The organism is Phycisphaerales bacterium, from assembly GCA_016699835.1.
Lineage (GTDB): Bacteria > Planctomycetota > Phycisphaerae > Phycisphaerales > UBA1924.
Genome location: CP064987.1, coordinates 2,075,091 through 2,190,433 on the forward strand (window position 1 = coordinate 2,075,091; position 115,343 = coordinate 2,190,433).

General features: G+C 65.5%; 85 protein-coding genes, 3 tRNA genes, 1 rRNA gene and 1 pseudogene (1 of these 90 only partly in view). 54 read left to right on the forward strand and 36 right to left on the reverse strand.

What is annotated here, in order from left to right; all coding sequences use genetic code 11:
• Positions 1 to 18: 18 nt before the first annotated feature.
• Both ilvE and pheT read right to left on the reverse strand, forming a co-directional pair.
• Entirely contained in the window at positions 19 to 1,002 is a 984-nt protein-coding gene (gene ilvE / locus IPK69_08640) for a branched-chain-amino-acid transaminase (GenBank protein QQS08070.1), read from the reverse strand.
• 188 nt (positions 1,003 to 1,190) lie between these two features.
• Positions 1,191 to 3,314: a phenylalanine--tRNA ligase subunit beta gene (pheT, locus tag IPK69_08645; protein QQS08071.1), complete on the reverse strand. Its 2,124-nt coding sequence runs from the start codon at positions 3,312 to 3,314 to the stop codon at positions 1,191 to 1,193.
• Positions 3,315 to 3,626: 312 nt separating this feature from the next.
• On the opposite strand from pheT, the gene IPK69_08650 reads away from it, so the two are divergent.
• The 9 genes from IPK69_08650 to IPK69_08690 all read left to right on the forward strand — a co-directional run bounded on the left by IPK69_08650 (position 3,627) and on the right by IPK69_08690 (position 21,438).
• Positions 3,627 to 6,317, forward strand: coding sequence for a hypothetical protein (locus tag IPK69_08650; GenBank protein ID QQS08072.1), 2,691 nt, complete (start codon positions 3,627 to 3,629; stop codon positions 6,315 to 6,317).
• Positions 6,318 to 6,697: 380 nt separating this feature from the next.
• Entirely contained in the window at positions 6,698 to 10,237 is a 3,540-nt protein-coding gene (locus IPK69_08655) for a hypothetical protein (GenBank protein ID QQS08073.1), read from the forward strand.
• Between the two features lie 193 nt (positions 10,238 to 10,430).
• Positions 10,431 to 12,728, forward strand: coding sequence for a hypothetical protein (locus IPK69_08660; GenBank protein QQS08074.1), 2,298 nt, complete (start codon positions 10,431 to 10,433; stop codon positions 12,726 to 12,728).
• A 153-nt stretch (positions 12,729 to 12,881) separates the two neighbouring features.
• Positions 12,882 to 14,078 carry a hypothetical protein gene (locus IPK69_08665; protein ID QQS08075.1) on the forward strand — a complete coding sequence of 399 codons (1,197 nt, stop codon included), beginning with the start codon at positions 12,882 to 12,884 and terminating at the stop codon, positions 14,076 to 14,078.
• Positions 14,079 to 14,244: 166 nt separating this feature from the next.
• Positions 14,245 to 15,498, forward strand: coding sequence for a hypothetical protein (locus IPK69_08670; protein ID QQS08076.1), 1,254 nt, complete (start codon positions 14,245 to 14,247; stop codon positions 15,496 to 15,498).
• A 265-nt stretch (positions 15,499 to 15,763) separates the two neighbouring features.
• Positions 15,764 to 17,341, forward strand: a complete 1,578-nt coding sequence (locus IPK69_08675) for a hypothetical protein (GenBank protein QQS08077.1) — start codon at positions 15,764 to 15,766, stop codon at positions 17,339 to 17,341.
• A gap of 108 nt (positions 17,342 to 17,449) precedes the next feature.
• A complete protein-coding gene (locus tag IPK69_08680) occupies positions 17,450 to 18,652 on the forward strand; it encodes a hypothetical protein (GenBank protein ID QQS08078.1) in 1,203 nt (400 codons plus the stop codon).
• 212 nt (positions 18,653 to 18,864) lie between these two features.
• Positions 18,865 to 20,076 (forward strand): DVUA0089 family protein, encoded by a 1,212-nt coding sequence (locus IPK69_08685; GenBank protein QQS08079.1) that lies wholly within the window; start codon positions 18,865 to 18,867, stop codon positions 20,074 to 20,076.
• A 198-nt stretch (positions 20,077 to 20,274) separates the two neighbouring features.
• Positions 20,275 to 21,438, forward strand: coding sequence for a hypothetical protein (locus IPK69_08690; protein ID QQS08080.1), 1,164 nt, complete (start codon positions 20,275 to 20,277; stop codon positions 21,436 to 21,438).
• Here the strand turns inward: IPK69_08690 and IPK69_08695 are convergent.
• Positions 21,435 to 22,178: a tetratricopeptide repeat protein gene (locus IPK69_08695; GenBank protein ID QQS08081.1), complete on the reverse strand. Its 744-nt coding sequence runs from the start codon at positions 22,176 to 22,178 to the stop codon at positions 21,435 to 21,437. The genes IPK69_08690 and IPK69_08695 overlap by 4 nt on opposite strands.
• A gap of 229 nt (positions 22,179 to 22,407) precedes the next feature.
• On the opposite strand from IPK69_08695, the gene IPK69_08700 reads away from it, so the two are divergent.
• Both IPK69_08700 and IPK69_08705 read left to right on the forward strand, forming a co-directional pair.
• Positions 22,408 to 22,872, forward strand: coding sequence for a hypothetical protein (locus tag IPK69_08700; GenBank protein ID QQS08082.1), 465 nt, complete (start codon positions 22,408 to 22,410; stop codon positions 22,870 to 22,872).
• Positions 22,873 to 22,942: 70 nt separating this feature from the next.
• Positions 22,943 to 24,925, forward strand: a complete 1,983-nt coding sequence (locus IPK69_08705) for an Hsp70 family protein (GenBank protein QQS08083.1) — start codon at positions 22,943 to 22,945, stop codon at positions 24,923 to 24,925.
• Positions 24,926 to 24,948: 23 nt separating this feature from the next.
• On the opposite strand, the gene IPK69_08710 is transcribed toward IPK69_08705, so the two are convergent.
• The 3 genes from IPK69_08710 to tdh form a co-directional block, all read right to left on the reverse strand.
• Entirely contained in the window at positions 24,949 to 26,145 is a 1,197-nt protein-coding gene (locus IPK69_08710) for an ABC transporter permease (GenBank protein QQS08084.1), read from the reverse strand.
• Positions 26,146 to 26,168: 23 nt separating this feature from the next.
• The gene (locus tag IPK69_08715) at positions 26,169 to 27,440 is read right to left on the reverse strand and encodes a Fic family protein (protein QQS08085.1); all 1,272 of its coding nucleotides are present in this window, start codon (positions 27,438 to 27,440) and stop codon (positions 26,169 to 26,171) included.
• Between the two features lie 204 nt (positions 27,441 to 27,644).
• Complete coding sequence (gene tdh, locus IPK69_08720) at positions 27,645 to 28,682, reverse strand: L-threonine 3-dehydrogenase (protein QQS10453.1); 1,038 nt, start codon at positions 28,680 to 28,682, stop codon at positions 27,645 to 27,647.
• Between the two features lie 310 nt (positions 28,683 to 28,992).
• Between tdh and IPK69_08725 the strand changes: the two genes are divergently transcribed.
• The 11 genes from IPK69_08725 (at position 28,993) to IPK69_08775 (ending at position 38,672) form a co-directional block, all read left to right on the forward strand.
• On the forward strand, positions 28,993 to 30,201 hold the full coding sequence (locus IPK69_08725; GenBank protein ID QQS08086.1) for a type II secretion system F family protein: 1,209 nt from the start codon (positions 28,993 to 28,995) through the stop codon (positions 30,199 to 30,201).
• Between the two features lie 98 nt (positions 30,202 to 30,299).
• On the forward strand, positions 30,300 to 30,755 hold the full coding sequence (locus IPK69_08730; protein ID QQS08087.1) for a type II secretion system protein GspG: 456 nt from the start codon (positions 30,300 to 30,302) through the stop codon (positions 30,753 to 30,755).
• 34 nt (positions 30,756 to 30,789) lie between these two features.
• Complete coding sequence (locus IPK69_08735) at positions 30,790 to 31,371, forward strand: hypothetical protein (protein QQS08088.1); 582 nt, start codon at positions 30,790 to 30,792, stop codon at positions 31,369 to 31,371.
• Positions 31,368 to 32,720, forward strand: coding sequence for a prepilin-type N-terminal cleavage/methylation domain-containing protein (locus IPK69_08740; protein QQS08089.1), 1,353 nt, complete (start codon positions 31,368 to 31,370; stop codon positions 32,718 to 32,720). The genes IPK69_08735 and IPK69_08740 overlap by 4 nt, the downstream gene beginning before the upstream one ends.
• Positions 32,717 to 33,565 (forward strand): hypothetical protein, encoded by an 849-nt coding sequence (locus IPK69_08745; protein QQS08090.1) that lies wholly within the window; start codon positions 32,717 to 32,719, stop codon positions 33,563 to 33,565. Before IPK69_08740 ends, IPK69_08745 begins: the two co-directional genes overlap by 4 nt.
• Positions 33,566 to 33,666: 101 nt before the next feature.
• Positions 33,667 to 34,623, forward strand: coding sequence for a hypothetical protein (locus IPK69_08750; GenBank protein QQS08091.1), 957 nt, complete (start codon positions 33,667 to 33,669; stop codon positions 34,621 to 34,623).
• Complete coding sequence (locus IPK69_08755) at positions 34,624 to 36,252, forward strand: hypothetical protein (GenBank protein QQS08092.1); 1,629 nt, start codon at positions 34,624 to 34,626, stop codon at positions 36,250 to 36,252. It begins immediately after the preceding gene.
• On the forward strand, positions 36,249 to 36,845 hold the full coding sequence (locus tag IPK69_08760; GenBank protein ID QQS08093.1) for a hypothetical protein: 597 nt from the start codon (positions 36,249 to 36,251) through the stop codon (positions 36,843 to 36,845). The genes IPK69_08755 and IPK69_08760 overlap by 4 nt, the downstream gene beginning before the upstream one ends.
• Positions 36,846 to 36,869: 24 nt before the next feature.
• Positions 36,870 to 37,529 carry a hypothetical protein gene (locus IPK69_08765; protein ID QQS08094.1) on the forward strand — a complete coding sequence of 220 codons (660 nt, stop codon included), beginning with the start codon at positions 36,870 to 36,872 and terminating at the stop codon, positions 37,527 to 37,529.
• 18 nt (positions 37,530 to 37,547) lie between these two features.
• Positions 37,548 to 37,631, forward strand: a tRNA-Leu gene (locus IPK69_08770).
• A gap of 63 nt (positions 37,632 to 37,694) precedes the next feature.
• Positions 37,695 to 38,672, forward strand: a complete 978-nt coding sequence (locus IPK69_08775; GenBank protein QQS08095.1) for a 4-hydroxybenzoate octaprenyltransferase — start codon at positions 37,695 to 37,697, stop codon at positions 38,670 to 38,672.
• A 27-nt stretch (positions 38,673 to 38,699) separates the two neighbouring features.
• On the opposite strand, the gene IPK69_08780 is transcribed toward IPK69_08775, so the two are convergent.
• The 6 genes from IPK69_08780 to IPK69_08805 all read right to left on the reverse strand — a co-directional run bounded on the left by IPK69_08780 (position 38,700) and on the right by IPK69_08805 (position 45,318).
• Complete coding sequence (locus IPK69_08780) at positions 38,700 to 39,677, reverse strand: hypothetical protein (GenBank protein ID QQS08096.1); 978 nt, start codon at positions 39,675 to 39,677, stop codon at positions 38,700 to 38,702.
• A gap of 376 nt (positions 39,678 to 40,053) precedes the next feature.
• Entirely contained in the window at positions 40,054 to 41,262 is a 1,209-nt protein-coding gene (locus IPK69_08785; protein ID QQS08097.1) for a hypothetical protein, read from the reverse strand.
• A gap of 326 nt (positions 41,263 to 41,588) precedes the next feature.
• Positions 41,589 to 43,217 (reverse strand): hypothetical protein, encoded by a 1,629-nt coding sequence (locus tag IPK69_08790; protein ID QQS08098.1) that lies wholly within the window; start codon positions 43,215 to 43,217, stop codon positions 41,589 to 41,591.
• Positions 43,218 to 43,317: 100 nt separating this feature from the next.
• The gene (locus IPK69_08795; protein QQS08099.1) at positions 43,318 to 44,064 is read right to left on the reverse strand and encodes a GNAT family N-acetyltransferase; all 747 of its coding nucleotides are present in this window, start codon (positions 44,062 to 44,064) and stop codon (positions 43,318 to 43,320) included.
• Positions 44,045 to 44,779 (reverse strand): ATP-binding cassette domain-containing protein, encoded by a 735-nt coding sequence (locus IPK69_08800; GenBank protein ID QQS08100.1) that lies wholly within the window; start codon positions 44,777 to 44,779, stop codon positions 44,045 to 44,047. The genes IPK69_08795 and IPK69_08800 overlap by 20 nt, the downstream gene beginning before the upstream one ends.
• Entirely contained in the window at positions 44,776 to 45,318 is a 543-nt protein-coding gene (locus tag IPK69_08805; protein QQS08101.1) for a hypothetical protein, read from the reverse strand. Before IPK69_08805 ends, IPK69_08800 begins: the two co-directional genes overlap by 4 nt.
• Positions 45,319 to 45,563: 245 nt before the next feature.
• On the opposite strand from IPK69_08805, the gene IPK69_08810 reads away from it, so the two are divergent.
• From IPK69_08810 to IPK69_08820, 3 genes are all read left to right on the forward strand, one after another.
• Entirely contained in the window at positions 45,564 to 46,499 is a 936-nt protein-coding gene (locus IPK69_08810; GenBank protein QQS08102.1) for a helix-turn-helix domain-containing protein, read from the forward strand.
• A gap of 240 nt (positions 46,500 to 46,739) precedes the next feature.
• Positions 46,740 to 47,558: a hypothetical protein gene (locus IPK69_08815; protein ID QQS08103.1), complete on the forward strand. Its 819-nt coding sequence runs from the start codon at positions 46,740 to 46,742 to the stop codon at positions 47,556 to 47,558.
• 189 nt (positions 47,559 to 47,747) lie between these two features.
• Positions 47,748 to 50,372 carry a response regulator gene (locus tag IPK69_08820; protein ID QQS08104.1) on the forward strand — a complete coding sequence of 875 codons (2,625 nt, stop codon included), beginning with the start codon at positions 47,748 to 47,750 and terminating at the stop codon, positions 50,370 to 50,372.
• Positions 50,373 to 50,452: 80 nt separating this feature from the next.
• Here IPK69_08820 and IPK69_08825 read toward each other — a convergent pair whose 3' ends face one another.
• Positions 50,453 to 51,130: a hypothetical protein gene (locus IPK69_08825; protein ID QQS10454.1), complete on the reverse strand. Its 678-nt coding sequence runs from the start codon at positions 51,128 to 51,130 to the stop codon at positions 50,453 to 50,455.
• A 520-nt stretch (positions 51,131 to 51,650) separates the two neighbouring features.
• Between IPK69_08825 and mutS the strand changes: the two genes are divergently transcribed.
• On the forward strand, positions 51,651 to 54,641 hold the full coding sequence (mutS, locus tag IPK69_08830; protein QQS08105.1) for a DNA mismatch repair protein MutS: 2,991 nt from the start codon (positions 51,651 to 51,653) through the stop codon (positions 54,639 to 54,641).
• Between the two features lie 6 nt (positions 54,642 to 54,647).
• Here the strand turns inward: mutS and IPK69_08835 are convergent, their stop codons facing one another.
• The 3 genes from IPK69_08835 to IPK69_08845 are packed head-to-tail and all read right to left on the reverse strand — an operon-like array spanning position 54,648 to position 58,012.
• The gene (locus IPK69_08835; GenBank protein QQS08106.1) at positions 54,648 to 55,181 is read right to left on the reverse strand and encodes a peptide chain release factor-like protein; all 534 of its coding nucleotides are present in this window, start codon (positions 55,179 to 55,181) and stop codon (positions 54,648 to 54,650) included.
• A gap of 3 nt (positions 55,182 to 55,184) precedes the next feature.
• Positions 55,185 to 56,294 carry a tRNA (adenosine(37)-N6)-threonylcarbamoyltransferase complex transferase subunit TsaD gene (tsaD, locus tag IPK69_08840; GenBank protein QQS08107.1) on the reverse strand — a complete coding sequence of 370 codons (1,110 nt, stop codon included), beginning with the start codon at positions 56,292 to 56,294 and terminating at the stop codon, positions 55,185 to 55,187.
• Positions 56,291 to 58,012, reverse strand: a complete 1,722-nt coding sequence (locus IPK69_08845; protein QQS08108.1) for a S41 family peptidase — start codon at positions 58,010 to 58,012, stop codon at positions 56,291 to 56,293. The genes tsaD and IPK69_08845 overlap by 4 nt, the downstream gene beginning before the upstream one ends.
• 177 nt (positions 58,013 to 58,189) lie before the next feature.
• Between IPK69_08845 and hflX the strand changes: the two are divergent.
• Positions 58,190 to 59,272 (forward strand): annotated as a pseudogene (gene hflX, locus IPK69_08850) (GTPase HflX).
• Positions 59,273 to 59,663: 391 nt separating this feature from the next.
• Here the strand turns inward: hflX and IPK69_08855 are convergent.
• Positions 59,664 to 60,113: a hypothetical protein gene (locus IPK69_08855; GenBank protein ID QQS08109.1), complete on the reverse strand. Its 450-nt coding sequence runs from the start codon at positions 60,111 to 60,113 to the stop codon at positions 59,664 to 59,666.
• 64 nt (positions 60,114 to 60,177) lie between these two features.
• On the opposite strand from IPK69_08855, the gene IPK69_08860 reads away from it, so the two are divergent.
• Together IPK69_08860 and IPK69_08865 are read left to right on the forward strand one after the other, a co-directional pair.
• A tRNA-Thr gene (locus IPK69_08860) sits at positions 60,178 to 60,249 on the forward strand.
• A gap of 320 nt (positions 60,250 to 60,569) precedes the next feature.
• Positions 60,570 to 61,667 carry a hypothetical protein gene (locus IPK69_08865; protein ID QQS08110.1) on the forward strand — a complete coding sequence of 366 codons (1,098 nt, stop codon included), beginning with the start codon at positions 60,570 to 60,572 and terminating at the stop codon, positions 61,665 to 61,667.
• A 196-nt stretch (positions 61,668 to 61,863) separates the two neighbouring features.
• Here the strand turns inward: IPK69_08865 and lexA are convergent, their stop codons facing one another.
• A complete protein-coding gene (gene lexA, locus IPK69_08870) occupies positions 61,864 to 62,484 on the reverse strand; it encodes a transcriptional repressor LexA (protein QQS08111.1) in 621 nt (206 codons plus the stop codon).
• 205 nt (positions 62,485 to 62,689) lie between these two features.
• Between lexA and IPK69_08875 the strand changes: the two genes are divergently transcribed.
• A complete protein-coding gene (locus IPK69_08875; GenBank protein QQS08112.1) occupies positions 62,690 to 62,941 on the forward strand; it encodes a hypothetical protein in 252 nt (83 codons plus the stop codon).
• Between the two features lie 546 nt (positions 62,942 to 63,487).
• Here the strand turns inward: IPK69_08875 and dprA are convergent.
• The gene (dprA, locus tag IPK69_08880) at positions 63,488 to 64,702 is read right to left on the reverse strand and encodes a DNA-protecting protein DprA (protein QQS08113.1); all 1,215 of its coding nucleotides are present in this window, start codon (positions 64,700 to 64,702) and stop codon (positions 63,488 to 63,490) included.
• Positions 64,703 to 64,769: 67 nt separating this feature from the next.
• Positions 64,770 to 65,300: a hypothetical protein gene (locus IPK69_08885; GenBank protein QQS08114.1), complete on the reverse strand. Its 531-nt coding sequence runs from the start codon at positions 65,298 to 65,300 to the stop codon at positions 64,770 to 64,772.
• 54 nt (positions 65,301 to 65,354) lie between these two features.
• Between IPK69_08885 and IPK69_08890 the strand changes: the two genes are divergently transcribed.
• Positions 65,355 to 66,749 (forward strand): SpoIID/LytB domain-containing protein, encoded by a 1,395-nt coding sequence (locus IPK69_08890; GenBank protein QQS08115.1) that lies wholly within the window; start codon positions 65,355 to 65,357, stop codon positions 66,747 to 66,749.
• 23 nt (positions 66,750 to 66,772) lie between these two features.
• On the opposite strand, the gene IPK69_08895 is transcribed toward IPK69_08890, so the two are convergent.
• From IPK69_08895 to IPK69_08910, 4 genes are all read right to left on the reverse strand, one after another.
• Entirely contained in the window at positions 66,773 to 67,897 is a 1,125-nt protein-coding gene (locus IPK69_08895) for a hypothetical protein (GenBank protein QQS08116.1), read from the reverse strand.
• A gap of 67 nt (positions 67,898 to 67,964) precedes the next feature.
• The gene (locus IPK69_08900) at positions 67,965 to 68,126 is read right to left on the reverse strand and encodes a hypothetical protein (GenBank protein ID QQS08117.1); all 162 of its coding nucleotides are present in this window, start codon (positions 68,124 to 68,126) and stop codon (positions 67,965 to 67,967) included.
• 390 nt (positions 68,127 to 68,516) lie between these two features.
• On the reverse strand, positions 68,517 to 68,759 hold the full coding sequence (locus IPK69_08905; protein ID QQS08118.1) for a hypothetical protein: 243 nt from the start codon (positions 68,757 to 68,759) through the stop codon (positions 68,517 to 68,519).
• A gap of 95 nt (positions 68,760 to 68,854) precedes the next feature.
• On the reverse strand, positions 68,855 to 70,036 hold the full coding sequence (locus IPK69_08910; GenBank protein QQS08119.1) for a 4-hydroxythreonine-4-phosphate dehydrogenase PdxA: 1,182 nt from the start codon (positions 70,034 to 70,036) through the stop codon (positions 68,855 to 68,857).
• Between the two features lie 378 nt (positions 70,037 to 70,414).
• Here IPK69_08910 and IPK69_08915 point away from each other — a divergent pair, with 378 nt between their 5' ends.
• A complete protein-coding gene (locus IPK69_08915) occupies positions 70,415 to 70,771 on the forward strand; it encodes an FKBP-type peptidyl-prolyl cis-trans isomerase (protein ID QQS10455.1) in 357 nt (118 codons plus the stop codon).
• Between the two features lie 30 nt (positions 70,772 to 70,801).
• Positions 70,802 to 71,986: a chorismate synthase gene (aroC, locus tag IPK69_08920; protein ID QQS10456.1), complete on the forward strand. Its 1,185-nt coding sequence runs from the start codon at positions 70,802 to 70,804 to the stop codon at positions 71,984 to 71,986.
• A gap of 34 nt (positions 71,987 to 72,020) precedes the next feature.
• On the opposite strand, the gene IPK69_08925 is transcribed toward aroC, so the two are convergent.
• The 4 genes from IPK69_08925 to IPK69_08940 form a co-directional block, all read right to left on the reverse strand.
• Complete coding sequence (locus tag IPK69_08925) at positions 72,021 to 72,869, reverse strand: hypothetical protein (GenBank protein QQS08120.1); 849 nt, start codon at positions 72,867 to 72,869, stop codon at positions 72,021 to 72,023.
• A gap of 41 nt (positions 72,870 to 72,910) precedes the next feature.
• The gene (locus IPK69_08930) at positions 72,911 to 73,882 is read right to left on the reverse strand and encodes a phenylalanine 4-monooxygenase (protein QQS08121.1); all 972 of its coding nucleotides are present in this window, start codon (positions 73,880 to 73,882) and stop codon (positions 72,911 to 72,913) included.
• 151 nt (positions 73,883 to 74,033) lie between these two features.
• Positions 74,034 to 75,746, reverse strand: a complete 1,713-nt coding sequence (locus IPK69_08935) for a type II/IV secretion system protein (GenBank protein QQS08122.1) — start codon at positions 75,744 to 75,746, stop codon at positions 74,034 to 74,036.
• 21 nt (positions 75,747 to 75,767) lie between these two features.
• Positions 75,768 to 78,368 (reverse strand): hypothetical protein, encoded by a 2,601-nt coding sequence (locus IPK69_08940; GenBank protein ID QQS08123.1) that lies wholly within the window; start codon positions 78,366 to 78,368, stop codon positions 75,768 to 75,770.
• 162 nt (positions 78,369 to 78,530) lie between these two features.
• Between IPK69_08940 and IPK69_08945 the strand changes: the two genes are divergently transcribed.
• Positions 78,531 to 79,520, forward strand: coding sequence for a hypothetical protein (locus IPK69_08945; GenBank protein ID QQS08124.1), 990 nt, complete (start codon positions 78,531 to 78,533; stop codon positions 79,518 to 79,520).
• 259 nt (positions 79,521 to 79,779) lie between these two features.
• On the opposite strand, the gene IPK69_08950 is transcribed toward IPK69_08945, so the two are convergent.
• The 4 genes from IPK69_08950 to IPK69_08965 form a co-directional block, all read right to left on the reverse strand.
• On the reverse strand, positions 79,780 to 80,427 hold the full coding sequence (locus IPK69_08950) for a hypothetical protein (protein QQS08125.1): 648 nt from the start codon (positions 80,425 to 80,427) through the stop codon (positions 79,780 to 79,782).
• Between the two features lie 273 nt (positions 80,428 to 80,700).
• Complete coding sequence (locus IPK69_08955; GenBank protein QQS08126.1) at positions 80,701 to 81,333, reverse strand: hypothetical protein; 633 nt, start codon at positions 81,331 to 81,333, stop codon at positions 80,701 to 80,703.
• 278 nt (positions 81,334 to 81,611) lie between these two features.
• Positions 81,612 to 84,095, reverse strand: a complete 2,484-nt coding sequence (locus IPK69_08960; GenBank protein QQS08127.1) for a VacB/RNase II family 3'-5' exoribonuclease — start codon at positions 84,093 to 84,095, stop codon at positions 81,612 to 81,614.
• Between the two features lie 40 nt (positions 84,096 to 84,135).
• Positions 84,136 to 84,732: a hypothetical protein gene (locus IPK69_08965; GenBank protein ID QQS08128.1), complete on the reverse strand. Its 597-nt coding sequence runs from the start codon at positions 84,730 to 84,732 to the stop codon at positions 84,136 to 84,138.
• A 190-nt stretch (positions 84,733 to 84,922) separates the two neighbouring features.
• On the opposite strand from IPK69_08965, the gene IPK69_08970 reads away from it, so the two are divergent.
• The 12 genes from IPK69_08970 (at position 84,923) to IPK69_09025 (ending at position 100,622) form a co-directional block, all read left to right on the forward strand.
• Positions 84,923 to 86,221 carry a hypothetical protein gene (locus IPK69_08970; protein ID QQS08129.1) on the forward strand — a complete coding sequence of 433 codons (1,299 nt, stop codon included), beginning with the start codon at positions 84,923 to 84,925 and terminating at the stop codon, positions 86,219 to 86,221.
• A 263-nt stretch (positions 86,222 to 86,484) separates the two neighbouring features.
• Positions 86,485 to 86,913 carry a 50S ribosomal protein L11 gene (gene rplK / locus IPK69_08975; GenBank protein ID QQS08130.1) on the forward strand — a complete coding sequence of 143 codons (429 nt, stop codon included), beginning with the start codon at positions 86,485 to 86,487 and terminating at the stop codon, positions 86,911 to 86,913.
• A 47-nt stretch (positions 86,914 to 86,960) separates the two neighbouring features.
• A complete protein-coding gene (locus IPK69_08980) occupies positions 86,961 to 87,662 on the forward strand; it encodes a 50S ribosomal protein L1 (GenBank protein QQS08131.1) in 702 nt (233 codons plus the stop codon).
• A gap of 49 nt (positions 87,663 to 87,711) precedes the next feature.
• Positions 87,712 to 88,257, forward strand: coding sequence for a 50S ribosomal protein L10 (locus IPK69_08985; GenBank protein ID QQS08132.1), 546 nt, complete (start codon positions 87,712 to 87,714; stop codon positions 88,255 to 88,257).
• A gap of 154 nt (positions 88,258 to 88,411) precedes the next feature.
• Positions 88,412 to 88,816: a 50S ribosomal protein L7/L12 gene (gene rplL, locus IPK69_08990; GenBank protein ID QQS08133.1), complete on the forward strand. Its 405-nt coding sequence runs from the start codon at positions 88,412 to 88,414 to the stop codon at positions 88,814 to 88,816.
• A gap of 462 nt (positions 88,817 to 89,278) precedes the next feature.
• A complete protein-coding gene (rpoB, locus tag IPK69_08995) occupies positions 89,279 to 93,112 on the forward strand; it encodes a DNA-directed RNA polymerase subunit beta (GenBank protein ID QQS08134.1) in 3,834 nt (1,277 codons plus the stop codon).
• Positions 93,113 to 93,270: 158 nt separating this feature from the next.
• Positions 93,271 to 93,603, forward strand: a complete 333-nt coding sequence (locus tag IPK69_09000; GenBank protein QQS08135.1) for a hypothetical protein — start codon at positions 93,271 to 93,273, stop codon at positions 93,601 to 93,603.
• Positions 93,600 to 93,932, forward strand: a complete 333-nt coding sequence (locus tag IPK69_09005; protein QQS08136.1) for a hypothetical protein — start codon at positions 93,600 to 93,602, stop codon at positions 93,930 to 93,932. The genes IPK69_09000 and IPK69_09005 overlap by 4 nt, the downstream gene beginning before the upstream one ends.
• Before the next feature lie 6 nt (positions 93,933 to 93,938).
• Entirely contained in the window at positions 93,939 to 98,345 is a 4,407-nt protein-coding gene (rpoC, locus tag IPK69_09010; protein QQS08137.1) for a DNA-directed RNA polymerase subunit beta', read from the forward strand.
• A gap of 121 nt (positions 98,346 to 98,466) precedes the next feature.
• Complete coding sequence (locus IPK69_09015) at positions 98,467 to 99,252, forward strand: Fic family protein (GenBank protein ID QQS08138.1); 786 nt, start codon at positions 98,467 to 98,469, stop codon at positions 99,250 to 99,252.
• A 94-nt stretch (positions 99,253 to 99,346) separates the two neighbouring features.
• On the forward strand, positions 99,347 to 100,462 hold the full coding sequence (waaF, locus tag IPK69_09020; GenBank protein QQS08139.1) for a lipopolysaccharide heptosyltransferase II: 1,116 nt from the start codon (positions 99,347 to 99,349) through the stop codon (positions 100,460 to 100,462).
• Between the two features lie 85 nt (positions 100,463 to 100,547).
• Positions 100,548 to 100,622, forward strand: a tRNA-Ala gene (locus tag IPK69_09025).
• Between the two features lie 72 nt (positions 100,623 to 100,694).
• On the opposite strand, the gene ppk1 is transcribed toward IPK69_09025, so the two are convergent.
• Positions 100,695 to 102,863: a polyphosphate kinase 1 gene (gene ppk1 / locus IPK69_09030; GenBank protein QQS08140.1), complete on the reverse strand. Its 2,169-nt coding sequence runs from the start codon at positions 102,861 to 102,863 to the stop codon at positions 100,695 to 100,697.
• 22 nt (positions 102,864 to 102,885) lie between these two features.
• Positions 102,886 to 103,269 (reverse strand): 6-carboxytetrahydropterin synthase, encoded by a 384-nt coding sequence (locus IPK69_09035; GenBank protein QQS08141.1) that lies wholly within the window; start codon positions 103,267 to 103,269, stop codon positions 102,886 to 102,888.
• 84 nt (positions 103,270 to 103,353) lie between these two features.
• Between IPK69_09035 and IPK69_09040 the strand changes: the two genes are divergently transcribed.
• Together IPK69_09040 and IPK69_09045 are read left to right on the forward strand one after the other, a co-directional pair.
• Positions 103,354 to 104,829, forward strand: a complete 1,476-nt coding sequence (locus IPK69_09040; GenBank protein ID QQS08142.1) for a phosphoglucosamine mutase — start codon at positions 103,354 to 103,356, stop codon at positions 104,827 to 104,829.
• Positions 104,830 to 104,882: 53 nt separating this feature from the next.
• Positions 104,883 to 105,269: a hypothetical protein gene (locus IPK69_09045; protein ID QQS08143.1), complete on the forward strand. Its 387-nt coding sequence runs from the start codon at positions 104,883 to 104,885 to the stop codon at positions 105,267 to 105,269.
• Between the two features lie 20 nt (positions 105,270 to 105,289).
• Here the strand turns inward: IPK69_09045 and IPK69_09050 are convergent, their stop codons facing one another.
• Together IPK69_09050 and IPK69_09055 are read right to left on the reverse strand one after the other, a co-directional pair.
• Positions 105,290 to 105,577, reverse strand: coding sequence for a hypothetical protein (locus IPK69_09050; protein ID QQS08144.1), 288 nt, complete (start codon positions 105,575 to 105,577; stop codon positions 105,290 to 105,292).
• A gap of 131 nt (positions 105,578 to 105,708) precedes the next feature.
• Positions 105,709 to 106,263, reverse strand: a complete 555-nt coding sequence (locus tag IPK69_09055) for an HAD-IIIA family hydrolase (GenBank protein ID QQS08145.1) — start codon at positions 106,261 to 106,263, stop codon at positions 105,709 to 105,711.
• Positions 106,264 to 106,346: 83 nt separating this feature from the next.
• Here IPK69_09055 and IPK69_09060 point away from each other — a divergent pair, with 83 nt between their 5' ends.
• The 6 genes from IPK69_09060 to IPK69_09085 form a co-directional block, all read left to right on the forward strand.
• On the forward strand, positions 106,347 to 107,009 hold the full coding sequence (locus tag IPK69_09060) for a DUF4230 domain-containing protein (GenBank protein QQS08146.1): 663 nt from the start codon (positions 106,347 to 106,349) through the stop codon (positions 107,007 to 107,009).
• Positions 107,006 to 108,139 (forward strand): hypothetical protein, encoded by a 1,134-nt coding sequence (locus tag IPK69_09065; protein QQS08147.1) that lies wholly within the window; start codon positions 107,006 to 107,008, stop codon positions 108,137 to 108,139. Before IPK69_09060 ends, IPK69_09065 begins: the two co-directional genes overlap by 4 nt.
• Before the next feature lie 423 nt (positions 108,140 to 108,562).
• Entirely contained in the window at positions 108,563 to 110,566 is a 2,004-nt protein-coding gene (gene pilM / locus IPK69_09070; GenBank protein ID QQS08148.1) for a type IV pilus assembly protein PilM, read from the forward strand.
• 17 nt (positions 110,567 to 110,583) lie between these two features.
• Positions 110,584 to 112,098 (forward strand): hypothetical protein, encoded by a 1,515-nt coding sequence (locus IPK69_09075; GenBank protein QQS08149.1) that lies wholly within the window; start codon positions 110,584 to 110,586, stop codon positions 112,096 to 112,098.
• A 56-nt stretch (positions 112,099 to 112,154) separates the two neighbouring features.
• Positions 112,155 to 114,476, forward strand: a complete 2,322-nt coding sequence (locus IPK69_09080; protein ID QQS08150.1) for a hypothetical protein — start codon at positions 112,155 to 112,157, stop codon at positions 114,474 to 114,476.
• 566 nt (positions 114,477 to 115,042) lie between these two features.
• Positions 115,043 to 115,343, forward strand: a 23S ribosomal RNA gene (locus tag IPK69_09085) (it continues 2,459 nt past the right edge of the window).

The following is a 115,343-nucleotide window of genomic DNA, read 5'->3' on the forward strand; positions in this document are numbered from 1 at the left end:
ACAGATGAAGAGCACGCACTAGTTCACCGGCACGTTCGGCCCCGTGACGATCTCGCGGAACTTCGCCCGCAGTTTCGCCGTGATCGGGCCCTCGCTGGCGCTGATCTTGTGTTCCTTCTTCTCGTGGTCGATCTGCGTGACCGCGATGATCTCCGCCGCCGACCCGGTCAGGAAGACCTCTTCGGCCTTCAGCACCTCGTCCAGGCGCATCTCCTTCACCACGCACTTCAAGCCGCACATCGGCACGAGTTCATCACGCACGAACTTCTGCGTGATCCCCTCCAGCGAGCCGGACGTCCCCGTCGTGTTCGGCGGCGTGTACAGCACGCCACCCTTCACGATGAAGATGTTGTCGCCTGTGCACTCGGTGACCCAGCCATCGGGCGAGAGCATTATCGCCTCAAGGCACCCCTGCTCGATCGCTTCGACCTTCGCGAGGATGTTGTTGAGGTAATTCAGGCTCTTGATCCGAGGATCAAGGCACGCGACCGGCGTCTTGGGACGCTTCGCCACCACCACACGCATCCCGCTCGTGTACCAGTCGTTGGGATACAGCGAGATCTGGTCGGCGATGCAGATGACGCCAGGCACCGGGCACAGCCTCGGATTCAACCCCAGCGTCCCCACGCCACGCGAGACAATCATGCGGATGTATCCCTCGCTCAAGCCGTTGGACTCGATGCACATCTGCTGGATCGCGACCATCTGCTCCTTGGGGAAGGGAATGTTCAGGTGGATCTTCTCCGCGCAGCGATACAGCCGGTCCACGTGCTGCTGGCACTTGAAGATCTTCCCCTGATAGACGCGGATCCCCTCGAAGACGCCGTCACCATACAAGAGCCCATGGTCATACACCGAGACCACGGCCTGGCTCTTGGGGACCATCCGACCGTTGACGAAGATCAGCGGCTTCTCGCTCGTCTCGGCCTTCCACAGGTCGGGCGAGGGAAGGTCAAATGCGGCCTTCTCACGGGCAATCGTCGGGCGTGCTGCGGTCGTCATCGTGCGTCCTCCATACTTTGGGCCGACGGCCTCAGAATCCTGTGTGTTCCCCACCGGTCGCGCTCAAAGGTCGTACTCGATTCCATCACTCACAACGTTCCACGAGCGCAGCGCTCATCATAGACATCATGAAACCGGTTCCGTCCGGTAGATGGTTGGGTTTGCTCTACCCCAAGCAGCGACCACGCTTACGAGCGGATCTCTGCCCCCGTTCGCGCGCGCAAAGTATCAAGAAGTGAGTGCCACACCGGGTCGAGTTCCTCATTGCGGAGCGTCGCCGACGCGTCACGGAATCGGCATCGCAGCGTGAGGCTCTTCCGCCCCGCGCCCACCTGCGCCCCGCGATAGGTCCCCACGAACGCGACGTGCTCGAGCCATTGGGGCGACTGCGACTCCACATGTCCGAGAACCTCGCGCCACGTCAGCCGCTCATCGACGATCAGCGACACGTCCCGATCGATCGAGGGCATCTGGGGCAGGACCGAGATCGGCCGAGTCTTCGTCGGCGTTCCGAGCAACTCCTTCATCCCCATCTCACTCGCGACCACCGGCCTCTCCAGTCCGAATCGCTTCTGGATCGCGTCGGTAATGATGCCGACATAGCCGAAGCGCACGCCGTCGATCTCCACGCCCGCGTACGCGCCGTCTCGAAACGCTCCACAATGCGGCGAGGCTGGCATCAGTTCAACATTCGCCCCGGCACCAACGACACCACCTACAAGCGCCTCGATGGCGCCCCGCATCGCGCGCACGCCGATCTGCAACTCGCTGGTCGTCGCGGCCTTCCCGCGCACGGGCACGTCGAGCACGAGTCCAAGGTTCAGCCGCTCCATGATCGTTGAACTCGCCGACCCCATGCCGGCCTCGGCAAAGACCGACCCGACCTCGAAGAGACGAACATCCACCCCGCCGCTCGCCCCCGAGTTCTGGTTCGTTCGTCGGCATCCAAGCAGGCTCGGCACCAGGCTCGTCCGCAACGCCGGCTCGTGCGCGCGACGCTCGTCGTCCACGCGAACCAGCCCGAATCCCGTCGGCGTCGTCGGCAGAAACGCCTGAGAGTCCTCCACGCTCGTGAACGTGAATGTCACGATCTCGTGGAATCCCATGCCGCAGAGGGTCGAGGCGATCGCGCTCCGTCGGCGTTCGCTCTCCTGGGGCGGGCGCACTCGAACCTCCATCGTCTCCCGTTGCGGGATCGCGTCCAGCCCCATCACGCGCGCGATCTCCTCGATCAGGTCGATCTCGAGCGTCAGGTCGGGTCGATGCGCCGGCACGACAAACGCCAACTCCTGCCCGCCACGCCCGATCGGCTCGGCCTCGATCCCCAAGGGCGCGAGCGCATCCACGATCGCTTTCGTTTCCACTTCCACACCCAGGATCTGTGACGCGCGCGCGGCCCGAAGCCGAATCCGTGTCACCGCCGGGACCGCCGGACCCGCTGCCAATGGCTCTGCACAGAGGCGCCCGCCCGCGACCTCCACGATCAGCGCCGCCACGCGCTCCGCCGCGTCATCGACCGTGCGCACATCGACCAGCCGTTCGTATCGATGGCTCGCGTCGGTGCGGATGCCGTGCCGCCGTGCCGCCCGACGGACCGCGACGGGATCCCACGTCGCGACCTCGAGCGCGATGTCCGTCGTGGCGTCGGTGACCTCCGAGTCCGCCCCGCCCATCACCCCCGCCAAGCCCTGCGCCCGCTCGGCATCGGCGACGACCACCTCGTCGCCGGCGAGTTCACGCGATTTGCCATCGAGCGTCGTCAGGCGCTCGCCCTTGCGCGCGCGTCGCACCACGATCGCCGGCCCCGCGAGTTTCGCAAGATCGAACGCGTGGCACGGGTTGCCCCACTCCAGGTTCAACCAGTTCGTGGCATCGACCACGTTGTTGATGCTCCGCTGCCCGACGCTCTCGAGGAGCGTTCGCAGCCACGCTGGACTCGGCCCGATTTTCACGCCGCGGATCACGCGCAGTGTGAATCTGGGACATTCGGTGTAGACCTGATTCACGAGCGAGATCAGCGATGCGGTGTTGGTCGGATCGATCCCCGGCGTGCGGTGTGGACGTCCGGTAAGCACATGTCGCCCGTGCGAGGCGGCCGCAATCTCTCGCGCGAGACCGATGTGCGACAGACAATCGCCCCGATTGCTGGTGATTTCAACATCGAGAAGGACGTCAGGGTTCCGTTCTTTCGTCGCGGAACGTGTTTGGCTCTCGATCGGAAATCCCGCGTGGGGCAGGAGTTCGATGATCTCGTTCGGGTTGAGTCCGCCCGGCTTCAAGAGCCCGTTCAGCCAGTTCACACTCGTTTGCATGGTGGCAGAGGATACGGGCTTCGACGCCCACTCGGATACGGACTATGAAGGTCCGAAATCCTCATTCGTGTCGATTTTTATGGCGTTTTGATCTTTCTTGAAGTACACTTAGGCTGTCCATCCTCGTGTGGAAGATCGGAAGAGGAGAAGTGACTTCGTTGGGGGCGGCGAACCGGCGCGCGATCCAATCGGCGAGCCAAAAGGTTCAAATCGAGTTGTGTGCGTCCGCTCGCGCCCGTCGCGCGAGTGGCGATTTTCGTCCGTGTCGACGTGTCGTCGACCCGTGTGTGCTCAGTAAAGGAGAAAGGTCCTATGAAGAAGAACTGGAAGGTGCAGGCCGGTCTGCTCGCCGCAGCGGCCGGATTCACGATCTCGACCGCCGCATTCGCGGTGAACACCCCCGAGGTGGAGCCCAACGACGCGAAGGCGACCGCCACGCTCGTCACGATGGCCGCCGGCGACTCGTTCTCCGGAAACTCGATCTCGGCGACGACGACCGGGATCGACTGCTTCCTTGTGAGCATTCCCGCCGACGGCGTGCTCACCCGCTACGAACTCAACCTCACCACGACTGGCACCGCCGGCCACTCGATGACCCTCCGCGGGCTCAACGTCTCCGGTGGTGTCGTCGGCACGACCGACACCTCGCTCCAGACCGCTACGACGATCACGGCCGACAGCAGCCGTCGCGCGGTGTTCTATGGCACGGGTGGCTCGGGCAACCGTGACATCTACGTCCGCGTCACGGGCACCGCCAGCACCACCGGCGATTACACCGTCACCCTCTCCTCGTCGGCCGTCACCGAGACGGCGGCGGGCGGCGGCGGCACGGTCGCGCAGGGCAGCATCACCCTCGGCGAGGGCACGGGCAGCAACGCCGACCACGACTGGTGGGTGTACGACTCCGCGCTCGCCGCGATTCCCACCGCCAACAACGACGATCCCGACAGCGGCGCGACGATCTCGCTCACGCCCGCGACCTACCACGTCGCCTGGGGCAACTTCAACACCGCCAACAACCTCCCCAGCACCAACGGCACGTTCCTCACCGGCGCGGTCACGGACTTCGCCAACGTCGTCGTCAACACCAGCACGTTGAACATCACCAACATCGGCATGAGCATCACCAGCGGCGCGGGCAACGTCCAGGTCCCCCTCGCCCGTCTCACGACGACCGGCGTCTCGGGCCAGTTCGACCTCAACTGGGTCGCCCTCACCGTTGAGGCCGCCAACACCAACCCCGCCGTCGCCGGCAACGCCTTCTTCGGCAGCAACGGCGACACCGTCCTCGTGACCGGCACCGTCACCCCGGGCACCGTCCCGGCCAGCACGGGCCTCGCGGTCACCGCGGACCTCTCCGCGATCGGCGGCAGCGCCACCCAGGCCCTCTTCGACGACGGGACCAACGGCGACGTCACCGGCGGCGACAACATCTTCTCCTTCTCCGCCACCATCTCCGGCGCCTCCGCGGGCACCTACAGCCTCCCCCTCTCCGTCACCGACGCCGAGTCGCGCAGCGGCTCGGGCAACGCGACGGCCCTTATCGTCGGCAGCCTCGGCACGATCAGCGCCGGGGCCAACATCACCCAGACGGTGACCCTCGCCGCCGCCGAGGTGAAGTTCTTCAAGTTCACCCTCCCCGACGCGATCAGCGATCCGGCCTCCTGGCTCGACGTCTGGACGCTCGCGGGCACCCTCTCCAACAACGACTCCGAGATCGCCGTCTACAACGCCTCGGGCAACCTCGAGGACAGCGATGACGACGACGGCCCCGGACTCTTCAGCGCCCTCTCCTACGGCCTGATCGCCCCAACCCGCCCGACCGACGGCGGCACCGCCTCCAACGGGCGTGACGGCACCCTCGCCGCGGGCGACTACATCCTCGCCGTCGGCGCCTTCGACACGGTCTTCAACGCGACCAACTTCAACGCCACCAGCACCTCGACCGCGACCGGCGATGTCGTTCTCCGCGTCACGCGCGAAGGCCCCACCGCCCCCGCGGGCACGGGCCTCGCGACCCCCGTCGCCGTCCTCAATGACGGCTCGGGCTCCTCGCTCCTCACTGTCACCGTCGCTCCGGGGCAGTTCCCCGTGAGCACCGGCCTCGCCGTCTCCGCCGATCTCTCGGCGGCGGGTGGCAGCGCCTCGCAGGCGTTCGTGGATGACGGCACCGGCGGCGACGTGACCGCCGGCGACAACATCTTCTCCTACACCCTCAACGTTGCCAACGGCGCGACCGTCGGCAACTTCTCCCTCCCCTTCACCGTCTCCGACGCCGAGTCGCGCACCGGCTCGGGCAACATCGCCTTCCGTATCCTCGGCGAGCCCACGGCCAACGGCGACCTCTGCCGCATCTTCTCTCCCGAGTTCGCCGGCACCCTCCTCAACGACGTCGCGCTCGCCGCCGGTGAGGTCAAGTGGTACACCTTCCAGATCCCCGCGGACGCTTCCGCCGCCGGGCTCACCTATGTGGACTTCAACACGTTCGGTTCGGCGCTCACGGCCAACAACGACACCGAGATCGGCGTCTACACCTCCGCCGGCACGCTCGTCGCCTCCGATGACGACGACAGCGATGGCCTGCTCAGCCAGTTGTCCTTCGGTGACACCGCCACGCCCCGTCCGATCGACGGCACCGGCGTCGCCGGCGCTGGCCAGGACGGCGACCTCGCCGCGGGCACCTACTACCTCGCCGTGGCCGCCTTCAACACCACCTTCGCCTCGCCTTGGGATGTCGCCAGCACCAGCGCCTTCTCGGGCACGTTCGATGTGAACGTCCGGACCAACATCGCCGGCTGCGTTGCCGACGTGGACGACGGCTCGGCGACCGGCACGCCCGACAACGGCGTGACCATCGACGACCTCCTCTACTACCTCTCGATCTTCAACGGCGGCAACGTCTGCGCCGACGTCGACGACGGCTCCGCCACGGGCACCCGTGACGGCGGCGTCACCATCGACGACCTCCTCTACTACCTCTCCCGCTTCAACGGCGGCTGCTAAGCCCAGGCTCTCGCGAGCCAGAACCAGTAATAAACACGGCGCCACCCAAGGGAAACCTTGGGTGGCGATTTTTTTGCGCGGTGGAATCGAGTGTGAAACCGGTTGCAATTTGGCCAATTCTGGCATCGGTTCCACGATTTTGGGCAGAATCCACCAGTTGAGTATTCTCCAAACCCGGTCTTTCTGGTATCCTGACAGTGTTCTCGGCCGGCGTGTGGGCCGGCGGCGCGTGGGGAATCTGTTATTCCGCGCCTTCTCACCGACTCGTGGTTGGTGGGTGTGAGGGAAACTGAGATTTACGCGCAAGGCTTGCCAGCGTGGCTCGTCAGGCGCGGTCTCGTTGTTTGTCTGTCCCCCAGGGAAACGAAGGAGCTAGGGATATGTTGAATCGAACGTATGTGACGGCAGCCTCCGCTGCCATGGCTCTGGCGATGGCCGCGTATGCGGTCAACACGCCGGAAGTCGAACCGAACGACGACAAGGCCACCGCCACGCTCGTGACGATGGCCGCCGGGGACACGTTCTCCGGGAACTCCATCTCGGGCACGACGACCGGCATCGATAACTTCCTCGTGCGCATCCCGGCCGACGGCGTGCTCACCCGCTACCAGCTCGACCTCTCCACCGTCGGGGCGGTCGGGCACACCATGACCATTCGTGGGTTGTCGCAATCGGGCGGCGTGATCGGCACCACCGATAGCACGGTGCAGACCGCCACGACGATCACGGCTGATAGCAGCCGTCGCGCCGTGTTCTATGGCACGGGCGCCTCCGGCAACCGTGACATCTACGTCCGCGTCACGGGCACCGCCACGACGACCGGCGACTACAGCGTCGTCCTCTCCTCCTCCGCCGTCACCGAGACGGCCGCGGGCGGCAGCGGGACCGTCGCCGCTGGCAACATCACCATCGGCGAAGGCACGGGCAGCACCGCCGACCACGACTGGTTCGTCTACGACTCGTCGCTCGGTGTGATCACCGGGTACGACAACGACGATCCCGATTCTGGTCGCACGCTCTCCTATGCCGCTGGCACCTACCACTTCGCCTGGGGCAACTGGAACACCTGCAACAACCAGAACAGCACCGGGGGTACGTACCTCTCGGGTCTTGTCTTGGACTTCCCCAACGTCGTCGCCAACAGCAGCACGACCAGCATCTCCAACATCAACATGGGCATCACCAGCGGTGTGGGCAACGTCCAGGTTCCCATGACGCGTACGACCACCACGGGCGTCTCCGGCCAGTTCGATATCAACTGGGTCGCCCTCACGGTCGAGAACCTCGCCACGAACCCCTCGGGTTCCGGCCTCGCTACGCCCAACAGCGCGCTCGGCGACGGCACGGGCTCCACGCTCCTCACGGTCAACGTCGTTCCTGGCGCCTCGCCCACGAGCACCGGCCTCGCCGTGACCGCCGATCTCTCCGCCGTCGGCGGGAGCGCCACCCAGGCGTTCTTCGACGACGGAACCAACGGCGATGTCACCGGCGGCGACAACATCTTCTCTTACTTCTACAACGTCCCCGTCACCGGCGGCGGCAACTTCTCCCTCCCCTTCACCGTCACCGACGCGGAGTCCCGCTCGGGCAACGGCAACATCGCCCTCTCCATCGTCGCAGCCCCGGCCGTCTTCACGGACCTCGGCACGCTCTCCTACTCCAACACCCCCGTCAGCAGCGAGCTGACCTACGCTGCGGGTGAGGTCAAGTGGTACAAGTTCACCATCGCCGGCGCCAACGACGCCGTCGACTTCCTCGACTCCTGGACCGACACGCCCGCCGTCGCCGGTCCGACCGACACCGAGATCGGCCTCTACGACAGCCTCGGCAACCTCGTCGACAGCGATGACGACGACGGCGCGGGCGCCTTCAGCGCCATGTCCCACGGGCTTGTCGCCCCGACACGCCCCCTGACCGGCGGCACGGCCTTCAACGGTCGTGACGGCGGGCTTGCCGCGGGCACCTACTGGATGGCCGTCGGTGTCTTCAACACCACCTTCGGCGCGACCGGCTGGAACGCCACCAGCACCGCAACGGGCACGGGCAACATCCTCCTCAACCTCGTCTACCAAGAGGCCGCCGCCATCGTTGCTAATCCGAGCATCACCGCGACGAGTGACACGCCCGACCCGACGCTCTCCGGCACGCCGGTCCTCTTCACCGCCACCGTCGCCCAGGGCCTCCCGGCCAGCGCGATCAGCAGCGTGACCGGTGACTTCTCCGCCGTCGGCGGCACCGCGGCCGAGGCCTTCAACGACAGCGGCACCGGCGGCGACGTGACCGCGGCCGACGGGATCTGGTCGCTCACCTTCTCCCCGACCGGCGCGCCCGGGACCACGGCCATCGTCGTCACCGCGACCGATGCCCTCTCCCGCACCGCGACCGCCAACATCTCGCACGCGATCTCCGGTGGCTCCTCGGGCCTCCCCGCCACCTTCACCGACCTCGGCACCCTCTCGTACTCGGCCACGCCGATCATGCACGAGCAGGCCTACGCCGCGGGTGACGTCAAGTGGTACCGCTTCGAACTGACCACCGGCGTCGCCGATCCGGCCGACTACCTCGACCTCTGGGTTGAAGGCGGCACGGCCCCCGGCACGCTGACCGATACCGAGGTCGGCCTCTATGACAACGCCGGCAACCTCGTCGTCGCCGATGACGACGACGGCGCCGGCCTCTACAGCGCCGAGTCCTACGGCGCGGTCTCGCCCACCCGTCCGCTCACCGGCGGCACGGCCCACAACGGGCGCGACGGCGCGCTCGCCGCGGGCATCTACTGGCTCGCTGTCTCCGAGTTCTCCACCACCCACAACACGACCAACTGGGAAGTCCTCGTCCCAGCCCCGGCCGACGCGGGCGATGTCAAGCTCAACCTCGTCTACAACACCCCCGCCCCCACCAATCCCACCGGCGTCGGCGCCTCCACGCCGAACGCGGGCCTTGGTGATGGCTCCTTCTCGCCCCTCTTCACCGTCGTGACCACCCCGGGCCAGATCCCCACCAGCACGGGCATCACCGTGACGGCCGATCTCTCGGGCATCGGCGGCAGCGCCACCCAGGCGTTCTTCGACGACGGGACCAACGGCGACGTCACCGGTGGTGACGGCACCTTCTCCTTCACCTACACCATCCCCAACCTTACCGCTGCGGCCGCCTACTCGATCGGCTTCACCGTGGCCGACGCCGAGTCGCGCTCCAGCACCGGCTCCTTCACCGTGACGGTCGTCGGCGAGCCCACGGCCACCGACCTCTGCCGCGTCTTTGATCCGGAGTTCAAGGGCCTCCTCATCAACGACCTCGCCTACGCGCCCGGCCAGACCTTCTGGTACACCTTCCAGGTTCCCACCGGCGGCGCGACCGCCGCGGGCCTCACCTACCTCGACATCACCACGGTCGGCTCCGTGCTCACCGGCGACACCTTCGCCGATGACACCGAGATCGCCATGTTCGATACGTCGGGCAACGTCGTCGCTTCCGACGACGATTCGGGCCCTGGCTTCATGAGCCAGTTGTCCTACGGCGACACTGTCACGCCACGCGCCGCTGATGGCGATGGCGTCGCCGCCGCTGGCCAGAACGGCGACCTCGCTGCAGGCACCTACTTCCTCGCCGTCTCCTCCTTCAACATCACGCCCGCGGGTCCGTGGGTCGCGATCTCCGACAGCACCGCGACGGGCACCATCGACGTGACCTTCCGCACCAACATCGCCGGCTGCGTTGCCGACGTGGATGACGGCTCGGCCACGGGCGTGATGGACGGCGGCGTCACCATCGACGACCTCCTCTACTACCTCGCCATCTTCAACACGGGCAACGTGTGCGCCGACGTCGACGACGGCTCGGCCACGGGCGCCCGTGACGGCGGCGTCACCATCGACGACCTCCTCTACTACCTCGCCCGCTTCAACGGCGGCTGCTAAACCCACCTAATCGGACCTAAACGTCCAAACCCCGGGTTTCCCCCGGGGTTTTTTTGTTGGCATTTCGAGAAATCTGAGGTAGACTGTTGATTGGTTTGAGTGCCAAACTCGTGGGAATCTGGGGTGCCTGTCTGCTCAGACAGCCGGATTCATTCGTGCAGGGTGTCACAGAGAAAGAAAAGAGAGGGTTTTCATGAATCGTTCCGTCTTTGGTTTGTTCGCCGTATGTGGGTTGGCGGCGTCGGCCTTTGCCGCCGCTCCTGAGACGTTCGGGCCGTTCGCCGCGGTCATCAGCGACGGTGCGCTGAACGCGGCCACCAACTCGGTTGTCACCGGAACATCCACGGGTGCGTATGCCCTCGGGAGTGTCACGGTCAACGGCACGCTCAACAGCAGCGGCATCGGCTCCTGGGAGTCTGAGTCAAGGATTCGCGTGATTCCCGATGCCCTTCCGTTGAATGCGTTCACCGTTCAGCCCTTTACCACCAACGCCGTATTCACGTCGGTCACGGCCACAGGGTTTGTGCACACCGTGGCCGCTCCATTCGATCCGGTCGGCGGCGTGACGTTCCGCTTCTTCGAGTCTTTCGATGATGCCGGCGGCGCCGATGCCACCTGGTCCACCATCGACCTCACCTTTGATGGCTCCGCGGCCCCGACGAACCCCACGGGTCTCGGCGGCAACACCGGCGGCTTCAATGACGCCGCCACGCCCCTCGTTGTCGTCGTCGGCGTCCAGCCCGGCGCCAACCCGGTCAGCAGCAACGTCACGGTCGAGGTCGATCTCACCTCCGTCGGCGGCAGCGCCACGCAGCAACTCTTCGACGACGGGACCAACGGCGACGACGTCGCCGGCGACCTCGTCTTCGTCTACTCCACGACCGTCGCCGGCACGGTGACCCCGGGCGACTACGCCGTCCTCGCGACGATCAACGACGCCGAGTCGCGTTCGGCCTTCGCGACCGCCAACCTCCGCATCTTCGCCGCCCCGACGGCGTTGACGACCCCGACGCTCTGCAACGTCACGACCACCTCGGCCCACACCTTCACCTCCACGGGCGAGGTCAAGTGGTACACCATCACCCTCCCCGAGGTCTCCGACGCGCTCGGCACCTTCTTCGACATCGCCACCGACAGCTCGACCAACGGGACGCTCGATCCCGACACCGAGATGGCCCTCTACGGCGCCGACGGCTTCGGCATCGGAGCCGATGACGACAGCGGCCCGGGCTTCCTCAGCGCCCTCACCTTCGGGCGAATCCTCCCCAACCGTCCGTCGCTCGTCGCCGGCGGCCTTCTCAACGACGGGTTCAATGGCGATCTCACCCCCGGCACCTACTACCTCGCCGTTTCGCGGTACAACACGGTCTTCAACGTCGCCGGCTTCTTCGTGACCGGCGGCACCGACGCCTTCGCCGAGACGGACACTCCCGACTTCAACCTCGTGATGCAGCTCGGCGACGCCTGCACGATTCCCCCCACGGGCGTGGGCCTCGCGACGCCCGACGTGCTCCTCGACGGCGCCACGACCCTCTTCACGGTCGAGGTCACCGCGGGTCAGAACCCCGTGAGCACCGGCCTCACCGTCTCGGCCGACCTCTCCGCCATCGGCGGCAGCGCCACCCAGGCCTTCGTCGATGACGGGACCGGCGGCGACGTGCTCGGCGGCGACGGGATCTACTCCTTCACCTACACCGTCCCGGTGTCCACGGCCGCCGATATCTACGCCCTTCCCTTCACCGTCTCCGACGCCGAATCGCGCACCTTTACCGGTGACATCGCGCTCCTGGTCTCCAACGAGCCCACGGCCACCGATCTCTGCCGCGTCTTCTCCCCCGAGTTCTCGGGCAAGCTCGTCAACGACGCCACCTACAACGCCGGCGACGTCCTCTGGTACAAGCTCCAGATTCCCGCCGCCGCCACCGATGCCGGCAGCACCTACCTCGACATCACCGTCTTCGATTCCAACATCGCCGACAACGGCTTCGGCGTGAACGACACCGAGATCGGGCTCTACGACTCCACCGGCCTCGCCATCTCCATCGATGACGACGGCGGCCCCGGCTTCTCCAGCCAGCTCTCCTTCGGTGACACCGTCAACACCCGTCCCGCCGACCTCGACGGCGCGATCTTCGACGGCATCGACGGCGACCTCGCCGCCGGCACCTACTACCTCGCCGTCAGCACCTACAACGCCGCCTTCTTCGTGGACTCCTGGGCGGTCATCACCACCGGCGCTGTCGCCGGAACCATCGACGTCGATGTCCGCACCAACATCGCCGGTTGCGTCGCCGACGTGGACGACGGCACCGCGACGGGCACTCCCGACGGCGGCGTCACCATCGACGACCTCCTCTACTACCTCGCCATCTTCAACTCCGGCAACGTCTGCTCCGACGTGGACGACGGCACCGCCACGGGCGCCCGTGACGGCGGCGTCACCATCGACGACCTCCTCTACTACCTCGCCCGCTTCAACGGCGGCTGCTAAGCCGACACTTTGAGCCATCGCTCATCCGGCACCCCGGCCTCCCGGGGTGCCGGTTCTTTTTTGCAGCCCAATACGGGAATCCGTGAACATTCGTCGCGAGTGGCTTGTTTCACCTGTGTTCTTGGTGTACGTTGTACCGATGGAGGGCGGGGAATGCGTAGAGATGTACGACAGGGTGCTTTGTTCACCGGAGCCGCCGCGGCCATGGTGTGCTGCGCGATCGCCGCGACCGCCACGCCTCGCACCACAAAGAGTTTCACAGACGTGAACTCCATCGGCGCCTTCCTCGCGGCGAGCAATAGCATCCGCGTCGCGACGGTCGATGAGGAGTTCACCGCTCACCGCGTGAACTTCACGGGGGTGCTCGAGCCGGTCGCCCCGGGGACATGGGCCGCCGACGCCCGCATCATGATCACCCCGCCCACCGGTCTCGCGACGATCTTCCAGCCCACGACCACCGAGGCCTTCTCCGAGCCGATCACGATCTCGGGTCTTTCCTTTGAACTCACCGCCCCCGTCGCCGCCGTGGGCGAGTGGCAGTTCCGTTTCTTCGAGGACTTCATCGACGCGCCCGGCGGCGTCGAGTCCGTATGGCGCTCCGCCAACTTCGAGTTGGACGACGCCCTCCCCCCGCCGCGCTGGACCGAGACCACAGACGCCCCGGACCTCTTCCAGGCCGCGCAGGAGTGCGAGGGCAGCGGCACGCTCTCGGAGATTCGCGGCTTCATCCTGGGCGACGAGACCGACCTCTACGCCATCGACATCTGCAACCCTTCCGCCTTCACCGCCTCCACGATCGGGCGCGCCGACTGGGACACCGTCCTCATGCTCTTCGCCCAGGATGGCACGGGCGTCGCCATGAGCGACGACGAGCCCTCGGGGGCGCTCCGTCAGAGCCTCCTCACCGGGCAGTTTGTCACGACCCCGGGGCGGTACTACATCGCGATCAACCAGTTCGGCCGGCGTGCCGTCACGTTCGATGGGCTACCCATCTGGAACGAACAACCGTTCAACCTCGAAAGGGCGCCCGATGGCCCAGCCTCCCTTGCCCTGCTCGCCGGTTGGACCTCGGTCAATCCGGGCGTGGGCGGGATCTACACGATCGCGCTCTCGGGCGCGTGCTTTGTCGCCTCGACGCCGGTCTGCGTCGCGGATGTTGATGACGGACAAGCCACCGGCGTGCCCGATGGGGCCGTCACCATCGACGATCTACTGTTCTACCTCGGCGAGTTCCAGGCCGGCCGCATCCGCGCCGACGTCGACGACGGCTCCGGGTCGAACACGCCCGATGGGGCCGTCACCATCGACGACCTTCTCTATTACCTGGGTCGATTCTCCGATGGTTGCTGAGCCCGGTCGACCGAGAACGCCCAAGTCCGAGAAATGTTCGGGTGGTCGCGAAAATCAACCAGGAATCCGGAAGTATTTTTCGTGATTCGTCGGTATCGACTGGCCAAACCGCAAAAGTGATGTAGGTTCCTTAGTGATCGGCATCAGTTCCGGAGAAAGGGTTCCCATGCGCCCATACGCCAAGAGTCGTGTGTTCCAGGCCATCGTGGCGTTCGGGTTTCTTGCGTCGGCCGCCCAGGCCCAACCCGAGGCCATCGATCTCGGCACGCTCGAACTCGAGGGCCGACTCATCGGCGACGCGAGCCTTGTCCCCCAGGGAGTCGTCTGGTATCGATTCACGCTCGCGACCGCGATCAGCCGCGCCGATCGCACGTTTCTCGATCTCGATTCCGCCGAGAGCCTCCTCGACGGCGACGACACCGTGCTCGCGCTCTATGACGCCACTGGCACGCTCATCGCCTCCGACGACGACGACGGCCCGGGCCTGCTCAGTTCGCTCTCCTTCGGCATCGGGTCCGAAGAGCGACTCCCCGCGGGCGCCCTCGAGAGTGACGGCCGCGATGGCGACACGCTCCCTGCAGGAGACTACTACATCGGCGTGACGAGCGCTCCCGCAACGATCGCGACCAACTTCATGATGGCCTCGACACACGCGAACTCGGGGCTCATCGAGGTCCAGGTCGCCGCCGGCACGTTGCCCGTTCCGCCCGCGGACCAGTGGCGAGAGGTGGACGACGCCGGCGACCTTCCCGCGTCGGCCCAAGCGGTGACGGGCATTGGACCGCTCGGCTCGATCCGCGGCGAACTCCTCGATGCCGCCGACGTTGACCTCTACAGGATCCACATCTGCTCGAACTCACCATTCACGGCGACCCTCGTGCTCGGCGCCGACTTCGACACGCAGATGTTCCTCTTCTCGCTCGACGGCATGGGCGTCGTCTTCAACGACGACAGCGCGACCACGAGGCAGTCGACCATCACCGAGGCTCTGATCCCCGGCACGGGCGAGTACATCCTCGCGATCGCCGGGTGGGATCGCGACCCGGTCGCCGCGTCGGGCCTGGAACTCTGGGCGGACCAGCCCTTCACGGGCGAGCGCGCCCCCGATGGGTCGGCGGCCTCGCAACCGGTCACGGGTTGGATCGGTGACGGCGCCTTCGGTCGATACACGATCACGCTGAACGGCGCGTGCTTCATCGACACCACGCCGACCTGCGTCGCCGATCTCGACGATGGAAGCGGCACGGGCACCCCCGATGGGGCCGTCACGATCGATGATTTGCTCTACTACCTCGGCGTGTTCACGAGCGGCGACATCGCAGCCGACGTGGATGATGGCTCGGGGACCGCGACGCCGGATGGTGCCGTGACGATCGATGATCTTCTCTATCTTCTCGTTCGGTTTCAGCAAGGGTGCTAATGCAATGGCGACCACTCGTAAGGGGTGCCGGGCGTCGCGAGAAAATCGGGTCCGATACGTGAATTTTGGGCATAATGCCTGTTCGGTTGGAGACTTTTGGGGTATGCTGGTGATCTCCGGAGAATGAGACAAGGCCGAGTGTGACTTCGAGGCGTGTTGGCCGTTCGTGCCTCACGCGAGTTCGTTGGTGTTGTTGCGTTCTGCAAAGGGGTGTCAGATGAAGTACGGTCTCAGTGGGGTACTGGCATTGGGTCTATGCGCCGGCATGGCGCAAGCGCAGCCCGCGTCGTTCACGGATCTGGGTTCGTATGGCGCCGGCTCGTCGCCGATCTCGACCACGGGCTCCCTCGACGCGCCTTTCGAGGTCGATTGGTTCCGCATCACGATCACGTCGCCGTACACCGCGCTGGCGAACGGGATCCTGCGCATCGACACCGAGGGGTCGCTCGACATCTTCGACACCGATCTCGGCCTCTTCGACTCCGCGGGCAACGTGGTCGCCTGGGACGACCTCGACGGCACGGGCTTCCTCGCGAAACTCTCTTTCGGCGAGGGCGAGGCCGACGGCACGCTCGCCGCCGGCACGTACTACCTCTCCGTCAGCGATTGGGAATCGCTCTTCTCCGCCGGGTTCACGGTCACCACCGACGGCGAGACGGTCGGCTCGTACAACATCAACGTCAGCACTATCACACCCGGTGAGCCGCCGGCCTCCACGAATCTGGGCAGCATCGGGGCCACGGGTGCCAACAATCAGACGCTCACGTTCGATGTCGGTGAGATCAAGTGGTACAGCCTCACGACCACCACGCCCTTCAATGCCGGCGCGGGGATGCTGAGCATCGCGACTAACGAGGTTGCGGGGAGCCTCTTCAACGACTCCGAACTCGGGCTGTATTCGGCGGGTGGCTCGCTCATCGCCACGGATGACGACGCCGGTCCGGGGTTCTATTCGCTCCTGTCGTTCGGATCGCTCGGCGGCGCATCGCTCAACGGCGATCTCCCTGCTGGGACGTTCTACCTTGCCGTCGTCGGCTACAACGCCGCTTTTGATCCATTCTTTACCGTGACGACCACGAACGCCGCCGCCGGCGATATCTTGCTCCAGATCACCGCCACGCCTCCTCCCACGGGTCTTGTCGATGAGAACGGCGACGCCGGTGACATGCCCGACACCGCCCTCGTGCCCCAGGGGACTGGCTCGCTCAGCGGATTCACCGGCTCCCTCGGCATCGACGAGTCCGACATGTTCAAGATCAAGATCTGCGACACGTCGCTCTTCACCGCGAGCACGGTCGGCGTGACCGATGTCGATACCCAACTCTGGCTCTTCAACCTCGATGGCACGGGCGTCGCTTTCGACGATGACGCCGGCCCGCTCCAGTCCGCCCTCTCCAACCAGTTTGTCACGCAGACGGGCGACTACTACCTCGCCATCAGTGAGTACGACCGCGACGCCATTGATAACCTCGGGCAGGCGATCTGGATCGACACGCCGTTTGCCACCGAGCGCGCCCCCGACGGCGCCGGCGCCTTCAACCCCATCGCGGCGTGGGAGTCCGACGCGCTCACGACGGGCGGCACCTACTCCATCCTGCTCACCGGCGCCTGCTTCCCAGGCCCGGCGATCCCCGACTGCGTCGCCGACACCGACGACGGCAGCGGGACGGGCACCGTGGATGGCGCCGTGACCATCGACGACCTGCTCTACTACATCACGATCTTCCAGACCGGTGCGGTCGCCGCCGACGTGGACAACGGCACGAGCACGGGAACCCAGGACGGTGCCGTGACGATCGACGACCTGCTCTACTTCATCGTCCGCTTCCAGGCGGGCTGCTGACGCGTGTTCCCGGCGCGCCCCGTGTGGGGCGCGTCGGATTTGAGTGTGTGTATGTTTCGTGGAACGCCGTCGGAGGACCCGAGGGCTCAGATTCGAAGGGGTATGAACATGAAGAAGATTGGATTGTTTGCTGCGGCGGTCTTCGCCGCGTGTGCGGGGAGCGTTCTCGCCCAGCCCGCGGAGTTCACCGACCTGGGGAACTACGGCGTGAGCACCGGCGGGGTGACCCAGACAACCACCATCGCCGCCCCGGGTGAGATCAAGTGGTTCCGCATCAACGTGCAGGACGCCTACCTCCTCTCATCCAACCGCACGCTGAAGATCGACACCGAGACCACCGTCGGCCTCGACACGGAACTCGGCCTCTTCCGCAACGACGGGTCGCTCGTCGCCAGCGATGACGATGACGGCACGGGCCTCCTCTCCCTCCTCAGTTGGGGCACCCAGGGTGTGGACGGTGAACTCCCCGCGGGCGAGTACTACCTCGCTACCGGTGTCTTCAATGTCACCTTCGCCGATGGCTACAGCGCAACGTCAGCGGGCGCGGGCACAGGCGATATCATCATCAACTTCTCCGTCCAGGCGCCCCCGGCCGGATCGTGGGTCGAGGGTCAAGGCGCCCAGCCCGCGGGTGAACTCCCCGAGACCGCCCAGATCCCGCAGGGCTCGGGCGACCTCACCGGCATCACGGGCAACCTCGGCACCGACACCGCCGATATGTTCAAGATCCGCGTCTGTGATCCGCTCCTCTTCTCCGCGACCACCGTTGGCCAGGTCGCCATCGACACTCAGTTGTTCCTCTTTCATCTCGACGGCACGGGCGTCGCCTATAACGACGACTCCGCGGGCGTCCTCCAATCAACGATCTCCAACCAGTTCGTCCAGCAAGAGGGCGAGTACTTCCTCGCCATCACGCGCTACAACCGTGATCCCATGGATATCAGCGGGAATCTTCTCTGGGAGAACCAGCCCTTCGCCGTCGAGCGCGCGCCCGATGGCCCCGGCGCCTCAAGCGCCGTCGCGAGTTGGACCGGCGCTATCGCCGCTGCTCCCTACACCGTCGCTCTCACGGGCGCCTGCTACCCCGGCCCCGTCATTCCTGACTGCGTCGCCGACACCGACGACGGCTCGGGCACGGGCACCGTGGATGGCGCGGTGACCATCGACGACCTGCTCTACTACATCACGATCTTCCAGACCGGTGCGGTCGCCGCCGACGTGGACAACGGCACGAGCACGGGAACCCAGGACGGGGCCGTGACGATCGACGACCTGCTCTACTTCATCGTCCGCTTCCAGGCGGGCTGCTAAGGCCATGTAACCTCTCTCCCGCGCGAGAGTGCGGGAGAGGGCTTCTCCGAGCTCGCCACGATTCTTCCCTACGACAGCGTCGGGGCGCGAACTCGAACAGAGTGCATATGGGGTGGGGCCGGGGTGGGGCATCACTCTCGTGGGTGGAACGACACACGCTGGGCATCGACGAGTCCGCTCGTCTCGCGCCCATGTTTCGGAGAGGACCGACGATGCGACTCCCGCTTGCCGCCGTGCTTGTCTCTCAGATCCTCGCCTCCGGTTCGGCGCTCGCCCAGCCCACGTCGATCGATCTCGGCGACATCTCCTCGAGCCAGGGCGACGCCATTCCCATCAGCGTGGTCTCGCCCGGGCAGATCCAGTGGTACCGCCTCGCGGTCTCCGTGGAGTTCTCCCTCTCCACCGAGCGTCAACTCACGATCTCCACCACGGGCATCACCGGGAGCGACCTCGACGACACCGAGATCGGGCTCTATCGCTCCACCGGCCAGCTCGTCGCCAGCGACGATGACGATGGCATCGATCGCTTCTCCCAACTGCGTTTCGGCGGCGTGGTCTCCGCCGGCCCCGATGGGCCGCTCGACATCGGGACGTACTACCTCGCCGTCGGCGGGTACAACATGTCCTTCGCCCCGAACTTCGGCGCCTCCTCCACATCACTCAACACAGGCCCGTTCACGCTCCGCATCAACGCCGATGGCATCCCCATCATCGTCTGGAACGAGGTCTCCGGAGAGCAACCCGCCGGCGAGACGCTCGAGACCGCCCAGATTCCCCTCGGCGCCGGCCCGCTCCGCGGCATCATGGGCACACTCGGGCCAAACCAGGCCGACGTCTACAAGATCAACATCTGCAGCCCCATCGACTTCGCCGCCACCACCGTCGGCTACACCACGCTCGACACCCAACTCTACCTCTTCGACGAGAACGGCATGGGCGTCACCTTCAACGACGACGCCAGTTCTTCGCAGTCGCTCCTCACCAATCAGTTCGTCACCGAGCCGGGTAACTACTACCTCGCGATTAGCGAACTCGATCGCGATCCGTCTTCCGCGACCGGTCCAATCTGGCTCGATGATCCCTTCGACATCGAACGCGCGCCCGATGGCCCCGGGGCCGCGGGCGCGTTGAACTCATGGGCGTCGGACTTCTCGGGGTCGGGCGGCTCGTACATCATCCGCCTCTTCGGCACATGCTTCCCCACGACCACACCCGAGTGCGTCGCCGACGTCGACGATGGCAATGGCACGGGCACACCCGATGGGGCCGTCACGATCGACGACCTGCTCTACTACATCTCGATCTTTCAGCAGGGTGCCAGCAGCGCCGACGTGGACGACGGCACGGGCACGGGCGTCCACGATGGGGCCGTCACGATCGACGATCTGCTCTATTACCTCGTGCGATTCCAGGATGGATGCTGATCGGTCATCGCCCGATAACCTCGCCGAATCGTGAGCAGCGGACATTTCTCGATTCGTCGGCGCGTTTTTCTGGCCAAACCGCCAATCGTGGTGTAGTTTCCCCTTGGATCGACCCGCGCGGGTTGTCCGTATTCAGAATGGAACAAACGGCCTGTCCCGAGAACCGGACTTGGCCGACTCAGAATTTGGGAGCGTTTCATGCGGTGGAGCACGATGAGCGGGTGGGGCGTGGCGCTGGCTGTGTTCGCGGGCTTCGCCCAGGGTCAGGTTGTCCTCTCGCCCGACGTCGGTGGGGTCTATGCAGAATCCGAGCCGAACGAGTCCAAGGCCGCGGCCAACGTCATCGAATCTCTCGATGATGGCCAGATCATCCGTGGCGTGACCAGGGGCACGAGTACCGCGGCCGGTGAGACATCCGTGGACTACTTCCACCTGAAGACCGCCCAGGCACCCCTTGGTCTCTATCGCCATCGCCTCGTCACGACCAGTGCCATCGCCGGACACACAACACAGATCCGTGGCCTGTCGCAGTTCGCCGGGACCATCACCGAAGGCTCCGATGCCCTCGTTCAAGCCTCGTCCGCGACCACCACGCCCGCGCGCATGAACCAGTGGTACGGCTTTGGTCGCGCCGAAGAGGTCTACTACCGGGTCCAGGGGACCACGGCCACGACGGCAAACTATGAGTCGACCTACTCACGCGTCCTCGTCCAGCCGACCGTGATCGACGGCTCCTTCGCCGTGGGCTCCATCACCATCACCACGCAAGGCCAGGGGCACAACTCCGACTCGGACTTCTGGATCTACGACGGGAACCTGAACCCCATTCCAGGCCTGGGCATCGACGACGCGCCGGGCGTGACGGGCGGCCCAGGCACGGTCACGGGCACCTTTGCCCAAGGGGAGTACTACCTCGCGCTTTCAAACTACAACTTCATGAACAACCAGGCGAGCACGTATCCAACCGAGGGATTCGCCGACGGATCGGTGCTCGACTTCGCGGATATCGCCGCGAACTCCAGTTCGTCGACGGGCATGAATCTCGCGTTCGCCATCCAGGCTGAGGGCGAGCCCGCCCGCCAGTTCTCCGCCACCAAAGCCGAGCCCTACGAGATCCTGTGGTTCAATTTCACCGTCGGCACGATCACGCCCGTCTGCATCGCCGACGTGGACGACGGCAGCGCCACAGGCACGCCCGACGGCGCCGTGACGATCGACGACCTGCTCTACTACCTCGGCGTCTTCCAGCAGGGTGACGTGGCGGCGGACGTGGACGACGGCTCGGGCACCGCCACGCCCGACGGTGCCGTCACCATCGACGATCTGCTCTACTACCTCGCGCGATTCCAGGCCGGCTGCTAAGACCGATTCTCGGCATCGAGCGAGGCGATCTTCCGCTCATAGTCACGCAGCCACGCGCTCTTTCCGAGTTCGCGGAAGAGCGCTGCGGCCCGCGTCCAGCGCTCGCGCGCCTCGGCGTGCCGTCCCTTGGCGTGGGCGATGTCGCCTAGGTTCGCGAGTTTCGTGGCGATGATTGACGACGCCCCCAATCGCTCGGCGATCTCGAGCGATTCGAGGTTCAGCCGCTCGGCCTCGTCGAGATCGCCTCGCGATTCGGGCACGAGCGCGAGATTCCCCAGATCGCGGGCCACGCCCTCGAGATTTCCGATCCGCCGATCGATCTCGAGCGCACGATGCTGGGCCTGCTCGCTCTGGTCCCATGCACCGCGCGCGTGGAGGACGAGACCGAGATTCGACCACGCCCGAGCGGCCACGGCGGAATCGTTCGCAGCGACGTCGATCCTCCGACGCGCGAAACGCTCGGCGAGTTCCAGTCGAGACGTCCGGAACGCGAACTGAAAGCCGAGAAACAGCACCCGCTCGTCGCGGGTCAGGTTGACAGACTCCTCGAAGTGCGTCGCGGCACGGCTCAGGTCACCGGCGTCGGCGCCCGCGACGGCACGAGAGACAGCCTCGCGAGCGAGGGCCTCATCGGCGTTGTCGGTCGGCTCGGCGAGAGCCTCGCGAAACCTGTCGTTCGCCTCGGCGTCGAAGTGCGCGTTGTGTGCGGCGCCATCGGGTGATGGGGATGCAGGATCCACGCGCGAGTCTACGCCGGTCTCGTAGTGAGCAGTGGGGGAGATGGAGCTTGATCTTCGACTTGGGTTGGTGCATATGTTCGAGGATTGAAGAGAAGGGAGTAGGAGTGGAAGCCCCACGCGGAGCGTGGGGGTACCCGGGACGGCGCACTCGCATCGCTCATCACTACACTCTGTCATGCGAACCTGGCGGGCACATCTGGCGTGGTGGTTGGGAACGGGCACGACTCTCATGGCCACCGCGTGCGCCAGTCGACAGGCCTCGACGATCGACTCGCCGGAGGATTTCGCGTTGTCCGTCACGCTGCTCGATCCTAACGCCGAGACCGGGCGATCCAACTCCGGATGGTTCGTCGTGGAGCCCGACGGACGTCTTCGCGCGTCCCTGGGGTGGCGTCGTGCGGACACGCCCCTGCCGAGGGTCGTGCGCCAACTCAGCCCGGGCGAGGTCGACGATCTGTGGCACCTGACCAGCGCGTCGGGGCTCGTCGGCCCCGAGTCGCGCCGATCGCGCCCCGGCGAACGCGACATCCCGCCCGAGAATCTCCTCTCGCCCACGGCGTTGGTCTATGTCGCGGCGAACGGCACGCGCCGGTCGTACCACCTCGACCTCCACGACGCCGACGCGCCCACGCAGGGTGCGCGGGCCCTGGCCGAGCGGCTCTTCGAACTCACCGGGCTGGACTCGAGTTTCTAGAGTCGAAACCAGGGCGTCGTCGCGAGGTCGGTGTTGTGGGCGCGCCGCGATCGTGCGCTATCGTGTGGCGATGGGCACGTCCGAATCCACCACGCCTCGCCACGACCCGATCGTCGGGATCGATCTCGGCACGACCAACAGCCTTGTCGCCATCTGGGACGACTCGGGCCCGCACGTCCTCCTCGATGAATCGGGCGAGGCGATCCTGCCCAGCGTCGTGCGATATTCACGGTCCACTGATGGCTCTTGGGATGAGGTGGTTGGGCGTGCCGCGAGACATTCTGGCGACGAGACCGGCCGGCCTTCGGTCACGATTTCCAGCGTGAAACGCCTCATGGGGCGAAGCCTCGACGATGCCACGGGCGATCTGCCGTATCTCGCGTACGAAGTCGTGCGGGGCGAGCACAATACCGCGCGCGTCGCGCTCCCCTCGGCCCGTAATCCGGAGCGCGTCGTCTCGCCCCAGGAGGTCTCGGCGGCGATCCTCCGACGGCTGCGCGACATCGCGTCGGATCGGCTCGGCGTGCGCGTCCGGCGCGCGGTGGTCACCGTGCCCGCGTATTTCGACGATGCCCAGCGGCAGGCGACGCGCGACGCGGGACGCCTCGCCGGGCTGGAGGTCGTGCGCATCGTGAATGAGCCGACGGCCGCCGCCCTCGCGTATGGCCTCTCTCTCGACCGCAGCGCCGACCGCAACACCGCCGAGAAGAGTGGCGCGAACACGGTCGTGGTCTATGACCTTGGTGGCGGGACGTTCGATGTCTCTGTCCTCGAACTCGTGCCGCCGATGGATTCGGGGCCAGGCTCGGCGCCCGCGCGCGAGGCGTACCGCGTGCTCTCGACCGCGGGCGACACGCATCTGGGCGGCGACGATTTCGATCAGGTCATAGCCGGGGCCGTGCTCCAGGACGCGGGTCTCGCGCCCGAGTCGCTCGGCGCCGACGATCGGGCGCGAGTCATCGCGGCATGCGAACGAGCAAAGCGCGATCTGAGCGAACGATCGGTGACACGAATCGAGGTGCAACTCGCCAAAGGACCAACGATCAACGCCGAGATGTCGCGGGCGCGATTCGATTCGCTGATCGGGACGCTCGTGGATCGAACGATGCACGCGTGCCGCCGGGCGCTGCGTGATGCGGGGATGCTCGACGAGCGTGAGAGACCGAGATCACCCGAGGCGGGCGGGCCTGGCGTGGTGGTGCTCGTGGGCGGCTCGACGCGTGTGCCGCTGGTGCGCGAGCGTGTGCGAGAATACTTCGGGTTCGAGGCCTACTCCGCGATCGACCCGGACCAGGTCGTCGCGCTCGGGGCGGCGGTGCAGGGGGCGATCCTCGAGGGGCGGCACACGGGCGCGCTCCTGCTCGATGTCATCCCGCTCAGCCTGGGACTCGAGACCGCGGGGGGCGCGGTGGCGAAGATCATCATGCGGAACTCGGCCGTCCCTGCGCGCGCGGCCGAGATGTTCTCGACCAGCATCGACGGGCAGACCTCGATCAAACTCAACGTGCTGCAGGGCGAGCGCGAGATGGCCCAGGACTGCCGGAGCCTCGGCGAGTTCCACCTCCGCGGCATTCCGCCCATGCCCGCGGGAATCCCCCAGGTCGAGGTCGAGTTCCTCGTGGATTCCAACGGCGTCCTTCGCGTCTCGGCCCGCGAGCGCCGCAGCGACACACGCACGTCCGTCCAGATCGTGCCGAACCATGGCCTCTCTCGCGACGAGATCGATCGGATCGAGCGTGAGTCGCTCGCGCACGCGAAGGACGACATGCGCCGCCACCGCGTCGTGGACCTTGTCGCGACCTCGCGCCTCGAGATCAAATGGACGCGAGACCGGCTCGACAAACTCGGGGCCAAGGTTGATTCGGCCTATGCCGGCGAACTCCGGACGCTCACCGATCGACTCGCGGCCCTCGTGGACCGTGCCGATCGGGACTGGCAGAGCGTCGATCCCAATGAGTTGAACGCGGCCCGCCAGGCGATGGAACGAGCCAGCGTGCGCCTGCACGAGATCGGCGTGGCGGAGGCGCTGCGATCGATGCCGCCCAAGAAGTGATGGGATTGCGACGGTGATGAGGTTCAGGTGCCCGCGAAGACGCGTGCCGGCGTGAGGCGGATGACCTTCATCGCGCTCAGGGCCGCCGACGCGACTGTGACAAAGAGCACGGTGACCGCCGTGAACCCGAGGGTCCACGCCGTCAGGTGATACGGCATCGCGGGGGACTTCACCGTCAGCCCGATGAGCGACGACGCGCCGACGCCCAGCCCATACCCCACCACACCCGAGAGGAGCGCCTGGGCGACGACCATGAGCACGATCGTCTTGCTCTCAGCGCCCAAGGCCTTGAACGTCGCGTAGTACCGCGCGTTCTCGTTGGTGAAAAGAAAGAGCAGCAGCCCGCTGACGCATGCGCCGACGACCACGCCGATGCCGACCATGAAGCCGATCCGCGAGACCACGCCGCTGACGCGGACAAAGTAGTTCCGCGTGACCTGCGAGAAGGTCGCGGCATCAAGGGCTCGCAAACCCGTTCGTTCCTGGATCCTCGCGGCGAGCGCCATTGGGCTCTCGCCGGGCTGGACCTTGACGAGCACGTACGAGAGCGTGTTGCGCTGGGGCGGGATGATGGAGAGCGCGTGCGTGTAGGTGACGTACGCCGTCGCCCGCGAGAGGAAGCGAGGCGTGAGCGTCGCGATGCCCACGACGCGGAGGCGATGGTCATTGAGCAGGACCTCATCGCCCACATCGAGCGGGCGCGTGGGGACGTCGAAGTCGGGCATGTTCCAACCGGGCGTGCGCGTGGCGGCGTGCAGCGGCATGGGGAGGAGCGTCGCCGCCGAGGCGTCGTCGATGATGACGGCATCGCTGATGCGCAGGTCGGCAGGCGTGCCGCCACGGATCGAGTCGGGCGCGCCCAGGAGCGTCGCGTCGTCGACGCCGACGATCGTGACGGGGCGGAAGAGGCCATTGGGCAGCCGCGCCCGCACACCCGCGAGGGTGAGGGGCACGGCCCACTCCACGCCGCGCACGCTCCGCACCCGGTCGAGCGCGGTCGGCGGCAGGCCGGCGGTCTCGTCCACATACTCGGTCGCGGGGTCCATGACCCAGACCTGGGCCTGGGGGATGTCGGAGATCGTCGCGTAGGTCCGCTGCAGCATCGCGTTGAACATCGAGAGCAGATGCGCGATGAGAAAGGTGCAGAAGAAGACGCCGAGGACCACGCCCATCCACTTGATGGGGTCTCCAACGAGCATGCGGAGGGCGATGCGGATCATGACACGTTCCGGTTGATCCCCTGTTAGAGGCCCTTCTTCTGGAGGCGATTCTGTAGCGTGGGTACAACGATGTAGAGTACCTCCCGCGCACGCTTGCTCGTGGTCATGAGTCGACGACGGACGAGGTCGTCAAGGTCCTTTCGTGCCGTTGCCGCGGTGATGCCGTTCGAGTTCATGTGGCTCTTGACGGTGTATGTCGTGCGTGGATGACGGATCGCGTGTTCAAGTATCAGGCGCTGACGGAGTGAGAGGTCCTTGGAAAGTCGAAGCAATCGTTCGCTCCGCTTGATCTTGTCCTCCTCGTGGCGGATGTGTGCCGCGAGTGCATCGAGGGACTGCTCGATCATGTCCAGTTTGTAGAGTACAAAGTAGGTGAGGTCCCCTTCGTCGAGCTCGCAGTCGATGTACGCCTGCGGATATCGTGAGCGGCCTGCTCGAATTCGTTCGGAGATCGGGATGTACTCGAAGATCGAGTATCCTTGTCTTAACGCGTACCAGTAGAACACTGCGCGTGCGGTGCGACCATTTCCATCGACAAAGGGATGGTCATACCCGATCATGAAGTGCAGGATCGACGCCTTCACGATGGGGTGGATGAACTCGGCACCTTTGTGTACCTTGTTGGCGAACGCGCATAGCGCCTCGACGCGGCCGGGCAGGCTCTCTGCCGGTGGTGGCGTGTGGATGACCTCTCCAGTGATTTCGTGCTCGACACGAACAGGCTCGTCCAGGCGTCGAAATCGACGCGATTCCTCCGGGTTCTTGAGTGTTCCTTCCGTGAGGATGCCCTGAAGCTCGCGGAGCATCTCGGGAGACAGCGGTCGGTCACGCCACTGCTTGATTTGCTGCATTGCCGCGAAGTTGTTCATGACCATGCGCTCGCCCTTGGTCTTTGCATCCCGTCGACTGCGGAGCAGTTCGATCGCGTCCTTTCGTGTCGTCGCGGCACCCTCAATCAGCGAAGACTCCGCGGCCTCGTCCATGAGTGTGCGGATGCGCAGCCGTGTGCGGTGGGCGTCATCCGAGAGCATGCCATGCTCGAGCGAAGCGGCTCCGCCTCCGCCGAACGCTCGGTCAATGCGGTGCAACGACTCGGCCAGATACCGACCTTCGCTATATCCAAATCTACCAAAGTTTGACGTGTAGAGGCTGATCGCTCTGAAATCACTCGACCGGAGGAACTTGGCCGCCGCCCAAGCATCAACAGGGTCGAGTCCAGCATCCCTGGCGATGGGGCGCAGTTTTCGCCATGGTCTATATTCAGTGTCGAGTTCTCGGACTTGCCCCAGGATCATGAATGCTCGCTCGAAAATCGAGCCCTTTGAACGATCGCGAAAGATCTCTTCGATCGTGAGCGGGGGTTTCTCGGATTCGAACTTGGAGTTGGACATGTGTCACCAAAAGATACTCATCGACATTGTGACAGTATGTCGTTTGGCGAATAATGTCAAAATACGAAAAACTATCTTTGATTCACAGTAATGCAAAACTCTGCGGATCTAGGCAGACACGCCCATCACCACCTTGATCCCCTCCCCGGAGATCATCGTCTCGTGGGCCTTCTTGAACTCCTCCAGCGGGAACTCGTGGGTGATGATCTCGTCGAGTTCGAGTTTCCCCGAGAGGAGCAACTCCTCCATCTGGTACCACGTCTCGAACATCTTCCGCCCATTGATCCCCAGCACCGTCGCGCCCTTGAAGACGACGTGCTGGGTGATGTTGAACGTCGGCGGCTTGGCGGGAATCCCCAGCAGGGCCGCCGTCCCGCCGTTGCGAAGGGCACTGAACCCCTGGTCATACGCCGTGGGCGAGCCCGACATCTCGAGGAGCACGTCGACGCCCTCGCCGCGGCAGGCTTTCTGAACTTCCTTCACCCATGCGTCGCTTCGCGGGTCGAAGGCGTCGGCCGCGCCCAGGCGTTTCGCGATCGCCCGGCGAGCGGGGCTCATGTCGGTCGCGAAGATCCGCCCCGCACCCGCGGCCTTGGCAACCGTCACCGCCATCAGGCCGATGATCCCCGTCCCCGTGATGAGCACGCTCTTGGCCGAGACCCCCGCCGCCATCACCGTGTGCACGGCGTTGCCGAGCGGGTCGAGGACCGCCGCGACCTTGTCGGGGATCTTCGCGTGCACGGGCCAGACGTTCTCTTCGGGGACGATGACATACTCCGCGAAGACGCCGTCGCGATCGATGCCCAGGATCTTCGTGTCGCTGGCGATGTGGGCGTTGCCGGTGCGGCTGTTGTAATCGACGCCCGCGGTGATGTGCCCCTCGGCGCTCACGCGGAGGCCCGGCTTGTACCGCGTCACCGCGCTCCCGACCTCCTCGATCACGCCCACGAACTCGTGCCCCGTCACGATGCCGACGGGGATGCGACCCGCTGCCCAGTCGTCCCACTCCCAGATGTGCCGATCCGTCCCGCAGATCCCGACCTTCTTCACGCGGATGAGCACGTCGCGCGGGCCCGGCACGGGCTTGGGGTGGGCCGGGTCGAACATCAACTCCGGGCCGGCGTGGTGCTTGACGAGCGCCCGCATCGTCTGCGGGCGCGAGGACGTTCGGGTGGACGCGGCAGACGGTGTGGTCGTGGGCATGGCGGTCTCGGCAGGAGGTTGATTCTGGCTTTGATGCTCATTCTGCGAGCATTCGCTCGGCGACTCACGCCGCGCACGCATGATTCTCTGAGTCCCCACGCCCAACGTCCACACGCCCGCTCAAGTCCTCGCGATTCTGACGCCCTGTGGCCGATCTTGGTGTGACCCGGCCTGTCCGGTAAGGAGTTTCCGGCGTGGTTCGTCCTCCATTTGAGACGGGCCGGATGGTCCCAAGCCTCTAGACTTCCTGCACATGTCCACGGTCGGAAGACGAGCCTCGAGTTACCTCTATCTCGCCGCCAAGGTGAATGGCGGGCGTTCGGTTGGCGTTCGTACGGCTGAGACTCGCCGTGCTCTCGTGGACGACCTCCGACGGGAGCGGCTTGTCCCCCTGCGGACCTGGGAGTTCCCCTCGTGGCTCGAACTCACGCCACGCTCGAAACTCAAGCCCAAGGACCAGGCCGAGATCCACACGCAACTCTCCCAACTTCTCAGCCGGGGTGTCTCGCTGGTTGAGGCGTTGGACGTGACCGGTGCGGCAGTGGCCCCGGTCGCCAGGCCGCTCGTCGGGAAGATCCGCACGCTCGTCGCCGGCGGGAGTTCCTTTGCCGCCGCCTGCCAGCAGACGGGCGCGTTCGATCGCGTGACGATCGCCGTCTATAGGGCGGCGGAGCGCTCGGGGGACCTCGCGGGTGCGGCGAAGCAACTCTCGATCACCCTGCGTCGCCAGTTGGCGGTGATGGGCAAGGCCGCCACACTGATGCTCTATCCGATCATCGTGCTCTCGCTCAGCATCCTGATGGGCACGGGCATCATCATGTTCATCGTGCCGCGCATCGGGCGCGCCATCGAGAGCATGGGCAAGCCGCTGCCACTGCCCACGAAGATCCTCGTCACCCTCGGCGAGGGGCTGGTCGCGAACTGGGTCTGGGCACTCCTGGGCCTGCTCGTCGCGATCACGCTGGGCGTGATGTCGCGCAAGCAGATTGCCGGGCTGATCGCGCGGCTCTCGCGACGGATTCCCGTCCTCCGCGACGTGGTCCTCGCGCAGGAGTCCACGCGATTCTTCACGGTGATGGCCGCGATGTCGCGCAGCGGCGTCCCTCTCTCCGACGCGCTCGGCGTCGCCACCGGCGTCATCGGGCACCCGCGTCTTCGCTCGCAACTCGCCACGCTCCAGACCAAACTCATCGAGGGCGGCCTGCTCCGCGTGCTCATCGAGCGCGTCGACGCCCTCCCGCTCCCCACGCGACGATTGCTCGTCGCCGCCGAACGCACGGGCGACCTCACGCCTGCCTTCGAGACCCTTGCCGCCGACGCGACCGAGGATGTCGAGCGGCTCTCGGGAAGATTCCTCGCCGTGCTCGAGCCGGCGTTGATCATCGTGATGTTCCTCGTGATCGGAACATTGCTTCTCTCGATCATGATCCCGCTAATGAAGGCCCCGGCGTCGGTGGGCTAGAAAACCAGTGAGAATCGCAACAATCGCGGACGGAGCACCACCATCCGCGCGTCATTTGAAGTAAGGCCACGACCATGCAGACCCAAGGAATCCGATCCATGTCTCCGAACACAACACACTCCATGTCGCACACCGGTTCAGGCACGCGTCGTCGCCGCGCCCGGGGCGGCTTCTCGCTCCTCGAACTCATGCTCGTCCTCGCGATCATCGGGATCCTGATGGCCGTCGCCGCCTTCAACGTGCTGGGCATGGGCGCCAAGGGCAAGGTCACCGCGACCCAGTCCACGCTCAACACCATTAAGTCCGCCCTCGACTCGTACATCCTCCAGTACTCGTCAGCCCCAAACCAACTCAACGTCCTCATCCAGACCAAGTTCCTCTCGAACAAGAAACTCCAGGACGGCTGGGGGACCAACCTGAACTATGAGCCGCGCCCGGGCGATGTTGATCGTCCATATCTCCTCACCTCGTCGGGCCCCGACATGCAGGTGGGCACGCCCGACGACATCGATGTGTGGCTGATCAACGCCCCGGAGACGCCCGCGAATCCGTGATAGTGACGTGCCCACGCGAGGCACGAGGCACCCCATGCGCCGCCGAGGCTTCACATTTCTCGAGACGATCGTCTCCGCCGTGCTCCTCGCGGGCGTGGCGCTCGCCGTCTTTGTGACGCTCAACTCGATCGTGCTGCAGCAAACCCAGCAGCGCCAGCGCCTCACCGCTTCGGAGATCGCCAACCGCCTCGTCATCATCTATCTCGACGACGCCAACGAACTTGCCCGCATGGCGGCCGACCCCTTCGTCGAGAACGAGCGCGAGTTCTACCGCTGGTCGTACGAGGCCACGCCCGTGGACTTCCACGCCGGTTTCGTCCCCACCGACAGCGACAACGCCCGCATCGCCCGCCGCGGACAGGTGCTCGAGCGATTCACGAACCTCTCCGTCACCGTGTGGCTCTCCGAGCGCTCGGGGGGCGCACCATCGCCCGACCTGGGCGTTCCCACGGCCCACCTTGTCCGCCTCAACAACCCGATTCCGCTGCGAAATCCGGACTCGCTCCAGAAGGCCGCCACAACCGGTCGCATCATCGAACTGCTCTCCCAACCCGTCGGCGGGACCGGCTCACGGACCACGCCGAATCGCACGACACCCTCGGGGAGCAAGCCATGACCCGGCGCGCGTTCACGCTCCTGGAACTCATGCTCGCGATGGCGATCGGCGTCGTCGTGCTGGGCGCGGCGTTCGGCGTCTTCTTCACCGTCTCCACCACCGATCGCCGCCTCGAGCGCCGCTATGACGAGATGGCCGAGATCGAACGCACGCGCATCGTGATGGAGCGGACGTTCAGCACACTCGTCGTCGCCGAGGGGAGCGACCCCGTCGCACGCGAGAAAGCACGGCGCGAGCGCGAGGCCGCCGACGCCGCCGCAGCATTGGACAAAGCCGCATCGACTGGTTCGGTCATACCCAGTTCGCTCACGCCTGTCGGTTCACCCGCGGGCACGAAGTCCCCAACAAGTTCCGCCGCCAACGCCGCCGCCGCCGCCAAGGCTCTCGCCGATGCCGGGCTGGACACCGGCGCCGCGGCAGAGGAAGACGCCCCGCTCCCCGTGCGTGCCGCCCCGCGCTTGCGCCTCACCCTCGACGATCCGGCTCGATTCTCGGATCCGCTCGGATACACGGCGGTGTCATCCTCGAACTTCACGCCCCAGCGGCTCGAGGTCGTGCTCTCGGCGTCGCCCGTTCCCGTCTCCACCGACGAGACCCTCGCCGCACGTCTGGCGTACACCGCGCGTGAGCGTCGCGAGCGAGAGAAGGACTACGAGCGTCGCAAGGCCGAGCGCGAGCAGGCCGCCAAGGACGCCGCGATCTCCGGCCAGACGCTCGCGCCCGGCGACGAGTCTCCCCTCGAGCAGCCGACGGACGAGCCGGTCGTCCAGGCCGTGCGCGGCGCTTTCGAGTTGCGGCCGGTGCCACCGGCACAACTCAACGCCATGAGCGTCCCCGAGGATTCCAAGCCCCTGTGGGAGTTGTGGTGGGTCCCGCTCCCACCGCGATTCGCCGATGACGACGCGGAGAACGCCGAACTCACGGCGATCCAGCCCCCGGACCTCCTTCAACCCGTCGGCCAGCCCTATCGCCTCGCGTCGAAGATCGAGGCCCTCGAGTGGCGTGTTTTCGTCAAGAGCCAACGACAGACGACCTACACCCTCGCGTACACCAACGACATCCCGGCCTACGTCGAGATGGAACTCAAGACCCGCAGCGGCTTCACCGCCAACTGGCTCTTCGAACTCAACTGGGTCAGCGGCGCCGAGGTCAACCAACCCGTCGCCGTCGACGCCTCTGGAAAGCCGATCTCGCCCAGCGCCACGACCGGGAGCGCGGCCACTCGAACGACCGGCTCGTCCAAGCCCGGAGCGAGCGGGTCCAAGCCCGCCGCCACGCCGCTCAATCCCGGCGCCGTCCGCGAACGCCCCGGTGGTAAGAGGACCTCCGAAGGAGACGCCAAGCCATGAGCCGCTCACAGTCCGTGAACGCGCGACGTGCCGCGCGTCGCCGCCCCGCGCGACGCAAGGGCTTCGCGCTCATGTTTGTCGTCATGCTCTCCTTCGTCGCGGCCATTGCCCTCGCGGTGATGGTCGAGCGCCAGATGGCCCAGACCATGTCCGTGCAGCGCCAGGTCGCGCTCTATGAGACGCGCCACCTCGAGCGCGGACTCGCCGAGGCCGTGGAAACCTGGGTTCGATCCCTCGGCAACGCCCCCGTCATCGACAACCTCGGCGAGAACGGCCTGGCCTTCGAGATCTCGCCGCAGGGCGAGGCCGGGATCCTCGTGTATTTCGAAGACGCCCAGGGGACCGCCCTCGACGATCTCACCGCGCTCCAGGGCCTGCGCTACGACTTCGCCTCGCGCATCCTCGACGAACTCGCCGCTCGCGCCAAGGACCAGACGGTCACGTGGACCCGCCGCCTCGGACCCGTCGCGATCAGCGCCAACAGCGCCCGCGAGGAGGTCCTCGACGCCGTGGTCGCGACGTGCTGCAACCCGGGAAACGGCAAGACCATCCCCGGCGAGATCATCCGCGCCCGCGCGACAGAGCCCTTGACCCCCGTCACGCTCGACCAGGTCATCATCAACTCCGGCGTCACGCCCGAGGAGCAGAACGCGCTCCGCAAGGCCCTGACTGCGTCGCCGATCCTCTGGACCTGCCGCGTCGAACCGACCGACAACTCGCTCCGCCTGCCGGGGCAGCGGCTGCGATACTCGGGCGTGGTCCTCTCCTCCGGCGGCGATCGCGACGGTCTGGCCGGGTTTCAAAGACGTGTCTCGGTCCTGGAGATGAAGCGCGAGCAGTACTGATACAGTTGAGCCTCGCGATTCGGCACGCCTCAGGGAGGAGGCCAGAACCATCGCGATCGCGGGGCGAGCGACAGGAAACGGAAGGGAAGCACGCCATGGACATGCCTCGAACCAAAGCCACGCGGATCACCTGGATCGCCCGGATCGGGACGCTCGCGAGCGTCGGCCTGGGTGCGTGGGTCCTCGTCTCGGCGCTCAAGTCGCCCCAGTCGGCCTCGCCCTCGCCGCGTGTCATCACGATTCCTACCGCCGTGGTCACCGCGACCAAGGGCGAGACCCGCACCGCGATCGACCTCACGCCCACCGCCGCGAGGTTCGGCTCGTTCGCCAACAGCCCGAGGCCGATCGTGATCGAGCCGGTCACGCCGCCGAGCGTTCCAACCACGCCCGTGGCCGACACCACGCCCCCGCCCCAGGCCGACGAACTGAAATACCTTGGCCAGATCGAGTTCGCCGGACTGAAGCGCGCCATGATCGCGCGCGGGCCGCACCAGGTGCTCGTCAAGGTCGGTCAGTCGATCGAGGGCGAGCGCGTCGCGACCATCGATCGAGACTTCGTCGAACTCGACCGTGACGGCGTGACCCGCCGCCTCGAGCGCGCCGAGCGCACGGGCGACTTCTTCACTCGCGTCGCCGCCGCCGGCGCACAAGGTCAGCAACGCCCCGGAACCAATCCCAACGCCATGGGCGGCGCCTCAACCGCTTCGCCCGGCATCCGCGTTTCGGCCGCCAACTCTGCGGCCTCCGCCTCCGCCGCGGCAACGACCGCCAACGCCTCGCGCCCGGGTTCCATGGACGCCGCAGCCAATCAGGACGGGCGCCTCTCCGAGGAACAGGTCCAGCAACTCCTCCGCGAACTCATGGGCAAGTCCGAGGTCAAGGAGGACGCCTACGCCAGCGAGACGAGCAAGGTCCTCCAGGAACTCATCCGCCAGGGCCAGGCCAAGCAGGTCCAAGAGTTCATCCAGTATCGCCAGAAACTCCAGTCCGAATCGCCCGATCGTGACGGCACCGAACTGGACGTTGAAGCGCTCAAGTACCTCGGGATCGACTTCTAGATGAGCGTCCGAATCGCCTATCTCGAACGAGCGCAACGCGGCATCGCGATCCGCTCGGTTCGCCTCGCCGGCCAAGGGACCGAGGAACGCTGGGCCGCGCCGCAGGGCGAGGACTCCCCCGAACGCACCATCGCCCAGGCCGCCCGCTGGATCGCCTCGTCCCTCTCGGGCACGCGCGCCGCGGGAAGGCTTGAGTGGCTCTGCCTCGATACCGTCGGCGGCGTCTGTTCGTGGATCTCCAGCCCCTCCGCCGAGCCCCAGGTCGTCGCCACGCTCGCGCGGATGGGCGCCGTTCCCGCGGGCGATGACGCCCTGGGCGCACGCACCACGCCCCACTCTGGCCCCATCGAGTTCTTCGCCCAGGATCCCCTCGACTCGCTCATCCAGCCCATGGGCGTCGCCGTCGCCGAGCAACCGGCTAGGGCAACAACATCTCGCGCAAGATCACGAAAGGGTGATCAGATCGCCGCCCCCGAGCGTCTCGCGATCCTCGCCCAGGCCGATCTTCCCGCGCGCGTCCTCGCCGACGAACTCGACGCGCTGGGCGTGACCATCGGCTCGACGCTCTCGCTCTGGCACGCGATCGCCGACGCGTGGGATCCCGCTTCGGCCCTCAACGCCGCACCCGGGAGCGAGACGACGATCCCTGAGCCGCCATCGCCCCTGGCGATCGTCGTCGTCGATCCCTCGCGCGCCGACGCCCCGCGACTCGTCTGGGCATGGTCGCTCGCGGGACGCCTCCTCGCCGGCGGCGAGATGCGCCTCGCCCGCGCCGACGAGGACCACGTCCACCTCGACGATGCCGAGATCTCGCGGCTCTCGATGGATTTCACCAGTTGGTCCTTGCAACTCGGCGTCGCACCCAAGCGCCTCGTCGCCGTCGCGCCCCATCACGTTGCGCGGCCGCTCATGGACGGCCTCTCCCGCGCCTGGCCAGGCTCCGCCGGCCAGGTCGCCGCCGACGAGGACCCACTCGGCGCCACGCTCTCGCGGCTCGCCGGCGCGCTCGAGCGCACGCCGATCCCGCAATCCACGCTCCCCGACCCCGCCGCCGAACTCGTCTCCCTCGCCTCGCGCCCGGGCAAGGCCCACCGCCAGATGTACCGCTGGCTCGCCCTCCTCGCGACGATCGTCGCGGGCGTCCTGGGCGTCTGGGCGTGGCAAGCCCGCGCTCGCGCGATCGCCGCCTCCGCCGAGGCCGGCCAGGTCTTTCTCGACACCAACGACGCGATCGCCAAGGAGTTCCCCGAATTCGCGAATCGCGTGGACCCCAAGTCCAAACTCATCGACGAGGCCATCACTCGCGCGAAGAAGCAACTCACCATCCCCAAGGGCCCGCGCCCGGCCCTTCCCATCCTCAAGGAACTCGAGACCATCACGCTCGTCCTCGGCTCGGGCGATTTCTCCCTCGAGCGCCTCGAGGTCTACTCCACCTACGCCACCGTCTGGGTCAGCGCCGAGTCCCTCCCCGCCGTCGAGCCCGTCCCCAACGCGCTCCGCAACATCGCCGGCTCGCAGATCGTGTGGGGCCAGGAAACTATCTCGGAAGAGCGACAGGGCGCGACTGGCAAGAAGTTCGTCTGCAAACTCGTGGGCTCGTGGCCCAGCACGCCGGAGCCACGCCCATGACCGCCTTTGACTCGGGCACCTTCACCCCCCGCGACTCGTCGGCCAGCGACGCACGCTTCGACCTCGCCGCCGCCGCCGCTCGCACCGAGATGCGCAACCGCCCGCGGAGCCTGGTGCTCTTCGCGGTCTTCGTGCTCGTCGTATGTGCCGCGGTGGCCGCTTGGGCCGTCACCGGGGAGCAGTCGGCCCAATCGAAACTCGCCCAGAACCGCGCCTGGAGCGCGAACCTCGTGAACAAGGCCGGCGAACTCAAGAAACTCCGCGCCGAGATCGACGCGAAGGGCTCGTCAGGGGGCTTCGTTCCCAACACGATGATCCGCAGCACGATCAACTCCTACGCCCGCCAGGCCGGGATGAAATCCGAGCCCCAGGCCCCGCGCGTCACCGCCGAGGCGCCCATCGGCGAGGTCCAGCGCACCATCATCGACTACAGCAAGGTCAAGGACGAGTCCATCGGCGCCATCCTCGCGTGGGTCGAACTCTCCCTGAAGAGCGTGCCGGGCCTCGAGGTCGAGGGCATCAAGATCATGCCCGAGGCTCACGAGTGGTCCGCCGACATCAAGTTCTACCGCTGGGAACGGATCGACCGATAGCGCTTCGCCAACCACGAGACGACGATGAACCGACACACGACCCGACTCCTCCTCGCCGCCATCCTGCTGGGCCTCCCCGCGTCGCTCGGCGCGTGCAACACGTCCGGTACGCGGTTCGTCGCCCAAGACGACATGGACGCGCGCACGGTCGAGGCCGGGAAACTCTGGGCCAAGGCCGACTCCCTCCGCCAGAACGCCGAGCATGAGAAAGACCAGGTCGAACGCGCCCAGGCCTACCAGAAGGCCGCCGAGATGTACCGCAAGTCCCTCCAGCAGCGCGAGGACATCGGGGCCGTCTGGCAGAACCTCGGCGTTTGTCTCATGGAGGGCGAGCGCAACTACATGGACGCCGGCACCGCCTTCCGCCGAGCCGCCGAACTCCTCCCCACCGACCCGCGCCCCTACGAGAACCTCGCCCAGGCCTACCTCCGCGCCGGGTGGCACAAGGAGTCGCTCCAGTACTTCGTCGAGAGCCTCGACCGCGACCCGGCCTACCTCCCCTCCCTCCGCGGGCACGCCGTTCTCGTCCAGACCCTCATGGTCTCCGACGAGCCGTCGCTGGAGCGCCTCCAGCGGGCGCTGCTGCTCGAGACCGACCCGGCGTGGCGCGCGGTGATCCAGCGCCAGGTCTTCCGCGTCGAGCGCGATATCGCCGACAAGCCGTCGTACGCCTCGCCGTCGTGATATCCTGACCTCATCGACGCCGGGGTGGCGAAATGGCAGACGCAGCGGATTCAAAATCCGCTTCCCCAAAAGGGAGTGTGGGTTCAAGTCCCTCCCCCGGCATTCTCAGAGGCTTTCTCCTGGTGGCACAACTCTCCAGAGTTGTGATCAGATACATCGAACGCCGTGACCCACACGCCGACCATCCACGCCAACTCCCGCCAGGCGTTCGCCCAATCGCTCCGCATCGCCGCGGGCGACATCAAACTCGCCCACTCGGTCTTCGCCCTGCCCTTTGCCGTGCTCGCGGCGTTCCTGGCGCGTGATCCCGACTCGCCCTGGGGGCACTTCGCCCTGCAACTTGCCCTCGTCGTCCTCTGCATGGTCCTGGCGCGCACGTGGGCGATGCTCTTCAATCGCCTCGCCGATCGCGACATCGATGCGCGCAACGAACGCACGGCACGCCGCGCCCTGGCCTCGGGACGGCTCTCACCCACGCGCGGCTGGACGATCGCCCTCACCTCGGCGGCATTCTTCGTCCTGGGCACGGGCGGGTTCTACCTGCTCGACCAGAACCCCTGGCCGATGATCCTCGCGGTCCCCGTGCTCGCGTGGATCGCGTTCTACTCCATCACCAAGCGATTCACGGCACTCTGCCATGTGTTCCTTGGCGGCGCACTGGGCGCCTCACCTATCGCCGCCGCCATCGCGATTCGGCCCGTGTCGCTCCCGATGCTCTTCGGGTCGTCGGCCGGCGCGGCAGGGACGGCACCATCGTGGACCATCCCGCTGCTGGCGCTCTTTGTCGTCCTGTGGGTCGCGGGGTTCGACGTGATCTATGCCCTGCAGGATCTGGAGTTCGACCGGCGTGAGAACCTCCGCAGCATCCCCGCGCGTCTCGGCCCTCGCGGGGCGGCGTGGGTCGCGCGGCTCCTCCACGCCGGGGCGTTCGGCGTGCTCATCCTCGCGTGGCACCGCGAGCCGCGCTTCGGCCCGATCGTGCTCGGCGCGGTCGCGCTCGTCGGCGTGATCCTGGCCCTCGAGCACACGATCGTCGCCCGCCGCGGCCTCGCGGGGATCCCCATGGCCTTCTTCACGCTCAACGGCATCGTCAGCCTCGTTCTCGGAGCCGCGGGGTGCGCCGAGGTGGTGATGGGGGCATGAAGCACAAATCAGAGTCGCCACTCCGAGCTATTTACTATCTTTGCTTGTGTCAACTGAATGGTTGGGAGGCCAAGAAACACTTACTGCTGCATCATGTTGTGCACCCCACCTTGTACTACTGATTCCCCAATGGTTTGCTGGCCACGACGCAGACAGTTCTGATGCATGAGCCGAAACTCCGAGAGCATTACGTGAGGCACGCCAGTCCCGCTTGCTCTCATATGTTGCTTTAGTCCAAGCATCAGGTGTATCACGATCTTCTACAACCGATTCAAGGTAGGCCTCAAGGCTCGGACCCGATGAGTACTCTTGGTAGGGACTGATCGCAACACGCTGGCCTTCCATTTCCAAGAAGTTGCCATGGTCGTCAATGCCACCCGCGTCAATCACATATGGATACGCTACTTCTAAAGTGTGTTGGATCATCAAATTTGGCGGCACTTGGTCAAATGGACCATCATACCAAGTATTCTCTCGTACTTCCCTCTCGTGCACACCAACAAGAATGTAACGGTCAAGTTGAAGATTGTGGAGAAAGCAAAACCTAGAGCGGCTTCCCCACCACGTTTCGATCTTGGCACCATCGCCGCGTGACCACGTCTCCGGCACAGACTCTCTAGTATTCAAGACATAATAAAACGCCCTTCCCGGGCGCCAGAATATTAGATATAGAAAATAGCCCGACTCGTCTCTGACGCCAGAAATAAACTCTTCTCCGTCGAGAAGTTGAAACGGCGGTTTAGAGAATGCGCTCTGATCCAAAATGAATGTTCTTTGGATCTCATCGACCGCTACGTCAACAGAGTTCAACTCGCTATTATATTTGATACGAATGCCGCTATCACCATCTTTATACTCCGCCACCTCGATGTCTCGGGGGTAATATGAATCAAAGTACCCAACAGAAATCGTACCGTTTTCGACATCGGCAAATCGTATGTTACCGCTAACATGTCGTGGCCCAAGAGGAAAATTGTAGTAATAATATCTTTCTGTTGGAAACACGCGTGACTGCGTTCGTGCACACGACAGTACGTACTTCAACACACTTGACGGGCTTGAAAAAATGGGTTGTTTGACCTCCCCTTCATCGTTGTTGGTGAAATGGGGAGACCGAATAGTACAGTCGTCAATATAGTCTTCATTGAACGCGATTTGTCTTTCACCTGCACAGAGACTTCGCTCAGTTTCAGAGTGGAGTCGGATACAGCCATTGCACGCGACAACTGCTGCTCCGCAAACAATGGAAGGTCCAATTCGTAGGCGACTTCGCAAGTGAAGTTGCTCTATTCCTGGAGAATCAATGAGGATAGTCGATTTTCTATTGCAAATCAGCCACCGTGAGATTTTGTTATACATGTGATCTGAGTCTCAGCAACTGTTATGGCAGCGGCCATGGCAGTCGCGGTGTGATGTCTCTGATATTCCGGAAAGTAGTAAGCCAATCGTGTCCTTCTGGAAAAAGTGGTGGCCATTCATTTGGTGACGGTTCACCCCAAGATTCAGAGATCTTTTTGGTATGCCCTGGAGGCCAAAGCGGTTGTGGACCGGGCCATGTGTTAGAGGCATATGACAAATGCCCCGGGGGATAATATACACTTATGTTAATAGTGTGTCCCGCACTCCAACCATTGGAAATCGCCGGGTAGTGGTTTGGCGGCCATTTCTGTTGAGATACCGCGACGACATGAGTCCACATACCGCTTATATTTCCCGCATGATCTGGTGGCCATCTCTGCTGGTTTGAGTCAATGACTCGATGTTGAGGCCACCACGTTCTAGAAATTGTTTGATCATGATCGGCAGGCCATTCATGTGATATCGACCATGTGTGACTTGTTGGCCACTTCGCGCTCTCGTCTGTAGAATGTGTTGCTGGATCGTCAACATAAGAAGTGCCAACCGCGTGAACCGCTGGTTCCACCGGTCTTGGCCATGTAGTGGACGATGCTTTGAGATGATTTGCGGGCCAAGTGGCACTTACACTCTTGATGTGTTCAGGATAGTGTACGGAGCTGTATTCTTGGTGATCTGGGGGATTGTTAGGGTCGTAACTCCGGGACACTCCAGTTGTATGATTTGGAGGCCACCATCTGGGGTGATCTGCAGGCCAAGTGCTACTTACTCCTTCAAGATGTGTGTCGGGGGCCATCGTCGTGGCCATAAAATAATCGCGCCCTAGCGACACAATCGCACCAATATACGTAAATAACTCTCGTGATGCGACGCCTATTGGGTTGGCGTCATCCACAACGACGCCAATCGTGTCGATTGTTATCCATATATCATCAACATCTTTTTGGCCATCAAAATTGAGGTCCCCTGACGGCAGTTGCGATGTTACATCATCGATAATCTTTGTCACATCCTGCCCGCCAACTGCCTCGCCGTCTGTTGTGGTTTTTCCAAAAGTGGATTCTAATATTTTAGCAATGGCGGCAACTGTGTCTTCGCCATTGACTATGCCGTCGCCGTCGAAGTCGCCAATCGCAAGATTCTGGCCATAGATTTCGTACATTCTGTCGAGTATCATCATTGATACATCGACATCACTGATAGATCCGTCGTTGTTCAAGTCTTTGAGTTCCATGCCTGATTGAGACATGATGTGTGTCACAATCATGCGATCTGGCGGCCCATACGGTTGAGCTGACGCTGCAGATGTAGCAATGTAAGCACAACCAATTGGGATCCATAACGCTGAACAGCGAGTCAACATATTGGTTCTCCAATGAAGATCAGAACGCCCTTGAAACTACCACATCGTAATCAACATGTCAACCTTCGTCATGTCGGACTCTCCATGCGAAGAGACTTGGTCTAGCCGAGGGGGCGTTATGAAAATGTACGACAAGCACGAACAAATGGGTGACGGAGGCGAATGGTCGGCATGTGTATGGTATGGTCAGCCTGAAATTACCCCTCCCCATAGTTCACCGGCCTCATCTTGAATGGCTTGTCGAGGCACTGGATGAGGTAGCGCAGGGCGTCGACGGCGTGGTCGTTGCCGTCTTTCACGGGGACCATGCTCTCGGGCTTATCGGTGGGGAAGTGGTATCGCTCGAGGGACTCGATGAGCGTGGTGCAGCGACGGTGGACGAAGAGCCGCGGGCGCGGGTCGTCGGGGGTGTCGCTGGCGGGGCGGAGGCGGGCGCGGAGCATTTCCAGCCCATCGAGGATGCGCATGGGGCGTGAGCGGACGACGATGCCCGACTCGCGCATCGCGTCGATATGGCTCATGCCGGTCTGCCCGTCGCCCATGTGCCCGGCTGGGTCGGCGCCGACCCACTCGGGGGCGGGCCAGGGGGACTCGCGATACCCCTTGCCCTTCTTGATCGCGTCGATGTGCTCGGCGAGGACGACCATGGCCTCGGAGCGCTCGTCCACGATCCACAGGAAGCCCGACGCGTCGAGGATGGCGAAGACGACGACGGTGGGCGCGCGATAGCCGAAGTCCATCCCCGCGAGCACGCGCGATCCCTTGCCCAGGGGCGGGTCGGCGTCGAAGACGTGCACGGCAGGATCGAACTCGGGGAGGACGCTGTCGGAGCGGCGCGGATGGGTGCAGAGCATCTCGCTTGCCCAGGTGTAACGGCTGACGCGCGACTTCATCACGATCGCGTCGCTCACGCGGATGTGCCCGGCGGCGGACTCGGAACGCAACTTCGCCCGGCCCTGGCATTCTTCATAGAGGACGCAGGGCTTGCCGGCGTCGCTGGTGCAGGCGTGCTCGGGGCCACAGGTGGAGAGGACGTCGAGCACGCCCCAACGGAAGAGGGTTCGCGTGCCGGCATTGCAATCGTTGACGAGCGAGTGCATGAGGCCATGCGGGAGGTGCATGGTGCTGAGGCACTCGATGGTGCCGGGGACGTCGAACTCGCCGCAGCGTTTGGAGCGCGTGACGAGTTGGGCGGCCTCCCAGACCTCGCGCTTGAAGAGTTCGACCTCGTCGCAGCGGAGTTTCTGGACGCGTGTGCCACGGACGGAGGCCTGGGATTGCGCGAGGAGTTCGAGTTCCGAGCCGTTCTTGAGGATGAGGCGTTTGTCGGTGAGCGTGCCGTCGATCTGGTCGGCGAGGGCGGGGTGCTTGCGCGGGTCGAGGAGCCGGCGGAGGTGGGTGTGCATGCGGCGGGATTGATCGAGCGAGCCGCCGAGGACGCGGATCTCGATGCCGGGCTTAAAGAGGAGGTCGAGGAGCGTGGCGACGGCGCCGAGGAATGTTTTGCCGCCGCCGCGGTTGGCCCAGACGACGCAGTCGCGCGGCGGTGGTGTGGTTGTAGGTGTGGTGTCGGCTGATGGCGCGGTGTTGAAGACCTTGCCCTCGAAGAAGGAGTGGACGAGGTAGTCGAAGGGCGCGTGGTGTTCGGGCAGCATCGGCTCGCGCGCGACGCGCAGGTCGAGGTGGGTAACGAGCCACGCGTGGAGTTCGTCGGGAGTGCGCGGCGTCGTGGGGTCGAAGTCCGGGTGCGCGTGCGGCGAGGCCTCGGAGCCTTGGGATTCGGTGTCGGGCTTTGGCGTGCGCGTGCGGCGTCTGGCGCTGGGCAAGGGCGGCTCGCTTTCGGTGTGGATGTGCGGGGGGGAGAGGATGGCGGCGGAATGAAAAGGGCAGAGGGAGAGCGGGTGTGCTTGGTTCTTCGCGACTCGATCAGGGTGAGACGTAGACGCGTGCGGGGGCGACGATGGCGCTCACGGCCTTGAGCGCGATGTCGTCGAGGGGGGCGCTCGGCTCTCTCGCGAGACGCGTGAAGGAACGGTGCGCAAGGGCCCAGTCGCGGATCGCCTCGAGGATGGCGGGTCTGGCGAGGGCGCGCGATCGTCGCGCGGGGTCGGCGAGCGTCCAGGGCTTGACGCCGAGGTCGTCGAGGCGCTGCGCGAGGCGCACGCTCGCTTTGGTCGGCGGTCGGTGGATCTCGCGCATGCCGGCGCGCTCGAAGAAGGGGCAGAACGCGCCCATCGACGCGATGGCCTCGGTGAGCGGCGTGACGGGATGGTCGAGGTACGACGCGACGAGCCGACGGGCGATCCCCATGCCTCGGTGGCGCGGCTCGACGATGACGCGCGCGATCGTGCGCAGGTGGGCGTTGAGATACTGGGCACGCTCGCGGCGATCGGAGGCGGGCGGGGCGTCCTTGGTGAACTCGGGCCAGGCGGCGTCGCGCCAGGTCGCGTTGAGGGTCGGGAACGCGATGACGAGCACGCCGACGAGTTCGTCGTCGAGGACGGCCCGGCGGATCTCGCACGTGGTCGCGGGCGGGCCGGCGCGATAGTGATGGGCGGCAAGGGCGTCGTAGTCGCGCGCATCGCCCGGCTCGATGCGAACGCGATCGAGAGATGGCGAGGCGTAGGCCAATCGCCAGCGCGACGTGAGGCGATCAGCGAGCGGGGTCGTCATGCGATTTGTCCTTGATTTTCAGTCGTGCGGGCTTGCCGAGCGCGGTGACGACGAGCAGGGTGGGGGCGAGCCATTCGAGGACGTCGTCATGGGCCGTGCAGGCTACGACGCGCAGAACGCGTCCGGATTCGGCGGCCTCGTGCATCCATCGGCGCAGCGAGTGGCACAGGGCGCGGGAGGTCGCGCGATCGACGGTGGAGGCGAACTCGTCGAGGATCATGGTGGTGGGGCGACGCTTGGCGTGGTGGACCGCGCGGGTCATGGCGAGCGCGATCGTCAGGCGTGCCCGCTCGCCCTCGGAGAGTTCGTCGGGCGTGCGCGCCCAGAGGCGCGCGTCGGCGAGCCCCGCGCGGGCGAGCGTGCGGAGCGACTCGGCGGGGCTCTCGTTCCACAAATCGATGATCGCGCGATCCTGACGCGGGCGACGCGCCACGACGCAAGGCTGACGCGAGGCACGGACGCGTGCGGCGAGGGCGCGCAGGAGCGTGCTCTTCCCCGAGCCGCTGGGCCCGGTGACGAGCGCGATTGCGCCCGGTTTGAGCGTGTCGTGGAGCGATTTGGCGTCGTGCCTGGCTTGGGTGGACGCGTCGGTGTCCGTGGGTGAGCGTGCCGGGACGAGCGCGACCCCGAACGCCGCGCACGCCCGGCAGAGTCGCTCACTCGGCGGGCCGGAGCGCGACGACAACGGGACTTCGGCGCGAGAGGTGTGACTCATTGGTCACCTCCAAGATCGTCGAGCGCCACCTCGCCCCGCGCGAGTTTGCGGGCGAGGGCACGCTCGATGCTCGCGGCGTGGTCCGCCTGGCTGGCGATCGAGTCGTGGTAGCGACGGACGGTGTGGAGCGTGAGCCCGAGGCGCTCGGCGGCGTCGCGCTGCGAGCGGCCCTCGATGAAGCACGCCGTCGCCACCTTGCGACACGTCGAGGGCCAGAGGTCGCGCTGCGTGAGCACGAAGATGTAGCGAGGCGAGAGGAGGCGATGGACGAGGCGCTTGAGGCAGCGGCGGATGATGGAGGCCGAGGTCTTGAGCGTGAGGGCGAGTTGGACGGCCGACATCCCGTCGCGATAAGCCGCGACGATCAGCAGGCGTTCGTGGGTGGGTAGGGCTGCCGATCGCTCCAGGATGGTGGCAGAAATCGAACCCTCCATGCGCCGGCGTCGATCAGAGGCCGCGACGGGGTCGATCGGTGCGTATGTGTGGGCGGAATCGGTGCTCTGGCTGGCCGTAAACGTCTGATAATCAACGAACTCCATTCTTCGTCTCCTCGTTTCCAACGTAGTTGACGGGGTGGGAATTGGTTCGTAAACTAGAGAACCATGGACAATGTTCTACACAATACAGAACAAAAAGCAAGGATCTTGTTTGGTGTCTACACGAATCTGCGCGCAACGGTGGTGAGTGCGTGCAGGAATCTCGATGCCGTGCGACTTCTCGGGCGTATTTGTGCGCCCGTGCGGTGGCGTCGCTTTGTCGGGAGCGAGCGGCCATGAGTGGCGACATGAGCACAATGACGGCGGGTGGCTCAGGCGTCCCGGCGGGCGGCACCGGGGCGGCGATGCGCGCGCGACGACAGACGCTGGGCTGGTCGCTCCAGAAACTCGCCGACCTGCTCGGGTGCGCGAAGGGTTATCTCTCAGAGGTGGAGACGGGTCGGAGGCCGCCGCCGAGTGATGACGTGCTCGCGAAGGCGGAGGCGTTGATGATGATGCCCGGGGGAAGCCTGACGTCGATTGCTGGGTGGGAACGCGGGCTGAGTGCCGGCGGCAAGGTGGTCGAGGAGGAGTTTGCGAGACTTCGGCGTCAATCGGAATCAGCCAGGCGGCTCGCCGACTTGCTCAAGGCGCACGCGAAGAAGCCCGCAGACGATCCCACGAATGACCCCTCAAATGGCCATGAAAATCCGCTCGATCGGGCGTATGCCTCGGGCGAACTGCGTCGGCTGATCGAGCAGATCTCGCCCGGGGAGGGGACTTTGCTCTCGCCGACGCCGCTGCCCTCAATGCTCCCGACGGAGGTGCCGCTGATCAACAAGGTGGCGGCTGGATACCCGCGCGAGTTCACGGACATGACGTATCCGGCGCGCGTGGCCGACGAGTACGTGCGTTGCCCGGACGTGCAGGATCCGGACGCGTTTGCCGCGAGGGTGGTGGGGGACTCGATGTCTCCCGACTATGTGGAAGGGGACATCGTGGTCTTCAGCCCGTCGCGCGAGATCGAGTCGGGGCAGGACTGCTTCGTGCGTCTGGAGCGCGACCACGAGACGACGTTCAAGAGGGTGTACTTTGAACAAGACGCGTCGGGACGGGAGATGATCCGCCTGCAGCCGGTGAACAACGCGTACGCGCCGCGGGTGCTGGAACGGGAGGAGGTGGCAGGGTTGTACGCGGCCGTTCGCTCGATCCGGAACGTCGATCGGCGAGGGCCACGGGGATGAGGGTGGATGGGGATGCCCGGAACCGCGATGGAAGGGTGGACGTAGTGAGAGATGGCATGTATGTTGACTGGTCCGATTGGGCTTTGGCTGTCGAGTCGGGTTGTGATCGGGTCGGAATTTGAGCCGGGGCGAGTTTTCGGCTACCGTCCCACTCGCCAGCGGTTTCGTGGCTTTGGGAAACACCCACGAGTAAGCCGGAACCGGGGCACTGCACCGCGAACGCGGGAAATGGGAACGCACATGGCGAAGATGTTCTACACGCTCGATGAGACCGCCGCGAAACTCGGGAAGACGGCGGACCAGGTCCGCGAGATGGCGGCGAAGGGTCAGTTGCAGGAGTTCCGCGACCGCGATCGCCTGATGTTCAAGGTCGATCAGGTGGACCTGATGACCGGTGATAGCGCGATCCACCTTGCCGACAGCAAGGAGATGGACGCGATTGGTCTCGCGGGCTCGTCTGGCACCTCGATGCCTATGGAGACGCCCAAGGACTCGACGGGGATCAACATCTTCGATATCGACGGGACCGACGACGCCGACGCGAATGCCGTCACGCAGGTGACGAGCGGCCTGGGCGGCTTTGCCGACCCCGGCTCGAGCGGGTCGGGCTCGCGGGCCGGTCTCCTTGATCTCACGCGCGAGGCCGACGACACCTCGCTGGGCGCGGGGCTTCTGGATGATGTCTATGGCGGCGACACGGTGACGCAGGCGACGGCCGCGGCCGCCCCCGCGATTGGCGGCGGCGACGGTGGAGCGCTCTTCGAGTCGTCGGGGTACGACGCTCCCGAGATGTCGGGCGCGGGGGCCGCGATGGCGGGTGGCATGATGATGGTCGCCGAGCCGGTCGATGGCGCCGGCTCCGGTCTCGTTGGTGGCCTGGCCCTGGGCGCGATCGTCGCGCTGGGACTGGCGATCTTCGCGACGATCATGGGAATTTCCGGGGCCGCGGGGAGCGGTCTGCTCGCCTCGATCGGGGAGAACTTCATGATCGTGATCGGCGTGCTGGGCGGGTTCGCGGTGATCGCGGGCGTCCTGGGATGGGTGCTGGGCCGCCGATAATCAGAGCAACATCGAATGGATCATGCACGGCGCCGCCTCTCATTCTGGGCGGCGTTGTGCGATTTTGGGACGCGTGCGACTCGCCGACGTGGCGCACACGGCACATGGGCGCGCGATGAACGCGACTCGCCTGCCCTGTGGAGCCTTGCCCGTCGATAGACGACGCGGGATCGGGTTTGGCGCGCCGGCGTGAGTGGCGCGGCTTTCTCGGACCGCCCGGGCCTCGCCCGGCGGAGGTGCTCGGTGCGACAATCGGCCCGACGGAGTTGGCAAACCCTCGCGAAGGTGATCGGTGTCTGCGGCGTGGTGACGGCCGGGGTGCTGTTCGCGCACGAGCGGCTGATCGATCAGGCGGACCGTGCCGCTCAGGATGCGCACCTCCGGCGAGCCGAGACGATCGCGTCGCAGATCGACAGCGTGCTTGTTGGTGCCGAGGGCCAGGCGCAGGCGGTCGCGGGCGTGCTCGAGCGGTGGAGCGGCGATCAGGCCGAGTTGGTGGCGCTCCTGCAGGGTGCGGTGCGTCCGACATCGTCGAACGCCCCGGCGGGCGTGGGCGCGATCATCGAGCGCCAGGGCGAGAACGGTCTGGAGCGATTCGGCGCGTACGTGCGTCAGGAGTCGCCGACCGAGCCGCTCGACTGGTCCGTGCGTGACGAGCACATCACGCGCAGCGACTGGTTCAAGTCGCTCATGAACGGGAAAGACGCGGTCGTCGAACTCCCGGCGATGGACGTGAACGGCGAGGTCGTGATCCCCACCGGGCGGGCGCTTCGCGACGCCGAGGGCAAGGTCTTCGGGATGGTGCGCGTGGACACGCCCGCGTCGGCGATCAAGCGTCTGCTCATGACGGCGTCGCACGCCCCTGGTGAGATTGTGCACGCGGCGACGAGCGACGGGCGGTTGCTCGCGCACCCGTACGAGCACCGCGTGGTGACGAGCGCGGCGAGCGCGGACCCGCGTGTGCGGACGTCGCTCGACGTCGATGCCGCGGACGCGTTGGTGATGGCGGCCCGCGCGGGCGTCGTCCCCGGGAGTGCGCCGGGGGACTATGAAGAAGCGATTAGCCGGGCCCGCAGCAGCGGGATCACGGTGGTGGTCTCGACGGACCCGAGTGAGAAGCACGCCGAGAGCCGGATGCTGATGGTCCAGGCCGGCGCGATCACGCTGGCGGTCTGGGGGGCGGGCGTGGTGGTCGTGCTGGCGTCACGCAAGAGCGAGCGGCGTCTGTTCGCGATGCGGATCGAGACGGAGCGCATGGGCCGCTTCGGCACGTGGGCGTACGACGTTCGCGGGCGCCGCTTCCGCTGGTCTCCGGGCGTCTTCTCGCTCTTTGGCAAGGGCTTTGTGGGTGGGAGTGTCGGGTTGGAGGCGTTCATCAAGTTGTACGACGAGCAGGATCGCCAGGCGATGGCGGGCGCGTTCCTGGAGTCGTCCAAGCGCGGGGCCGCGGTCGATGTGATTGGCCGAGTCACGATGCCCGACGGCACGACGGCGCACCATCAGATCCTCGGGCAACCGGAGGTCGATATGCGCGGGCGCGTCGTGCGCCTGGTGGGCACGGTGCAGGACATCTCCGAGCGGATGCGGTATGAGAAGGCGCTTGAGCAGGCCAAGCACGTGGCCGAGGCGGCGAGCGCGGCGAAGACCGAGTTCCTCGCCAACATGAGCCACGAGATCCGCACGCCCATGAACGCGATCCTGGGCTTCGCGGACCTGCTCAGCGAGTCGGCGGTGGGCCCGGGCCAGACCGACGCGATCGACACCATCCGGCGCAATGGCGAGCACCTGCTCGCGATCATCAACGACATCCTGGACATCTCCAAGATCGAGGCGGGCCAACTCCAGGTCGAGTCGATCGAGACCTCGCCGCTGGTGATCCTCGACGACGTGCACGCGATGATGATCGCGCGAGCCAGGGCCAAGGGATTGGAGTTGCGTGTGGAGCGGGCCTTCCCGCTTCCCTCGACGATCACGTCGGACCCGACGCGGTTGCGTCAGATCCTCGTGAACCTTGTGAGCAACGCGATCAAGTTCACCGAGCGCGGGCGGGTCGTCATCCGCTGCTCCTTGGAGCAGGCGTCGTACCAGCGGTCGCAACTGCGATTCGAGGTCGAGGACACGGGCATCGGCATCAAGGACGAGGACCTCGCGAAACTCTTCAAGCCGTTCTCTCAGGCGGACAACTCGATGGCGCGTCGCTTCGGCGGGACGGGCCTGGGCCTGGCGATCTCGCGTCAACTCGCGTCGATGCTGGGGGGCGAGATCACGGTGGACAGCAGCGAGGGCCGGGGAAGCACCTTCTCGCTCACGATCGCGACGGGCCTGCTCGACGACAGTGTGATGGTGCAGGCGCCGGTCGAGCAGATGGCCATGGATCCCAAACGCTCGCCGCGCACCATCCAGACGCACACGGATCGTCTGGAGGGGCGCATCCTCCTGGCCGAGGACGGCGAGGACAACCAGCGTCTCATCGCGTTCCACCTCCGGCGGGCCGGGGCGGAGGTTGAGATCGTCGAGAACGGTCGCAAGGCGATCGAGCGCATCACCGAGGCGGTCGCCCAGAACACCCACTTCGACATCGTGGTGATGGACATGCAGATGCCCGACATGGATGGGTACTCCGCAACGGCCGAGTTGCGACGCCTGGGATACACCGCGCCGATCATCGCGCTGACCGCCCATGCGATGGTGGGCGATCGCGATCGCTGCATCGCCGCGGGGTGCTCGGACTATGCGACCAAGCCGATCGACAAGAACGCGCTCATCACGACGTGCGCGAAGTGGCTGGCGCACGAGCGACGCGCGGCGGCGTGAGTGATTGCACACTCACCGCTCTGGAGAGCGGGCCACCTCATGCGTCGCTCCGCGCTGGACGTGGAGTCAAACGGAGTTTCTTAGCACCCGTTCTGGAAGCGGGAGAGGAAGTAGAGCAGGTCGTCGATCGTGACGGCCCCATCCGTTGTGCCTGTGCCCGTGCCGTTGTCCTCGTCGGCGGCCACGGCACCTTGCTGGAAGATGGTGATGTAGAAGAGCAGATCATCGATGGTGACGGCCCCGTCGGGCGTGCCCTCGCCGCTGCCATCGTCCACATCGGCGATGCAGGTCGGCGTGGAGGGGCCACGCTCGGCGATCGCGAAGCGGGTCACGGCGTGGGTGGCGATGACGTTGTTCCACTCGCCGCTGCTCCCGAGCATCTCGGTGTAACTCTCGACGCCGATGTTGTTGGGCTCGCCGGGATTCCAGTTGGTGTAGGTCACGGGCTCGCCGCTGATCCAGGCGTAATCGCCGGGCGAGGCGGCGTCGGTGAATCCGATCCACGCGCGGCGGTCGGCGCCATCGAAGCCCAGGACCTGGGAGTTCACAAAGAGATTCTCGTCGGCATCATTGATCGTGACGAGGTGCCCGCCCAGCGCGACGGCGGTCGACTCGGCTGTGTTCCAATCGGTCGCCTCGTAGAGCAAGTACTCGTGTCCGTTGGCGGAGTTTGAAATGGGACCGGCGATGATGCCCGAGGCGATCTCGAGGGAGCCGGCGCCGAAGCCCGTGGCCGAGAACGCGCCGAGGCGGATCATGTAGGTCTGCCCGAGTTCCGCGTTGAAGCCGACGGAGGATTGCAAGCCGCACGAGTCGTCGTTGCAGGCGATGGATTCTGAGCCTGGACAGCCGCAGCCGAGGTAGACGGCGATCTTGGTGTCGAACGCGGCAAGGTTGCAGGTGCGCACGATGGTGGGCCCGCCCTCGCTGGGCGTCCAGCAGAACCAGACGTCGTTGAAGATGTCGCCACATGTGGCCGCGGAGCCATCGGTGGTGGAGAGATTGTTGTCGAAGGCGAACTGTCCGAAGCCGCTGAGCGATTCGGGTGTGGAGCAGGAGTCGTTGGCAGGCTGGGCAAGGGCGACGGATCCGGCGAGAGCGACGGCGCAAACGGCGACGAATGGCTTCGTGTTCATGGTGACAACTCCTCTTGTCGGGGGTGCGGATTTCAAGAGCGGGTACGGCCCTTTCGCACGAGACTTTCAGCATACACGAAATCGGGGCACGCGCCGAGTGGGAATCCGGGTTCGATTCGGTGGGCGTCCGTATGCTTCGCCCGTGCCTCGCGCCAAGCCCCCTTCCAACCCGCCCAGGGACGTGCCCGACGCCCCCGCTCAGCCAAAGCCCGCGAGTGCGGCGAAGCTGGCCGACCCGCGCCAGACGCCGGCGATGCAGCAGTGGACGCGTTTCAAGAAGCGATACCCCGATTGCGTGCTGCTCTTTCGGATGGGCGATTTTTATGAGACGTTCGACGACGACGCGGTGACGGTCTCGAAGGCCCTGGGGCTGACGCTGACGCAGCGCACGGCGGGCGTCCCGATGGCGGGCGTGCCCTTCCACCAACTCGACACGTACCTGCGTCGCCTGGTGGCGCAGGGGTACCGCGTGGCGGTGGGGGAGCAGTTACAGGACGCCTCGCTCGCGAAGGGCGTCGTGCCGCGGGCTGTGACGCGCGTGGTCACGCCGGGGATGGTGGTAGACGACGCGCTCCTGGAATCCGACGCGGCGAGCACGCTGGGGTGCGTGATCGTGCACGAGACCGAGCGTGGCGACATGGCCTTCCTGGCCGTGGTCGATCTGTCCACGGGCGCGTTCAGGATCTCGGATATGCCGGCGGCGTCGCTCGTGGACGAGTTGTCGCGCGCGGGCGTGCGTGAGTTGCTCTACCCCGAGCCGGTTGTCGCGCGAGGCGTGAAGGCGGGGAGCGCCAAACCCCACATAGAGATCGAGCGTGCGTTGCGTGCGCTCTCGATCTCGGGCACGCTCAGGCCTGGCTGGCACTTCCGTCAGGACGAGTCGCGCGAGGCGCTCCTGTCGCACTATGGCGTGAAGACGCTCGCGGGATTCGGCCTGCGCGACGCCGATCCGGTCGTCGGGCCGGCGGGCGCGATCCTGCGATACATCAAGGAGACACAGACGCTCAGCGAGGAGGACACACAGGGCCTCGAGAACGCGCCGGGCGTGCACCTGGCGCGGGTGACGCTGGGGCACATCAGGCCGCCGACGCGCGTGCAGGGCGAGCGGTTCTGCATCATCGACGCGGTGACGCTGCGGAGCCTGGAGATCGAGCGGACGATGCGCGCCGGGGCGGGCGTGTCGAGCGGCGGCACGGGAGCAGATCGCTCGCTTGTGGGGTGCTTCTTGGGCGGCACCGGCGAGAAGTCGTGCAGCAAGACGCCGATGGGAAGGCGGCTTCTCGCGCAGTGGCTCGTCACGCCGCTGCGAGAGGTGGCGGCGATCGAGGCTCGCCAGCGCGTGGTCGCGTGTCTGGTGGAGGACCGCGTGCTCGCCGAGCGACTGGGCGAAGAGTTGGGCGCGATCCAGGACGTGGCGCGCATCGCAGGTCGATTGTCGCTCGGGCGGTCGTCGCCCAGGGACGTTGTCGGCTTGGCACGATCATTGACGCACGCGCCGGCGTTGGCGGATCTTCTCGATGCACCGGCGACGCGCGGGCTGCGCGATCGGCTGGTGAACGCCGCGGCGGCAACCGAGGGCTGGGCGAGGCGCGTGGTCGGGGCGTGCGTGGAATCGCCGCCGGCCCATCTCCGCGAGGGCGGGCTGTTCGTCGACGGGTTCGACACGGAACTTGATGAGTGCCGACTGCTCGAGCGCGACGCGGGGAGTTGGCTCTCGGCGTACCAAGCACGGTTGATCGAGGAGCACGACCTGCCCTCGCTCAAGGTCGGGTACAACCGCGTCTTCGGGTACTACATCGAGTTGCCCCAGGCACAGGCGCGGAGCGCGCCCGCGGCGTTGACGCGTACGCAGACGCTCAAGAATGCCGAACGCTTCACGACACCCGAACTCCGCGAGTTCGAGCAGAAGGTGACGAGCGCGCGATCGCGCGGGCTTGAGCGAGAGCGCGTGCTGCTGGCGGGGGTGTGCGACGAGGCGCTGGCGCTCCTGGAGTCGGTCCTGGACTTTGCCGAAGCGGTAGCGGAACTCGACGCGCTCGGCGCGTTCGCCCAGAAGGCGCAGCGCAAGGGCTGGGTGAGGCCCGAGGTGGTGCAGGAGGCCGTGCTGGACATCGAGCAGGGGCGGCATCCGGTGCTGGACGACGTGCTGGGCACGGGATTCGTGCCCAACGACGCGCGCCTTGGCACGGGGAAGCCCGGCGATTCGAACGCGTCGCTCGCGCTCCTGACGGGACCGAACATGGCGGGCAAGAGCACGTTCATCCGGCAGACGGCACTCCTGGCGCTCCTGGCGCTCACGGGGAGTTTTGTGCCCGCGAAGCGCGCGACGGTCGGCGTGATCGACCGGATCTTCACGCGGATCGGGGCCGACGACGCGCTGCACGCGGGGCAATCGACCTTCATGGTCGAGATGATCGAGACGGCGAACATCCTGAACCACGCGACGCCCCGGTCGCTCGTGGTCCTCGACGAGATCGGGCGCGGCACGAGCACGCTCGATGGGCTGAGCCTCGCCTGGGCGATCGCCGAGCATCTCGCGGGGACCGGCGACGCGTTCGGCCCGCGCACGCTCTTTGCCACGCACTATCACGAACTCACCGATCTCGAGGAGCGATTGGCGGGAAGGGTGAAGAACCTTCACGTGCTCGTGCGTGAGTGGCCGCCGGGCGATCCGCAGGCGCAGATCGTGTTCCTGCACCGCATCAAGCCCGGGAAGACGGACCAGTCATATGGCGTGCACGTGGCGCGCCTGGCGGGCGTGCCGACGGGCGTGATCGAGCGGGCGCGCGAGGTGCTCGGCTCGCTCGCGGTGCACCACGGGCCGATGGTCCAGGCGCCTTTGGGTCGGGACGAGGCCGCCGGGAGCGTGGGAGGCGCGACTCCCAGGTCCGGACGTTCCGCGAAGCCGCGTGGTGCTCTGAAGGTTCCGTCGCGCGAGACGATGATGGATCACCCTGATGACGCCGGGCAGATGTCGCTCTTCACGCGATACGTCTCGCACCCGGTCGTCGAGGAGTTGCGCGAGGTGAAGATCGATTCGCTGACGCCCCTGCGGGCGTTTGATCTCCTGCGCGAGATCGTCGGTCGCGTGCACGCCGACGAGTCGTCTTCGAACACACCTCCGAAGGACTGATCGTCGTCACTTGAGCGGGTGCAACCCTCGGGCCTCGCGTTCCTTGTTCATCAGGACGAACGCGTGGGGGTGGTCCTTCACGAGTTTCACGAGTTGGCTCATCGAGCAGCCCAGGCGAAGGGCGGCGGTCTTGGCGTCCCAGGCCGCGGCGGCGATCACGTCGAGCGCCTCGGCGAGCATCGCGGGAAAGTCCGCGTGCTCGGGGTTGCAGGCGACGCGCCCGCCACGCGTGCGCGAGAGCCAGAGTGCCGAGCGGATCTCGCCAAGACCGACGGGGGCGCGGCAGTGCGATGCAAGGAGCAATCGAAGGCGGAAGATCGCGACGCTGCGATTCTCGCTCTGGCTCCGGCGTTCGTCGGCATGGGCCTCGATCCCCGTGGGCGAGTGCAGGAGCGTGACCTTGGTCTCGACCTTGTTGCGGTGCTGCCCGCCCGGGCCCGAGGCGCGCCCGCGACCGATCTCGCACGACTCGAGGAGATCCTCGATCGCGAGCGTCGCGGGGTGGGGCGCGGGGACGAGTATGGTGCCCGTCGTCGCCATGCGTCAGGTCGCGCTCGTGGTGGGGATGGCCTTGAGGTCCAGTCCGCTCGACTCGCCCGAGGCGAGGAGTGTTGCGCCAAGGCCGGCGATCATGGCGGCGTTGTCCACGCAGAACTCCATCGGCGGGATGTGGAGCGTGAGGGCGTGGGCCTTGGCGAAGGCGGCGAGTTCGGCGCGGAGGCGTGAGTTGGCCGTCACGCCGCCGCCGGCGACGAGGGTCGAAACGGCGTTGCCCTCGCTACGCACGCGAGCAAGCGCCCGCTCGAGTTTCAGGATCACCGCCTTGCACGCGGCCCTTTGGAATGATGCCGCGAGGTCGGGGAACTGCTCGCGGGGCACGGGGATCGAGGGATGCTCGGCGTTCTTCCCCGGCACGCCGCGCACGGCATAGAGGAGCGCCGTCTTCAGCCCGGAGAATGAGAAATCCAACGACTCGGGCGAGAGCCGGCTGATGGGCATGTCGAAGGCACGGTCGTTGGCGTTGGCTGAACGCGCGAGGCGATCGAGTTCGGGTCCGCCCGGGTAGGGAAGTCCCAGGATCTTCGCGCCCTTGTCGTAGGCCTCGCCGAGCGCGTCGTCGATGGTCGAGCCGAGACGAGCGAGGTTGGTCCACGAGCGGACGAGGTACATCGAGGTGTGCCCGCCACTGACGACCAGGCCGAGCGCGGGAAGGGCGAGGGTTGGGAGCGAGGATGGTTCGACGGGGCGATCGTCGTCGGCCCTTACGAGCGCACCGGAATAGAGATGGGCATGGACGTGATCGACGCCGATGAGGGGTTTGTCGAGCGCCCACGCGAGGGCCTTCGCCGCCGACACGCCGACGAGGAGCGAGCCGATCAGGCCCGGGCGATTGCCCACGGCGATCGCGTCGATCATGCCAAGCCCGACGCCCGCCTCGGCGAGCGCGCGGCGAATGACCGGAAGGATTCGCTCGACGTGCGCCCGACTGGCGAGTTCGGGAACGACGCCCGCGTATTCCTCGTGGATCTCGTGCTGTGAGGCCACCACGCTCGACAGCACGACGCGACCATCTCGAACCACGGCGGCGGCGGTCTCGTCGCACGAGGACTCGATCCCCAGCACCGCCGCGCGACCAAGAGCGACACTGGTCACGGCGCGGGGGCTTCCTTCTCGCCCGGTGTGGTCGAATCGCCCGAAGGCTTCGCCGCGGTTGAATCGGGCGTGCCCTCTTTGGTGACGAGGTCCGACGCCTGCAGCCAGCGCTCGAGCGTTCGCCCGGTTATCTTTTTGCCCTTGATATCGAGGATCGCGATCACGTGCCCATCTTTGTCCTTCACCTCGACCACGCCGCCGGCGAGGTCGGCGTCATCGGGCAAAAGATCCTGCGGCTCGATGGAATCCCCCGCGGCGGTCTCGAGCGCGCTGATCCGCTTAGCGGTTCGCTCGAGTTCGCGCTCGAGGCGCTCCTGGAGTCGCACCGCGTCCTGCAGTTCGGCCATCGCGATCTTCTGCGTCTGGTGCTCGCTCTCGCCGGAGCCTTTCCATTCACCCGTCGCGATCTTGCCGCGGACGGCGTTGACGGCGGCCGAAAGTTGCTTGTCATGCAGCGTCGAGAGGACCCAGTCGGCGTTGGTCCATTGCCCGTCGTCCTCGCCGCCGCCCTGGCGGAGCACCTCGAGTTTGCGGCGGACGTCGAGCATGTCGCCCACCTCCTCGTCGCTCATGGGTACATAGAACCCCGGCGAGGGATCGACGCCCCAGGTCTCCGAGTCATCGGTGCGTGTGAGGCTGCGCCCGCTGGGGAGGTAGTACCCCTGCTCGGTGAGTTTGAGTTCGCCGAGTTCGCCCTTGGCGAGGGTGTGGACGGTCTGGACGCTGCCTTTTCCGAAACTCCGCGAGCCGACGGCGATGGCGCGGTTGTTCTCGACGAGCGCGCCCGAGAGGACCTCGCTCGCCGACGCGGACTGTCCGTTGAGCAGGATCGCGATGGGGAACTCGGGGAGCGTCCCGGGGTCACGCGCGACGGCGGTCTCTTCCTTGTGGGCGCGGCCTCGTGTCGAGACAATCGTGCCATCCTTGAGGAACAGGTCGGCGATCGCGATCGCCTCGCCCAGGACGCCGCCGGGGTTGAATCGCAGGTCGAGCACGAGGCCCTTGACGTTGCCCTTGTCGGCGTCGATGGAGAGGAGCGCCTCGGCGAGCTCGCGGGCGCATCCGGGCGTGAACTGCGTGAGGCGGATGTACGCGATGCCGTGGTCCGGATCGATGGTGTACATCCACTTGTTGCCGTCCTGATCCTGGCGGTGGAATCCCTTGACCGAGCGCGTCTTGATGCGCTCGCGGACGATCGTGACCTCGAGTTTCTCGCCCTGGCGGTCGATCGTGAGTTTCACGGGCGTGCCCGGCTCGCCCACGAGGAGTTCGACGCACTTCTGGACGGTGAGTTTGTGCGTGCTCTTGCCATCGATCTCCAGGACGCGGTCGTCGGGCATCAGCCCCTCGCGAAACGCGGGCGAGTCCTCGAGGGGCGTCTGGATGGTGAGATAGTCGTCCTGGATGAAGACCTGGGCGCCGATGCCGACATACTCGCCGGTGAGGCTCTTGTTGAAGTCCATCGCGTCGGCGGGGGGGACATACTCCGAGTACGGATCGTTGAGCGCCTCGAGCATCCCCTTGATCGCGCCCTCCTGGAGTTTGGTCTCGTCCACCTCGCGGACGAACTTCTGTTCGACCAGGTGCTTGATGTCCACGACGGCATCGACAAAGGTGTAATCCGTCCGCCGGGCGAGCGCGAGCGTCGAGCCGAAGACGGCCGCCCCGAGGATCACCAGGAGCGACAGATCGAACCACAGGCGAGAACGACGGATCATGCTTCGACTCCTCCGCACACCCCACACGTGACGCACCCCGCCCGATGATGCACCTTATTGGAGCATCGGCGTCATTCTAGCGCGGCTCCATATCATCCCTTTCCGTTCGATCCTTCGCGTCCGCCTGTTCCGCACTGCCTTTTCCCTATGTCCAAGAAAGAACGCTCATCGCTGGAGGTGCAGAGCGAGCGTGCGGTGTTGGCCGCCGTTCGACTGCCCGAGGACCATTTTGACGCCGCCAATCCGTTCGGCGAGTTGCGAGCCCTTGCCGAGCAGGCGGGCGCGGTGGTCGTCGGTGAACTCTCGCAGAACCTGCAGCGCCCCGTGACGGGGACGTACATGGGCACGGGGAAGATCGAGGAACTCAAGGCGCTCTGCGAGACACTGAACGCCGCCACCGTGATCTTCGACCACGACCTCTCTCCCAAGCAGATCTCGTCGATCGAGCAGGCGATCGGACGGAAGGTCGTCGACCGCTCGGAACTCATCCTCGACATCTTCGCCGGGCGCGCCACGACGCACGAGGCGAAACTCCAGGTCGAACTCGCGCAACTCGAGTACACCTATCCGCGTCTCCGCGCCATGTGGGACCACCTCGAGCGCATCGTGGGCGGCGGCGGGGTCGCGGGGATCGGCACGCGCGGTCCCGGTGAGCAGCAGTTGGAGATCGACCGGCGCCTCGTGCAGAAGCGGCGCCTCGCGCTCGAGCGACAACTCCACGACATCCAGGCACGCAAACGCCGCGAGGTCGCCTCGCGAAACGCCGAGCACTTCACCATCGGCCTCGTCGGCTACACCAACGCCGGCAAGAGCACGCTCTTCAACACCCTGACCTCGGGCGGGGCGTACGCCGACGATCGTCTCTTCGCGACGCTCATGACGCGCACGCGCCAGTGGGACCTGGGCGACTCGGTGCGCGTGATGCTCTCGGACACCGTTGGCTTCGTGCGGGATCTCCCCCACAATCTCATCGCGTCGTTCAAGGCGACGCTCGAGGAGGCGACGCACGCCGACGTCCTGCTCATCGTGCTCGACGTCTCGGATCCCGCGGTGGAGATGCACCTCAACACCGTGACCACCACGCTCGACGAACTCTTCGAGGAACTCGAGGAGGAACTCGCCGACTCTCCCGACGAGCACGACCGTCGCTGGGAGCGCCCGCGTCGGATCCTGCTGCTCAACAAGGCCGACCGTCTCAAGGACAACACGGACCTGCTCGTCTGGCTGCGCAAGCATCCCGACGCGATCCCGCTCTGCGCGCTCCCCGCGTCGCCCGGCATGCCGATCCCGCTCGGCCAGGCCGAACTCGCCGATCGCATCCGGGGCATGGCCCGCGGCGAGGTCCGCGACGTCGTCGTCACGCTCCCCACGCGCGACGCGAAGTTCATCCAGAGGATCGAGGCCCAGGGCATCGTCCGCGACCGCGAGTATCACGACGACCGCGTGGTGATCCACGTGCGCATCGGGCTGCGGCAACTCGCGCTCTGCAAGGCCGCGGGCTCACGCCTCACCGTCGCCGACGAGCACGGCGAGCCAATCTCACTGAACTTCGGCCCCGCCCCCAAGCCCAAGCCGACACCCGGCCTTCCTGGAAGGCCCGGGTGGAGCAAGGCCGCAAGTACCGATCAATCCTGACAAGCCGTGCTCGACATCACGGCTGGGGCGCCGGCTCCGGCTGGATCGGGTCGGGCGGGTTGTCCGACAACAGCCGGGCGATCTCGGCCCGCTGCTCGGAGAAGGCCACGATCTGATCGAGGTGGGCCCCGATGACCTGACGCGTACGGACCGTCGTAGCCGGGTTCCGCACGAGCGTCGCTAGGACGCGCGTGTGGTCTTCCGAGAAGCCGCTATTGGAACTCAAGCAGTGCACGATTCTGAGTTGGTCGCACTCTTCGAGGTCGGGCTTGGCGGCGATCTGCTCCAAGACGTCGGCCCGCTCGCCGGAGAACTGCACCCGGCACGCCGCGTCCACCGCCGGGGTGTACCGCCCCATCGTCGGGTCGGTCGGAACCGTCCGGCAGCCACCCAGAAACCCACTCAGGGCGGCCATTCCGAGTGTGGCAAGGGCGACGGAAACGCTGGCTCGACGCATTTGGTTCATGGAACTGGACTCCTGCTCGCCGACCCCCGATACTTCACCCCACCCGTGATTCGCCACGGGTGATGCCACCTTAGCTCAGCGGTAGAGCGATGCTTTCGTAAAGCATAGGTCCAGGGTTCAAATCCCTGAGGTGGCTTTTTCGTGCTTTGGTTGGGTGTTTGCCCAATAACTCCACGCATACAGACCGCCTCATGCCGTCACCCTCAGCGATTGGGCCTCCCAATTCAGGTTCCGCAGGAACTTCCAGACGGTCGATACGTCTATACAACTCGGTCGGAAGAACTGTTGATGGGGCGAGTGTTCCGGCTCGACGCGTTTCGATGCAATGAGGTTCGATCACTGTGTGCCGCACACCCGGGCGTTCCACAATGATCGATTCCAACCGCGATCGATGCTCGCCCCAGAGGCGACACAACACCGGACTTTCGCAAGGCCAGACGACAAAGGAGCCAGGGCATGAAGTTCACAAGCAAGACATTCGCGCGATCCGCCGCTCATCTCATCCTCTCTGCCGGGATGGCGTTGGGCCTCTCGAGCATGGCCCTGGCCCAGGGCACGGCCCCCAGCGCGAAGGGTGCGACAGTTTCCGGCGGCTCCACGGTGCGAACGACGGGCATCCCCCAGCGCGACACGCTCCTCCGCATGATGAAGCCCATCGCCGTGGACTTCACCGACCAGCGGCTCGAGGACATCGTGCAGTACCTGCAGACGGTGACGGGGGCCGATTTCGAGCCGTTGTGGATCGACGACACCCATGCCGTCGGCTTGGACAAGGACTCCACGATCACGCTCAAGACCACGTCGCTTCCGGCTCTGACGATCCTCGACAAGATCCTCGAGCGAGCCGGGAGCGAGTTCACCGGGATGAGCGCCTGGCAGATGAGCGACACCGGCTCGCTGCAGTTCGGCCCGCGCGAGCGTCTCAACGTCTACAAGCGCGTCGAGACCTACTCCATCATCGATCTCCTCACCGAGATCCCCAACTACACCGACGCCCCCGACTTCGACCTGAACACGGTCCTCCAAGGCTCCGGTGGACGCGGGGCATCGCAGGCACGATCACCCTTCCGTGATACTGGCGGCACCCGCGGGCAGGATCAGGACGTCAAAACCCCCGAGGAGAAGGCCGACGATCTCAAGCGTCTCATCGTCTCGCTCATCGAGTCTGACCAGTGGCAGGAGAACGGCGGGTCGGGCGGCTCGATCACCTACTTCCAGGGGAACTTCATCGTCAACGCTCCGGACTACATGCACCGGGCCCTGAATGGATATCCCTATTGGCCTTCGGGCGGCGTCGTTGTCCGCGAGAGCAAGGGCCGGCGCTACGTCAGCCTGAGCACCACCGCCGAGATCTCCAAGATCGCCGAGGTCATCAACACGCCACCGGTTGCCGGGACCGCCGGCGGTGGCGCAGCCCCCTCGGGTGGCGGTGCCGGGCCGGGTGGATCGACCGCACCCGCAGGAACACCCGCAACCAAGCCGGGCACGGCCTCAAGCCCCAAGCCGACCAACGCGCCGGCCGGGACCGGGACCAAGGCTCCTGCTCCCAAGTAACTGATTCTTCGAAAAACTACTGCGCGCTGAAACTCTGGGCCAAGCGTCCGGTATCACCCGCAGCCGCTCGTGGTGGACTCCATCCCGAGTTGGCCACCCACACGAAGACCCCCTCGGGCATGCCTGAGGGGGTCTGTTGAGTTTTACATTCTGTTGTGTGTGCAACGAACCAAGTCGTAACGGAACGCGCCGCGTATCAGCGTCCGTAGCGGCGAACCACGCCCTTGACAATCCCCTGCACCTGGCAGAACTTGACGCGGATCGGATCAAACGAGGGGTTGGCGGGCTGGAGGCGGATGTGGTCGTCTTCCTTGTAGAAGGTCTTGAGGGTGGTGGAGCCATCGGGGAGTAGGGCGACGACCTTGTCGCCGTTCTGCGCGACCTGGGTGCGCTCGATGAGGACGTAGTCGCCATCGAGGATGCCCTCGTCGCGCATCGAGTCGCCCTCGACCTTCAGGGCGAAGGTGGATTCCTGCCGACCCGGGGCGGCACAGATCACCTCGGCGAGGTCGATCTCTTCCTCGTTGGCAACGCGCTCGATGGGGTTGCCCGCGGCGATCCGCCCGACCAGCGGGAAGCGCAGGGGGCGAGCCTCGTCGGGGACGGCAATCCCGTCAGCGATCGATAAAGAGCGTGCCTTGTTGGGCTCGCGGATGAGCGCGTTCTTTTTGATGAGCGCCTCGACGTGCTCGAAGACGGTGACCTTGCTCACTCCGATCTCGTCCGCGAGTTCCTGCATCGTCGGCGAATAGCCCCGACGAACGCGCCAGTCGCGAATCAGTTGCAGGATTCGAAGTTGCTTGGGGGTCAAGTTCATCGCGTGCTTCCTTCCAAGAGGGGATCCTCACGCTCGGCGAGCGATCCCGGTTTGCGTCATTCCTACCCACACCATCCCTCGCCCCGGCAAAGGCCGGAGCGTCACTGAATATGTTGACCAAGGCGCCCGCTCGTCCAGGGGCCGGTGGACCTTCCCAATCGCCTTCGAGCAGGTCGAAAGCCGTCGCCAGCGCGGGAACCCGGCTATGTGTCACGTCAGAGACCGATCGGGCCAGGGCGCCCAGCGACTCGGCCTGTCGGTCCAGCCAGGAATCGACCGTCGCCATCACACCTGCGGCCTCAATGAGCCAACGAGACCGGGCCTCGCCGGCGAGTTCGCGGTCTTCGGCCTCGTCTCCATTGCAGACCAGTCCCGAATCAGCGACGGTGTCGTCAGAACCGACGCCAACCTCAACCTCAACGGCATGGCCTGCCGCCTCGGCCCAATCCCGGGGTGAGAGGCACGCCGCGACCGCCGAGATGATGGCCTGCGACCAACGCGTTGCGAGAGCGAAGATTCCATTCGGGGTCATCTTGCCAGCTGCCGCGTCCTTGGCGAGGAGGTCGACCACCTCGCCCAGGACCGGGCGGAGTTCCTGTCGGTAGTCGCCGCCGGGGCCCAGGCACACCACGCACGATGTCGAGATAGATGTTCCAGAAACCTTCATCTTCGTCCTCACGGCATTCCGCGCACGGTCGAGGCTGCTCGTCCTCGTGGTTCGGGTTTCGTCCCATGCGCTCCATTGCTCCGCGTCGACGATCGCCTCCGGATCTCGCTTCGGACTTTGCTCTCATGATCGCCTCCGGCGATCAGCCCTTGTCGGTTGCGCCTCAGGTGCATTCCGAAGTCCGGCAACGCGAGGCGACTTGTTTGGGACCCGTGCAGTAGTCATCGGGTCTGTTCGGATTAGACTAGCATATCACAATCCAGACGGCAAGAGATGTCAAGCCAATTTGGGCGGTTCATGTTCGGTTCTAGGGGTTTTACTGGGGCCAAACCGCATTCACGGCCTCTGAAGGGCATTTGCCGTTGGTCGAGACCGCTCGAATCGGGGGCCGGATCTGCGGACACGTCCCTGAATTTCGAGGATTGTCAGCCCACTCCGAAGGCCAGAAGGTTCGGTCGAGAGGCGGAGTGCGAGTTCGTCGAGGGTCCTCGGCTCATCCAACACGTCAAGGATCCTTGCCTCGATCGAGCCTTCTTTGGGGCCGGTTGAAATCGATTCGAGAGCCGCATTGTCCCCTGGGTTCGTGACTTGCGACGCGCTCGACGTCGATTCCGAGAAGAGCGAGTACCGATCGGCGTGCGTGCCCTGGAAGACGTGTCGCGCCTGCGATTCGAGAATCGCGATGGCATCGCCCGGCTCGGTGACCAGGTGCGCGCCGCCCGACTTCAGGAGGTCGTTGGTTCCCTTGCTCGCGGCCGAGTCCACGCGACCCGGGACGGCCATGACCTCGCGTCCATGCTCCTCGACGGCTTGGCGTGCGGTGATGAGTGCGCCCGACTTCTGCCCCGCCTCGATCACGAGGACGCCGATCGACATCCCCGAGATGATGCGGTTGCGCGCGGGGAAGTTCGAGGATTCGGGCGAGGTGTTCAGGGGAAGTTCGGAGACGACGGCCCCGCGAGACGAGATCTGCTCGAAGAGTTGGGCGTTTTCCGGCGGATAACAGCGGGCGAGGCCACACCCAAGGACGGCGATGGTTCGACCCTGCGCGCGCATCGCGCCGCGATGGGCGGCGGTGTCGATGCCGCGGGCCCCGCCGGAGATGATCGTGATCCCGGCACTGGCAAGGACGGCGGCGAAGCGTTCGGCCTGTTCGAGGCCATAGGCCGTGCAATCGCGGGATCCGACGATGGCGACGGCGAATCGGTCACGCTCGGGGACGAGATCGCCTCGGACAAAGAGCAGCGGCGGAGCGTCTGGAAGTTCGGTCAGGAGCGACGGATACGCCGGGTTTGCTCGGGTGACGATGGAGACACCCAGATGCGTGGCGAGAGTGATCTCGTCGTCGAGGGGCTTGTCGCCTTGGGCGAAGAACTGTGCGGCGTTGCGCGCGATGACGGGGCCGATGCCCCTGACGCGCTCGAGATCGGCAGCGGACGCGCGCGCGATGGCGTCGGTGGAACCAAACGTGTTGAGGAGAGCCGAGATGCGCTTGGGCCCCAGATCGGGGACCATGGTCAGGCGGAGGAGTTCCCGGTCGGCGGGGTCCATGGTTGGACTATAGCCGGGTGTGGATGTTTGTTTGGAACCCTATCGGTGCCGATCTGCCGTGTATCGATCAGTTTGTCGGAGAATTCGTGGATGTTGATTTCGGCACGCGTGCCGCGAGGTGGTATTTGGCGTCGGCATCCGGCACTTCGAGCGCGTCGGCGAGGCGTGCGAAGACGATGAGGCCCAGGTCGGTGGTGGCGCTGGTGGCGAGGATTTGGGTGACCGGTGTTGGATCGTGTGGGAAGTCCTGGTATGGGCGATGGCAGGTGATGTAGACGGTGCGTTCGTTGAAGCCGTCGTCCACGCGGTCGAGTTCGAGGGTGTAGCCTGGAGATGGGGCGTCCATCTGGATGCGATATGTGGCCAGCCCACCGAGGCCGGGGACGTGAGCGTCGGCCTTGGATGTGGCGAATACCGAGAGAGTCGGGCCTGGATACGGTGCCTTGGAGACGGGCGGTGGAGGGATTGTGGCGCGGCAGCCGATCAAGCCCATGAGGTATGTCCCGGCCGCGAGGAGGGTCGCGGTGGCGTGCGCGGCGGATTTGGACGTCCAAACGCGGGTGGGGTTGCGGATCGCGGTGCAGGGGTCGTGTCGCATGTGAGGTGATGATAGATGAACCGCCGGATGTGCTTGGGCGAGTGGGGTTGGAGGATGGCTGCGTCCGGCGCGGTTGTGGCGATGGGCGTGGGGCTTGGCTCGTGCGAGGGGACGCGGATGTCGCGGGCGATCGAGTCGATCGTCTCGCCGACGGCGTCGGCCGTGGGGCCCAAGGTCGAGTTGGGGGAGGAGCCCGAGATCCGGGTGCGGACTCATGCGGGGGTGAAGCGCGTGTCGATCGGCGTGCCGGGCGATCGGGCGGGTGGGGGGAGCGGCGGGCGTGTGTATGTCCGCGCTGGGGGCGGGTACCGAACGCAGGTGATGCTGACGCCGGTGACGATGGAGGTCCGCGTCGGAGCGATCCGCGTGACGGATCGATCCGGTGCATCGCAGACCTTCGGCGAGGGGATGGCGGTGGAGGTGCTCGCGGTGGAAGGCGAGCGGTCCGACTCGAGCCGGGTCGTGGCGGGCGGTGTTGGAGCGGCGCGCCTTGCGTCGGGGATCACGGTGAACGGGATGCTCGTGCCGGGGTTCGCCGTTGTGCGTCCTCGCGAGGATTCGGCGATGGGGCTGCTGGACGTGGCGCTGTCGATGCCCCTGGAGTCGTACGTATCGGGGGTGGTGTCGAAGGAGATGTCGGCGGCGTGGCCTCGGCAGGCGCTGGAAGCACAATCGGTGGCGGCGCGGACCTATGCGATGTTCGAGCGTGATCGCGCCCGGCGCGGGTCGAGCATGACGACGGGGTGGTACGACGTTGAGGGGACCGAGGCGGACCAGGCGTTCGGGTCGATCCCCAAGAGTTCTGCGGTGGTCGAGGCGGTGGCGGCGACGCGCGGGATGGTGCTCTCGTGGCGCGGCGGGCTGATCCGGGCGTACTACAGCAGCACGTGCGGCGGTCGGGCGGCGTCGGCGCGGGACGTGTGGGGTTCCACTCCGGGGTATGACTTCAATAGTGCCGAGCCTTTGCAGGGCTCGCCTCGGGAGAGCGCGTGCCAGGGGTCGAAGTCGTCTCGGTGGGAGGCGACGCGGGATGCGCAGGACCTGAGTGTTCGGCTCCGGAGTTGGGTGCTTCGGCGGAAGGCCGACACGCCGGTGATCTCGCGTGTGCGGGCGATCGAGGTGTCACGGCGCAACAGCGCGGGGCGGCCTGTCGAGTATCGCGTGACGGATTCGAACGGCGGGGAGGTCGTGCTGGCGGCGGAAGAGATGCGTGCGGCGTTGAACTACACGGCGACGGGGCTCGCGCCGATCGCGCTCGAGAACCAGGTGCTCAGCGGCGACATGGACATAGAGATCTGGGCGGATGTCGTGCGCCTGCACGGGCGCGGGAGCGGGCATGGCGTGGGAATGTGCCAGCACTGCGCCAAGGGCTTCGCGGAGCTGGGCGTGGACTGGCGCGAGATGATGCGACGGTTCTATCCGACGGCCGAGGTCGTCAAGGCGTATTAAGGGGCCACTCGCGTAGACGAGGCTCACGTGCCCGCGGGAGAGTCCGCAGCAGGTGCGGCGGGGGCTTCGACGGGAGATGGCGCGGCTTCGCCGGTCTTTGGGGCTTCGACTTTGGCCGAGGGTGGCTGGAGTTTGAGCGTCAACTCGTAGTTGTCGAATCGAGTGAACTCTTCGAGGTCCTTGGGCGTGGGCTTGGCGGCGTTGTACTCGGCGATGTACAGCCCCGCGAGCATGGCGGCGCCGTCGCCGAGACGCTTGGCGATGAACTCCTTGCCCGGCGCTTTGCCGAGGTCCCCGGATTTTTCAAGGGCGTAGAGCGGCTCGGCCTGGGCGAAACTCCGCTGGATGTGCTCGATGGCGTCGTTCCAGGGGTTGTTCTCGTTGATGGCGTAAGGCGTGGGTGTCTGGGCGAGGACATCGCTCGCGGTGATGGAGTGGAGTTTGAGGACGCCGCCATCGATGAACGAGTGGAACTGGCGGCTGGTGGTGTAGCCCTTGGGGTTCTCCTGAACCCAGCCGTTGTAGTTCATGGTGGTGTGGAGGGGCTGGGCGGCGTCGCCGACGTAGTGGCTGAGGATGCCCATGGCGGAGAGGGCCTGGGCGCGGGCCATCGCGAGTTGCTCCTTGCGCGAGGGGTCGTTGAGTTCCTCGAGGATGCGGACGACGCGGAGGGCGGCGATGGCCTTGGCGTGGGACTCGACGATGGAGTGGGGGAGAAAGCCGGGGATCTCGCGCGACTTGGCGGGGTCGGTGTAGGCGGGGTTCTTGTCGGGGTCCTCGAAGCCGGGGCTCAAGCGGAAGGTGTGGACCTGGCGGACGTAGTCGTAACGAAGGGGCGGGAGCGTCTTGAGCGTGAGCCCGTACTTCTCCAGCGGCTCGATGTTGATGAAGTGGTCGGGGGAGTTGAGGTGGACGAGTTGGGGGACCTTGATGCTCCGCCAGCGGTCGGGGACGGTGGCCTGGTCGGCGATCTGGAAGGCGACGTTGTCGGCCCCGAGCCAGGCCGGCGGGTGGACGGCCTTATTGAACTCGGCCATGGCGGCCTGGGTGACGAGGCGGTGGCCATAGGCGTCCCAGGCAAGCGCGGTGGGGGCGAGGGCGGCGAGGGGGAGGAGGGCGATGAGAATGCTAGGGGTGGCAGGCTTCATGGGGAGAGAGTAGTTCGAGAAGCCGCTCGGTGTGGTACACGGCACTCGGACAGACACCGGAGAGGGACTACCGAATCTCGGTCCAGACATACTGGATGTTCTGGACGATGATCACGAGGGAGAGGAGCAGCGAGTATGTGCGTGGCTCACGGAACCGCTTCGATGCGGCTGGAATAGCTAGCGCAGCGACATGAACCGTCATTGGCGAGGGAACGATCCAGTACAGCATGTCGACGAGCCAGTTTGCCCGCTGAGGAAAGTAACCCGAAACGATGTACCTCACGACCCAATACGCATCGAGTGCGACGAGTGAACTGGTGGCTACAAAGTACAGAAGAGTGAGACGAACGTGTGTCTTGACTGGGGTGATCCCTGTACCGATCGTGCCACACTCGGGACAGGTGACCTTGACCAGTCCGCTGAGGTCATAGCCGCAGGATCCACAGACTCGAATGGAATCGTGGCTTGTGGGGTGTGTTTGCGATTCGCTTCGGATGCCGTTGATTGAGTTGCTGGTAAGTCTGGCAGAGCCGATTGCGGTCCTGGGTCGGTCTCAGACATGATCATCTCCGGTCGTACATTAACAATCGCTTGCGATGTCGTATTGTTTCGGTGTTGGTCACGAGTATTGCCACAACAGACTGATGACCGAGTTAATCGCGGCGATTGCGATGAGCAGCATGGCAAGGATGAAAAAGCGGCGTAAAGGCCGAAAGACCAGAGGAACGATCGCGCCCACGAGTGCGACGCCAACCCTGCAACAGAGCGCATAGAACGGGATCGAGGGCACGCCACCCTCGCCGATGGTGTCGGGGGCGTGATCCAGGTAATGCCAGGTTCGAAAAACATCGATCACGACCACGATGACAATCGCGAATAGATAAACCGCAAGGCACTGCGGTCGGGAGCGAGATGTAGCCTCGTGTGACGTTGACATACTCCACGAATTGTACTGAACTATGCCAGCCGTGCCGCGAGGTGGAGGGCGGCGAGCATGCTTGAGGGGTCGGCGTGGTTCTCGCCGGCGATCGCGAAGGCGGTGCCGTGGTCGGGGCTGGTGCGGGGGAAGGGGAGGCCCAGGGTGCAGTTGACGGCACTCTCAAAGGCGAGGAGTTTGAGGGGGATGAGGCCCTGGTCGTGGTACATCGCGACGGCGAGGTCGAAGCGAGAGGAACGCGGAACGCAGAGGGCTGGAGGACATGAGGAGGAAGACGGAGGGGAAGAACTGTTGAACGGCGCGGGCCGATTGCCTTCTTCACCCATCTTCTTCTCTGCCTTCCTCTGTCCCCCTCCGCTTCCTCTGCGTTCGCCTTCGTGTTCGGACGGTGCGCCGATGAGGCAGTCGCGATAGATGGTGTCGGCGGGGAATGGGCCTTGCACATCGAGGCCCTGCGACCTGGCGTGTTCGATCGCGGGGATGATGACGAGTTGCTCGTCACCGCCGAGAAGGCCGTGCTCGCCGGCGTGGGGGTTGAGGCCGAGGACGGCGAGGCGGGGGCGCTCGATGCCCAGGCGCACACACGCGGCGGCCCCGAGTTCGATGGCGTCGAGGACGCGTTGGGTCGTCAGGACTTTGGGGACATCGGCGAGGGGGACGTGGGCCGTGGCGAGGACGACGCGCAAGCGCGGGCTCTCGAACATCATCGCGTGGCGTATCGCGCCGGTGTCGTGCGCGAAGAGTTCGGTGTGACCGGGGAACTGGGCGAACCCGGCGAGGGCCCAGGCTTCTTTGGAGATGGGCCCGGTGACGACGGCGACGGGGTGGCCTCTGGCGTGGAGTTCGTTGGCGCGGGCGATGGCGTGGCGGACCCAGAGGAAGGAGGCCCGGCCATTGATCGCGGAGGGGCGCGCGTCGAACGTCGCGGGGAGATCGGCGATGGGTGTGGTCAGCGTGATTCGAGACGTTGAGGGTTCGGTGCGGCTCTCGTGGGACACTGCCCAGAAGGGCTTGATCCCAGCCTTGCGGGCGGCGTCTTCGAGGTGTGGCTCGACGCCGATGATCTCGATGGACGCGTCGAGCGTGGGAAGCGCGGCGGCGAGGGCCTTGACGACGACCTCGGGGCCGATGCCGCCGGGGTCGCCGAGGGTGACGAGGAGCGTGGGGTGTCGTGGCGGGTTGCCTTCGCGGGCTATGGTCACATGGAACTGTAGTGAACTGCGAGTAGACGAACGCGAGGGGCGAACGCAGAGGACGCGGAGGGATGCGGAGGAAGTCAGAGGGAAAGAGCGTGAGGGTGTGAGGCCGTTCTCAATGCCGCCTCCCGTTTCTCACTTCACGATCAAGACTCACTCTCAAACCCAACTTCTCCTTTGTCTTCCTTAGCATCCCTCCGTGTCCTCTGTGTTCAGTGTTTGGCGAACAGAAGGGATGGTCAAATGTCTCGAAAAATGACGGTGATCGGATGGTCTCTCGTCGTGGCGTGTGTGGTGGCGGTGGGAGGGTGCTCGTCGAACCACAAGACACTGCTCTATGAGGCGCCCGATGGCACGAAGATGGAGCCGATGAACTTCAAGGGGATAGCGATGACGATCGAGGATCTCAAAGTTGGGACGGGCGACGAAGCGAAGCGCAAGAGCATTGTCACGGTGCACTACCACGGCACGCTCGCGGAGGACGGCAAGGTCTTTGACAGCACGCGTGGCGGCGAGCCGGCGGAGTTTCCGCTCAATCGGCTGATCCCGGGGTGGCAGGTCGGCGTGCCGGGGATGAAGGTCGGCGGGATTCGTCGGCTCATGATCCCGCCCCAGATGGCGTACGGCGCCGACGGCGAGGGCGATGTGATCCCGCCGAACGCCACGCTGGTCTTCACGATCGAACTCGTCGGCGTGAAAGAACCACCGGCGGAACCGAAGAGCGACGACAGCGGGAAGTAGAAGCACGATTAGGAGCCAAAGGTGGCGCGACTGGAGCACATCACGGCCGGTGAGTCGCACGGGGCGGCGTGCGTCGCCGTGGTTTCGGGGATGCCCGCGGGGTTGCACGTCGAGGCGGCGGCGATCGACGGCGAACTCGCCCGGCGGCAGCGTGGCTATGGGCGCGGCGCGCGCCAGCGGATCGAGGATGATTGCGTGGAGTTTCTCTCGGGGCTTCGCGATGGGCTCACGATCGGGTCGCCGGTGGTGATGGTGGTGCGGAACAAGGACTCTCGGATCGATGATGCCGAGAGGACGCCGCCGATGTTCCAGCCGAGGCCAGGGCACGCGGATCTTGCCGGGGCGATCAAGTATCTGACGACGGACGCGAGGGGCGTGGTGGAGCGGGCGAGCGCGCGGGAGACGGCGTCGCGGACGACGGCGGGGGCGCTCGCGCACGTGCTACTTCGAGAGGTTGGCATCGAGGTGCTCGGATTTGTTCGCGCGATTGGCGGTGTCGAGACGGAGATCCGTGTCGAGGCGTCGAATGCGAGGGACCTGCGCGTGCGCCGCGACGCGAGCGATGTGGCCTGCCCGGATGAGCCGATCGCGGAGAAGATGCGCGCCGTGATCCGCGAGGCGAAGGAGAACCAGGACACGCTGGGCGGCCTCGTCGAGGCGCACGTCTTCGGCTGTCCGCCGGGGCTTGGCTCGTGCATGGACTGGCGCGACAAACTCGACTCTCGACTCGCGGCAGCGGCGATGGGGATCCAGGCGATCAAGGGTGTCGAGATCGGGCTTGGATTCGAGGCGGCGAGGCGCGCGGGAAGCCGCGTGCATGATGAGATCCACTACGACAAATCGAGGCGCAACGATCGCACGCTTGGCTTCGTTCGGCCCACCAACAACGCCGGCGGGCTGGAGGGGGGCATGACCAACGGGCAGGCGATCGTCGTGCGGGCGGCGATGAAGCCGATCTCGACGCTGCTGAAGGGCATGAAGAGCGTGGACCTCAACACGAAGGAATCGGCAAAGAGCGTGCACGAGCGGAGCGACGTGTGTGCGGTGCCTGCGGCGAGCGTGGTGCTGGAGAACGTGGTGGCGTTCGAGGTGGCGCGGGCGCTCCTGGAGAAGTTCGCGGGGGACACGATGGTGGAGGTGCGCCAGAGCCTGGAGCGGTACCTGGAGGATGCGCGCCTGCTGCCGACGTCGCCGGGGGAGATGCGGCTGGCCTAACTCGTTGGCGCGTGATTGTTCGAGTGGTCGAGGGCTAGCCGGCGATCGGTGGTGGTGCGGTCGAGGTGGGCGCGCTTGTGGGGATGGCCGGCGGGCTGACTCTTCCCTTGACGTCTGCGGGGGCTCCGGTCTCAAGGATGCTCTTGAGGTGCTTTCGCATGCGGTCGAGGAAGTTCCAGTAGAGCACGAGCGCGATGAGCGGCCCGACGAGGACGAGCGCCCCGACGATGTACAGCACAGGGAGGAGCCACATGTATCGGCTGGAACGGCGGACCATCCAGTCGTCGGGGACACGCTTCGCCAGCCACTGCTCGTGTTTCATCATGCCAAAGAAGAGCATGCCCCACGCGACGAGGCTCACGAGTCCGACAAGGACATTCAGTAAGGTGATAAGATCGAGGGAACCGGCCGGCGTGAAGAACTGGAGCGGGAAGCTCACGCAGGCAATCACGAGAGAGGCGATGCAGGCGTAGCGGACGATCTGCCTCGCCGACTTCGGGCTCTCGCCCGCGACGTGGCGCGGGTTGGGCGAGGCGATCTTGAAGTAGCCGACGATCGAGACGATCGAGATGGCGATGCTGACGAAGTTCAGGGCGATGCCGACGCCGGGCGAGCCGCCGAGGGCATAGGTCGCGATGGCCGCCAAGACCGCGACGATGATGCTGACGAGGATGGTGATGAGGACGATTCGGTGGCCTAGCAGCAGCTCGGTGAGGTACTCGCGCGAGGCGTTCTGGAGGAGGTCGTCGCGGAGCGATTCGGAGACGGAAGCGCCGCATTCCGAGCAGACGCCGGCACAGGGCAACCCCCGGAGGTTGTAGCCGCAAGAGATACAGGAGCGATCGTCCACAACGACTTCCGGCACGTGTGCCTGCTGATCCATGGGCGCTCCTGGGCTCGGTTGACTCCGAAAGTTGCGTTCGTTTACCGCACCGTCACGCTCTCCATCGCCGCCTCGCCGATGACCTCCTCGGCATAGTCGTTCATCGCGTCGCGGAGTTGCTCGAAACTCTCGAGGACGTAGTAGATCGGCTGGTAGTGGTCGATCTCGAAGTCGGTGTTGCAGACCTTGTCGAGGTCGAAGGGGCGGTAGACCGGTACGTCGCGCGGGGTGCAGTCGGGGGCCTCGCCGCCGCGTTGTTCCCAGTCGCCGGTGAGCGAGTACGCGGCCTCGCCATGGCTGCTGACCAGCCCGCTGCCATAGACCTTGATCTGCCCATTCTCTTTGATCAGTCCGAACTCGACGGTGAACCAGAAGAGCCGGCCGAGGCGTTTGATGTGCTCCTCGTCCTCGCAGAGCAGGGCGGCCTTGCCATAGGTCTGGAGGAAGTCGGCAAAGACCTTGAGCGTGTGGAGCGGGACGTGCCCGAAGACGTCGTGGAAGATGTCGGGCTCGGGGAGATAGTCCATCACCTCGCGCGGGCGGATGAGGACGGTGGTGGGGAACTCGCGCTGGGCGAGGCAGGCGAAGAAGGACTTGGCGGGGAGGTAGCCCGGCACGCCGTAACTCGCCCAGTTGCTGGCGCGCTGGAGGAAGGTGTTGATCCCCTCGAGTTTCGTGCCCTTGGTGACCTTGGTGCCGCCGGCGAGTTCGAGGTCGCGGTCGGCGACCCAGTCGTCGAGCAGGGGGAGGCGGTCGCGCGAGAGTTTGAGGATCTTCATGCCCTCGATGAAGATACGGCTGACCTGCTGCTCAAGAACGGTCCAGCGGCGGTCGAACATCTCACGCCACACGTCGTGGTTCTCGCGCGTGTACTTCCAGTACTGCTGGGTGATGTAGAACTGGTCCGCGTTGATCTGGTTCGCGGGAAGATTCGGCGCGTGGTCGGCAGCGGCCTGGGCGATGCGGGCCTCGTCGGAATCGATGATGTTGTTGTACCGGATGTCGGGTCGCATGGCGGTCCTCCGTGGACGGGGACTGGGGAATCCATGCGGGAGACGTGCGTCGGCGTGCAAATGGGCTACGCCCTGCGCGATATCCCCCGCTTCCACAGATTCTACGCGGTCGGGTGCGATTTCGAATCGATCGAGTCTTGGCGGTTTGTGCCTAGTGCAGCACGCGATAGACCTCGGCCTCGTCGGTCAGGCCCATCCCCACCTTGCGGAGGGCGTCCTCACGCATCGGCAGGAAGCCCTGGGCGCGGGCGGCGTCGGCGAGGGCGATGGCGTCGGCCTGCTGGCCCGTGAGCCGACGGATCTCGTCGGTCATGGTCATGATCTCATAGACCGCAAGACGCCCCTTGTACCTGGACCCGAAGCACGCCTCGCACGCGTCGCCGCTCGAGCCGACGCCGGTGCCCTTGCATGTCTGGCACGTGCGGCGGAGCAGGCGCTGGGCGAGGACCGCGAGGAGCGACGAGGTCACGAGATACGGCTCGACGCCGATGTCGATGAGGCGCGGGACGGCACTGGGGGCGTCGTTGGTGTGGAGCGTGGCGAGCACGAGGTGCCCGGTGAGCGAGGCCTGGATCGCGAGTTGGGCCGTCTCGTTATCGCGGATCTCGCCGACGAGAATGACATCGGGATCCTGGCGGAGCAGGGCGCGGAGGCCGGTGGCGAAGGTGACGCCGCGCTTCACGTTGACCTGCATCTGGCTGATGCCGTCGAGGTGGTACTCGACGGGGTCCTCGATGGTCATGACGTTTCGGCTGGCGCGATCGACGCGCTGGAGGGCGGCATAGAGCGTCGTGGTCTTGCCGCTGCCGGTGGGGCCTGTGACGAGGATGATGCCGGTGGGGCGCTCGACGAGGTCGACGAGGCTCTTCTGCATGTCGCGCGTCATGCCGATCTCGTTGAGATCGAGTTGCGTGGAAGACTGGTCGAGGAGGCGCAGGACGAGGCGCTCGCCATAGACCGTGGGGATGCAGGAGAAACGGATGTCGATCTTGCGGCTGCCGATGCGGACGGTCGTGTGCCCGTCCTGGGGGGTGTAGCGGTTGGCGATGTCGAGTTCGGTCATCACCTTCAGGCGGCTGGAGATCGCCGGCGCAAGGGAGAGGGGCGGGCTGAAGGCGTCGACGAGCATGCCATCGATGCGGAAGCGAATAATGAGTTTGGTCTCGCCGGGGTGGACGTGGACGTCGCTGGCGCGCCGGCGGAGGGCCTCGAAGAGGATCATGTTCACGAGGCGGATGACGGGGGTCTGTCGCGCGAGTTGGAGGAGGTCGGTCGCCTGGCCGGCGAGTCCCGCCACGGAAGCGATCGCCCGCTCGTCGAGGGGCATCTCCTCGATGATCTCGGTGACGAGGTCCTGGCGGCGTTCGTAGCCGCGGTTGATGAGGTTCGCCACGCCGCCGCGAGGGGAAAAGACCAGGCGGATGGGCGCGTCGAGCATCTCCTCGAGCATCGTGAAGACGGCCGGGAGCATCGGCTGGGCCGTCGCGAGTGTGAAGGCATGCCCGACCGTGTCGATGGCGGCGATGTGGAACTGGCGCGCGACATCGAGGGGGACGATCTCGTAGAACCGCGAGGCCGAGTCCTGCAGGCGAGGCTCGGCGACGAACGGGACGCCCGTGCGCTTGGAGAGAAGGTCGAGGGCCTGGTGCTCATCGAGCGCGAGCAGGCCCATCAGCACTTCCCAGGGCTCCTCATCCGAGCCTTCCAGTTTGGGGAACTGTGCGAGTTGCTCGGGGGCGAGGCGGATGGGCCCCAGGAGTTGCGCGATGCGCGCCCAGTCGCCGGTGGCGCCCGCGGGCGCGAGCGTGCCGTTGCCCGGCTTGGGGTTTGATTTGCCCGTGATGGAGGCTGGCAGGAGCGGCATGCGTGGGCGTCTGGGGCCGGGTTACGGCGTCGACTGGTTCAGGTTGATGGTGCTGGGTGTGAGGGCCGGAGTGTCGGCGTTGAGTTGCGAGGTTCCCATGGGTCCTTCGGTGAGCAGGCGCAGGTCCCGGAAATGCTCATCGCGCATGATCTTGGGCGTGAGGAAGACATAGAGCGTCGTCTTGCGGTCATTGGTGTTGTCGTCGCTGAAGAGGCGACCGATGAGGGGGATCTCGCCCAGGAGCGGGACGGAGATCTTGGTCTTGCCCTTGTTGGAGAAGGTCAGTCCGCCGACAACGACGGTCATGTCGGAGGGAACAGTGACGACCGCGTTGAGTTCGTTGGTCTGGCGAGGCGGCGGTGTGTTGGCGGCGGCGGGTCCGGTGAAACTCGAGAGTTTCGCGGTGTACTCGAGTCGCATGTAGCCCCCCTCGGAGATGTGGGGCGTGACGGTGAGATCGGTGCCGGCCTGCTCGTAGCCGCCGAACGAGGTCGTCGTCGGGTTGCCCGAGGTCTGCGTCGTCGTGGTTGTTGGTTGCTCATCGACCGAGGCGATCTTGGCCTCCTCGTTGTCATCGACGAGAAGTTGCGGCGTCGAGAGGATGCGCGTGTCCACCTTGCGCTGGAGTGCGGTGAGGATGATCGGGATCTGATCGTTCCGGATGACGGCGGCGGTCAACGCCGGGAGACCCGTGGCGACGGCCTTGGGGTCGGTGAAGGTGTTGGGGAAGGTGCTCAGCCCGAAGTTGGTGTTGAGCGCGCCCCCGGAGCCGCCGGCGTTGATGAGTTGGCTCTCGAAGGCCAGGCGCATGTCGTCGGTCCAGTTGACGCTGACGATCTTGGCCTCGATATAGACCTGCGGGCGGCGGAGGTCGATCTTCTGGATGAGTTTCTCGAAGTCGTCCTGCTGCTTGGCGGGGGCGCGGACGAGGATCTGGTTGTTGGCGGTGTCGGCGGTGACGGAGGCGTTCTCGCCGGTGAGCGCGAGTTCGCCCGCGGGCGTGCCGTCGGGGTTGAAGTTCTGGATCACGGGCTGGGCGACGCCGGTGCCGCCGCCGCCGGGGAGGAGCGAGTTACGTGCGCCGGTCGCCTGACCGAGCAGGGTCTGGATGAGCGTGGCGGCCTCCTCGGCGTCGGAGTGCTTGAGTTTGTAGTTGCGGATGACGATGAAATCGCCCTTGATGTCGAGTTCGGCGATGAGTTTGTCCATCTGGGTGTGCTGCTCGGCGGTGCCGTAGTACAGCATGGACCCGCTGCTCTCGTCGATGACCATGACGGGCCCGCCGATGAGGGGCTGGTTGAGCCGTTGCTGACGTGCCTGGGCGGAGAAGTACTGCTGGTTGTAGTCGTAATAGTTTCCGAAGTTGTTCCCGCCGGACTGCTTCTCAATGGAGACGACCTCGCCCATCCCTCGTTCGCGGGCGATGTCGGCGATCTGCTTGGCGGCCGAGCCGACCTCGTAGCGCTTGGGCTCGAGTTCGCTCGTGCGGTCGATGACGGCGACGACACCCTGGACGAAGTCGATCTCCGACTGCACGCCGCGGAAGATGAGTGCGTTTCCTTGTGGGTCCACCGTGAGGCGATCGGCGAGGTTATCGAGGGCACTGGGGCGGGCAGTGGGGGCGGCGTTCTGCTGGGGGGGCTGTCCATCGGGCGAAGGGACGCTGGCGCTCCGCGTGGGCGAGGTCTGCCCTACGAGCGCCAGCACACGCTGCAGCGCGACCGGCGCCGACAACTGGCGGACCTCGATCCGAGTGAACTCGGCCTTGGCGAACTCCGACAAAATCTTGTTCACCAGCGATTCGAACGAATCGAGTTGCCTGGGCGAGCCGGTCGCGACGATGAGCCCGAGATCATCGAAGGCGACGGCGGACTTGGTCGGCGCGATCGAGGTGACCTGCGTCGAGATCGACGAGGCGCGGACATTGGGCGTAGGGATCACGCGCGTGGTCGCGCCGGACAGGGCCGCGTCGGCCATGCCCAACTGCGACTCGATCGCGTCGCGCGGGTGAACCGTGTAGAACCCCGGCATCGACGACGTGATCGTGAAGTTGTACTGCTCGAGGAGCGCGTTCACCAGCGACATCAGTTCCGACTTGTGCACGCTGACCGGCGCGTAGAACGTCACCGCGCCCATAAGGTCGCCCTTGATGACCACGTTGATGTCCAGCGTCTGCACGAGCAGTTCGACGAGCGTTGTCAGTTGCACCGGCTCGGAGAAGGCCGCGAGCGTGATCGTCTCGTCGTCGCCCGTCCCGACATCGGGGATGTCCTGGTGCACCGCCGGCGTGGCGCCCGCGGGTTGCATCGCGTTGGCGGCCCCTGGAGCGGCGTTGGAGTTCGCCGCGGGACGTTGCGTGCCGTTCTGGGTGCCTGGCAAGGCTCCGGCCATGCTTGGGCGGCCTTCGTTGCCCATTCGGTTGGCGCGACGGTCCGCGCCACGCTGCTCGCGCGGGTCCAGGGTCTTTCCGGGCTCCTCCTTGCCAGTGCCCTTGTCGTCCTTGCCACCCTTCTGTGCCTCGCGGATCGCCTCTTTCGCGTCCTGGGCCAAGGCGGTCGTCGGCAAGTATCCCCCCGCCGCCAAGGCGAGGGCAAGGGCCAATCCTGTCGTTCGAGATCTCATGGGCTTCTCCGCTCCCTGGACCTGCACCAATCACCGGTGCTCGCCGATCATGGTCGTGCGAGTTCCGTCTTTCATCGGCGCGCCGCCCGCGCGACGCCCACCCGATGAAACCATAAACGCCCGCGATCCGGGGACGTTAGGGGTGCTCGCTATGCTCCGACGGTGCCCGCCCGATCTTCCGCCACAATCCGTGTCGTCAGCCTCGTTCCCAGCGCAACCGAGATCCTCTGCGAACTCGGTGGAAGGGGACTCCTCGTCGGGCGCTCGCACGAGTGCGACCATCCGCCGGGCGTGGAACGGTTGCCCGCGGTGTGCGCGCCGACGATGCCGTCTGTGGCCGAGGGTGCCGACTGCCGGTCGATCGATGAGCGCGTGCGTCAGGCGATGGCCGAGCGCTTGCCGCTCTACACCCTCGACCTCCAGATGCTCGAGTCGCTCAAACCCGACGTGATTCTGACCCAGGACCTGTGCGAGGTCTGCACGATCGATCGAGCCAGCGTGGCCAAAGCGGCGTCACGCGTTGGCGCCCGGATCATCGCGCTCAAGGCCGAGACGATCGAGGGCGTCCTCGACGACGCCCTCCTTCTCGGACGCGAGGTTGGCCTTGAGTCCCAGGCGATCGCGACCATCGCGGCGTGGCGTGAACGTCTCTTCGCGGCCCAGGAACGCGTCGATCCGTACGCCGATGGTCCGAATGTCGCGTTCCTGGAATGGACCGATCCGCCCTTCGTCGCGGGGCACTGGACGGTGCAGATGATCGAGCGTGCCGGCGGGCGACTTCCCCTCAACCCGACATCGCCTGTCGCGCGTGCTGGGGCGGCGGCGGGTCCGATGCAGGCCGAACGCCGCGCGGGCAAGGGCCGGCGTCTCACTATGGACGAACTCGTCGAGTCAAGCCCCGATCGATTGATCATCGCGCCGTGCGGCCTGACGCTCGATCAATCGATGCGCGCGTGGCGTGAGATGTCGCGCGATCTGCGTGTGTGGCAACTCGAATGCGTGCGCGCGGGACGCGTGGCGATCGTGGATGGCAACCAGATGTTCAATCGCCCGGGGCCGAGGCTCATCGACGCCTTCGAATGGCTCGTGGGATGGTTGCAGGGGCGACCGGAGATGACCCCCGCCGACTTCCCGTGGGCACTCGCTGATTGAAGTGCGAAGAACTCAAAAAGGGAGAAGGGCGTGGCATCGAAACGCCACGCCCTTCGGGGGGGGGCAAGATTTGTGGAGACAGTGTATCAGGTCCGATTCGATGTGCAAGTCGCTGCGTCAAATTCTGCGCTGCACAATCTTGAATTCGCGTTCGACACCGAGAATCGAGTTGCACAAGTCAATGTACAAACAGGAGATGCGCCATCGGCGCCGATGGATTAATGCGCTCGAATCACTTGCATCGAACCCAGACAGATCTCTATCGGCGGCGACGCATCGCGACAAGACCACCCAAACCCAAGAGCGACAGGGCACCGGGTGAGGGGATCGTTGGTTCGAACTCGACGACGAAGCCGAACTCGATGTGGTTGGTGGGTTGATCGTTCCACACGCCGAGCGGGTATTGGTCTGTGGGGTCGAAGCGGGCGATCCAGAGGGTGAGGATGCTCTCCTCGCCGTTCTCGATCTGGTCGCCGCCGTCGTTCGGCTCTGGTTGCGTTGGTTCCCAGTTGGTGTAGGACCACGCTTCGCCTGTGATCCAGGTCCAGTTGTCGGCGGGGCTGGTTGCGCCCGCGGATTGATACCCACCGAGGAAGTACCGATTGGTGACGGCTTCGTACAGGTTGGCGACAACCCAGTTGGTCTCAGCGGCCGAGGTGATCGTGGCGAGGTGCCCAGTGAACGTCTGCCCATGACCGTCGGTGAATGCGAGGCCCGAGGCCACGTTCTTCGCCTGGTCCCAGGTCATCCCGTCGGGATGGAGCGCGTTGAACGCGGTGATCTGGGCGTAGTAGTGGCCGTTGGCTGGGTTATAGATCGGGGTGTACACGATCCCCGCGTGCGCGATCGACGAGACACCTCCAAGGGCCAACGCGACCACGGTACAACGCACGTACGACTTGTTCATGACTCGATCTCTCCCTTCCCCAGGCGACGCGCTGGGCGCGGCCTGTCCCTCTCAACTCCTAAGGGATCAAGATACACGGTCGCACGTGAATGTCAAGGTGACAATGCCAAAAAACGCCTATAAATTAGGGCATTTTTGTAAGATGATGAGCGCGCACAAGCACGCGAAGACGCGCGGGTGATCCGAGCCGAATACGGCGTGATCACACACGTCTCGCGTGCGTGCATGCTTGTGGAGAGTCGCGATGCGCGACCCGATGGTGGAGTGGCGAATCTATCGCCGACGACGGAGCATCACGAACGAGCCGAGCGCCGCGAGAGCGAGCGACCCCGGCGCGGGGATCGGCGCCTCAAACTCGACGAGGAAGCCCTTGCTCGTGTGGGTGTAGGTGATGCCGTCCTCGACATAGGTCAGAGGCTCATCGTTCCACACGCCCAGCGGGTAACCGCTGGCGGGGTTGTACGGCGCGCGGTAGTCGTAACGCCACAGCGAGAGGATGATCTCATCGACGTGTCCGCGTCCGTCGTTGGGCTCGGGCTCGATGGTCTCCCAGTTCGTGTAGTTCCAGACCTCGCCCGTGACCCACGACCAGCCCGCCTCGGGATCGGAGAGGCCAGGGGTCTGGCGTCCGCCGAGGTAGTACAGGTCGATGCAGGCCTGCTGCATGTTGGCGACGACCCAATCGGTCTCGTTCTGCGACGTGATGGTCGCGAGGTGGCCCTTGAGCCCCATGAACGTGAGCGACTCGGCGATGGCGTACGCCTGATCCCACGTGATCCCGTCGTTGTGACCGGCATCGATCGCGGAGATCTGGGCGTAGTAATGCCCATTGCTCGGGTTGTACACGGGGGTGAAAACGATGGCCGCCGACGAAGACAGGGCAAGTCCACAAGTCCCCATCGCCATGGCGACAAAACGACCACACAAAGATGACATAACTCGATCTCTCCCTTCCCCAGGCTCTGCGCTGGGCACAGCCTGTCCCTCTCAACTCCTATGGGGAGCAAGATACAACGAAACGAGCGATTGTCAACAGAAATTGCAAAAAAAACCGCACAAGTTGCCCGGATTGACAAAAAAGAACCGCTAGACACGGCACACTCGGAGCCTCATGCCTGGAAACGCGGCTATCGGGTTGTACAAATGGACGACGACGAGATGCGGGGTGGTCCACGGAGTCGTGGTTACCGGTCGCGGAATCGATTGCCCTTGCGTTTGTCGCGCGACTTGGACTTCTGGCTCCGACGTTGCCCGCCGGACATGCCGCGACGCCGGTCATAGTCCGGGAATCCGCCGCCGGCACCCTGGGTGGACATCCCGCCGCTGAGTCCGGTCTGAAGCCCGAGCGTGGTGTTCTTCCGCTTGCCCGCGGCCCTGGCGGAATCGTCGGCGATGACGAGATCGAGTTTACGCTGGGCGAGATCGACGTTGGCGATCTTGACCGTGACAAGATCGCCGAAGTTGAACGAGCGCCCCGAGCGCTGATCGACGAGCGCGCCGGACTTCTGATCGACCTTCCAGAAGGGGCGGAGGTTGTCGCGGGTTGTGTCGCCGGGAAGATCCTCGGCCTTGATGAAGCCGTCGGCGAGGAACTTGTCGATCTGGATGAAGACGCCGCGCGGGTTCACGCCGGTGACCACGCCCGAGTACGACTCGCCGATGTGCTCGGCAAGGAGTTGGAGGACGAGGAACGACCGCAACTCGCGTTCGGCGGCCTCGGCGTTCTCCTCGCGGCGCGTCGCGTGGCGTCCGATCTCGACGAGTTCTTCTTCTGGGGGACACGATTCGGTGCGAAGGAGGTCCTGTCCGAGCCGGCGCTTGTCGGGGTCGGACTTTGGGCGCTTCGTCCCGTTGTCGGTCTTGCGGAGGTACTCGGCCAGGGCGCGGTGGACGGTGAGGTCGGCGTAGCGCCGGATGGGGCTGGTGAAGTGGGCGTAGGCCTCGCTGGCGAGGGCGAAGTGCCCGATGAGGGCGGGGCTGTACTCGGCCTTGCTGAGCGTGCGGAGCACGGCCATGTGGACGGCTCTCGCGGCGGGCGTGCCATGCGTCGCCTTGAGCAGTCCTTGCAGTTCCTCGCGCGAGGGCGCCTTGGGGATGCGGAACCCCGCGACGAGGGCGGCCTTGCGCATCTCGTCGACATCGCCAGGGACGGGGTCGGGGTGGATGCGTCGGAGCAGCGGCACGCCGAGATTCTCGAAGAGGCGCGCCAGCACCTCGTTCGCCTCGACCATGAACATCTCGATGAGTTTGTGGGTGAAGGCGTCGTCCTCGCGCTCGGCATCGACGACGCGACCGTGCTCGTCATAGACCAGTTCGACCTCGGGAAGATCAAGGACGATCATCCCCTGGCGGTCGCGACGCGCCTGGATCTGGCGGGCCAGTTCGTTCATTTCTCGAACGGCCTCGAGGAGTTGGTCGGAGTACTTCGGCGGCGTCTTGGCGTGGCGGCGCGCCTCGGTGAGGTCGCCATCGATCAGCGCCTGGGCCTCGAGATAGGTCAATCGCTTGGCGGACTGGATGAGCGTCTGGGCGACACCCTCGGCCTTGACCTCACCGTGGCGGTTGTAGGTCATGAATGCCGACTTGCAGAATCGCGGCACGCCCTCCTGCAGCGAACAGATGCCGTTGCTCAGGATCTCCGGGAGCATGGGGATGACCAATCGCGGCAGATAGCACGAGTTGGCGCGGTCCTTGGCCTCAACATCGAGGGGTGAGCCCGGCTCGATGAAATGGGCGACGTCGGCGATGTGCACGCCGAGTTCCCAGCCGTCGGCGGTGCGCTTGATCGAGATCGCGTCGTCGTAGTCCTTCGCGTCCGGCGGATCGATGGTGATGATGAACTCTTTGGTGAGGTCGATTCGGCCGGTGAGCGACGACGCGCCCTTCTCACGCCACGCGCCGATCTGGCTGTCGAAACTCTGCGTCGCCTCGCGCGCCTGGTCGACGCACTCCTCGGGGAACTCGCCGGGAAGGTCATACGCCGCGATGACGGCCTGGGTCTCAACATCGGGGCGGCCGGCGTCGCCCAGGACCTTGGTGATGACGCCCTCGGCAAGGGACGTGGTGCCGCCGAGTCCGGGCTGGGGATAGGCGAGGATCTCGACGATGACCTTGTCACCCTCGCGGGCGTTCTTGCTGGTGGCGTCGCGGACGACGATGGGCTCGGTGAGTTCGCGGCCATCAGGCGCGACGAGCCACTGGTCGCCGCGTTTGAAGAGTTCGCCGGCGAAGTTGGATCGTTTGCGTTTGACGACCTCGACGATGACGCCGACGAATCCGCTGGAGTTCTTGCCGCCGCCGCGTCGGTCGACTTCGAGCGCGACACGGACGGTGTCACCCGTGAGGGCGTCGAGGGTATCCTCCGGGCCGACGAAGACGCTTCCCTCTTTCACCGAGGGCGAAGGTTCGACGAAGCCGAATCCACGCGGGTTTCGGCGGAAGGTTCCGGTGATCTCGCCGCCGCGCGAGGCGAGGGAGGGGAGCGAGAGATTGCCCGCCTGGTTGAGGTGGACGAGTTTCTGTCGCGCGAGGGCCTGGACGGCCTCTTCGAACTCGGGAAGTTCCTCGCTCGGGATGGCGAGATCGCGTGCGACCTCCGGGACTTTGCGAGGGGTGTAGTCGTCGTGCTTAAGGTGCTCGAGCAGGCGACGCGTGTAACGAAGACTCATGGACGAGGGTAGGTGGGGCGGAGATACAACCCTGTGCGAATCAGGGCGCGCCGGCAAGCGACTGGACGATGGTCTGCACACGCGCCTGGAGCGCGGCGATCGCCCGATCGTCGCTTGTCGCGTCCACGGTCGCGGTGAGCGTGCTGGGCCCGAGCGCATCGGTGAAGCCCGGCGAGTGGTGGACGAGGTTCACCGTGGAGCCCACCAGCGTCGCGTGGAGCGTGGTGTCGCCCGAGGCGCGGAGGAAGCCGCCCCCGGCATAGATGCCGACACCGGTGGGGGCGATGAGAATGTAGCGGACAGTGGCGTTGGAGGCGTTGTTGGAGATTGGGGTCTCACCGGGTTTAGGGGCGATGAACTGGTGGATGTGGACGAGGCTGGCGCTGACGCCGGCGAGTGAGGTGTCGGGGTGCCACCGCTCGATGGGCAGGTCGGTCATGTAGATGTCGACCGCGTTGGCGTCCTGACGGGCGAAAACGCGGGTGGGGAGACGGGTCTCGAAGGCACGCTGGGTGCTGGCGGAGGAGAGCCGAACCGTGCCTTGTGCCGCGCATCCATACAGAGCTACGGCGATCAGGGCAAACAGGCCCAGAACAAACGGACCATGCGGAATGTGTGAAGATTTGTTGTCGGGCATGCAACAGAGTACGAACCATGCCGGTACAACGTGATGGCGCCCACGGACCGATGCACAGGTCGGGCTTGGCGCGACGGATCGTCGGATGGACGTCAAATTCGTTACAGAACCCGTAGTCGAGTCCGGAGTCTAAGAGACAGCGGGCGCTCGAGCGGGGGCAAGCCGTGGGGGACAGGCAAGGAGACGCACGATGACCACGAACACAGCGACCATCGGCACGCGCGCGTCGGAGCACGGTGGGCTTCCCAATCCACGCGTTGCTGTCGGCGTGCTTGCGATGGCGCTGGCCGCGGGAGCGCTCGGACAGGCGACGGCTCCCGGCATCAGTCCCAAGGGCACATCGGACATTGCGCCCCAGACCGCGCCCGGCGTGGGTATCAAGGTCGGCGATGGTGTGCGCCAGTTGGCCGTGCCCAACACCGATTCGCGGCTTGGAGAGAACTATCCGGGCTCGCTCTATCGACCGGAATCCTCGCGACGGGCCGGCTTCTCCATGGTCGGTGCGAGGCATCATGGGCATGGTGCCCAAGCGTCCGGCGTGCCGCGTCGCCCGCGCGCGACCTCGACGGGCTTTCCGCCACGGATCGATCGACAACTGTGGCAGGAGTGGCTGCAAAACAGCGGGCCGAAGTGGATGGTGACCGCGGCCCATGATCCGGCGATGCTCGCGAGGCTCGCGCTCGTCGATGCCGCGTGGCAGAACGACGATCGTCGACACGCGATGGACAATGCCGAAACAAGCGCCACGCACGCCGGCAAACCGCTCGACACCACCGGGCATCCGTACATCATCGGCGGCGGCGGGGCCACACTGTTCGATCGGCGCACGCTCGACAGCCTCTCGCCGGAAGATCGTGCCAAGATTGCGCGCGGCATGCAGTCGGAACTCCGCCGCGAGGCGGTCGAGGCCGAGATGGAGCGTCTTGGCTGGGTTGATGGCAAGCCGCCGGCCGAAAAGACATCCTGGCAGTTGGGAATCGACGCGCTCAAGTCCAAGCGTGCGAAGGAGGCGATCGAGCCATTGCTCAAGCACGTGGCGGTCCATCCCAGCGATGGCGTGGGTAAGCGGCTACTGGGCGTGGCGATGCTGGAGGCCGGACGGGTGAACGAGGGGATCGCGATGATCCTGTCGGCCTACGCCGACGACCCGCGACTGGCGCTCACGCCGCTCGATATCGAGGCCTCGGGCCTGGATGAAACCCGTGTGCGGACGCTGGTCTCTCGCGCGACCCAACAGGCAAACTCGACCAAACAAGGCATAGCATGGCTGGCGGTCGTCATGCTGATGCAGGCGGAAAGTACCACGGACTCCGCTCGCTTGGACCTGGCAGAGAAGTGCCTCGGGAAGGCCAAGGACCACGATCTGGACGCCACGATCGCCGGGTGGATGGAAACCGCGTTGGACACCCAGCGTCGGAGGATGGCCGAGGAAAATGACGCGGATAAGTCCAAGTCAGAGAATGACATGCGACAGCACGATCGAAAATAGGCTTTTGTTTGGATTCTCACGACGCCGCACGTACTTTGGGCCAACTGACTCAATATGAATTCGGCTTGATGGGAATTTGGAAACCCATGGTGTGGCGGCTATCCTCCCGCCCTCGTCAATGAGGCTTGACTGCTCCAGGGCCGACGCCTTGGAATAGGACAACCCAGAACCGACAGGACTACTTTGGTCCGCGACTCTCCAGGCCGGAGGTCGTGTCCGGGGCTTGCAAGAGCATCCGGGACCATTGTGGGAGGTGGAAAACGATGGCCAAGAAAGAAATCACTCAAGTCTTCAAGATCATGGCTCCCGGTGGGTCCGCGACCCCCGCGCCACCGCTCGGCCCCGTGCTGGGCTCCAAGGGCGTCAACCCCGGGCAGTTCATCCAGAAGTTCAACGCCGCGACCCAGCACGTCAAGGGCAAGGTCGTCGGCTGCGTCGTCACGGTCTACACCGACAAGTCGTTCGACCTCGAGATCAAAAGTTCACCCGCGAGCGTGCTGATCAAGGACGCGGCGAAGGCGGAGAAGGGCTCGGGCGAGCCGAACAAGACCAAGGTCGGCAAACTGACCCAGGACCAGGTCCGAAAGATCGCGCAAGAGAAGATGGCGGACATGAACTCGCAGTCCATCGAGGCGGCGATGCGCGTGATCGCAGGAACGGCCCGCTCCATGGGCGTGACGGTCGAGGGCTGATTCAAGGCACACACACGAGCGACAACGCTCTTGAAGCGAGAAGACGCATGGCATATCGGATCACCAAGAGGCAGAAGGCGAACTCGGGCGTCGCGCCCGCAAACGCGGTGGACGCCGCCGAGGCCGTAAGCGCCCTCAAGAAGTTCAAAGCCCCCAAGTTCGATCAGACGGTGAACGTCTGCATGCACCTGGGGATCGACACGAACCAGGCGGACCAGAACCTCCGCGGCGCGGTGAGCCTGCCCAAAGGCATCGGCAAGACCAAGCGCGTCGTGGCCTTCTGCCAGAGCGACGTGGCGCCCAAGGCGCTCCAGATGGGGGCCGTGAAGGCCGGCGGCGAGGAACTCGTCGCGGAGATCGAGAAGGGCTGGATGGACTTCGACGTCGCGATCGCCTCGCCCGACATGATGCGAGTTGTGTCGCGACTCGGCAAGGTGCTCGGGCCCAAGGGCCTCATGCCCAGCCCCAAGGCCGGGACCGTCACGCCGAACGTCGCGGACGCGGTCAAGGAATACTCGGCGGGCAAGGTCGAGTATCGCGCCGACAAGGGCGGGAACGTCCACGCGGTCATCGGCAAGATGTCGTTCAAGGAGCAGGACCTCCTCGAGAACCTGCAGTACTTCATCAACGCCATCGAGAAGGTCAAGCCCCAGTCCTCGAAGGGGACGTACATCAAGAAGATCACGGTCTCGGGGAGCATGACGCCGGGCGTTCAGGTGAAGCACGTGGTGGCGGAGGCGACGGCCTAAAGACGCGTGACGAACGCGTCGGGCCCCATACCGAGATCTGGAGCGAACCATGTCGAAGCAAGTCAAAACCATCATCATGCGTGACTACCAGGACCGGATCGGCGACGCCGCCGACGCCCTGGTGATCAACATCTCCGCCCTCAAGGGAACGCAGACCACCGAGATGCGCAACGGACTCGCGAAGAAGCAGATCCGCATCGCGGTTGTCCGCAACGAACTCGCCAAGAAGGTCATGGACTCCACCGAGCTCAAGCCGCTCAAGGAGTTCCTGACCGGGCACACCGCGCTGGCCTACGGCGGACAGTCCGTGGTCGAGGTCGCTCGCGAGATCGTCGGGCTGATGGCCAAGATGCCCGCGATCGAGCTCAAGGGCGCGATCCTCGACGGGCAGGTCTTCAAGGGCAAGGCCGGCGTGATGGAACTCTCCAAGTTCCCGACGCGCGAGGAGGCCCAGGCCAAGGTCGTCACCCTCGTCGTCAGCCCCGGGCGCAATCTGCTCGGAGCCCTCAAAGGCCCCGGCTCGACCGTCGCGGGTCTCGTCAAGGCGATCGAGAGCAAGTTGGAGAAGAACGAACCCATCGCGAAGGTCGGGTGAGCCGCGGCTCAGTTCGGTCCGTCGCGTGTCGGTGACTGTGTGTGAAATCATCGTGCCTCTGGTCCGCCTCACGGGTGGATGAAAGCGCCGAGCGTCTCGGCCCCACTGGCACGGGCGAATGAGTGGGTCGCGAATCCCACGCAAAGGTGAAGACATGTCCGAAGCAACCACGTTCGATGCGAAGATCAAGGACCTCGGGGACAAACTGGCCGGCCTCACGCTCAAGGAGGCGGTCGACCTCGGGAAGTACATGAAGGAGACCTACGGCATCGAGGCCGCCGCCGGTGGCGCGGTTGTGATGGCGGCGGGTGGCGGCGGTGGCGCGGCGGCGGCGGCGGAGGAGAAGACCTCCTTCAACGTCGTCCTCAAGGCCGTCGATGCCGCGAAGAAGATCGCGGTCATCAAGACCGTCCGCGAGATCACGGGCCTGGGCCTCGCCGAGGCGAAGGCCTTCGTCGACGCTCCGGGCAAGGCGGTCAAGGAAGGCGTCTCGAAGGACGACGCCGAGAAGATGAAGAAGTCGCTCACCGAGGCCGGCGCGACCGTCGAACTCACGTAATCTACAACTCCATCTGACGTCTTGAGAGGCCCGGGCCAATCGCCCGGGCCTTTTGCATTTTGTTTGGGCTTGCCGTTCGGTCCCAGGCTTATCAAAACATGAATTCTGGGACAGGATTTTTGTTCCAAGGCCGGATATGGCAAGGTATTGTGAAATTCTGGCATGAAATCTGCAGGCCCGGCTTGCACATGGCCGGGATGGGCCGTAGGGGTGGTGGCTATACTCATCGGTTCCACACCACGCGGTGAGGGCGGGGAAACCAGTGGACCATCGGCACGGCGGAGTCAGGAAGACAGTCTAAGAACACAGTGACCACACCGGGGCACCACAACCGGCAGGTTGGATGTTCGTCCTCAAAGGCGAACGCACAACTTCGGGAAGGCGATCCCTGTCACCACAGTTCGAAGCGTGTCTCTCCCGGCCTCGCCATCGACGTGCGGCCAACAACCAGACGAGGTATCGATGCCATCATCAGCCGGCTCGACGAACGGGAACGGGGCGATTCGCAACTTCAGCAAGCGTGGGGACGCCCTGGAAATTCCGGACCTCACCGAGGTCCAGGCCGACGCGTATGAGCGGTTCCTCCAGTTCGGGAAGAACCCCGACGAGCGCGACGTGCAGATCGGTCTGGAGTCGCTCCTTCGCGAGGTCTTCCCGATCGAGAGCTACGACGGGACGATGAAGCTCGAGTACACGCGCTACGTGCTCGAGGAGCCGCGGTACACCAGCGACGAGTGCCGCGAGTTGCGCCTGACCTACGGGCGTCCGTTCCGCATCGGCGTGCTGCTCAAGCGCGAGGGGCGCCCGGACATGCCCGAGGAAGACATCTACCTCGGCGAGTTCCCGATCATGATGGGCGGCGGCGAGTTCATCGTGAACGGCGCCGAGCGCGTCATCGTCAGCCAGTTGCACCGCTCGCCCGGCGTTGACTTCTCCATCGTCTCCAGCGAGTCCGACCGTCCGCTCCACTCGGCACGCATCATCCCCGAGCGCGGCTCGTGGATCGAGCTCGAGGTGACCAAGAAGGACGTTCTGGCGATGCGCATCGACCAGAGCACCAAACTCGCCGCGACCACGTTCCTCCGCTGCCTCGACGAGTCGATCTCCACGACCCCCGCGCTCCTGAGCCTCTTCTACGAGATCAGCGAGATCAACGCCGAGAAGGTCCGCCCCGAGCACTGGGCCGCGGACTCCATCATCAACACCGACACCGGCGAGGAACTCGTCCACGTCGGGCGCCAGATCGGCGAAGAGGGCGCGGCGGCGATCCACTCCAGCAACCTCAAGAAGGTCCGCGTCATCGAGAACCCCTCCGACGTGCTCATCCTGAACACCGTCGCCGAGGAGAAACTCGAGCAGTTCGAGGCCGACACCGAATACGAGCGGGCGCTCCTCAAGGTGTATGGCAAGCTCCGCCCGGGCAACCCGCCGCAGGTCGAGAAGGCGCGCCAACTCTTCCAGGAGAAGTTCTACGACGAGAACCGCTATCGCCTGGGGCGCGTCGGGCGCTTCCGTATCAACCGCAAGTTCGACCTGAACACGCCCGAGGACCTGATGTTCATCTCGTCGCAGGACTTCCTGCGCGTGATCCAGTACATGCTCGACCTCCGCAGCAACCGCCCGGACCCCAAGACGGGCCGCCCGGTCGCGACGGTGGACGACATCGACCACCTCGGCAACCGCCGCCTCCGCACGCTCGATGAACTCGCGGTCGAGGAACTCCGCAAGGGCTTCCTGAAACTCCGTCGCACCGTCCAGGAGCGCATGAGCGTCAAGGACCCCGAGGAACTCGCGAAGATCGCCGACCTCGTGAACAGCAAGTCGATCTCCTCGGCCATCGACTTCTTCTTCGGACGCAGCGAACTGTCGCAGGTCGTGGACCAGACCAACCCGCTCTCGACCCTCGTGCACGAGCGTCGCCTCTCGGCCCTAGGGCCGGGCGGCCTCAACCGCAAGCGCGCCGGCTTCGAGGTGCGCGACGTGCACATCTCGCACTACGGGCGCATCTGCCCCATCGAGACCCCCGAAGGCACGAACATTGGCCTCATCGCCTCTTTGGGCATCTTCTCCTCCATCGATGACTACGGCTTCCTCCGCACGCCCTACCGCGAGGTGAAGAACGGCTCGCCGACGGGCAAGGTCATCCACCTCCGCGCCGACGAGGAAATGCGGGCGATCCTCGCCCCCGCCGACACCATCGCGACCGATGGCAAACTGAAGAAGGGCGCGATCGTCGCCCGCGTCGATGGCGAACTCACCCAGGTCGATTCGAGCACCGTCGATTACATCGACATCAGCCCGAAGCAGATCGTGGGTATCTCGGCTGCCCTCATCCCCTTCCTCGAGCACGACGACGCGAACCGCGCGCTCATGGGCTCGAACATGCAGCGTCAGGCCGTCCCGCTCATCCGCGTCCAGCCGCCGAGCGTGGCGACCGGCGTCGAGAAGGCCGTGGGCTACAACAGCGGCATGGTGGTGAAGGCGAAGAACGCGGGCGTCGTGACGTTCGTCGATTCCGAGCGGATCATCATCGACAACTCCGACGAGTATGTGCTCCGCAAGTTCGTCGGGCTGAACGAGCGCACCTGCCACAACCAGAAGCCCATCGTGAAGATGGGCCAGAAGGTGAGCAAGGGCCAGGTCATCGCCGACGGCGCCTCGACCCTCCAGGGCGAGCTCGCGATCGGTCGCAGCGTGATGGTCGCCTTCAACACCTTCGACGGGTACAACTTCGAGGACGCGATCGTCATCAACGAGCGCCTCGTGAAGGACGATGTCTTCACGAGCATCCACATCGACGCCTTCGACGTCGAGATCCGCGAGACGAAACTGGGGCGCGAGGAGTTCACCCGCGACATCCCCAACGTCAGCGAAAAGATGCTCCGCAACCTCGATGAGAACGGCGTCATCCGCCTCGGTGCCCGCGTCATGCCGGGCGACATCCTCGTCGGCAAGGTCAGCCCCAAGAGCAAGGTCGAGTTGACCCCGGAAGAGAAACTCCTTCACGCGATCTTCGGCCGCGCCGGCGAGGACGTGAAGAACGACTCGCTCGAGGTCCCCGCGGGCGTCGAGGGCGTGGTCATCGGCGCCAAGCGCTTCAGCCGCCGCCTCCACATGAACGAGGAGCAGAAGAAGCAACTCAAGAAGGACATCGCCGCCTACGAGGCGGACATGGACCAGAAGGCGATCGGGCTCTTCCGCCAGATGGTGAACGCGATCAACGACGTGGTGGGGACGGCGATGGTCGACCCCAACACGCGCCAGAAGGTCGGTGCCGCCGACATCGCCGAAGTCATCATGGAGCAGATCCGCACCTTCGATCTCAAATGGATCAAGGGGAGCAAGGAGACCAAGACCGACGCGGAGAAGACCTTCCGCCAGTTCTGGCCTCGCGTCCAGGCCATTCTGACCGAGAAGGCCCGCAAGGTCGCCCACATGAAGCGTGGTGACGAGTTGCCCACGGGCGTCCTCGAGATGGTCAAGGTCTACCTCGCGACCAAGCGTCAACTCTCCGTCGGTGACAAGATGGCCGGCCGCCACGGGAACAAGGGCGTCATCGCCCGCATCGTCCCCGAGGAAGAGATGCCGTTTATGGAAGACGGCACGCCGGTCGACGTGCTCCTCAATCCGCTGGGCGTCCCCAGCCGAATGAACGTCGGGCAGATCCTCGAGACGCATCTCGGGTGGGCGGCCCAGGTCCTTGGGTTCCAGGCCGTCACCCCCGTCTTCGACGGCGCGACCGAGGAAGAGGTCCACGCCGCCGTCCAGGAGGCCAACAAGCACGTCGAGCAGCGCCTGAAGCACTACGAGGACACGGGCACCTGGCCCCACCCGCGTGAGCTGCTCGCGCGCATGCCCAGGGGCGGCAAGATCCAACTCTTCGACGGTCGCACGGGCGAGCCGTTCCGCCAGAAAACGACCGTCGGCTACATGTACGTCCTGAAGCTCCACCACCTCGTGGACGACAAGATCCACGCGCGTGCAACAGGCCCGTACTCCCTCATCACCCAGCAGCCGCTGGGCGGCAAGGCCCGCACCGGCGGGCAGCGCTTCGGCGAGATGGAAGTGTGGGCGCTCGAGGCCTATGGCGCGTCATACATACTCCAGGAACTCCTCACCGTCAAGTCCGACGACGTCGAGGGACGCACCAAGATCTACGAGAGCATGGTCAAGGGCCAGAACAAACTGGAGGCGGGCATGCCCGTCGCCTTCGACGTGCTCTGCAACGAACTCAAGGGCCTGGGCATGAACATCACGATGGAGAAGAAGCAGATCGAGGGCGGGAGCCTGCTGTAATCGACTCAACGACACCGGTGTGCAAGGCCACATGCACTGTGCACCGCGAAGGACATCGGTTGGAATCGAATCGTCGCACATCTCGGGGGCGAGGCCCCCTCCAGCGTTCCGCGTTGGGGTGGAGCGATCTCTCGCGCTCGCAGGGAGAGGCCGCGAAGTTGCTCCGAGACGATGGCGTGCGCCGCCCCAGCGTGAGCCGGGCTTACTACGCAACATACGCCGCCGTGGTCGCTCGCCTGCACGCGCAAGGCGTGGACACCTTTGGAGATCGATCGAACCCGTCGCACGCGGAATTCCCCTCGCTCATCCGCCGCACGGTCTCGGGAGTGTCCGCGGACCATCGGCGGAACGTGTCGAAACTCGTGCGCCGCTTGCGGGTGCTCCGCGAGATCGCCGACTATCGCCCGGGTATGACGCTGGCCGACGCCGACCGCACCGAAGCGCTGCGATCGATGATCGTCGTCCAAAGCCTGATGGGGGTGCCCGCGTGACCCTCGAGTCGCACATCGGCGAGATCGTGCAGGCCGAGATCGACGCCGTGCGCTCGTCGCGTGGCTCGGCGCTCACGATGCGCGTTGGTCGCGTGCGGGGCGAGGCAGGCTGCTTTCGCGTGGATGTCACCCCCGCGAGACCCGTGACCCGGCTCGCGGTGGTGCTGGACATCCTGTCCGAGGCCGAGGAACGGCTCGAAGAACGCTACGAGGGGCTGCGCCTGATGCTCATCCCCGTATTGACGAAGACCACTGGAACGAAGACACCCGGCTCATCGCGAGGGGCCCACGCCCGCGCGCGACGCGCCGTCTCGAAGCGGAAAGGTTGATCGATCATGGCAGAGACCGTGTACGACCGTGTGAACGATTTCGCCTCCGTCAAGGTCACGCTGGCGTCGCCCAACGACATCCGCGCGTGGTCCTATGGCGAGGTCAAAAAGCCCGAGACCATCAACTACCGCACCTACCGCCCCGAGCGCGACGGGCTCTTCTGCGAGCGCATCTTCGGGCCCGAGCGCGACTATGAGTGCGCCTGCGGCAAGTACCGCGGCACGAAGTACAAGGGCATCATCTGCGACCGCTGTGGCGTCAAGGTCACCCACTCGCGCGTCCGCCGCAAGCGCATGGGGCACATCAATCTCGCCAGCCCCGTCGTCCACATCTGGTTCTTCAAGAGCATGCCCAGCCGACTGGGCACCTTGCTGGGCATGAAGACCAGCGACCTCGAGAAGATCATCTACTACCAGGATTACGTCGTCACCGATCCCGGCGATACCGAACTCAAGTTCAAGCAGGTCCTGACCGAGGACGAGCACCGCCAGGCCGTCGAGAAGTTCGGCAACGCCTTCCGCGCCATGATGGGCGCCGACGCCATCCGCGAACTCGTCGAGAAGACCGACCTCGATGCCGAGGCCTCCGGCCTGCGCGACGCGCTCAAGGAGACCAAGAGCAAGCAGAAGATCAAGGACTTCGCCAAGCGCCTCAAACTCATCGAGCAGATCCGCGGGAGCGAGAACGACCCCGCGTGGCTCGTGATGGACGTCGTCCCGGTCATCCCGCCCGACCTCCGCCCCCTCGTTCTCCTCGAGTCGGGCAACTTCGCCACGAGCGACCTCAACGACCTCTACCGCCGCATCATCAACCGCAACAACCGCCTCAAGAAGTTGATGGACCTCAACGCGCCCGACGTCATCATCCGCAACGAGAAGCGGATGCTCCAGCAGGCCGTCGACGCCCTCTTCGACAACAACCGCTGCCGCCGCCCGGTCCTCGGTTCGTCCAACCGCCCGCTCAAGTCGCTCACCGACATGATCAAGGGCAAGCAAGGCCGATTCCGCGAGAACCTGCTCGGCAAGCGCGTCGATTACTCCGCGCGATCCGTCATCGTCGTCGGCCCGGAACTCAAACTCCACCAGTGCGGCCTTCCCAAGAAGATCGCCCTCGAACTCTTCCAGCCCTTCATCATCCGCAAACTCAAAGAGCACGGACTCGCCGACACCATCAAGAGCGCCAAGCGCATGCTCGAGCGCCGCGATGGGGCCGTCTGGGACATCCTCGAAGAGGTCATCTACCAGCACCCGGTCCTGCTCAACCGCGCCCCGACGCTCCACCGAATGGGCATCCAGGCCTTTGAGCCTGTGCTCGTCGAAGGAAACGCCATCCGAATCCACCCGCTGGTCTGCGGCGGGTTCAACGCCGACTTCGACGGCGACCAGATGGCCGTCCACCTTCCCCTCTCCGTCGAGGCCCAGGCCGAGGCGCATGTCCTTATGCTCTCGACGCACAACATCTTCTCCCCCGCGAACGGCAAGCCGATCATCTCGGCCTCGCAGGACATCGTCATGGGTGTCTACTTCACCACCTTCGAGCAGCCCGACGACCGCCCGGTCGACCAACTCAAGGTCTTCAAGGACCGGCGCGAGGCCATTCTCGCCATGGAGCAGGGCAAGGTCGGCATTCACGAGCGCATCGTTCTCCGCGTCGATGGCTTCGACTCCTACGTCGAGAGCCAGACCGGCGGTATCAAGAAGATCCCCGCCAACGGGCGCCTCGTGACCACTCCCGGCCGCGCACTCTTCGCCGACATCCTCAAGCCCGGCATGCCGTTCTACAACTGCGCCCTTGGCAAGAAGGGGTGCGCCCGCGTGATCGACGATTGCTACGCCTTCGTCGGCCGCCCCGCGACCATCAACATCCTCGATGATCTCAAGGAGATGGGCTTCAAGCAGTCCACGCTCGCCGGCCTCTCCTTCGGCATCACCGATCTGCGCATCCCCAAGGAAAAGCCGGGCCTCATCGAGGACGCCCAGAAGCGCGTCGATCGCGTCGAGAAGAACTTCGACCGAGGCATCATCACCCACCGCGAGCGCTACAACCAGTTGATCGACATCTGGTCCCACTGCCGCGAGCAGGTGACCAAGGCCCTCGTCGAGACCCTCAAGAACGACCGCCGCGACCAGGACGGCGCCGAGGTCCCGATCGACGACAAGAAGTTCCCGACCTACCTGAATCCCGTCTATCTCATGAACGACTCGGGCGCCCGCGGCAACGTGAGCAACATCATGCAGGCCGCCGGCATGCGCGGGCTCATGGCCAAGCCCGACGGCACGATCATCGAGACGCCCATCCGGTCCAACTTCCGCGAGGGCCTCCACATCCTCGAGTACTTCTCCTCCACCCACGGCGCCCGAAAGGGTCTCGCCGACACCGCCCTCAAGACCGCCGACTCGGGCTACCTCACGCGAAAACTCTGCGACATCGCCCAGTCAGTGATCATCGGCGAGTGGAACTGCGGGAGCGTCCGCGGCATCATCAAGCGCGCCATCTACAAGGGCGAGCAGGTCGATGTTCCGCTCCGCGACCAGATCATCGGTCGCGTCAGCGTCAACGCCGTCGTCAACCCCGTCACCGACGAGCGGATCATCGCCGAGAACGAGGTGATCTCCGCCGAGGCCGCCGCCAAGATCGAGGCGCTGGGCATCGACTCCGTCGTCGTCCGCTCCCCGCTCACTAGCGAGAGCCGCACCGGCTGCTCCGTGCTGGACTACGGCATGGACCTCTCGACGGGCAAGGTCGTCGAGCCGGGCCTCGCCGTCGGCATCATCGCCGCCCAGTCCATCGGCGAGCCGGGCACCCAGCTCACGATGCGAACCTTCCACACCGGCGGCATCGGCCAGCGCACCACCGCCGAGTCCGAGTACCGCGCCGCCAACGCCGGCAAACTCGTCCTCCACGAGTGCAACGCCGTCCCCACCAAGGACGACGAAGGCCACGACGTCTTCGTCGTGCTCAAGCGCAACGCCGAGATCGCCATCCTCGACGCCAAGTCGCGCGAACTCGAGAAGTACAAGATCCCCTACGGCGCCTACATGCACGCGAAGGACGGCGAAGAGGTCAAGAAGGGCCAACTCCTCGTCAAGTGGGACCCCCACCGAACCCCCATCCTCGCCGAAAAGGACGGCGTCGTCCAGTTCGTCGACATCGAACTCGGCGAGACCGTGCGCGAGGAAGAGGCCGGTCGCGGCCAGAAGGCCCTCTCGGTCATCGAGCACAAGGGCGACCTCCACCCCGCCATCAACATCGTCGATGCCACCGGCAACATCCTCGACTTCCACTACCTCCCCGCCCGCGCCCGACTCGAGGTCAAGGACGGCCAGGAGATCAAGGCGGGGCACATGCTCGCCCGCCAGCCGCGCCAGAGCCAGGGCTCGCAGGACATCGTCGGTGGTCTCCCCCGAGTCACCGAGATCTTCGAGGCCCGAAAGCCCAAGGACCCCGCCGTCATGGCCGAGATCTCGGGCCGTGTCGAGATCCACTCCGACAAGCGCAAGGGCAAGATGACCATCCGCGTCATCTCCGACGCCGGCATCGAGAAGGACCACCACGTCTCGACCGACAAGCACCTGCTCGTCCACTCCGGTGACTTCGTGCAGGCCGGCGATCCTCTCACCGAAGGCCCCCTCGTCCCCCACGACATCCTCCGCATCAAGGGCGAGGAAGCTCTGTGGTACTACATGCTCGACGAGGTCCAGAACGTCTACCGGGCCCAGGGCGTCGGCATCAACGACAAACACATCGAACTCATCCTCTCCCAGATGCTCCGCAAGGTGAAGATCGAGTCTCCCGGTGACACCGACCTGCTCCCGCAGGAGGTCGTCGACAAGTACACCTTCAAGCAGAAGAACAAAGAGATCGAGAAGATGGTCATCGTCACCGATGTCGGCGGGACCGACCTCCGCATCGATGGCCGCCCCGTCTCCAAGGACGAGGTCCGCGAGTCCAACGCTCGCGCCGAGGCCGCGGGCAAGGACGGCGCCAAGGCCCGTCGCGCTCGTCCCGCCTCGGGCCGAACGCTCCTCCTGGGCATCACCAAGGCCGCACTCTCCAGCGAGTCCTTCCTCTCCGGAGCGTCGTTCCAGGAGAGCACCAAGGTCCTCACCGAGGCCGCCCTCCGCGGTGCGTCCGATTCGCTCATCGGCCTCAAGGAGAACGTCCTCCTGGGCCACCTCATCCCCGCCGGCACGGGCTTCCGACCCTACCAGGACATCAAGGTCCGTCCCCTCGTGGAACTCCCCGAGGCCTACGACGACGAGGCCGACCTCGACATGCTCGCCGAGGCCACCGCCGCCGCCGAGGCCCACGGCGCCATCCGAAACGACACCCTCTCCGCCCCAACCCTCGACAACGCTGGCTCCATCCGCGACGTCATCCGCGGCGAGTCAAAGCAGCCCGTGGATCAGTAATCCCCTACACCACGGACCACGGCCAAACGGCTGGATCCATCTCGATCTCTCCTCCGCCTCGCGACCACTAGCGGGGCGTTTTCATTCCCGCGACATCCATCCAACAATCGTGAACGTGTCCATGAGTTTGCCCCAACCCCTGCTCGCGTTCGAGGCCGAGGCCAAAACCTTGGCCGCCGAACTCGCACGGATTGACGCGGCGTTCGCGCGATTCCGCTCCGCCCGTGACTCTGGCCACATCCTCCCCAACTCGGTTGAGGCCATTCGAGTCGAACTCACCTACCACTCCAACGCCATCGAGGGGAGCACGCTCTCCCTCCGAGAGACCCAACTCGTCCTCGAAGGCCACGCCCCGCCCGGCGGCAAGTCCCTCCGTGAGATCTACGAGGCACGCAACCACGATCGCGCCCTCACCCTGATCGAGTCCTGGGCGCAGGCATGGCCAATCGAGAGGTCGCTCACCGAGGACGATCTCTTGCAACTGCACGCTCAGGTGCTCGCCGACATCGATCCGAGATCCGCCGGCCGACTCCGGACCGATCGCGTGCTCATCAAGGGCTCCCGCTTCATCCCGCCCGGTTCGCACACTTTTTCCACGCTCGTTCCAGCACTTCTCGAGCGTGCCAATCGGCCAGGCTCTCACCCTGCACTCCAAGCCGCAGAACTCCACTACAACCTCGTCGCCGTCCACCCTTTCGCCGATGGCAACGGCCGGACCGCGAGGCTTCTCATGAACCTCCACCTCCTTCGCCAGGGCTTTCCGCACACCATCATCGAGGTCGATCGGCGTGCCCAGTATCTCTCGGCACTCGAAGACGCCAACGCCGGCAACGCCGAGCCATTCGCCCGATTCATCGCCGACTGCGTCGACCGTTCCATCGAGCGCCTCGTCGGCAACGATGACTGATCCGGCCCATCTCCCAGGGTCGTATCGCAACCAACGCAATGCTACCAGCGCCATTCACAGCCGATTCCAGCCTCACCCGCTACCCTCACCAATCGTGTCGGCCAACACCCCTCTCCGCCTGCTCGTCGTCCTCCCCACCTGGGTCGGCGATGTGTGCATGGCGACGCCCACGCTCCGACTCCTCCGCGAGCGATACAAAGGCTCGTTCCTCGGCGTGCTCGCCCGCCCCGGCTCGGAATCGCTCATCGATAACGCCGGCCTCTTCGACGAGGTCCACGTCGCCAAGCCCGAGGGCGTCATGGGCCCCAAACGCCTCGCCCAGATGCTCCGCCCGCGCCGGTACGACACGGCCCTCCTCCTCCCCAACTCCTTCTCCACCGCGCTCATCGCCCGCATCGCCGGCATCCCCAACCGCATCGGCTACGAGCGCGACGCGAGATCCTTTCTGCTCACGCGCACCGTCAAGGTCCCGCGCACGCCCGATGGCCGCTGGCTCCCCGTCTCGCTCCATGACTACCACTACAACCTTGTCGCGCGCACGCTCTTCGCCGCGCCGAACACGCCCCTCCCCGATCCCAATCGCGTGATCCCGCTCCCCGCCGGGCGATTCCTGGAACTCACCATCGACGACGCCGAGCGCGAGGCCGGCCGCGCCGTGATCGCTCGCGCCGGACTCTCCGACGCCGATGACTTCGCCATGCTCACCCCCGGCGCGAACAACGACGCCAAGCACTGGCCGGTCGACCGCTTCGCCGCCCTCGCGCGGCATCTCGTCGATCGCCACGCGCTCCCCGTGCTCGTCAACGGCGCGCCACGCGAGAGCGACCTCGCGAACGAACTCGTCCGCCGCGCCGATCGTCCCGGTCGAGTCATCGCCCTCCCCGCGCTCGGGCTCGACATGCACTCGCTCAAGGCCCTCATCGCTCGCGCGAGCCTCATGGTGACCAACGACACCGGCCCGCGCCACATGGGCGCCGCCCTAGGCACACCCCTGGTCTCTCTCTTCGGGCCCACCGACTATCGCCTCGCCAGCGTCCCCACGCGTGGCCCGGAGATCGTCCTCAAGGCCGACCCGTCTCTTCCCCTCGAACTCTTCGCCAACGACTTCCCGGACCGTTGCTCCATGGACCGAATCGAGGTCAAGACGGTCCTTGAAGCGGCCGATCAGGTGCTTGGCCGGGTCGCCAGTCGTGCGACGACGCACTCTTGACCCTCTCGCCCGATCCACTACCATTGACGCTCGGCTAATACGCCCAAAGGCGTGGCCGCCACATCCCGAATCGCCCATTCAACCTGGGGGCATAGCTCAGTTTTGGTAGAGCGCTTCCATGGCATGGAAGAGGTCAGGGGTTCGAGTCCCCTTGCCTCCACTTCCCAGGTCCCACGCCCCGCACCATCCGCGGGGCGTGTCCTTTTTTGAGATTTGACTCGGCGTCGCCGGCTCAGCCATACGCCGCGTCGCGCATCAGCGTCTCAAACGTTCCCAGCGACTCAACGCCATTGGGGTCCACGCCCTCACCGATCTCGCGCCGGGCATATGTCCCGTCAGGGCGCATGTCCCACGCGTTGCGACGGTCCGCCAGCATCACCTCGATCGTCCGCGTCAGGCGCTGGCGAGACTCCTTGTCGCTCACCGGCGTCGTGACCTCGACCCGGTTCGACAGGTTGCGGTACATCCAGTCCGCGCTCCCGATGAACCAGTCGCCATCGTTCGGGTCGTCCTGTCCCGCGGCAAAGTGGAAGATCCGCGAGTGCTCGAGGAACCGCCCGATCACCGAGACCACCCTGATGTTCTCGCTCAACCCCGCCACGCCCGGACGGATGCAGCAGAACCCGCGAACGATGAGCGTGATCGAGACCCCCGCCTGGCTCGCCGCGTACAGACGCTCGGCGACCTCGCGGTCCTCCATCGAGTTGATCTTCGCGACAATCCGCGCCGGCCGGCCCCTCTTCGCGTTCTCCATCTCCCGAGCGATGAGCGCGTAGAACCGGTCCCGCATGTTGAAGGGCGCGACCAGCAGCGTCTGGAACTCCTGCCCCGCCGCCAGCCCCGTCAGATAGTTGAACACGTTCACGAGATCCGCCGTGATCTCCGGGTCGCACGTGAGCAACCCAAGATCCGTATACAAAAGCGCCGTCTTGGGGTTGTAGTTCCCCGTGCCCAGGTGGGCGTAGCAGCGCAGCCCGTGCTTCTCGCGACGGACGACCAGGCTCGTCTTGCAGTGGGTCTTGAGCCCGCGCACGCCATACGCCACGTGCACGCCCGCCTTCTCCAACTGTCTCGCGAATCGCACATTCCGGCTCTCGTCGAACCGCGCCCGCAGTTCCACGAGGCACGCGACCTGCTTCCCCGACTCCGCCGCCCGGATCAGCGACTCGATAAACGGCGAGTCGGGGCTCGTGCGATAGAGCGTCTGCTTGATCGTCACGACCTCGGGGTCCGCCGCCGCCGCCGCGATGAATCGCTCGACGCTCGCGTTGAAACTCTCGTACGGGTGATGGAGCAGGATGTCCCCACGCCGGATCGTCGCGAAGATATTCCCCGGCGCTCGATCGAGCGACGGCTCGCTCGCCAGCCGCGGCGGCACCACCGGCTTCCAAGGCGTCGTCTTCAGGTCCGCCCGATCCACGTCCACGATCTCAAGCAGCGCCGAATACTCCGCTTCCGCCGGCTGCTCGTACACGTCCTTCTGGTCCATCCGCAACTTGTCGAGCAGCCACCGCAAAAGCGTCGGCGAGGGGTCTGGCTCGATCTCCAGACGCACGGCCCTCGCGAACTTCCGCTGCTTCAAGTCCTCCTCGATCGACTGCAGCAGATTCAGCGTCTCGAAGTCGTCTTTCTGGATTCCCGCCGACCGCGTCACGCGGAAGTACACGTGCTCCAGGATCTTCATCCCCGGGAACAGGTCACCAAGGTTGTTGCGGATGACATCAAGAAGCAGGATGAACCGGATCGACTTCGATCCGTTGAGCCTCGGCAGCGGGATAAACCGCCGGATTGTCGGCGGGATCTTCAGACGCGCATACTCCCGCGCCGGCTCCTCGCCACCACTCGCGGCTCGCGTCGCCACCACCGCCACATTGTCCGACAGGTTCGACACAAACGGAAACCGGTGCGTCGGATTCACCGCGAGGGGCGTCAATGCCGAGAACACGTTCGCCCGATACCACGAGTCCGCCCAGTTCTTCTCCTCGGGTAAGAGCGCGTCGTACCGAACGATGTGGATGTCGTTCTGCGCGAGCAGAGGCAGGATCTGCTTCTGATAGACCCGCGTTTGCTCGACGTCCAACTCCTGCACCAGTTCACGCACCGCCTGCAACTGCTGCCGGGGCGTCATCCCGTCGGGCCCGACCGCCGTGATCCCCGCGTGCACCTGCCGCTTGAGCAGGCCCACGCGCTTCATGAAGAACTCGTCGAGATTGCTCGTGTAGATCGCGAGGAACTTCAGCCGCTCCAGGATCGGCACGCGATCGTCGCCCGCCTGCGCCAAGACGCGTCGATTGAACTCCAGCCACGACACGTCACGGTTGATGAAACGCGGCTCGGGTTCCGCCGGCACTCCGGCGCTCGTCGCGGCCTGCGGGGATTTGGTCTTGCGAAGCGGGGGCACGTCTCGATTCCGTTTCCAGTTCTCAACGCGCCGGACACCGATATCTCGCGGTGCATCCCGGCGCTTCCGTCACGCTCACCCACGCCACGCGGGCCGCCGGCGCCAGCGACGCGTCCAGCACTGCCGCCAAAGATTCGGCGATGTGCCGAGCCATGTTCTCGGCCGTCGGATTCACGCGCGTGAACGGCTCAATTCCATGGAGATCGGCGTTCCGGAGAGGCAAGATCACCTCATCCAGTACCTCTTCCACCGTGTGAAAATCGCACAGAAGCCCGTCCGAGTCCAGCGTCTCACCCTCGATGCACACCGTCACATGCCAGTTATGCCCGTGCATCGTCTCCCGCTGCCCACCCACCGAAAGGGCGTGGGCCGCACAAAACTCGCGCTCGACCGTCAACTCAAACATGGGCTGGGACTGTAGCGAACGCCGTGCTACGTTCCTGTCTGTTCAGCAATCTCATTCCTCTTCATGTACTGTTCGGAGCGTGTTATGTCCCAGTCCGCACCACTCATGCTCAGTGTCTCCGGCTGTCGCGGGATCGTCGGCCAATCGCTCACGCCCGAGGTCATCGCCCGCTTCGCTGGCGCCTACGCGTCGTGGCTCGTCGAGCGCGCCGCCGGTCGATCCGTCACCATCGTTCTCGGACGTGACGGGCGCGCGGGGAGCCACATGGTTCGTGCCGCCGCCGTCGCCGGAATCACTGGCGCCGGCGTGCGCGTCGTGGATCTCGGCGTCGCAATGACCCCGACCACCGCCGTCATGACCGACTCCTACTCGCGCCAACTCCCCTCGACGCTCGTCGCCGGAATGGTCCTGACCGCGAGCCACAACCCGCAGATGTGGAACGGGCTCAAGTGCCTCCTCGCCGAGGGCGGCCTCCACGGCTCCTCCGCCTGTGCGCCCCCGGCCGAGTTCGCCACCCAGATCATCGAGCGATTCAACGGCGCCAAGCCCAGTGCCGTCGCGTGGGACCGCATCGGCGCGCTCACGGGCGACGCCTCCGGCGCTGATGAGCACGTCGATCGAATGCTCGGCGCCATCGAAGACGCCGGCGTCTGGAAGGACGCCTCAACGCTCGGCATCGGGCTCAAGGTCGCCGTCGATTCCGTCAACTCGTCGGGCGTCACCGGCGCGCGCCAGGCGCTCGAAGCCCTGGGCTGCGAAGAGATCCTCCACCTCGGGAGCGACGAGTCGGGCATCTTCCCTCACCCGCCAGAGCCAACCGAAGAGAACCTCGGCGGCAAGGGCGGCCTGTGCGACGCCGTGCGCGAGGCCTCCTGCCACGTCGGTTTCGCCCAGGATCCCGACGCCGACCGTCTCGCCATCATCGACGAGCGCGGGAAGTACATCGGCGAGGAGCACACGCTGGCGTTGGGCGCGCTCGCGCTCCTCGAGGCCGAGCGTGCCGCAGGACGCAAGACCGCCGACGCCACGCTCGTCACGAACCTCTCCACGAGCCGCATGATCGATGATGTCGCAGCAAAGTTCGGCGCCAGGGTCGTCCGCACGGCCGTCGGCGAGGCCAACGTCGTCGAGGCGATGAAGTCGAAGTCCTCCGTCGCGGGCGGCGAGGGGAACGGCGGCGTGATCTGGCCCCGCGTCGCCTACGTCCGCGATTCCCTCTCCGCCATGGCCCTCACCCTCGCCCTTCTCGCCCGAGAGAAGAAGCCGCTGAGCACCATCGTCGCCTCGATGCCCGCCTACGCCATCGAGAAGCGCAAGGTCGAGATCCGCACGCGTGACGACGCCACCCCCGCCATCGAGCGCATCGCCAAGGCCCACGCCGCCGCCAAGGTTGATCGCCAGGATGGCGTGCGCGTGGACTGGCTCGAACGCCGAGAGTGGCTCCACGTCCGCCCCAGCAACACCGAGCCGATCATGCGCCTCATCGCCGAGGCCCCAACCCAGGCCCGCGCCAAGGCCATCCTCGACGAGGCCGCCTCCCACCTCGCGTCTAGTCGCTGAACCAAACCACGCCCGCTTGGACATCCACCCGCGCCCCTCATAGCGTCTGCACCATGGGACTCCTCGCCTGGCTCTTTGGTGGTGCGCCGCGTGACGATGACGACGTCGCGCCGGACCGCCACGCCCAGGCCGTCATCCTCCGCCTCCGCCTCTCCGACGAGAACCTCGGCACCAAGGCCGAGTTCGATCGCTACGAGCAACTCATGAGCCAGATCGCCAGCGCCCTCGCCGATGACGCGCTCGGCGAGGTCAAGTGCGACGAGGCCGGCGACGGGTTCTACACCATCAACTGCGCCGGCCCCAAGGCCGACGACATGTGGGACGCGATGAAGGACCTCATCGAGAAACAGCCCCTCCCCAAAGGCTCCAAGGCCATCCTCCGCTATGGCCCCATGGGCAGAGCACCCGAGGACGAGATCAACCTCCATTGGGACGGCTAAGCCGAAAGCCGGCTCATCGATCACTCCTCCCGCCCCGGCGCCGGCGTCCCCCACAACGGTCCATCCCGATATTTCTGCTCATACCACCGGTTCGTCGTCCGCCGCAACTCGGCCATGAATCCAAGCCCGCTCAACTTGTCCAACTCCATCGTGATCGTCACGCCGTCCGCCTCGATCCGGATCCCCTGAATCACGACGCCCATGCGCTCGGCGATTCCCCTCGCCGTCGCCTCAACCATCGCCCCCAAGCCCGCTTCATCGAGCGGCGTGCCATGCAGAGCGCGAAGGCGTAGCGTGCACATTTCCATCAGTTCCGTCCTCGTCTCGTGGGGCAGGCGGCCCGCCTGCCCCTACCAACTCTCTACTCATGCCTGTGCTCTACTCATTCTCATGCACAGGAGGGGGGCGTCCCTTCTGTGACTCCTTCTACCACTCCATCTCAGCCAGCCATCACCCGCTCCACCGCCATCGTGAACACATCCCGCTCCGGATCAATCGGCACACGCACCGCACGTTCCGCCGATATTCCCGCCGCGATCGCCGCCTCGATATCCCTCGCCCCATCCCCGATCAGCCACGATCGTTGCAGGTCAAGGTGGTGCTCTCGGCACGCCGCCTGAATCATCCCAGGCCCCGGCTTGCGCCACGAGTGCTCCCCCGCGAACGCCCCCGTCGCGTTGGGATGGAATGGACAGAAATAGAACGCAGTCGGTAACGCCTCTGGCCCCAGCAGGTCCACCACCCTCGTGTTGACCCGCACGACATCCGCGACGCCGCACGCCCCCCGCGCCACGGCCCCCTGGTTCGAGACCACAACCACTACGAACCCGGCCTGTTTCAGGCGGGTAAGTCCCTCGCGAACGCCCGGGAGTAGCCGTACCCGTTCGGGATCAGTGAGGTCGCCCACCTTGCCCGGCGGAAGTGGGGGCTCCAGCGAGTTGCACTCGATGAGCGTGTCATCCCGATCTAGGAAGATGGCAGGCCGAGAGTCCAATGCCGAAGTACCTTGGGTTGGTGCCACGCGTGGCACTTTGGAAGGAGTGTTCGATCAACCGTAGCGGCACAACCAGGAGGGTGATGGGCACGCCGTCGCGCGCGCGGTGGGTCGTGATCGCCACCGCGGGGCTGGTTGTCGCCGGGCTGGCCTGGCAGCAGCACACGCTCGAGCGCGAGGCCACCGCCCGCGCGCGCGTCGACGAGCCGACCGGCGTCACGACCATCGAGGTCGCCCGCGCCATCGCCGCGATGGACCTCGTCACCGTCCGCATCGACACCAGCGTCAGCGTCCAGAGCGAGGACGAGAGTTGGCGCGGCGTCGTGACGGCCCTGGTGAGTTGCCCGGCACGGCTCTCGTATGGCGTCGATCTCTCGTCGATGCGCGCGCAGCAAATCACCCAAAGCCCGGCGAGCGGCGAGTGGATCGTCCGCATCCCGCCCGCCAAACGCCTCGCCACCGAGGTCTACCCGGAACTCGAGGACTCGCTGGTCCGTGTCGGGTGGCTGCGGTTCCGCACGCAGGGCGGCGAGTACCACCTGTCGCGCGCGCGACAGCGGCTCGCGGCCCAGGCCCGCGCCATGCGCCTCACGCCCGACGACGCGAGAATGGTCGAGAATGAGAGCAAGGAGCGCGTCGGCGAACTGGTTCAGAGAATCGTGGGGCCGGCGAGCGTAGTGGTGATCGTGGACGAGCAACTCGCCAGCGGTGGGACGCCGACCGCGGCGGTGGAGGATGGCGCGTGAGGCTGGTGGTGTGGGCCATCTCGGCACGCTGGGCGATTCTGCGCGTCGCCATCGCGGGGTTTCTCCTGTGGGTTTTGGCTGCGGAGACGGGCGCGCGGCTGGCGCGGCTGCAACTGGCGGCGATGCCGGGATTCGACTTCGCGGGCGAGGTCCGCGCCTTGCGAGCGCAGGGACGATTCGGCGAGGCGATCGTCGTCGGCGAGTCGGGGCTGGAGGCGATCGCGAGCGGCGATCTGGGCGAGGATGCGAAGCCAGGTCTCGAGTCGGAGTTGCGCGAGACGCGCGCGCAGCAGTCGAGTTGGCTGCGCAAGGCCAAGGACGTCGGTATCGGCGCGCTCACCGGCACGGGCGACTCGCTCGAGTCGCTCATCGGCGCGGTGGCGACGGATCTCTTCATCGTCGGCGATGTGCGCGATCTGCTGATCCAAGGCTCGAAGCAGGTGATCGATGGCGACTCGGACGAGGTGATCCTGGCGCTCTCGGCGATCGGGGTCGTGACGACGCTCGCGCCGGAGGCGGACTGGGTGCCCAGTGTGCTCAAGGCGGCGCGGAAGACCGGACGGCTGACGGACAAACTCGGCGAGACATTGACGGGACTGGTTCGCGCGCGCAAGAGCGAGAAACTCGCGGCGGTGCTGGGGGATGTCCGCACACTGGGTGAGCGGGCCTCGCCGGGCGGGGCGATGCGACTGCTCAAACGGGCGGAGTCGGCGGAGGATGTGGCGGACCTGGCGCGGTTCGCGGAGAAGCAGCCGATGGGAGCGATGGCGCTGCACCTGGCCGAGAGCGCGGGGGACGACGTGCTCGCGCTGGCACGGCGTGGCGGTGAGGCGCGCCTGGTGGCGAAGGCAACGACGAAAGGGAGGCGGGGTCTGGAGTTTCTGGCGGGGCGGGCGGGACGGGCGATGCTGCGGCCTCATCCGCTGGTGGGGCTGGCGAAGGCGCTCTGGAAAGGGAACGCGTCGAAACTGGTGGCCCGGGCGATCGAGCGGTCGGACGCGTTGGCGTGGTGGATGATCCCGGCGCTGGCGGGATGGATGGTGGTGGAGTTGGGATTGCTGGCGACCAAGGCGAGAGGGCGACCGGCCGCGGCCTCAATCGAGGTCGAGAATCGCTCACGCGCGGCATAGTGCGACGTGCCGATGATCGGCATGAAGTGCGCGGGGCACGACAGGAAATGCGTAAGAGCATTGTTCGCAGTTGTTTGCGGTTGATGGCCGCCGTGGTTTCGTCACGTCGATGTCACGATGGCGGCGGGGCATCGCGAATGGATGAAACTCGGTTTGGGCCGGTCTCGTACGTGGGCAGTGGGCGGCTGGCGTTCTGTCGCGTTTGCGAGCGGATGTTGCGTGCAGAGGGCGATGGGAGCGGTTAGGATTGGCCCCCCCGAGGTGCGCCCGTGATGTGCCGGGGGCGCGTTGTGGTGTAGGGCGCCTGATGGCGCGTGATGCCGAACATTCACCTTCCAAACGGAACGTGACGGACGTGGTTGATCGCGGCGGATGGTGAATGGGCTGGGTGGCCGAGTTGGCGGTCGTTCTTTGGAGCAAGCGATGGCATCGTCGAACGCGTGTTGGGGCATTGAGATCGGGTCGGCGTCGATCAAGGCGCTGAAACTCGAGCGGGTGGACGAGTCTCGTGTGAAGGCGACGGACTTCGGGATCGTGCAGCACCCGAAGGTGCTCTCGACGCCTGGCGTGGATGCGAACGACGTGCTGCGCGTGTCGCTGGGGCAGTTGATCGGCCAGGTGGATTTTGGGAAGACCCCGGTGGCGGTGAGCGTGCCCGGGCACTCGGCGTTCGCGCGATTCACGAAGTTGCCGCCGGTGGAGCCCAAGAAGGTTCCCGAGGTTGTTCGGTTCGAGGCGATGCAGCAGATTCCGTTTCCGTTGGAGGAAGTGGAGTGGGACTATCAGACGTTTGTGTCGCCCGACTCGCCGGACGTGGGCGTGGGGATCTTCGCGATCCGCAAGGACAACGTTCGCGACCGGCTGACTCTGTTGACGGACGTGGGTTTGACGCCGATCGCGATCACGCTGAGCCCGCTCGCGGTGTACAACGCGATGGCGTATGACCTGGAGTTCAACGAGTCGATGCCGGGGACGATCGTCGTGGACGTGGGGACGAGTTCGACGGACATCGTGATCGCCGAGCCCGGGCGGTTGTGGGTGCGGACGTTCCCGATCGGCGGGCACCAGTTCACCGAGAGCCTGGTGAGCCAGTTCAACCTGAGTTATCCGAAGGCGGAGCGGCTGAAGCGCGAGGCGGAGGACACGAAGCACGCTCGGCAGGTCTTCCAGGCGATGCGCCCTGTGTTCACGGATCTCTCCACGGAGATCCAGCGGTCGATCGGGTATTACCAGGCGCTGTACAAGGACAGCAACCTGACGCGGCTCGTGGGCGTGGGATCGACGTTCCGCCTGCCGGGTTTGCGGAAATACTTGCAGCAGCAGTTGGGCGTGGACGTGTTCCGCGTCGAAGAGTTCAAGAAGATCGCGCCGCCGGGGATGGAGGCGGGGCAGGCGCTGGCGCAGGGCCTCCCGGCGACGGATCGATCGGTGGTCTTCCAGGACGCATCGCTGAATCTGGTGACGGCGTATGGGTTGGCGCTGCAGGGGCTGGGAATGAACGCGTGCGGCGGGAACCTCATGCCGCTGCAGGTGTCGCGTGACGCGATGTGGAAGGAGAAGACGCCGATGTTCGTGGGGGCGGCGGCGCTGGCGCTGATTGGAAGCGCGGCGTTCTTTGCCCGGCCGGCGTATGACTATTTCCGCGTGCGCGGGGCGATCACCGATCCGGTCGTGGATCGGGCGATCAACGCGGCGCGGCAGCAGAAGACGGCGGCGGACGAGGCCGGCGTGACGGGCGCGGCGACGGCGGATCTGCGGGCGGCGAATGTGATGGCGCTCTTCGCGGATCGCGAGGTGATCCCGCGGATCGTGGACGACCTTGGCGAGATGTTCGGCGAGGCGAGGCCCAAGGCGGAGCAGCGCAAGGCGTCGCTGGAGTTGTCGAGTTTCACGACGGAGTTCGAGCCTGGGGCGGCGACTGCTGATCCGTCAGGAATGAATCCGATGGCGCCCGCAGCACCTGGCGATGCGAGCGTGCCCATCGAGGCACAAGGTCGAGCGCGGGTGAAGTGCACGCTGACGATCGAGACCACGGCGTCGGAGGCGCAGCGCTTCACGGAGGACACGATTCTGTCGTGGCTGCGTGGGCATGGGACGCGCGACGGTGTGCCGTATCGGATCGTGATCCCGGTAAACGCGGTGACGCGTTCGGGTGAGTCGGGCACGGGTGGTGGAACGAGTCCGCGGGATCGCGGTCCGACGCCGACGGGGTTGAGTGGAGGTGGGGGTGGTTTCACGGGTGGTGGCGGCGGTCTCACGCCGCCTTCCGGTCGGGGCGGGCTTGATGGCGGAGCGGCGAACCAGTCGCTCGACGCGATGGCGCCTTTGCCGGATGTGGAGGCGAGATCGGGAACGGTGACGCGGTTCACGCTGACGTGGTACGCGGTGCTCAACGAGGCGAAGGCGACGGACGGGGGTGCGATGTGAAACCGATTCTCCAGTGGATGAAGAAGAACATCATCGCGGTGATCTGCGTGGTGGTGATTGTGGTGTCGCTCCCGGTGTCGTGGTTCTTCGCGAGCGGATGGAACACGAAGATCCGGGAGGCTCGGCAGAAGGCCGTGGATGAAAAGGCACGTGCCGTGGATGGGGCGAGGGTGAAGTATGCGGCGGCGGTGCCGATGCCCGGGGCGGCACCGATCGAGATGAATGAAGCACCCAACGACCGGCTGACGGCGGCGTTTGTGTCGCTGAAGACTCGACTGAAGGACGAGAGCGAGCGGGTCTTCAAGGACGGCGAGGCGTTCAACAAGGGCGAGGGCGAGTGGGCGAGTCGTGTGGGAAGGACGCCGCATGTCGCCTTTGTGCCTTCGTTGTTTCCCGGACCGATGGACGCGGCCCTCGAGGACCAGTTGAAGAAATCGCTTGGCGAGGAGACGTTCAACCAGATGAACGCCCAGACCAGATCCACGAAGATCGAGGAGATGCGCCGTCTGCAACAGGGCGACGCGCTCCGTCAGATGGAGGACGCGCTCGTCGGGAAGAACGGCAAGGCGGACCCGTTCGTCACGTTGCTGTCGATGGTGAACGCGGGTCAGGTGCCCGAGGCGGTGCAGGTGGAGCAGGCCGTGCGGTCGTTCCACGATCGTCGCAAGGCCGAGATCGCGCCGGGACGGGCGCTCACGTCGGCCGAGGAGGCGGACCTTCGCAAGGAGTGCGGTGAGTTCCGATTGGGGCAGTACCAGTCGCGGGCGTCGTCGATCTCGGTGTATGCCGAGGACAGCGCGTTCCTGTCCGGTGGTGGCGAGCAGGGTGCGGAGTTGTTGCGGCGGCGACTGACGGCGGACTTTCTCACGAAGAACGCACCGTTCCAGAACTCGGGCGAGTTCTTTGTGGCGCAGTGGGACTACTGGATCGTTCGCGACATGCTCGCGGCGATCCGGCTGGCGAACACGGACGCGAATGGGAGGCCGACGAGCGTCTTGAACTCGACGGTGAAGAAGATAGAGAAGATCAATGTGAGTGCTGTGGCCGGGCTGGATGCGGGCGGGGTGATTGACCCGTTCGGGAACTCGTTCGGCAATCCAATGGGGCATCCGGGAGAGAGTCTTCCCGGGATGAACGGCATGGATCCGAACTCCGGGGGCGGGGGCACGCCGGTGGGCCCGAGCGCGATGGTTCCTCGGGACCCGATGACGCTCACGGGGCGCTCGGGGAGCGCGGCAAACGACCACTACGACGTGCGTGTCGCGACGCTGACGGCGATCGTGTCTTCGGAGCGATTGTCACGCCTGATCGATGCGATCGAGCGTGTGAACTTCAACACGGTGCTAAGTGTGAACCTCGAAGCGGTGAACACGGGTCAGGAGTTGGGGTCGGGGTATGTGTTTGGGAATGACCACGTCGTGCGGGCGACGATCCGCGTGGAGACGGTGTGGCTGCGATCGTGGGTGGAGCCGATGATGCCGTCGCGCGTGCGCAGGGCGTTCATGGTTTCTGAAGTGATGCCGCAGGGCTGAATGGATCGCATGTGAGTTCGGGTTGGGAGGGGAGTCGAATCAGGAAGGGTTGAGCCATGAAGCGGATCGGTGCGTTCGAGCAACACGTGGACAAGGCGCTGCTGGGGGTGTGCGGGCTTGCGGCGCTGGGCATCATGGGGTACCAGATTCTGGTGAAGCCCAACGAGATCAAGGTGGGCACGCAGCAACTCTCGCCCGAGAGCGCGATGCGTCCGGTGGAGGAGAAGGCGAGAACGCTCCTGGCGAAGGTGGAGAGCACGAATCCCCCGACGATCCCGGAGGTGAGCGTCGATCTGTCGTCGCGGTTCGAGGAGCGGATGCGAGGGCTTGGCGTGACGACGAATCGCCTGGCGTCTTTGGGTGATCCTCCCAAGGCGATGAAAGTCTCGACGGTGGGACCTGTGGCGGATGGCGAGTTTGTCGCGCTCAATGTGCCGATTCCGACCGGGGTGATCGCGGCGACGATCCAGAACACGATCGATCCGCGCGAGCCGAAGCGATATCCGGAGTTGGCAGCGTTCCTGCCCGCGGCCCAGCCGATGGACAAGGCGTCGGTGAGCATCGAGGCGACGTTCTCGGGGACGTCTTTGCTCGAGGCGCTCGAGTCGGACCCGGATGGCGAGGGGCCGGCCCTGCCTCTCCCGCGCTCATGGTGGAGCGATCCGCTCGTGCCGAACCGATTGCTGGTGAATGTGATCCGCTTCGAGGTGGAGCGCGAGGTGGTCGCGGTGCCCGCCGGCGTGGGCGTGAAGGTTGGCGAGACGACGACGCTCTCGCAGATTCCCGGGCGGTTCGACGGCGAGTCCTCGTGGAAGGAGAACGTGAAGTCGCTCGGCGACGTCGGCGGGACGCTCGATCGGATCGCGAAGCACTCGGAAGAGATCCAGAGGCCGAAGTACTACGAACGAATCGCGGGACTTGCCTGGGACGAGCCGTCGTCGATGGCGGCCCGGGCGCTGATGGTCGATCAGCAGCGGGAGATCGATCGGCTGAAGCGAGAACTGACGAGCATCGATAAGAAGATCCTGGACATCCAGGAGCGGCTGAAGGCGGCGGGAGCAGCGGCACCACTACCGGGCGGTCGTCCTACGCCGCCGCGCGACCCGCGTGGTGGTGGCGGTGGAGGTGGTGGAGGCGGGCTCGCACCGGCCGGAGGTGGCGGGCGTGCTCCAGGCGGTGGCGGTGGCGGTGGAAGTGCGAGGCCACCACGTGACCCGGCTCCCGCGGTCGGCAACCCGGCCGTGCTCCAGCAGAGCCTCAATCGCGAGATCGCCAAGCGTCAGAAGGTCGTCGATCGCCTCCGTGAGTTGGGTGAAGATGTCGGTGGCGAGTCGGTGGCGCCGACGTCGCCCCAGGCAGCGCTACTGGGTGATGCGATCTTGAACGACTCGGAAGTGAAGATGTGGGCGCACGATCTGACGGCGGTGCCCGGCGTGACGTACAAGTATCGCTGCCGCGTGGTGCTCAACAACCCGCTCTTCGATCAGGCGCTTCCCGAGAAGAGCAAGCGCCTGGGGCGTGAGTCTCTGGTGCGGAGCGAGTGGTCGGGGTGGTCTCCGGCGGTGACGGTGGACCCGAACGAGTACTTCGCGATGACGAGCGCGCAGACACGCGACCAGTTGTCGTCGGTGCCCAAGGGGACGGCGGAACTCTTCAAGTTCTACTACGGGTGGTATCGCAAGGCGACGGTTTCGGTTGAGCCCGGCGATCCGATCTCAGGTGTTGTGAGGCTGGCAGGCGATTTCAAAGCTTATGACATCTCGAAGTTCAATCCAGCGACGGAGCCCGAGGGTGAGAAGCCCTCGCCAGCGGCACCGGCTCCAGGTGGGAATCAGCCCGGTGGATTGCAACCGGGGGGTCTCCAGCCTGGGGGTCTCCAACCGGGTGGCCTGCAACCGAGCGGGACGTTCCCGCCTGGAGGCGAGCGCGGTTGGGACCCTGGGCGTGGCGTGCCGCCGGGCGGCGACGTTGGTGTTGGCGATGCTTCGAGGCCCGCTTTGGATCCTTTGGGCGAGTACCCCTCGGAGGTGCTGCCCTCGGAACTGAGTCTTGAGGTGCCTGGTGTGATTTTCCTAGATGCGAAACGATTGACGGCGGTGCTTGCCGGAGGCATTCAGGGCTCGGCCCGCGAGTCGATCCTGGCGGTCCTGCGGAACGCGGCGGGGATGGTGATCAGCCGGAACCCCGAGTCCGACAAGGACGACGAGGCCTACTTGCGGATCAAGGCGTCGGCCGACATGGGCGTCCGGGAAGAGCGGAAAGCGACGGCCCCGGCCGATTCCAAGCCCGGGTCGTCGAACCCAGGGATTCCACCGGCTCCTATTCCTGGGACGCCCGGACGGGGCCTGCCGACGGGTCCCGGAGGGCTTGGCGGCTGATTGCGTCGGTCGATCGCGCCTCTAAGTTGGGCGTGAAACGGGCGTTGCGCCGGGCCGACGGAATTGAGTTTGCCCTTGGCTTGACTGGACTTTGGTGCGGAATACACTCCTGCCCTGCTCATTTTGGAGTGGGGCCGATTCGGGGCTTGTCGCGAGACGGACTCGGGGTCGGTGGCCGGGAACGGGGTTGATCCCCAGGAACGGCCTGCTCTTTGAAAACCGGATACAAACGGTCGTCCTGCACGTTTTTTCTCGGCGGGTGTCACGGTTTTCCGTGCGCTTGGCCGAGGGTCTTTCCAAGATTGTGAGTGCAGAGACGACGCTGCAAGAGATTTAAGAAGAAAGAACCGAAATTCTTTCGTGCGAATGGCGGCCTAGCCGGACCAAGGCGTTGAAGCGGAGCGATCCCGAGAGGGAAGGCAAAGCGAGATGACTTTGGCCGGTGCCGAGTCCTGGACTGTTGTGTGTATACACAGTGGCCCTGAAATGCGGGACTCGGGATTGGCCGATCGGTGTTGGGGAAGGAATCCAGCGAGAGCTGGAGGGAAGTCCTCGGCGTCCGGTTGGTGTGATCGGGCAAGGGCACACGGTGGATGTCTTGGTGTCGAGAGGCGATGAAGGACGTTGGAACCTGCGAAAAGTCCAAGGGAGCCGGTAACCAGGCTGCGATCTTGGAATGTCCGAATGGGGCAACCCACCCGCAAGGGTACTTCACTCTGAATGCATAGGGGTGAAGAGCGAACGCGCTGAACTGAAACATCTCAGTAGGCGCAGGAAAAGAAAGCAACAGCGATTCCGTGAGTAGCGGCGAGCGAAAGCGGACAAGCCAGATGACTCGTGAAGCGTTTGAATGACGCGCCGCAGAAG

Excerpts from the sequence above, each read along its gene's own strand:
- IPK69_08960 (QQS08127.1), bottom strand. The coding sequence starts at position 84,095 with ATGAGTCTTCGTTACACGCGTCGCCTGCTCGAGCACCTTAAGCACGAC.
- IPK69_08800 (QQS08100.1), bottom strand. The coding sequence starts at position 44,779 with ATGAGTCACACCTCTCGCGCCGAAGTCCCGTTGTCGTCGCGCTCCGGC.
- rplK (QQS08130.1), top strand. The coding sequence starts at position 86,485 with ATGGCCAAGAAAGAAATCACTCAAGTCTTCAAGATCATGGCTCCCGGT.
- IPK69_08755 (QQS08092.1), top strand. The coding sequence starts at position 34,624 with ATGAGCGTCCGAATCGCCTATCTCGAACGAGCGCAACGCGGCATCGCG.
- IPK69_09045 (QQS08143.1), top strand. The coding sequence starts at position 104,883 with ATGGGACTCCTCGCCTGGCTCTTTGGTGGTGCGCCGCGTGACGATGAC.
- IPK69_08890 (QQS08115.1), top strand. The coding sequence starts at position 65,355 with ATGGCTGCGTCCGGCGCGGTTGTGGCGATGGGCGTGGGGCTTGGCTCG.
- lexA (QQS08111.1), bottom strand. The coding sequence starts at position 62,484 with ATGAACTTGACCCCCAAGCAACTTCGAATCCTGCAACTGATTCGCGAC.
- IPK69_08795 (QQS08099.1), bottom strand. The coding sequence starts at position 44,064 with ATGACGACCCCGCTCGCTGATCGCCTCACGTCGCGCTGGCGATTGGCC.
- IPK69_08815 (QQS08103.1), top strand. The coding sequence starts at position 46,740 with ATGGCGAAGATGTTCTACACGCTCGATGAGACCGCCGCGAAACTCGGG.
- IPK69_08740 (QQS08089.1), top strand. The coding sequence starts at position 31,368 with ATGACCCGGCGCGCGTTCACGCTCCTGGAACTCATGCTCGCGATGGCG.
- IPK69_08875 (QQS08112.1), top strand. The coding sequence starts at position 62,690 with ATGTGTCACGTCAGAGACCGATCGGGCCAGGGCGCCCAGCGACTCGGC.
- IPK69_09075 (QQS08149.1), top strand. The coding sequence starts at position 110,584 with ATGAAGAAGAACATCATCGCGGTGATCTGCGTGGTGGTGATTGTGGTG.
- IPK69_09015 (QQS08138.1), top strand. The coding sequence starts at position 98,467 with ATGAGTTTGCCCCAACCCCTGCTCGCGTTCGAGGCCGAGGCCAAAACC.
- IPK69_08690 (QQS08080.1), top strand. The coding sequence starts at position 20,275 with ATGCGGTGGAGCACGATGAGCGGGTGGGGCGTGGCGCTGGCTGTGTTC.
- IPK69_08980 (QQS08131.1), top strand. The coding sequence starts at position 86,961 with ATGGCATATCGGATCACCAAGAGGCAGAAGGCGAACTCGGGCGTCGCG.
- IPK69_08930 (QQS08121.1), bottom strand. The coding sequence starts at position 73,882 with ATGCGACCCGACATCCGGTACAACAACATCATCGATTCCGACGAGGCC.
- IPK69_08680 (QQS08078.1), top strand. The coding sequence starts at position 17,450 with ATGAAGAAGATTGGATTGTTTGCTGCGGCGGTCTTCGCCGCGTGTGCG.
- IPK69_08805 (QQS08101.1), bottom strand. The coding sequence starts at position 45,318 with ATGGAGTTCGTTGATTATCAGACGTTTACGGCCAGCCAGAGCACCGAT.
- pilM (QQS08148.1), top strand. The coding sequence starts at position 108,563 with ATGGCATCGTCGAACGCGTGTTGGGGCATTGAGATCGGGTCGGCGTCG.
- IPK69_08855 (QQS08109.1), bottom strand. The coding sequence starts at position 60,113 with ATGAACCAAATGCGTCGAGCCAGCGTTTCCGTCGCCCTTGCCACACTC.
- IPK69_08760 (QQS08093.1), top strand. The coding sequence starts at position 36,249 with ATGACCGCCTTTGACTCGGGCACCTTCACCCCCCGCGACTCGTCGGCC.
- rpoC (QQS08137.1), top strand. The coding sequence starts at position 93,939 with ATGGCAGAGACCGTGTACGACCGTGTGAACGATTTCGCCTCCGTCAAG.
- dprA (QQS08113.1), bottom strand. The coding sequence starts at position 64,702 with ATGGACCCCGCCGACCGGGAACTCCTCCGCCTGACCATGGTCCCCGAT.
- IPK69_08970 (QQS08129.1), top strand. The coding sequence starts at position 84,923 with ATGACCACGAACACAGCGACCATCGGCACGCGCGCGTCGGAGCACGGT.
- IPK69_08785 (QQS08097.1), bottom strand. The coding sequence starts at position 41,262 with ATGGAACTCAAAGACTTGAACAACGACGGATCTATCAGTGATGTCGAT.
- IPK69_08715 (QQS08085.1), bottom strand. The coding sequence starts at position 27,440 with ATGATCCTGGGGCAAGTCCGAGAACTCGACACTGAATATAGACCATGG.
- IPK69_08675 (QQS08077.1), top strand. The coding sequence starts at position 15,764 with ATGGCGCAAGCGCAGCCCGCGTCGTTCACGGATCTGGGTTCGTATGGC.
- IPK69_08935 (QQS08122.1), bottom strand. The coding sequence starts at position 75,746 with ATGCCGCTCCTGCCAGCCTCCATCACGGGCAAATCAAACCCCAAGCCG.
- IPK69_08705 (QQS08083.1), top strand. The coding sequence starts at position 22,943 with ATGGGCACGTCCGAATCCACCACGCCTCGCCACGACCCGATCGTCGGG.
- IPK69_08950 (QQS08125.1), bottom strand. The coding sequence starts at position 80,427 with ATGAACAAGTCGTACGTGCGTTGTACCGTGGTCGCGTTGGCCCTTGGA.
- IPK69_08810 (QQS08102.1), top strand. The coding sequence starts at position 45,564 with ATGAGCACAATGACGGCGGGTGGCTCAGGCGTCCCGGCGGGCGGCACC.
- IPK69_08985 (QQS08132.1), top strand. The coding sequence starts at position 87,712 with ATGTCGAAGCAAGTCAAAACCATCATCATGCGTGACTACCAGGACCGG.
- rpoB (QQS08134.1), top strand. The coding sequence starts at position 89,279 with ATGCCATCATCAGCCGGCTCGACGAACGGGAACGGGGCGATTCGCAAC.
- IPK69_08665 (QQS08075.1), top strand. The coding sequence starts at position 12,882 with ATGCGTAGAGATGTACGACAGGGTGCTTTGTTCACCGGAGCCGCCGCG.
- IPK69_08650 (QQS08072.1), top strand. The coding sequence starts at position 3,627 with ATGAAGAAGAACTGGAAGGTGCAGGCCGGTCTGCTCGCCGCAGCGGCC.
- IPK69_08895 (QQS08116.1), bottom strand. The coding sequence starts at position 67,897 with ATGAAGCCTGCCACCCCTAGCATTCTCATCGCCCTCCTCCCCCTCGCC.
- IPK69_08700 (QQS08082.1), top strand. The coding sequence starts at position 22,408 with ATGGCCACCGCGTGCGCCAGTCGACAGGCCTCGACGATCGACTCGCCG.
- IPK69_08965 (QQS08128.1), bottom strand. The coding sequence starts at position 84,732 with ATGCCCGACAACAAATCTTCACACATTCCGCATGGTCCGTTTGTTCTG.
- IPK69_09035 (QQS08141.1), bottom strand. The coding sequence starts at position 103,269 with ATGTTTGAGTTGACGGTCGAGCGCGAGTTTTGTGCGGCCCACGCCCTT.
- IPK69_08940 (QQS08123.1), bottom strand. The coding sequence starts at position 78,368 with ATGAGATCTCGAACGACAGGATTGGCCCTTGCCCTCGCCTTGGCGGCG.
- IPK69_08670 (QQS08076.1), top strand. The coding sequence starts at position 14,245 with ATGCGCCCATACGCCAAGAGTCGTGTGTTCCAGGCCATCGTGGCGTTC.
- IPK69_08900 (QQS08117.1), bottom strand. The coding sequence starts at position 68,126 with ATGCTGTACTGGATCGTTCCCTCGCCAATGACGGTTCATGTCGCTGCG.
- IPK69_08655 (QQS08073.1), top strand. The coding sequence starts at position 6,698 with ATGTTGAATCGAACGTATGTGACGGCAGCCTCCGCTGCCATGGCTCTG.
- IPK69_08765 (QQS08094.1), top strand. The coding sequence starts at position 36,870 with ATGAACCGACACACGACCCGACTCCTCCTCGCCGCCATCCTGCTGGGC.
- IPK69_08885 (QQS08114.1), bottom strand. The coding sequence starts at position 65,300 with ATGCGACACGACCCCTGCACCGCGATCCGCAACCCCACCCGCGTTTGG.
- IPK69_08660 (QQS08074.1), top strand. The coding sequence starts at position 10,431 with ATGAATCGTTCCGTCTTTGGTTTGTTCGCCGTATGTGGGTTGGCGGCG.
- IPK69_08685 (QQS08079.1), top strand. The coding sequence starts at position 18,865 with ATGCGACTCCCGCTTGCCGCCGTGCTTGTCTCTCAGATCCTCGCCTCC.
- IPK69_09040 (QQS08142.1), top strand. The coding sequence starts at position 103,354 with ATGTCCCAGTCCGCACCACTCATGCTCAGTGTCTCCGGCTGTCGCGGG.
- IPK69_09080 (QQS08150.1), top strand. The coding sequence starts at position 112,155 with ATGAAGCGGATCGGTGCGTTCGAGCAACACGTGGACAAGGCGCTGCTG.
- rplL (QQS08133.1), top strand. The coding sequence starts at position 88,412 with ATGTCCGAAGCAACCACGTTCGATGCGAAGATCAAGGACCTCGGGGAC.
- IPK69_08730 (QQS08087.1), top strand. The coding sequence starts at position 30,300 with ATGTCTCCGAACACAACACACTCCATGTCGCACACCGGTTCAGGCACG.
- IPK69_08725 (QQS08086.1), top strand. The coding sequence starts at position 28,993 with ATGTCCACGGTCGGAAGACGAGCCTCGAGTTACCTCTATCTCGCCGCC.
- pheT (QQS08071.1), bottom strand. The coding sequence starts at position 3,314 with ATGCAAACGAGTGTGAACTGGCTGAACGGGCTCTTGAAGCCGGGCGGA.
- IPK69_08735 (QQS08088.1), top strand. The coding sequence starts at position 30,790 with ATGCGCCGCCGAGGCTTCACATTTCTCGAGACGATCGTCTCCGCCGTG.
- IPK69_09060 (QQS08146.1), top strand. The coding sequence starts at position 106,347 with ATGGGCACGCCGTCGCGCGCGCGGTGGGTCGTGATCGCCACCGCGGGG.
- tdh (QQS10453.1), bottom strand. The coding sequence starts at position 28,682 with ATGCGGGCGCTCGTCAAGCACCACGCCGGCCCGGAGTTGATGTTCGAC.
- IPK69_08835 (QQS08106.1), bottom strand. The coding sequence starts at position 55,181 with ATGGCGACGACGGGCACCATACTCGTCCCCGCGCCCCACCCCGCGACG.
- ilvE (QQS08070.1), bottom strand. The coding sequence starts at position 1,002 with ATGACGACCGCAGCACGCCCGACGATTGCCCGTGAGAAGGCCGCATTT.
- IPK69_08825 (QQS10454.1), bottom strand. The coding sequence starts at position 51,130 with ATGATCCGCCTCGGCGCGTTCTCGGCCACGGGCTTCGGCGCCGGCTCC.
- IPK69_08745 (QQS08090.1), top strand. The coding sequence starts at position 32,717 with ATGAGCCGCTCACAGTCCGTGAACGCGCGACGTGCCGCGCGTCGCCGC.
- IPK69_09050 (QQS08144.1), bottom strand. The coding sequence starts at position 105,577 with ATGGAAATGTGCACGCTACGCCTTCGCGCTCTGCATGGCACGCCGCTC.
- IPK69_08750 (QQS08091.1), top strand. The coding sequence starts at position 33,667 with ATGCCTCGAACCAAAGCCACGCGGATCACCTGGATCGCCCGGATCGGG.
- IPK69_08955 (QQS08126.1), bottom strand. The coding sequence starts at position 81,333 with ATGGCGATGGGGACTTGTGGACTTGCCCTGTCTTCGTCGGCGGCCATC.
- IPK69_08845 (QQS08108.1), bottom strand. The coding sequence starts at position 58,012 with ATGATCCGTCGTTCTCGCCTGTGGTTCGATCTGTCGCTCCTGGTGATC.
- IPK69_08710 (QQS08084.1), bottom strand. The coding sequence starts at position 26,145 with ATGATCCGCATCGCCCTCCGCATGCTCGTTGGAGACCCCATCAAGTGG.
- IPK69_08865 (QQS08110.1), top strand. The coding sequence starts at position 60,570 with ATGAAGTTCACAAGCAAGACATTCGCGCGATCCGCCGCTCATCTCATC.
- IPK69_08925 (QQS08120.1), bottom strand. The coding sequence starts at position 72,869 with ATGGATCAGCAGGCACACGTGCCGGAAGTCGTTGTGGACGATCGCTCC.